Annotated in this window: 104 protein-coding genes, 3 rRNA genes and 1 riboswitch (2 of these 108 only partly in view); of the genes, 66 read left to right on the top strand and 41 right to left on the bottom strand. The window is 71.1% G+C overall.

Annotation, left to right across the window (positions count from 1 at the left end; translation table 11 throughout):
- The 7 genes from GQF42_RS12080 to GQF42_RS12050 form a co-directional block, all read right to left on the bottom strand.
- A protein-coding gene (locus GQF42_RS12080) for a putative cobaltochelatase (protein ID WP_158919635.1) crosses the window boundary here: on the bottom strand, positions 1-1,734 show its 5' portion. It extends 276 nt beyond the left edge of the window; only the first 1,734 of its 2,010 coding nucleotides appear in the window; it begins with the start codon at positions 1,732-1,734; the stop codon falls past the left edge of the window.
- Positions 1,731-5,384, bottom strand: coding sequence for a cobaltochelatase subunit CobN (cobN, locus tag GQF42_RS12075; RefSeq protein ID WP_158919634.1), 3,654 nt, complete (start codon positions 5,382-5,384; stop codon positions 1,731-1,733). Before cobN ends, GQF42_RS12080 begins: the two co-directional genes overlap by 4 nt.
- Positions 5,381-6,889 carry a cobyric acid synthase gene (locus GQF42_RS12070; RefSeq protein ID WP_158919633.1) on the bottom strand — a complete coding sequence of 503 codons (1,509 nt, stop codon included), beginning with the start codon at positions 6,887-6,889 and terminating at the stop codon, positions 5,381-5,383. The genes cobN and GQF42_RS12070 overlap by 4 nt, the downstream gene beginning before the upstream one ends.
- Positions 6,886-7,866: a cobalamin biosynthesis protein gene (locus tag GQF42_RS12065; protein WP_158919632.1), complete on the bottom strand. Its 981-nt coding sequence runs from the start codon at positions 7,864-7,866 to the stop codon at positions 6,886-6,888. The genes GQF42_RS12070 and GQF42_RS12065 overlap by 4 nt, the downstream gene beginning before the upstream one ends.
- A 100-nt stretch (positions 7,867-7,966) precedes the next feature.
- A riboswitch (cobalamin riboswitch) is annotated at positions 7,967-8,107 on the bottom strand.
- A 130-nt stretch (positions 8,108-8,237) separates the two neighbouring features.
- Positions 8,238-8,465 carry a hypothetical protein gene (locus GQF42_RS12060; RefSeq protein ID WP_158919631.1) on the bottom strand — a complete coding sequence of 76 codons (228 nt, stop codon included), beginning with the start codon at positions 8,463-8,465 and terminating at the stop codon, positions 8,238-8,240.
- 34 nt (positions 8,466-8,499) lie between these two features.
- A complete protein-coding gene (locus GQF42_RS12055; RefSeq protein ID WP_158919630.1) occupies positions 8,500-9,747 on the bottom strand; it encodes an inorganic phosphate transporter in 1,248 nt (415 codons plus the stop codon).
- Between the two features lie 164 nt (positions 9,748-9,911).
- Positions 9,912-10,664: a lysozyme gene (locus tag GQF42_RS12050; RefSeq protein ID WP_158919629.1), complete on the bottom strand. Its 753-nt coding sequence runs from the start codon at positions 10,662-10,664 to the stop codon at positions 9,912-9,914.
- A gap of 208 nt (positions 10,665-10,872) precedes the next feature.
- On the opposite strand from GQF42_RS12050, the gene GQF42_RS12045 reads away from it, so the two are divergent.
- The 3 genes from GQF42_RS12045 to GQF42_RS12035 all read left to right on the top strand — a co-directional run bounded on the left by GQF42_RS12045 (position 10,873) and on the right by GQF42_RS12035 (position 14,508).
- Entirely contained in the window at positions 10,873-11,556 is a 684-nt protein-coding gene (locus tag GQF42_RS12045; RefSeq protein WP_199272652.1) for a class II aldolase/adducin family protein, read from the top strand.
- 122 nt (positions 11,557-11,678) lie between these two features.
- The gene (locus GQF42_RS12040) at positions 11,679-12,806 is read left to right on the top strand and encodes an alpha/beta hydrolase (protein ID WP_158919627.1); all 1,128 of its coding nucleotides are present in this window, start codon (positions 11,679-11,681) and stop codon (positions 12,804-12,806) included.
- 256 nt (positions 12,807-13,062) lie between these two features.
- Entirely contained in the window at positions 13,063-14,508 is a 1,446-nt protein-coding gene (locus GQF42_RS12035) for a hypothetical protein (protein ID WP_158919626.1), read from the top strand.
- Between the two features lie 16 nt (positions 14,509-14,524).
- Here GQF42_RS12035 and GQF42_RS12030 read toward each other — a convergent pair whose 3' ends face one another.
- A complete protein-coding gene (locus tag GQF42_RS12030; RefSeq protein WP_158919625.1) occupies positions 14,525-14,938 on the bottom strand; it encodes a VOC family protein in 414 nt (137 codons plus the stop codon).
- Between the two features lie 252 nt (positions 14,939-15,190).
- Here GQF42_RS12030 and GQF42_RS12025 point away from each other — a divergent pair, with 252 nt between their 5' ends.
- The 3 genes from GQF42_RS12025 (at position 15,191) to GQF42_RS12015 (ending at position 18,304) form a co-directional block, all read left to right on the top strand.
- A complete protein-coding gene (locus tag GQF42_RS12025) occupies positions 15,191-16,789 on the top strand; it encodes an ABC-F family ATP-binding cassette domain-containing protein (RefSeq protein ID WP_158919624.1) in 1,599 nt (532 codons plus the stop codon).
- 363 nt (positions 16,790-17,152) lie between these two features.
- The gene (locus tag GQF42_RS12020; RefSeq protein WP_004002281.1) at positions 17,153-17,374 is read left to right on the top strand and encodes a helix-turn-helix domain-containing protein; all 222 of its coding nucleotides are present in this window, start codon (positions 17,153-17,155) and stop codon (positions 17,372-17,374) included.
- A gap of 126 nt (positions 17,375-17,500) precedes the next feature.
- Positions 17,501-18,304, top strand: a complete 804-nt coding sequence (locus GQF42_RS12015; protein ID WP_158919623.1) for an enoyl-CoA hydratase/isomerase family protein — start codon at positions 17,501-17,503, stop codon at positions 18,302-18,304.
- A 34-nt stretch (positions 18,305-18,338) separates the two neighbouring features.
- On the opposite strand, the gene GQF42_RS12010 is transcribed toward GQF42_RS12015, so the two are convergent.
- Positions 18,339-19,055 (bottom strand): nucleopolyhedrovirus P10 family protein, encoded by a 717-nt coding sequence (locus tag GQF42_RS12010; RefSeq protein WP_158919622.1) that lies wholly within the window; start codon positions 19,053-19,055, stop codon positions 18,339-18,341.
- Between the two features lie 87 nt (positions 19,056-19,142).
- Between GQF42_RS12010 and GQF42_RS12005 the strand changes: the two genes are divergently transcribed.
- Genes GQF42_RS12005 through amaP form a run of 5 tightly spaced genes read left to right on the top strand, consistent with a single transcriptional unit; the run spans position 19,143 to position 21,437 of the window.
- A complete protein-coding gene (locus GQF42_RS12005; protein WP_158919621.1) occupies positions 19,143-19,613 on the top strand; it encodes an Asp23/Gls24 family envelope stress response protein in 471 nt (156 codons plus the stop codon).
- A 53-nt stretch (positions 19,614-19,666) separates the two neighbouring features.
- On the top strand, positions 19,667-19,861 hold the full coding sequence (locus GQF42_RS12000) for a hypothetical protein (RefSeq protein WP_158919620.1): 195 nt from the start codon (positions 19,667-19,669) through the stop codon (positions 19,859-19,861).
- Between the two features lie 6 nt (positions 19,862-19,867).
- Entirely contained in the window at positions 19,868-20,239 is a 372-nt protein-coding gene (locus tag GQF42_RS11995) for an Asp23/Gls24 family envelope stress response protein (protein WP_233273329.1), read from the top strand.
- On the top strand, positions 20,239-20,850 hold the full coding sequence (locus GQF42_RS11990; RefSeq protein WP_233273328.1) for a DUF6286 domain-containing protein: 612 nt from the start codon (positions 20,239-20,241) through the stop codon (positions 20,848-20,850). Before GQF42_RS11995 ends, GQF42_RS11990 begins: the two co-directional genes overlap by 1 nt.
- 5 nt (positions 20,851-20,855) lie before the next feature.
- A complete protein-coding gene (amaP, locus tag GQF42_RS11985; RefSeq protein WP_158919619.1) occupies positions 20,856-21,437 on the top strand; it encodes an alkaline shock response membrane anchor protein AmaP in 582 nt (193 codons plus the stop codon).
- A gap of 9 nt (positions 21,438-21,446) precedes the next feature.
- Here the strand turns inward: amaP and GQF42_RS11980 are convergent, their stop codons facing one another.
- From GQF42_RS11980 to GQF42_RS11955, 6 genes are all read right to left on the bottom strand, one after another.
- The gene (locus tag GQF42_RS11980) at positions 21,447-22,202 is read right to left on the bottom strand and encodes an SDR family oxidoreductase (protein WP_158919618.1); all 756 of its coding nucleotides are present in this window, start codon (positions 22,200-22,202) and stop codon (positions 21,447-21,449) included.
- 5 nt (positions 22,203-22,207) lie between these two features.
- Positions 22,208-23,992, bottom strand: a complete 1,785-nt coding sequence (locus GQF42_RS11975) for a glycoside hydrolase family 15 protein (protein WP_158919617.1) — start codon at positions 23,990-23,992, stop codon at positions 22,208-22,210.
- Positions 23,993-24,151: 159 nt separating this feature from the next.
- Positions 24,152-24,955 carry an SURF1 family cytochrome oxidase biogenesis protein gene (locus GQF42_RS11970; protein WP_158919616.1) on the bottom strand — a complete coding sequence of 268 codons (804 nt, stop codon included), beginning with the start codon at positions 24,953-24,955 and terminating at the stop codon, positions 24,152-24,154.
- Between the two features lie 50 nt (positions 24,956-25,005).
- A complete protein-coding gene (locus GQF42_RS11965; RefSeq protein ID WP_158919615.1) occupies positions 25,006-25,239 on the bottom strand; it encodes a hypothetical protein in 234 nt (77 codons plus the stop codon).
- 100 nt (positions 25,240-25,339) lie between these two features.
- Positions 25,340-26,323, bottom strand: a complete 984-nt coding sequence (locus tag GQF42_RS11960) for a DEDDh family exonuclease (protein ID WP_158919614.1) — start codon at positions 26,321-26,323, stop codon at positions 25,340-25,342.
- 184 nt (positions 26,324-26,507) lie between these two features.
- Complete coding sequence (locus GQF42_RS11955) at positions 26,508-27,173, bottom strand: TetR/AcrR family transcriptional regulator (RefSeq protein ID WP_158919613.1); 666 nt, start codon at positions 27,171-27,173, stop codon at positions 26,508-26,510.
- A 116-nt stretch (positions 27,174-27,289) separates the two neighbouring features.
- Here GQF42_RS11955 and GQF42_RS11950 point away from each other — a divergent pair, with 116 nt between their 5' ends.
- The 6 genes from GQF42_RS11950 (at position 27,290) to GQF42_RS11925 (ending at position 33,473) form a co-directional block, all read left to right on the top strand.
- Positions 27,290-28,090 carry an acetoacetate decarboxylase family protein gene (locus GQF42_RS11950; protein WP_158919612.1) on the top strand — a complete coding sequence of 267 codons (801 nt, stop codon included), beginning with the start codon at positions 27,290-27,292 and terminating at the stop codon, positions 28,088-28,090.
- A 5-nt stretch (positions 28,091-28,095) separates the two neighbouring features.
- Positions 28,096-28,980, top strand: a complete 885-nt coding sequence (locus tag GQF42_RS11945; protein ID WP_158919611.1) for an SDR family NAD(P)-dependent oxidoreductase — start codon at positions 28,096-28,098, stop codon at positions 28,978-28,980.
- 13 nt (positions 28,981-28,993) lie between these two features.
- Entirely contained in the window at positions 28,994-30,277 is a 1,284-nt protein-coding gene (locus GQF42_RS11940) for an amidohydrolase family protein (protein ID WP_158919610.1), read from the top strand.
- A complete protein-coding gene (locus GQF42_RS11935; protein ID WP_158919609.1) occupies positions 30,274-31,503 on the top strand; it encodes an amidohydrolase family protein in 1,230 nt (409 codons plus the stop codon). Before GQF42_RS11940 ends, GQF42_RS11935 begins: the two co-directional genes overlap by 4 nt.
- Before the next feature lie 73 nt (positions 31,504-31,576).
- Complete coding sequence (locus GQF42_RS11930; protein WP_158919608.1) at positions 31,577-32,287, top strand: VIT1/CCC1 transporter family protein; 711 nt, start codon at positions 31,577-31,579, stop codon at positions 32,285-32,287.
- A 139-nt stretch (positions 32,288-32,426) separates the two neighbouring features.
- A complete protein-coding gene (locus GQF42_RS11925) occupies positions 32,427-33,473 on the top strand; it encodes a zinc-dependent alcohol dehydrogenase family protein (RefSeq protein ID WP_158919607.1) in 1,047 nt (348 codons plus the stop codon).
- Between the two features lie 150 nt (positions 33,474-33,623).
- On the opposite strand, the gene GQF42_RS11920 is transcribed toward GQF42_RS11925, so the two are convergent.
- The 3 genes from GQF42_RS11920 to GQF42_RS11910 all read right to left on the bottom strand — a co-directional run bounded on the left by GQF42_RS11920 (position 33,624) and on the right by GQF42_RS11910 (position 38,298).
- The gene (locus tag GQF42_RS11920) at positions 33,624-35,036 is read right to left on the bottom strand and encodes a CoA transferase (RefSeq protein ID WP_158919606.1); all 1,413 of its coding nucleotides are present in this window, start codon (positions 35,034-35,036) and stop codon (positions 33,624-33,626) included.
- Positions 35,037-35,178: 142 nt separating this feature from the next.
- Entirely contained in the window at positions 35,179-36,702 is a 1,524-nt protein-coding gene (locus GQF42_RS11915) for a S8 family peptidase (RefSeq protein WP_158919605.1), read from the bottom strand.
- A 66-nt stretch (positions 36,703-36,768) separates the two neighbouring features.
- Complete coding sequence (locus GQF42_RS11910; protein ID WP_158919604.1) at positions 36,769-38,298, bottom strand: S8 family peptidase; 1,530 nt, start codon at positions 38,296-38,298, stop codon at positions 36,769-36,771.
- Between the two features lie 258 nt (positions 38,299-38,556).
- Here GQF42_RS11910 and GQF42_RS11905 point away from each other — a divergent pair, with 258 nt between their 5' ends.
- The 3 genes from GQF42_RS11905 (at position 38,557) to moaA (ending at position 41,682) form a co-directional block, all read left to right on the top strand.
- On the top strand, positions 38,557-38,913 hold the full coding sequence (locus GQF42_RS11905) for a DUF485 domain-containing protein (RefSeq protein WP_158919603.1): 357 nt from the start codon (positions 38,557-38,559) through the stop codon (positions 38,911-38,913).
- Positions 38,910-40,535 carry a solute symporter family protein gene (locus tag GQF42_RS11900; protein WP_158919602.1) on the top strand — a complete coding sequence of 542 codons (1,626 nt, stop codon included), beginning with the start codon at positions 38,910-38,912 and terminating at the stop codon, positions 40,533-40,535. Before GQF42_RS11905 ends, GQF42_RS11900 begins: the two co-directional genes overlap by 4 nt.
- A 157-nt stretch (positions 40,536-40,692) precedes the next feature.
- Positions 40,693-41,682 carry a GTP 3',8-cyclase MoaA gene (gene moaA, locus GQF42_RS11895; RefSeq protein ID WP_158919601.1) on the top strand — a complete coding sequence of 330 codons (990 nt, stop codon included), beginning with the start codon at positions 40,693-40,695 and terminating at the stop codon, positions 41,680-41,682.
- Here moaA and GQF42_RS11890 read toward each other — a convergent pair.
- Both GQF42_RS11890 and GQF42_RS11885 read right to left on the bottom strand, forming a co-directional pair.
- Entirely contained in the window at positions 41,679-41,897 is a 219-nt protein-coding gene (locus GQF42_RS11890; RefSeq protein ID WP_158919600.1) for a hypothetical protein, read from the bottom strand. The two genes, moaA and GQF42_RS11890, sit on opposite strands and share 4 nt — an antisense overlap.
- A 213-nt stretch (positions 41,898-42,110) precedes the next feature.
- Positions 42,111-42,500, bottom strand: coding sequence for a DUF3099 domain-containing protein (locus GQF42_RS11885; protein WP_158919599.1), 390 nt, complete (start codon positions 42,498-42,500; stop codon positions 42,111-42,113).
- Positions 42,501-42,744: 244 nt separating this feature from the next.
- Between GQF42_RS11885 and GQF42_RS11880 the strand changes: the two genes are divergently transcribed.
- A complete protein-coding gene (locus GQF42_RS11880; RefSeq protein WP_158919598.1) occupies positions 42,745-43,026 on the top strand; it encodes a GlsB/YeaQ/YmgE family stress response membrane protein in 282 nt (93 codons plus the stop codon).
- Between the two features lie 97 nt (positions 43,027-43,123).
- Here the strand turns inward: GQF42_RS11880 and tyrS are convergent, their stop codons facing one another.
- The 3 genes from tyrS to GQF42_RS11865 all read right to left on the bottom strand — a co-directional run bounded on the left by tyrS (position 43,124) and on the right by GQF42_RS11865 (position 47,386).
- Complete coding sequence (gene tyrS, locus GQF42_RS11875; RefSeq protein ID WP_158919597.1) at positions 43,124-44,392, bottom strand: tyrosine--tRNA ligase; 1,269 nt, start codon at positions 44,390-44,392, stop codon at positions 43,124-43,126.
- 79 nt (positions 44,393-44,471) lie between these two features.
- Complete coding sequence (locus tag GQF42_RS11870) at positions 44,472-45,866, bottom strand: metallopeptidase TldD-related protein (RefSeq protein WP_158919596.1); 1,395 nt, start codon at positions 45,864-45,866, stop codon at positions 44,472-44,474.
- Positions 45,863-47,386 (bottom strand): TldD/PmbA family protein, encoded by a 1,524-nt coding sequence (locus GQF42_RS11865; RefSeq protein WP_158919595.1) that lies wholly within the window; start codon positions 47,384-47,386, stop codon positions 45,863-45,865. The genes GQF42_RS11870 and GQF42_RS11865 overlap by 4 nt, the downstream gene beginning before the upstream one ends.
- 248 nt (positions 47,387-47,634) lie before the next feature.
- On the opposite strand from GQF42_RS11865, the gene fabG reads away from it, so the two are divergent.
- The 3 genes from fabG to GQF42_RS11850 all read left to right on the top strand — a co-directional run bounded on the left by fabG (position 47,635) and on the right by GQF42_RS11850 (position 49,702).
- Positions 47,635-48,339: a 3-oxoacyl-[acyl-carrier-protein] reductase gene (fabG, locus tag GQF42_RS11860; RefSeq protein ID WP_158919594.1), complete on the top strand. Its 705-nt coding sequence runs from the start codon at positions 47,635-47,637 to the stop codon at positions 48,337-48,339.
- A gap of 5 nt (positions 48,340-48,344) precedes the next feature.
- A complete protein-coding gene (gene fabI, locus GQF42_RS11855) occupies positions 48,345-49,112 on the top strand; it encodes an enoyl-ACP reductase FabI (RefSeq protein WP_158919593.1) in 768 nt (255 codons plus the stop codon).
- Positions 49,113-49,351: 239 nt separating this feature from the next.
- The gene (locus GQF42_RS11850; protein ID WP_158919592.1) at positions 49,352-49,702 is read left to right on the top strand and encodes a hypothetical protein; all 351 of its coding nucleotides are present in this window, start codon (positions 49,352-49,354) and stop codon (positions 49,700-49,702) included.
- Here GQF42_RS11850 and GQF42_RS11845 read toward each other — a convergent pair.
- Entirely contained in the window at positions 49,680-50,372 is a 693-nt protein-coding gene (locus GQF42_RS11845) for a FadR/GntR family transcriptional regulator (RefSeq protein ID WP_158919591.1), read from the bottom strand. The genes GQF42_RS11850 and GQF42_RS11845 overlap by 23 nt on opposite strands.
- An 82-nt stretch (positions 50,373-50,454) precedes the next feature.
- Here GQF42_RS11845 and GQF42_RS11840 point away from each other — a divergent pair, with 82 nt between their 5' ends.
- From GQF42_RS11840 to GQF42_RS11830, 4 genes are all read left to right on the top strand, one after another.
- On the top strand, positions 50,455-51,792 hold the full coding sequence (locus GQF42_RS11840; protein ID WP_375999020.1) for a CynX/NimT family MFS transporter: 1,338 nt from the start codon (positions 50,455-50,457) through the stop codon (positions 51,790-51,792).
- A 51-nt stretch (positions 51,793-51,843) separates the two neighbouring features.
- Positions 51,844-51,963 carry an SGM_5486 family transporter-associated protein gene (locus GQF42_RS46930; protein WP_267906137.1) on the top strand — a complete coding sequence of 40 codons (120 nt, stop codon included), beginning with the start codon at positions 51,844-51,846 and terminating at the stop codon, positions 51,961-51,963.
- A 258-nt stretch (positions 51,964-52,221) separates the two neighbouring features.
- Positions 52,222-52,428, top strand: coding sequence for a hypothetical protein (locus GQF42_RS11835; RefSeq protein WP_158919590.1), 207 nt, complete (start codon positions 52,222-52,224; stop codon positions 52,426-52,428).
- Positions 52,429-52,506: 78 nt separating this feature from the next.
- Positions 52,507-53,025 (top strand): SixA phosphatase family protein, encoded by a 519-nt coding sequence (locus GQF42_RS11830; protein ID WP_158919589.1) that lies wholly within the window; start codon positions 52,507-52,509, stop codon positions 53,023-53,025.
- Positions 53,026-53,097: 72 nt separating this feature from the next.
- Here the strand turns inward: GQF42_RS11830 and serB are convergent, their stop codons facing one another.
- Entirely contained in the window at positions 53,098-54,321 is a 1,224-nt protein-coding gene (gene serB / locus GQF42_RS11825; RefSeq protein WP_158919588.1) for a phosphoserine phosphatase SerB, read from the bottom strand.
- Positions 54,322-55,656: 1,335 nt separating this feature from the next.
- Between serB and GQF42_RS11820 the strand changes: the two genes are divergently transcribed.
- Positions 55,657-58,239: an FHA domain-containing protein gene (locus tag GQF42_RS11820; RefSeq protein WP_158919587.1), complete on the top strand. Its 2,583-nt coding sequence runs from the start codon at positions 55,657-55,659 to the stop codon at positions 58,237-58,239.
- Between the two features lie 108 nt (positions 58,240-58,347).
- Here GQF42_RS11820 and GQF42_RS11815 read toward each other — a convergent pair whose 3' ends face one another.
- The 3 genes from GQF42_RS11815 to GQF42_RS11805 form a co-directional block, all read right to left on the bottom strand.
- A complete protein-coding gene (locus GQF42_RS11815) occupies positions 58,348-59,061 on the bottom strand; it encodes a transglycosylase SLT domain-containing protein (protein WP_158919586.1) in 714 nt (237 codons plus the stop codon).
- A gap of 299 nt (positions 59,062-59,360) precedes the next feature.
- The gene (locus tag GQF42_RS11810) at positions 59,361-60,509 is read right to left on the bottom strand and encodes an S-adenosylmethionine:tRNA ribosyltransferase-isomerase (RefSeq protein ID WP_158919585.1); all 1,149 of its coding nucleotides are present in this window, start codon (positions 60,507-60,509) and stop codon (positions 59,361-59,363) included.
- Positions 60,506-61,201, bottom strand: coding sequence for an SDR family NAD(P)-dependent oxidoreductase (locus tag GQF42_RS11805; RefSeq protein ID WP_158919584.1), 696 nt, complete (start codon positions 61,199-61,201; stop codon positions 60,506-60,508). Before GQF42_RS11805 ends, GQF42_RS11810 begins: the two co-directional genes overlap by 4 nt.
- Before the next feature lie 227 nt (positions 61,202-61,428).
- Between GQF42_RS11805 and GQF42_RS11800 the strand changes: the two genes are divergently transcribed.
- The 4 genes from GQF42_RS11800 (at position 61,429) to GQF42_RS11785 (ending at position 64,077) form a co-directional block, all read left to right on the top strand.
- Positions 61,429-62,574: a GAF domain-containing sensor histidine kinase gene (locus tag GQF42_RS11800; RefSeq protein WP_158919583.1), complete on the top strand. Its 1,146-nt coding sequence runs from the start codon at positions 61,429-61,431 to the stop codon at positions 62,572-62,574.
- Positions 62,567-63,208 carry a response regulator gene (locus GQF42_RS11795; protein WP_158919582.1) on the top strand — a complete coding sequence of 214 codons (642 nt, stop codon included), beginning with the start codon at positions 62,567-62,569 and terminating at the stop codon, positions 63,206-63,208. Before GQF42_RS11800 ends, GQF42_RS11795 begins: the two co-directional genes overlap by 8 nt.
- Positions 63,209-63,390: 182 nt before the next feature.
- The gene (locus tag GQF42_RS11790; protein ID WP_158919581.1) at positions 63,391-63,636 is read left to right on the top strand and encodes a chaplin; all 246 of its coding nucleotides are present in this window, start codon (positions 63,391-63,393) and stop codon (positions 63,634-63,636) included.
- A gap of 201 nt (positions 63,637-63,837) precedes the next feature.
- Positions 63,838-64,077: a chaplin gene (locus GQF42_RS11785; protein WP_158919580.1), complete on the top strand. Its 240-nt coding sequence runs from the start codon at positions 63,838-63,840 to the stop codon at positions 64,075-64,077.
- Positions 64,078-64,125: 48 nt separating this feature from the next.
- On the opposite strand, the gene GQF42_RS11780 is transcribed toward GQF42_RS11785, so the two are convergent.
- A complete protein-coding gene (locus GQF42_RS11780) occupies positions 64,126-64,914 on the bottom strand; it encodes a hypothetical protein (RefSeq protein ID WP_158919579.1) in 789 nt (262 codons plus the stop codon).
- A gap of 150 nt (positions 64,915-65,064) precedes the next feature.
- Between GQF42_RS11780 and GQF42_RS11775 the strand changes: the two genes are divergently transcribed.
- The 3 genes from GQF42_RS11775 to GQF42_RS11765 all read left to right on the top strand — a co-directional run bounded on the left by GQF42_RS11775 (position 65,065) and on the right by GQF42_RS11765 (position 67,429).
- Positions 65,065-65,862 carry an ABC transporter ATP-binding protein gene (locus GQF42_RS11775; RefSeq protein WP_158919578.1) on the top strand — a complete coding sequence of 266 codons (798 nt, stop codon included), beginning with the start codon at positions 65,065-65,067 and terminating at the stop codon, positions 65,860-65,862.
- Positions 65,863-65,924: 62 nt separating this feature from the next.
- Complete coding sequence (locus GQF42_RS11770) at positions 65,925-66,356, top strand: NfeD family protein (RefSeq protein ID WP_158919577.1); 432 nt, start codon at positions 65,925-65,927, stop codon at positions 66,354-66,356.
- Between the two features lie 110 nt (positions 66,357-66,466).
- On the top strand, positions 66,467-67,429 hold the full coding sequence (locus tag GQF42_RS11765; protein ID WP_158919576.1) for an SPFH domain-containing protein: 963 nt from the start codon (positions 66,467-66,469) through the stop codon (positions 67,427-67,429).
- Between the two features lie 82 nt (positions 67,430-67,511).
- Here GQF42_RS11765 and GQF42_RS11760 read toward each other — a convergent pair whose 3' ends face one another.
- The 3 genes from GQF42_RS11760 to GQF42_RS11750 form a co-directional block, all read right to left on the bottom strand.
- Complete coding sequence (locus GQF42_RS11760) at positions 67,512-68,018, bottom strand: HNH endonuclease (protein WP_158919575.1); 507 nt, start codon at positions 68,016-68,018, stop codon at positions 67,512-67,514.
- 168 nt (positions 68,019-68,186) lie between these two features.
- On the bottom strand, positions 68,187-68,726 hold the full coding sequence (locus GQF42_RS11755; RefSeq protein WP_158919574.1) for a YbhB/YbcL family Raf kinase inhibitor-like protein: 540 nt from the start codon (positions 68,724-68,726) through the stop codon (positions 68,187-68,189).
- A 45-nt stretch (positions 68,727-68,771) separates the two neighbouring features.
- Positions 68,772-69,554, bottom strand: a complete 783-nt coding sequence (locus GQF42_RS11750; protein ID WP_158919573.1) for a sporulation protein — start codon at positions 69,552-69,554, stop codon at positions 68,772-68,774.
- Positions 69,555-69,654: 100 nt separating this feature from the next.
- On the opposite strand from GQF42_RS11750, the gene GQF42_RS11745 reads away from it, so the two are divergent.
- The 5 genes from GQF42_RS11745 to GQF42_RS11720 all read left to right on the top strand — a co-directional run bounded on the left by GQF42_RS11745 (position 69,655) and on the right by GQF42_RS11720 (position 78,176).
- Positions 69,655-70,305, top strand: coding sequence for a DNA-3-methyladenine glycosylase (locus GQF42_RS11745; protein WP_158919572.1), 651 nt, complete (start codon positions 69,655-69,657; stop codon positions 70,303-70,305).
- Between the two features lie 624 nt (positions 70,306-70,929).
- Positions 70,930-72,455: ribosomal RNA gene (locus GQF42_RS11740) — 16S ribosomal RNA — on the top strand.
- A 315-nt stretch (positions 72,456-72,770) separates the two neighbouring features.
- Positions 72,771-75,874: ribosomal RNA gene (locus GQF42_RS11735) — 23S ribosomal RNA — on the top strand.
- A 104-nt stretch (positions 75,875-75,978) separates the two neighbouring features.
- A 5S ribosomal RNA gene (gene rrf / locus GQF42_RS11730) occupies positions 75,979-76,095 on the top strand.
- Together the 16S, 23S and 5S rRNA genes form the textbook arrangement of a ribosomal RNA operon.
- Before the next feature lie 1,262 nt (positions 76,096-77,357).
- On the top strand, positions 77,358-78,176 hold the full coding sequence (locus GQF42_RS11720) for a tetratricopeptide repeat protein (protein WP_199273049.1): 819 nt from the start codon (positions 77,358-77,360) through the stop codon (positions 78,174-78,176).
- A 70-nt stretch (positions 78,177-78,246) separates the two neighbouring features.
- Here the strand turns inward: GQF42_RS11720 and GQF42_RS11715 are convergent, their stop codons facing one another.
- Positions 78,247-79,530, bottom strand: coding sequence for a DUF1015 family protein (locus tag GQF42_RS11715; RefSeq protein ID WP_158919571.1), 1,284 nt, complete (start codon positions 79,528-79,530; stop codon positions 78,247-78,249).
- Positions 79,531-79,603: 73 nt separating this feature from the next.
- Here GQF42_RS11715 and GQF42_RS11710 point away from each other — a divergent pair, with 73 nt between their 5' ends.
- The 4 genes from GQF42_RS11710 (at position 79,604) to GQF42_RS11695 (ending at position 83,769) form a co-directional block, all read left to right on the top strand.
- Complete coding sequence (locus tag GQF42_RS11710) at positions 79,604-80,632, top strand: HAD-IIA family hydrolase (protein ID WP_158919570.1); 1,029 nt, start codon at positions 79,604-79,606, stop codon at positions 80,630-80,632.
- A gap of 157 nt (positions 80,633-80,789) precedes the next feature.
- The gene (locus GQF42_RS11705) at positions 80,790-81,833 is read left to right on the top strand and encodes a FecCD family ABC transporter permease (RefSeq protein ID WP_158919569.1); all 1,044 of its coding nucleotides are present in this window, start codon (positions 80,790-80,792) and stop codon (positions 81,831-81,833) included.
- Between the two features lie 11 nt (positions 81,834-81,844).
- Entirely contained in the window at positions 81,845-82,876 is a 1,032-nt protein-coding gene (locus tag GQF42_RS11700; protein WP_158930044.1) for a FecCD family ABC transporter permease, read from the top strand.
- Between the two features lie 32 nt (positions 82,877-82,908).
- A complete protein-coding gene (locus GQF42_RS11695; protein ID WP_199273048.1) occupies positions 82,909-83,769 on the top strand; it encodes an ABC transporter ATP-binding protein in 861 nt (286 codons plus the stop codon).
- Here the strand turns inward: GQF42_RS11695 and GQF42_RS11690 are convergent.
- The gene (locus GQF42_RS11690) at positions 83,753-84,100 is read right to left on the bottom strand and encodes a sterol-binding protein (RefSeq protein ID WP_158919568.1); all 348 of its coding nucleotides are present in this window, start codon (positions 84,098-84,100) and stop codon (positions 83,753-83,755) included. The two genes, GQF42_RS11695 and GQF42_RS11690, sit on opposite strands and share 17 nt — an antisense overlap.
- Before the next feature lie 43 nt (positions 84,101-84,143).
- Here GQF42_RS11690 and GQF42_RS11685 point away from each other — a divergent pair, with 43 nt between their 5' ends.
- The 6 genes from GQF42_RS11685 to GQF42_RS11660 all read left to right on the top strand — a co-directional run bounded on the left by GQF42_RS11685 (position 84,144) and on the right by GQF42_RS11660 (position 90,259).
- Positions 84,144-84,428, top strand: a complete 285-nt coding sequence (locus tag GQF42_RS11685; RefSeq protein ID WP_158919567.1) for a hypothetical protein — start codon at positions 84,144-84,146, stop codon at positions 84,426-84,428.
- Between the two features lie 7 nt (positions 84,429-84,435).
- The gene (locus GQF42_RS11680; RefSeq protein WP_158919566.1) at positions 84,436-85,251 is read left to right on the top strand and encodes a TlyA family RNA methyltransferase; all 816 of its coding nucleotides are present in this window, start codon (positions 84,436-84,438) and stop codon (positions 85,249-85,251) included.
- On the top strand, positions 85,248-86,165 hold the full coding sequence (locus GQF42_RS11675) for an NAD kinase (RefSeq protein WP_158919565.1): 918 nt from the start codon (positions 85,248-85,250) through the stop codon (positions 86,163-86,165). The genes GQF42_RS11680 and GQF42_RS11675 overlap by 4 nt, the downstream gene beginning before the upstream one ends.
- A 39-nt stretch (positions 86,166-86,204) precedes the next feature.
- The gene (recN, locus tag GQF42_RS11670; RefSeq protein ID WP_158919564.1) at positions 86,205-87,947 is read left to right on the top strand and encodes a DNA repair protein RecN; all 1,743 of its coding nucleotides are present in this window, start codon (positions 86,205-86,207) and stop codon (positions 87,945-87,947) included.
- 124 nt (positions 87,948-88,071) lie between these two features.
- The gene (locus GQF42_RS11665; RefSeq protein ID WP_158919563.1) at positions 88,072-88,830 is read left to right on the top strand and encodes a hypothetical protein; all 759 of its coding nucleotides are present in this window, start codon (positions 88,072-88,074) and stop codon (positions 88,828-88,830) included.
- Positions 88,831-89,122: 292 nt separating this feature from the next.
- Complete coding sequence (locus GQF42_RS11660; protein WP_158919562.1) at positions 89,123-90,259, top strand: glycosyltransferase family 4 protein; 1,137 nt, start codon at positions 89,123-89,125, stop codon at positions 90,257-90,259.
- Here GQF42_RS11660 and GQF42_RS11655 read toward each other — a convergent pair.
- The 3 genes from GQF42_RS11655 to GQF42_RS11645 all read right to left on the bottom strand — a co-directional run bounded on the left by GQF42_RS11655 (position 90,256) and on the right by GQF42_RS11645 (position 95,411).
- Positions 90,256-91,902 carry a PucR family transcriptional regulator gene (locus tag GQF42_RS11655; RefSeq protein WP_158919561.1) on the bottom strand — a complete coding sequence of 549 codons (1,647 nt, stop codon included), beginning with the start codon at positions 91,900-91,902 and terminating at the stop codon, positions 90,256-90,258. The two genes, GQF42_RS11660 and GQF42_RS11655, sit on opposite strands and share 4 nt — an antisense overlap.
- Positions 91,903-91,967: 65 nt before the next feature.
- Positions 91,968-93,350, bottom strand: coding sequence for an FAD-binding oxidoreductase (locus GQF42_RS11650; protein WP_158919560.1), 1,383 nt, complete (start codon positions 93,348-93,350; stop codon positions 91,968-91,970).
- 258 nt (positions 93,351-93,608) lie between these two features.
- Complete coding sequence (locus tag GQF42_RS11645) at positions 93,609-95,411, bottom strand: glycoside hydrolase family 15 protein (protein ID WP_158930040.1); 1,803 nt, start codon at positions 95,409-95,411, stop codon at positions 93,609-93,611.
- A gap of 560 nt (positions 95,412-95,971) precedes the next feature.
- Here GQF42_RS11645 and GQF42_RS11640 point away from each other — a divergent pair.
- From GQF42_RS11640 to GQF42_RS11595, 10 genes are all read left to right on the top strand, one after another.
- Positions 95,972-97,621: a CTP synthase gene (locus GQF42_RS11640; RefSeq protein ID WP_158919559.1), complete on the top strand. Its 1,650-nt coding sequence runs from the start codon at positions 95,972-95,974 to the stop codon at positions 97,619-97,621.
- Positions 97,622-97,704: 83 nt separating this feature from the next.
- A complete protein-coding gene (locus tag GQF42_RS11635; RefSeq protein ID WP_158919558.1) occupies positions 97,705-98,331 on the top strand; it encodes an NUDIX domain-containing protein in 627 nt (208 codons plus the stop codon).
- Between the two features lie 194 nt (positions 98,332-98,525).
- The gene (locus GQF42_RS11630) at positions 98,526-100,592 is read left to right on the top strand and encodes a tetratricopeptide repeat protein (RefSeq protein ID WP_158919557.1); all 2,067 of its coding nucleotides are present in this window, start codon (positions 98,526-98,528) and stop codon (positions 100,590-100,592) included.
- Positions 100,593-100,739: 147 nt separating this feature from the next.
- Positions 100,740-101,855 carry an alanine dehydrogenase gene (gene ald, locus GQF42_RS11625; protein WP_158930038.1) on the top strand — a complete coding sequence of 372 codons (1,116 nt, stop codon included), beginning with the start codon at positions 100,740-100,742 and terminating at the stop codon, positions 101,853-101,855.
- Positions 101,856-102,278: 423 nt separating this feature from the next.
- Positions 102,279-103,412, top strand: a complete 1,134-nt coding sequence (locus GQF42_RS11620; protein WP_158919556.1) for a ParA family protein — start codon at positions 102,279-102,281, stop codon at positions 103,410-103,412.
- Positions 103,397-103,951, top strand: a complete 555-nt coding sequence (locus tag GQF42_RS11615; protein ID WP_158919555.1) for a hypothetical protein — start codon at positions 103,397-103,399, stop codon at positions 103,949-103,951. The genes GQF42_RS11620 and GQF42_RS11615 overlap by 16 nt, the downstream gene beginning before the upstream one ends.
- Positions 103,952-103,969: 18 nt before the next feature.
- Positions 103,970-105,193: a segregation and condensation protein A gene (locus GQF42_RS11610; protein WP_199272650.1), complete on the top strand. Its 1,224-nt coding sequence runs from the start codon at positions 103,970-103,972 to the stop codon at positions 105,191-105,193.
- Positions 105,190-105,840 (top strand): SMC-Scp complex subunit ScpB, encoded by a 651-nt coding sequence (gene scpB, locus GQF42_RS11605; RefSeq protein WP_158919554.1) that lies wholly within the window; start codon positions 105,190-105,192, stop codon positions 105,838-105,840. Before GQF42_RS11610 ends, scpB begins: the two co-directional genes overlap by 4 nt.
- Positions 105,841-105,852: 12 nt before the next feature.
- On the top strand, positions 105,853-106,926 hold the full coding sequence (locus GQF42_RS11600; protein ID WP_158919553.1) for a pseudouridine synthase: 1,074 nt from the start codon (positions 105,853-105,855) through the stop codon (positions 106,924-106,926).
- Between the two features lie 201 nt (positions 106,927-107,127).
- Positions 107,128-107,871 carry a nucleotidyltransferase domain-containing protein gene (locus GQF42_RS11595; RefSeq protein ID WP_158919552.1) on the top strand — a complete coding sequence of 248 codons (744 nt, stop codon included), beginning with the start codon at positions 107,128-107,130 and terminating at the stop codon, positions 107,869-107,871.
- Here the strand turns inward: GQF42_RS11595 and GQF42_RS11590 are convergent.
- Positions 107,797-108,540, bottom strand: coding sequence for a nucleotidyltransferase domain-containing protein (locus tag GQF42_RS11590; RefSeq protein ID WP_158919551.1), 744 nt, complete (start codon positions 108,538-108,540; stop codon positions 107,797-107,799). The genes GQF42_RS11595 and GQF42_RS11590 overlap by 75 nt on opposite strands.
- A 21-nt stretch (positions 108,541-108,561) precedes the next feature.
- Positions 108,562-108,957, bottom strand: coding sequence for a Rieske (2Fe-2S) protein (locus GQF42_RS11585; protein WP_158919550.1), 396 nt, complete (start codon positions 108,955-108,957; stop codon positions 108,562-108,564).
- Positions 108,958-109,100: 143 nt separating this feature from the next.
- On the opposite strand from GQF42_RS11585, the gene aroH reads away from it, so the two are divergent.
- The 5 genes from aroH (at position 109,101) to der (ending at position 113,650) form a co-directional block, all read left to right on the top strand.
- Positions 109,101-109,463, top strand: a complete 363-nt coding sequence (gene aroH, locus GQF42_RS11580; RefSeq protein WP_158919549.1) for a chorismate mutase — start codon at positions 109,101-109,103, stop codon at positions 109,461-109,463.
- Entirely contained in the window at positions 109,460-110,554 is a 1,095-nt protein-coding gene (locus tag GQF42_RS11575) for a prephenate dehydrogenase (RefSeq protein WP_158919548.1), read from the top strand. Before aroH ends, GQF42_RS11575 begins: the two co-directional genes overlap by 4 nt.
- Positions 110,555-110,732: 178 nt before the next feature.
- Entirely contained in the window at positions 110,733-111,428 is a 696-nt protein-coding gene (gene cmk, locus GQF42_RS11570) for a (d)CMP kinase (protein WP_158919547.1), read from the top strand.
- Between the two features lie 62 nt (positions 111,429-111,490).
- A complete protein-coding gene (locus GQF42_RS11565; protein WP_233273763.1) occupies positions 111,491-112,078 on the top strand; it encodes a lysophospholipid acyltransferase family protein in 588 nt (195 codons plus the stop codon).
- 78 nt (positions 112,079-112,156) lie between these two features.
- Entirely contained in the window at positions 112,157-113,650 is a 1,494-nt protein-coding gene (gene der, locus GQF42_RS11560) for a ribosome biogenesis GTPase Der (protein WP_158919545.1), read from the top strand.
- Between the two features lie 63 nt (positions 113,651-113,713).
- Here the strand turns inward: der and GQF42_RS11555 are convergent, their stop codons facing one another.
- A complete protein-coding gene (locus GQF42_RS11555) occupies positions 113,714-114,112 on the bottom strand; it encodes a hypothetical protein (RefSeq protein WP_158919544.1) in 399 nt (132 codons plus the stop codon).
- A gap of 136 nt (positions 114,113-114,248) precedes the next feature.
- Positions 114,249-114,250, bottom strand: a 2-nt sliver of a protein-coding gene (locus GQF42_RS11550) for a hypothetical protein (RefSeq protein WP_158919543.1). Its footprint extends 793 nt past the window's final position; a 2-nt sliver of its 795-nt coding sequence is all that appears in the window; its start codon lies beyond the right edge, outside the window; only part of the stop codon is in view: it crosses the right edge, with 2 bases visible at positions 114,249-114,250.

Below are 114,250 nucleotides of genomic sequence, written 5' to 3'. Positions count from 1 at the left end.
CCGCGCCGGATCCCGCAGCCGCTCCACCCGCAGCACCTCGTGCGCCTTGAGCAGCCCGGCCGCCAGCGGGGTACGGCCGCCCGTCGGCAGCGACTCCAGCCGCACGGCGGCGGCGTCGACGGACGAGGTCGGCGGCAGCGCCACGTCGGCGCCGGATCCCCGGAAGGTCACCAGCCCCACCTTGTCCCGCCGCTGGTAGGCGTCGAGGAGCAGCGACAGCACGGCACCTTTCACCGCGCCCATCCGCTGCCGCGCCGCCATCGACCCCGAGGCGTCCACCACGAACAGCACGAGATTGCCCTCGCGGCCCTCCCGGGTCGCCTGCCGCAGATCGTCCCGGCGGATCACCAGCCCCGGCCCGGACCGGCCGCGCACCCGCTGGTGCGGGGCGGCGGCCTGCACGGTGGCGGCCAGATGCAGCTTGGTCAGTGTCCCCCGGGGCCGGCGGGCCCCGGTGGTCCGCCCGTGCTCGGTACGCGCCCGCGACCGCCGCCCGGCGGCACCCTCACCGATCCCGGGCACGCTCAGCACCTTGGTGCGAAACGGCTCGGCGGCGCGGACCGCCGACTGCTCCTGCGCGCCGGACGCCTGCGGCTGCCCGTCCTCGCCGGCCTCCGGCCGCGCGGCGGTGTCCCCGTCACCCCGGGGGCCGGAGTCGGGCTGCGGCCGACCGCCGCCCCCGCCTGGGCCGTCCGGGTCGGGATCGTCCTCGCCGTCGTTCTCGCCGGAGAACTGCTCGAGGGTCTCGTCCAGCTTGTCCTCGTCGAGCCCGGGAGCGTCGAAGGGGTTGCGGCGCCTGCGGTGCGGCAGCGCGAGCAGCGCCGCCTGCCGGACGTCCTCGGCGAGCACGTCCGTCCGCCCGGCCCACGCGGCCAGCGCGGTCGCCGTACGCGCCATCACGATGTCGGCGCGCATGCCGTCCACCTCGAAGGCCGCACAGGTCGCCGCGATCTGCCGCAGCGCACCGTCGCCCAGCCGCACCCCCGGCAGCAACTCCCGGGCCGCCACGATCCGGTGCCGTACGGCTGCCTCCTCGTCCGCCCAGCGGGCGGCGAAGCCGGCCGGATCGTCGTCGTACGCGAGCCGCCGTCGTACGACCTCCACCCGCTGGTCGGGCTCGCGGGAGGCGGCCACCTCCACGGTGAGCCCGAACCGGTCCAGCAACTGCGGCCGCAGCTCGCCCTCCTCGGGATTCATCGTGCCGACGAGCAGGAAGCGCGCCGCGTGCCGCACGGAGACGCCCTCGCGCTCCACGTACGAGGCACCCATCGCCGCCGCGTCCAGCAGCAGGTCGACCAGGTGGTCGTGGAGGAGGTTGACCTCGTCGACGTAGAGGATGCCCCGGTGCGCGTCGGCCAGCAGGCCCGGCTCGAACGCCTTCACGCCCTCCGCGAGCGCCCGCTCGATGTCCAGCGCGCCGACCAGCCGGTCCTCCGAGGCGCCGACCGGCAGTTCGACCATCCGCGCGGGCCTTCGAACGCCGCCTTCCGGCTCGTGCGGACCGTCCGGGCAGGCCGGATCCGGTGCCGCCGGGTCGCAGGAGAACCGACAGCCGGGCACGACGGCCACCTCGGGCAGCAGCGCCGAAAGGGCGCGTACCGCCGTCGACTTGGCCGTGCCCTTCTCGCCACGCACCAGCACACCACCGACGGCGGGACTGACCGCGTTCAGCAGCAGCGCGAGCCGCAGGTCGTCCTGGCCGACAACAGCCGTGAAAGGAAAGGGAGTTGTCACTGGTCGTCGCCCTCCAAGTCGCCTTCCAGCTCAAGGTAGGTGGCCCGCAGCCGCTCCAGCGTGTCCGCGTCCGGCTCGGCCCACAGGCCCCGGTCCGCCGCCTCCAGCAGTCGTTCGGTGATGCCGCGCAGTGCCCACGGGTTGGACTTCTTCATGAAGTCCCGGTTCTCCGGGTCGAAGACGTACTCCGCGCTGAGCTTCTCGTACATCCAGTCGTCCACCACGCCGGCGGTGGCGTCGTAGCCGAACAGGTAGTCCACGGTCGCCGCCATCTCGAAGGCGCCCTTGTAACCGTGCCGGCGCATGGCCGCCATCCAGCGCGGGTTGACCACGCGGGCCCGGAAGACGCGGTGGGTCTCCTCGCCGAGCGTGCGGGTCCTCACCTGGTCCGGTACGGCGCTGTCGCCGACGTACGCCTCGGGGTTGGCGCCGGTCAGATGCCGGACCATCGCCACCATGCCACCGTGGTACTGGAAGTAGTCGTCCGCGTCGACCAGGTCGTGCTCGCGGGTGTCGACGTTCTTCGCCGCCACCGCGATCCGCCTGAACGCGGTCTCCATGTCGCCGCGCGCCGCCCGCCCGCCGAGCCCGCGTCCGTAGGCGTAGCCGCCCCAGACCGCGTACACCTCGGCGAGGTCGGCGTCGGAGCGCCAGTTGCGGGCGTCGATCAGCGGCAGCAGTCCCGCGCCGTACGCGCCCGGCTTCGAGCCGAAGATACGAGCCGTGGCGCGCCGCCGGTCACCGTGCTCGGCGGTGTCCTCGTCTGCGTGCGCCTTGACGTAGTTGCTCTCGGCCGGCTCGGCCAGCTCGGCCACGGCTCGCACGGCGTCGTCGATCAGGCCGACGACGTGCGGGAACGCGTCCCGGAAGAAGCCGGAGATGCGGACCGTGACGTCGATGCGCGGTCGGCCCAGCTCCGTCAGGGGAACGATCTCGAAGCCCGTCACCCGGCGCGAGGCGTCGTCCCACACCGGACGGCAGCCCAGCAGCGCCAGGATCTCGGCGATGTCGTCGCCCTGGGTCCGCATGGCGGAGGTGCCCCACACCGTCAGGCCGACGGACTTCGGGTACTCGCCCGTGTCCTGGAGGTACCGCTGCACCAGCGAGTCGGCGAGCGACTGCCCGACCTCCCAGCTCAGCCTGGACGGAATGGCCTTGGGGTCGACGGAGTAGAAGTTGCGTCCGGTCGGCAGGACGTTCACCAGGCCTCGGGTCGGAGAACCCGACGGACCCGCCGGGACGTAACCGCCGTCCAGCGCCCGCAGGATGTGGCCGATCTCGTCGGTGGTGCGGGCGAGACGCGGAACGACCTCGTCGCAGGCGAACTCCAACACCGCGACGGCGTCCGGGAGCTGGGTGCCGAGGGCGTCCCGCAGCACGACGGGGACGGCCGTACGGTCCCACGACCGCGCCTCCAGGGCCTCCGCGACCCGCCGGCACAGCTGCTCGAGCAGGTCGATCGCGTCGGAGGCCGTACGAGCCGGACCCTGAACCAGGTCCGTCAGCTCGACCGGCAGCTTCACGGCGGCGCCGGGCTCGGCCAGCAACTCCTTCTCGACGAGACCGAAATGGTCCGCCAGGCACGCGCGCAGACCCGGCAGGGCGTTCGCCTGCCCGCCCCACACTTGGGACGCGCGCAGCACGGCCAGCACCAGGTTCACCCGCGGCTCGCCGACCGGGCCGCCGCCCAGGATGTGCAGACCGTCCCGGATCTGGACGTCCTTGATCTCGCACAGATAGCCGTCGATGTGCATGACGAACTCGTCGAAGTCGGCGTCCTGCGGCTGCTCGTCCACATGCAGGTCGTGGTGCAGCTCGGCGGCCTTGACCAGGGTCCAGATCTGGGCGCGTACGGCCGGGGCCTTGGTGGGGTCCAGGTCGGAGACGAGCGCGTACTCGTCCAGCAGCTGCTCCAGCTTGGCCAGGTCGCCGTAGGTGTCGGCGCGGGCCATCGGCGGCACCAGGTGGTCGACCACCGTGGCGTGCCCGCGCCGCTTGGCCTGGGTGCCCTCACCGGGGTCGTTGACGATGAACGGGTAGATCAGGGGCAGGTCGCCGAGCACCGCGTCCGGGGCGCACCCCGCGCTCAGCCCGAGCCCCTTGCCCGGCAGCCACTCCATCGTGCCGTGCTTGCCCATGTGCACGATCGCGTCCGCGCCGAACGAGTTCTCGAGCCACCTGTACGCCGCCATGTAGTGGTGCGAGGGCGGCATGTCGGGGTCGTGGTAGATCGCGATCGGGTTCTCGCCGAAGCCGCGCGGCGGCTGGATCATCACGACGACGTTCCCGAACTGCAGGGAGGCGAGCACGATGTCCCCGCCGTCCACGTACAGGCTGCCCGGCGGCTCGCCCCAGGCCTCCACCATGGCCTGCTTCAGGTCCGGGTCGAGCCTGTCGAACCACGCCCGGTAGTCCGCCAGCGGCACCCGTGCCGGCGCCGCCGCCAGTTGCTCCTCCGTCAGCCACTCGACGTCGTGGCCGCCGGCCTCGATCAGCCGGTGGATCAACTCGTCGCCGCCCGAGGGGTATGCGGTGAGCCCGTACCCCGCGTCCCGGAGCGCGTCGAGCAACCGGACCGCCGACGCGGGCGTGTCCAGACCGACCGCGTTGCCGACGCGCGAGTGCTTGGTCGGGTACGCGGTGAAGACCAGGGCGATCTTCTTCTCGGCGTTCGGCTTGTGCTTCAACCGCGCATGGCGCAGGGCGATTCCGGCCACGCGCGCGGCCCGCTCCGGATCGGCGACGTACACCGGGACCTCGTCCGGGCCCTGCTCCTTGAAGGAGAACGGCACCGTGATCAGACGGCCGTCGAACTCCGGGATCGCGACCTGCATCGCCGCGTCCATGGGGGACAGGGCGGCGTCCGACTCGTTCCAGGCGGCCCGCGAGGAGGTGAGGCAAAGCCCCTGCAGGACGGGGATGTCCAGATCGGCGAGCGCGCCGATGTCCCAGGCCTCCTCGTCACCGCCCGCCGCGGCCTGCGACGCGTGCGTGCCGCCTGCCGCGAGCACGGTGGCGACCAGCGCGTCGGCCCGGCCCAGCAGCTCGTACAGCCCGGCGTCCGCTCCGCGCAGCGAACCGCAGTACACGGGCAGGGCGTTGGCTCCCTTCGCCTCGATCGCCTCGCACAGGGTGTCCACGAAGGCGGTGTTGCCGCTCAGCTCGTGCGCCCGGTAGAAGAGCACGCCGACGGTCGGCCGGCCGTCGACGAGCGTACGGTCGCCGTGGACGCCGTACTCCGGCATCTTGCGTGGCTCCTCGAAGCCCTCGCCGGTCAGCAGCACGGTGTCGGACAGGAACCGGGACAGCTCCAGCAGGTTCGCCGGACCGCCCTCGACCAGGTACTTGAGCGCCTCCGCGACGACGCCGGCCGGCACCGAGGACTCGGCCATCAGCTCCGCGTCCGGCACGGCCTCGCCGCCCAGCAGCACGGTGGGGATCCCGGCCGCCTTCAGCGCGGCGAGCCCGTCCTCCCAGGCGCGCTTGCCGCCGAGGAGCCGTACGACGGCCAGGTCGGCACCCTCGAGCAGCCCCGGCAGCTCCTGCCCGACGTCCACCCGGGTCGGGTTGCCGATGCGGTAGTCCGCGCCGGAGGCCCGGGCCGCCAGCAGGTCCGTGTCGGCGGTGGACAACAACAACACTGTGCTCATGCGGGCGCTCCCGGTGGAATGAAAGGCAGTCCTTGCGGCGCGCCCGACTCGATGAGCCGCCAGAGCGCGTCCGTGTCCGCGTGCTGTTCGATCAGGTCGCCGAGCCGGTCGAGCTGCTCCTCGCGCAGCGCGGCGAAGGAGGTGTCCGGCGCGGGCACGAAGCGGCGGCCCGCGGCGGCGGCCACCTCGCGCAGGAAGGCCCGCCGGAAGCCGTCCGACTCCAGTGAGCCGTGCCAGTGGGTGCCCCAGGTCTGCCCGACCCGGCAGCCGTCCAGGAAGGGTTCGCCGCCCAGCACCTGGGCGACACCGTGGTGGATCTCGTACCCCTCGACCCGCTCGCCGAGTGCTGCCCCTTCCGGCCGGGTAAGGGTCTTCTCGGGGGCGAACCGCACCCTTACGGGCAGTACCCCGAGGCCTTCGACCTGCCCCTGCCGGCTCTCGACCTCGTCCTCGATGTGCTCACCGAGGATCTGGAAGCCGCCGCAGATGCCGAGGACGGGCCTGTGTTCGGCGGCCCTGCGCCGCAGCGCGTCCGCGATCCCCCGCTCGTGCAGCCACTCCAGGGCCCGGACCGTCCCCCGTGTGCCGGGGACGACGACGAGGTCGGCGTCCGCCAGCTCCTCCGGCCGGTCCACGAACCGCACCACGACGCCGGGTTCGGCGGCGAGCGCGTCCACGTCCGTGAAGTTGGACATCAGCGGGATCGCGCAGACGGCGACCCGGAGCACGTCCTCGCCGACGGGGGAGGAGACGTGCGACTCCCGCACCGCTCCGCGCAGGGAGACGCGGAGCCCGTCCTCCTCGTCGATGCCGAGGCCGTGCCGGAAGGGGAGGACGCCGTAGGTCTGCCGTCCGGTGAGGCCGTGCAGCATGTCGAGCCCGGGCTCCAGAAGGCTCACGTCCCCCCGGAACTTGTTCACCAGGAACCCGGCGACCAGTTCCTGGTCCTCGGGCGAGAGCAGGGCGAGGGTCCCGAAGAAGGAGGCGAAGACGCCCCCGCGGTCGATGTCGCCGACGACGAGCACGGGCAGTCGCGCGTTCCGCGCGACCCCCATGTTCACGATGTCGGTCCGGCGCAGGTTGATCTCGGCCGGGCTGCCCGCGCCCTCACAGATCACCGCGTCATACGTGCCCCGCAACTCGGCGAGACAGTCCAGCACCGTGCCGAGCAGCTGCTGCTGCCGTCCGCCGTGATAGCCGCGCGCGCTCAGCTCGCCCACCGGCCTGCCCAGCAGCACCACTTGGCTGCTCTGCTCACCGCCCGGCTTGAGCAGCACCGGGTTCATCAGCGCGGTCGGCTCGATCCGGCACGCCTGGGCCTGCATGGCCTGCGCCCGGCCGATCTCCGCGCCCTCGCGGGTCACGAAGGAGTTGAGCGACATGTTCTGCGCCTTGAACGGCGCTGCCTTCACGCCCTGGCGCACCAGCCACCGGCAGATCCCGGCCGTCACGACGCTCTTGCCGGCGTCGGAGGTGGTGCCGGCGACGAGGAGTCCCCCGTTCACTTCCCACGTCCCTTCGGGCTCTTGACACTCCTGGAACTCTTGACGCTCTTGACGAGCAGGCGCGCGGCGACCGTCGTACCGAGCGCGAGCAGGCCGACGCGACGGGAGAGCCGTGCGGCCCGGTCGATGTCGGTGACCCGGACCGTCCGGCCGCTCGCCCCGTTGAGCACGGGCCGGTGCTCGACACGTCCGCCGTAGGAGAGCGTTCCGCCCAGGCGTACGCCGAGCGCGCCCGCGAAGGAGGCCTCCACGGGCCCGGCGTTGGGACTCGGGTGCCGGTGGGCGTCGGCCTGCCAGGCACGCAGGGCACCGCGCGGGTCGGGTCCGGCCACGGCGGCGAGTACGGCGGTCAGCCGCGCCCCCGGCCAGCCGGCCAGGTCGTCGAGCCGGGCGGAGGCCCAGCCGTAGCGGCGGTGGCGCGGGGACCTGTGGCCGACCATCGCGTCCAGGGTGTTGACCGCCCGGAAGCCGAGCAGCCCCGGCACCCCGGCCACGGCGCCCCACACCAGGGCGCCCACGACGGCGTCGGAGGTGTTCTCGGCGACCGACTCGACCACGGCACGGGCGATCCCGTCGGCGTCCAGCGCCTGCGGGTCCCGGCCGCACAGATGCGGCAGCCGCGCCCGCGCCGCCTCGATGTCCCCGGCCTCCAACGCCCGCCCGACGGTGCGGGCTTCACGCGCGAGCGATGTACCGCCGACGACGGCCCAGACGGCCGCGGCGGTCAGCGCTGCGGAGGCGGGGGGGCAGGGGCGTACGGCGCGTGCGGCGACCGTGCCCAGAGCGACGGCGCCGCCCGTGCACACGACGGTGTGCAGGGCGCCCCAGCCGCGGTGGTCGTGCCACAACGCGCCTTCCACGGCTCCTGCCGCACGCCCGAAGACGGCGACCGGGTGCCCGCGGCGCGGATCGCCGAGGAGCAGGTCGCCGAGAAGGCCGGCGGCGGCGCCGTACGCGTAGGAGCGATCGGCACCCATCGGCTCAGCCGGCCGTGGGAACAGGAGCGGGCCTGGTACGGGTCCTTCTGCAGCCGGGCATGGCGATCGATGTCCTCACTCAGGGTGTCCGCGCCCTGGTTCGACGAGATTCGGCGGTGAGAGTTCCTGGCTCCCGGGGGTTCTTCCCCGGTGACAGTGGCGGGACCGCGCCGGATTCACACCGGCTTCCTCTCCTGCCGCCGTAGCTGGCCCGGGCAGTCCACCACGCACCCGGAACGGCCGTCAACTTGCCGTTGACCTGCACAGGGAGAGTGTGCCGATCCCCACACCGCGGGACGCGGCCGGCCGCAGGACATGCCGAAGGCTCCCCTCCGCAGGAACGGGAGGGGAGCCTTCGGCCATGCCGTGTGTCAGGCCTTGACCACGATCAGGTAGATGCCGTACGAGACCGCAGCCGCGCAGGCGGCGAAGCAGACGTAGGCGCCGGTGACGGCAAGCGCGGCGGAGCCGCCCTGCGCGGCGGCCTTCTCGCGCTTGGCCAGGCCGTTGACGCCGAGGGTGAACAGGGCCACCAGGCCCACCGTGAACACGAGGCTGACGCCGAAGACGGAGCCGATGGCCGACCAGTCGATCTTCATGGGGACGCTTCCTTGGTAACCGGGGTGGCCGGGGTCAGACGGTGGCGGCCGGTCCGGCGGCCTGCGGGGTGGGTTCGGCGGCAGGGGCGGGGATCACGGCCGTCAGGTCCTCGCCGATCGCACCCGCCGGAGGCGGGGTCACCGCGGCGATGGCGGTGGTCACCACGCCGGCCGGCTCCTCGGCCCCGGCGACGACGTTGGTGTGGTCGACGACCTCCCGGCGGGAGAGCTTCCAGATCGCGGCGCTCGCGGCGATCAGGAAGACCGCGACCACGGCCGTGCCCCAGTCACCGAGGTCGGTGACGGACTCGGCGCCCGCGCCGACCAGCGCGGCGGCCGGAAGGGTGAGGACCCAGGCGACGGCCATACGGGTCGCGGTGGACCAGCGGACCACGCCGCCCTTGCGGCCGAGGCCCGTGCCCATCACCGCGCCGGAGACGACGTGCGTGGTGGAGAGGGAGAAGCCCAGGTGGGAGGAGGCCAGGATGGCGGTCGCGGCGCTGGTCTGGGCGGCGAAGCCCTGGCGCGGCTCCAGGTCCGTCAGGCCCGTGCCCATGGTGCGGATGATGCGCCAGCCGCCGATGTAGGTGCCGAGCGCGATGGCGAGGCCCGCGGAGAGGATCACCCAGGTGGGAGGGTTCGAGCCGGGGGCGATGGCGCCGCCCGCGATCAGCGCGAGGGTGATGATGCCCATCGTCTTCTGGGCGTCGTTGGTGCCGTGGGCGAGGGAGACCAGACCGGCGGAGGCGATCTGCCCGGCGCGGTAGCCCTTGCGGGAGGCCTCGCCCTCGCTCCTGTTGCCGATGCCGTAGGACAGGCGGGTGGACAGCATGGCCGCGATGCCCGCGACGACCGGTGCGGCGACCGCAGGGAGCAGCACCTTGGTCACCAGTACGTCCCCGTGCACGGCGCCGAAGCCGGCTGAGGCGACCGTGGCGCCGATCAGACCGCCCATCAGGGCGTGCGAGGAGCTGGAGGGGAGGCCCACCAGCCAGGTCAGCAGGTTCCAGAGGATCGCGCCGACCAGCGCGGCGAAGATGACCTCGGGACGAATGCCCTTCTCGTCGACGAGACCTTTGGAGATCGTGTTGGCGACCTCCACGGAGAGGAAGGCGCCCACCAGGTTCAGGGCGGCCGACATGACAACTGCGATCTTGGGCTTCAGGGCGCCTGTCGAGATGGTGGTGGCCATCGCGTTGGCGGTGTCGTGGAAACCGTTCGTGAAGTCAAACGCGAGTGCGGTTACCACCACAATCGCGAGGATCAGCGAGAAGCCTTCCATTTACCCAGGCAATCGTTCGAGGTCGTTGGCTGGATGAACCTAGGCAACCTGGGTGAACGGAAGGTGAACTGGGGCAGGCTTCGCGGTGTCTCGAGAAGGTTGGCGGGATTCCGCTTGTCGTCGGCGGGACGGCGTCCACCACCCGCGGCCCAGGCGCGCCTTGGCTACCCGCCCCGCGCGAAGGCCCGCAGTCGGCCGGTCGAGCCGTTGAAGAGATTCTGGTCACCCGGCAGGCCGCCCCGGGTGCCGTACTGCCAGAACGTCCAGTACCGCCAGCCGCCCGGCAGCGGCTCCGGGTCCGAGCCGCCGTGCCGGGCGATCCACAGCGGGTGGCTGGAGGAGAACGCGCGGCTGTTGCCGGTGCAGAGCTTCCACCACTGGCTCGTCGTGTAGATCACCGGGCGGCGCCCGGTCTCCTGCTTGACCTCGTCGCTGAAGGACCGGATCCAGCGGACCATCCGCTTCTTGCCCAGCCCGTAGCACTTGTACTTCTTGCTGTACGGGTTGTATTCGATGTCGAGTGCGGGCGGCAGCGTCCAGCCGTCCGCCCGCCAGTCGCCGCCGTGCTGGACGAAGTACCTGGCCTGCCGGGCGCCGGAGGACTCGTCCGGCAGGGCGAAGTGGTACGCGCCCCGGACCAGGCCCGCATCGCGCGCGCCGTCGTACTGCTGGGAGAAATAGGGGTTGCGGTAGTCCGTGGACTCGGTCGCCTTGACGTAGACGAACCGTGCGCCCCTCGCCCGGGCGGCCCCCCAGTCGACGTACTTCTGGTGCGAGGAGACGTCATTGCCCCGGGGGCCCGAGGCCAGGGTCGGAGGTCCGGCGGACGCGGCCGTGGTGCCCGAGAGGACGAGCGCCGCCGTGGCCGCCGCGAGGACACCGGCGCGGCGACGGAGAAGGGTGCGTTCACTGGCCATGCGTCTCCCCGGGTCGGCGGACGCGGAGCGCCCGGCGAGCAAGAGGGATCATTCAAGGCTTGGTGATCACCGAATCGATGCCTTTTTGCGGCGATTCGCCATGACTTACGCCCATTCGGAGGCTGGTCCGGGGCCGCCGGACGCGCACCTTCCCGGCACGACTTCCGGCGGCGCCCCACCCCCGGCCGCCGCCTGGCAGGATCGCGGCATGGCTGAACAGCGGTGGGACACGGAAGCGGAACGGGCACCGGCGGAACTCGAGCAGGTGTGGTCTGCGGTGGTCGCGACGGCGCGGCGGACCGTCACCGACGGACTGGTGGTCGGCACCTCCGGCAATGTCTCGGCGCGCGTCGCAGACCTCGTCCTGGTCACCCCCTCGGGCGTCCCCTACGACCGGCTCACCCCGGACGACCTCACCTGCGTCGACCTCACCGGCCGCCAGGTGCGGGGCACCCTCGTGCCGACCAGCGAGCTGCCGATGCACCTCGCCGTCTACCGCACCACTGACGCCCGCGCGATCGTCCACACCCACGCCGTGCACGCCACCGCGGTCTCCACCCTGGTGCCGGAACTCCCGCCGATCCACTACATGACCGGCGCCCTCGGCGGCCCCGTCCGCGTCGCCCCCTATGCCACCTACGGCACCGACGAACTGGCCGAGAACATGCTCCGCGCCCTCACCGACCGCTCCGGCTGCCTGCTGCAGAACCACGGCACGATCACCTACGGCGCCACCCTCGACCAGGCCTACGACCGCACCGCCCAGCTGGAGTGGATGTGCCGCCTGTGGCTGACGGCCGCCGGCGTGCCGGGCCTGACCCCGTCCCTGCTGACACAGGCCCAACTGACGCAGGCGGCAGAGCGACTGCGGGGCTACGGGCAGCGGAAGTGACCCCAGTCGGTTGCTCGCGTCCGCTGCGGTGGTCGGCGCCGCCGAGCCGCCTGCCACCACGCCCTGCACCGGCCACCTCCGCTCCGCTGGCCCAGGGACGCGACCTTGAGGACACTGGACAGGTGCGCCCAGTCAAAGCGACCGCCGCCGCAGTCGCCGCGGTCCTCGCGGCCGGTGCGGCATCCGTCGCCGCCGGCCGGCTCGCCAGCGACGCCGCGCTCAAGGCGTCCGCGGGCCGTCCGCTGCCGACCGAACCCCGCCTGACCGTGCACGCCACGGCTGCCGGCCAGATCACGCTCACCCGTGCTCTGGCCACCCTGCGCCCCGGCACCTACGGCCTCGCGGGCGACGGCGTCCACGCGGTCGTCGGTCCCGTGCTGGATGCGGCCCGGCCCAGCGCCGACACCGTCGTACGCCGCCTGGAGCGCGTCACGCACGGCACCCTCACGCCCGGCGACGCGGTGTGGCTCACCCCGAACCTGTACGTGGGCAACCCGCGCGCCGCCCTCGGCCTCGACCACGCCGACATCGACGTGCCCGGTGAACTGGGCAACCTGCCCGCCTGGTTCGTGCCCGCGGCCCGGGACACCTGGCTGATCGCCGTGCACGGCCTCGGCACCACCCGGGAACAGGCCATGAACCTCATGGGTCCCTTGCACGCCCGCCGGGTGCCGGTCCTCGCGCTCGCCTACCGCGGCGACCTCGGCGCCCCGCGCCCGACCGACGGCCTCAACCACCTCGGCGAGACCGAGTGGCGCGACGTCGACGCGGCGATCCGCTACGCCGTCCGCTACGGCGCCCGCAGGGTCGTCCTGCTCGGCTGGTCCACCGGGGCCACGATGGCCCTGCGCGCCGCCGAGCACTCCCCGGTGCGCGAACGCATCGCCGGGCTGGTCCTCGACTCGCCCGTGCTGAGCTGGGAGGCCACGCTGCGCGCCCTCGCCCGGGCCCGGCACACTCCGCCGCCGCTGCTGCCGCTCGCGGTGCGCGCCGCCCAGGGCCGGACCGGCCTGTACGCCGACAAGGCCGCCGAGCCCACCGACCCCGACCTGCTCACCGTACCGACCCTGATCTTCCACGGCCCGGACGACCAGGTGGCCCCCTGGGAGTACTCCCGCCGCCTCGCCGCCCGCCGCCCCGACCTGGTCGCCCTGCACACCGTGGCCCAGGCCCCGCACGCGGCGATGTGGAACGCCGACCCGCAGGAGTACCAGGAACGGCTGCGCCGCTTCATGACCCCGCTGGTCTGAGGCCGGTCCCGCCCCTGCGGCAGGCACCGGACACCCCGGTGCCGCACATTCCGTTTAAGGCCGTACGACTGGCCTGATCTCACCTCCTCGCCCGGCATCGGACCTCGTGCGTTGGCCAGCCCCGTCGCCCGCCGTGACATTCCGTTTGGGTTTTCGGACCGTCAACCGGAAGACTGCACCCGTGACGTCCCGTATCCCGCGCGACTCCAGGCTTCGACTCGTCCGACCGCGACCCCTGGCCGCCGCCCCCAGAGCTGTGAACCAGCGGCGCCCGCAGCGCCCCTCGCCCCGGCCGCCGGAGGGCACCCCCGCCCCGGCCGAACTGGCCAGAATGGCGCGCGCCGGCCTCGCGGGTGCGGTCCGCGTCGCCCGCTGGGCGGACACCGCCCTCGGCTGCGGCAGCCCCGGCGCCACCGCCGACGGCAAGGCCACCCTCTCCGACCCGACCGCCGAACGGGCCGCCGACGACCTCGGCCTGAGCGCCGCTCAGGTCCGTGCCGACTGGGACACCGCACGCCTCGCCGGACTGGTCGAGGTGCACGGCGACAGCGCGCGCCCCGGCTGGCGGCTGCGCGCCTGGGACCGCGACGAGAGCGCCGTCCTGCGCGGCTGGGTCGCCCTCTTCGACGCCTGGTCGCTCGCCTCCCCGGAGCCGGAGGACCACGAGCCGGCCGCCGTCGCCGAGGTCGTCTCGGCCATGCCGCAGGTGCTGTCCTTCCTTCAGCTGTCCGCCGGGCCGGTCCCCGTGGAGCAGCTGCTCGACCTGCTCCAGCAGCGGGTCACCGAACTGCGCACGGCGCGCTGCGAGGTCTCCTACGAGCCCGGCACCGCGCGGCCCGCCGAGGCCGGGCCCACCCGGCCGATGGTGCCGGGGGCCCGGCAGCCGGCCGAGTCCGTGGCCGTGACCGGGCAGCCGGCCGAGTCCGTGGCCGTGATCGGGCAGCCGGCCGGGGGTACGGCGGAGCCGGTCCCTGTTGCCGACACCGCGCTCGCTCCGCTCCTCGACTGGGCGCTGCACGCCCTCGCCGCCGTCGGTGCCCTGACCTACGGCGACGGTCAGGCCACCCTCACCCCGCTGGGCAGCTGGGCGGTGTGGGTCAAGCTGGAGCAGATCTGCGTGGCCGCGCAGAGCCCGGCCGGCAACATCGAGCAGTCCGCCGAGGACATGCTCCGCGGCTGCGCCCAGCTCCGTCCCAACGCGGCCCGCGCCGAATACCGCGCCTGGCTCGCCGCCCGCCCCGTCGGCAACGCTGTCACCGAGCTGATCCACGCCGCGCGCGGCGAGGACGCCCTGCTGCGCGGCCTGGCCTTCGAGGCGCTGCGCGTCGTCGGCGGGTCCGCCGAGCCCGACGTGCACGCGGTCGTGGACGAGCCGGCCCTCAGGCCCTACGCCCTGCTGTGGCTCGCCGAACACGACGGGGTCGACCCCGAGGACGCCCATGAGGTCCTCACCCGTGAGGAGGCGACCTGGCTGTGGGTGGACACCGCCGCGGCCGTCGCCGATCACGGGGAGGCGCCGATGCTGGTCCGGCATCTGGAATCCGCGGTGCAGCCCACCGTCCCCCAGCTGCTCGACGAGGTCCGCGCCGTCGGTCACCCGCGCACGGTGCAGGTACTGGTCGCGCTTGCCGCCGCGCACCCCGACCCGGCCCTGGCCAAGGCGGTGCGCCGGGCCGCCTTCCAGGTGCACACCGGGGGGTGAGCGGCGCCGGGGGCGCTCAGGCGCCGATCTCCGGGGCGTAGGTCCCGAAGCTGAAGATGTTGCCCTCGGCGTCGCGGGCCATGTAGTCCCGCGAGCCGTAGTCCTGGTCCGTCGGGGGCATCAGGATCTCCACACCGTGCTCCAGGGCCCGCTGGTGGTGGCTGTCCACGTCGTCCACCACGATGTACACCCCGGTGGGCCCGGCGTCCTTCATCGCCGCGTCGAAACGGCCGCCCCGGCCCTTGGAACCGATCATCAGCGCGCCGTTGCCCTGGGCCAGCTCGGCGTGCATCACCTTGCCGTCCTCCGTCTCGTACACCGACAGCTCGGTGAAGCCGAGGGCCTCGGTCAGCTGCTTGATCGCCGCCTTCGCGTCCGCGTACAGCAGCGAGGGATAGATGCTCGGCCGTCCACCAGCGGTGCCTGTCATTGCCGATCACTCCTTCGTGCGCCGGGTCTGTGGCGTCCGGTTCAGTCTTGCAGCCGCCACTGACAACGACGGTCGTGTGCCGTCGTATACGAGTTCGAACGCAAGGGCGTAGCACTGACGTAGTACGCACGTAGAAAAACCGCTTGCACGGTCCCGTTAGACTTGGCCCATGGCCATTCTCCTCGCGCATTAGACGGCGGGAACGCCCTCAGCCGTCCACCCGCCCCTACCTGTACGCCCTGGAGTCTGTCCGTGATCTCCGCCTCCGCCATCGAGCTGCGCGCCGGTGCGCGCGTCCTGATCGAGAACGCCAGCTTCCGTGTCGCCAAGGGCGACCGCATCGGCCTCGTCGGCCGCAACGGCGCCGGCAAGACCACCCTCACCAAGTGCCTGGCCGGTGAGGGCATCCCGGCCGCCGGCCAGATCACCCGCTCCGGCGAGGTCGGCTACCTCCCGCAGGACCCCCGCACCGGTGACCTGGACGTCCTCGCCCGTGACCGGATCCTGTCCGCGCGCGGCCTCGACGTCCTGATCCGCAAGATGCGCGACAACGAGCAGCGCATCGCCACCGGCAAGGGCACCACCCGCGACAAGGCGATGAAGCAGTACGAGCGCCAGGAGACCGAGTTCCTCACCAAGGGGGGATACGCCGCCGAGGCCGAGGCCGCCACCATCGCCGCCGCCCTCAATCTGCCCGACCGGGTGCTCGGCCAGCCCCTGCACACCCTCTCCGGCGGTCAGCGCCGCCGTATCGAGCTGGCCCGCATCCTGTTCTCGGACGCCGACACCCTGCTGCTCGACGAGCCGACCAACCACCTCGACGCGGACTCGATCATCTGGCTGCGCGACTACCTCAAGACCTACCGCGGCGGCTTCATCGTGATCTCCCACGACGTCGACCTGGTCGAGACGGTCGTCAACAAGGTGTTCTACCTGGACGCGAACCGGTCCGTGATCGACGTCTACAACATGGGCTGGAAGCTCTACCAGCAGCAGCGCGAGGCCGACGAGAAGCGCCGCAGGCGCGAGCGCGCCAACGCCGAGAAGAAGGCCGCCGCACTGCACTCGCAGGCCGACAAGATGCGCGCCAAGGCCACCAAGACGGTCGCCGCGCAGAACATGGCCCGTCGCGCCGACAAGCTGCTCTCCGGTCTCGAGGCCGTCCGCCAGTCCGACAAGGTCGCCAAGCTCCGCTTCCCCGAGCCCGCGCCCTGCGGCAAGACCCCGCTGATGGCCGAGGGCCTGTCGAAGTCCTACGGTTCGCTGGAGATCTTCACCGACGTCGACCTCGCCATCGACAAGGGCTCCCGCGTCGTCATCCTCGGCCTCAACGGCGCCGGCAAGACCACCCTGCTGCGACTGCTCGGCGGGGTCGAGAAGCCCGACACCGGCGAGGTCGTCCCCGGCCACGGCCTCAAGCTCGGCTACTACGCGCAGGAGCACGAGACCCTGGACCCCGAGCGCACGGTCCTGGAGAACATGCGCTCGGCCGCCCCCGACATGGATCTGGTCGAGGTCCGCAAGGTGCTCGGTTCGTTCCTGTTCTCCGGCGACGACGTCGACAAGCCCGCCGGTGTCCTCTCCGGCGGCGAGAAGACCCGCCTCGCGCTCGCGACCCTGGTGGTCTCCTCGGCGAACGTCCTCCTGCTCGACGAGCCGACCAACAACCTCGACCCCGCCAGCCGCGAGGAGATCCTCGGCGCGCTGCGCACCTACAAGGGTGCGGTCGTCCTGGTCACGCACGACGAGGGTGCCGTCGAGGCGCTGCAGCCGGAGCGGATCATCCTGCTCCCGGACGGCGTCGAGGACCTGTGGGGTTCCGACTACGCGGACCTCGTCGCCCTCGCCTGACGACCGAAGTCCTGACCTAAGTCCTGATCGTGAGCCCTGATCCACTGCGTATGGATCATTCGGCCGATCCGTGATCCATCATCTGTGTGAGATCTCCTCGTATCGGCGTGTGGCGTACACGAATTTCCCGGCCGATCCCTTACCTGCCAAGGGATCGGCCGTTTCGCGTCTGTGACCTGGTACTTCACGAATCCACTCGTTCAGCCCCATGGACAAGGCGCCTTGGAATCTCATGTTCCGCTTGTGGGGATCCACTCCTGTCGTCACAACGATGTCTCACCGACCTTGCCGAATGGGTGGCCATCCCGCCCGAGAGGGGTGATCATGAGGAGACCAGAGCGCACTTCCCATGAGGAGGCACGGGTGGCCGAGACTCTGAAGAAGGGCAGCCGGGTGACCGGCGCCGCGCGCGACAAGCTCGCGGCAGACCTGAAGAAGAAGTACGACTCCGGTGCGAGCATCCGGGCGCTGGCCGAGGAGACCGGCCGCTCGTATGGCTTCGTACACCGGATGCTCAGCGAGTCGGGCGTCACGCTGCGTGGGCGTGGCGGAGCGACCCGGGGCAAGAAGGCCGCATCGTCCTGACTCCGGGCGGCCCATCGGCTTCGATGGTGGCCACCCGGTCGGCGGTGTGATCGGCCGGGTGGTTACTGTGCAGTCACTTATGCGTGCCCGGCACGCCTGACTGACCGCACCCATCGGAGGCGCCCCATGGCTTCGCCCGACCAGGACATCGCTCCTGTACTCGACAAGGACGGCGTACGGCTCACCGTCGACGACGCGCTCGCCACGGTGACGCTGGCCAACCCGGCCAAGCGCAATGCGCAGAGCCCCGCCCTGTGGCGGGCGCTCGCCGAGGCCGGTCGGCTGCTGCCGGGCTCCGTCCGTGTCGTCGTGCTGCGCGGCGAGGGCAGGTCCTTCTCCGCCGGGCTGGACCGGCAGATGTTCACCCCGGAAGGGATCCCGGGCGAGCCGACCTTCATCGACCTCGCGCGCCGTGACGACGCCGGGCTCGACGCGAGCATCGCCGAGTTCCAGGAGGCGTTCACCTGGTGGCGGCGCAACGACGTGGTGTCCATCGCCGCCGTCCAAGGGCACGCCATCGGTGCCGGCTTCCAGCTCGCGCTCGCGTGCGACCTGCGGGTCGTCGCGGACGACGTGCAGTTCGCCATGCGCGAGACCAGCCTCGGCCTCGTGCCCGACCTGACGGGCACGCATCCGCTGGTCGGTCTCGTCGGGTACGCCCGTGCGCTCGAGATCTGCGCCACCGGACGGTTCGTCGGTGCCGAGGAGTCGGTGGCGTCGGGGCTGGCCAACATCGCCGTGCCCGTTGAGCAACTGGACGAGTCCGTACGGGACTTGGCCGCGGCGCTGTTGGCCGCGCCGCGGGACGCGGTGGTGGAGACCAAGGCGTTGCTGCGCGGTGCCCACGACCGTACCTACGACGAGCAGCGTGCGGCCGAGCGTGCTGCCCAGGCCCGGCGACTCAGGGATCTGGCCGGCGCCGGCGAATGAGCCGGGCGCCGGGCGGAGCCCCGGCGCCCGGCCGTCAACCGACCGCTGTCACCAGCACGGCTACCGTCGGCCTGTCCTCCAGTTCCTCCCGTACGGCCGTGCGGACCCCTCGGGCCACCTCGACGGCCCGGTGGTCCGCGCCGGTCGCCACCTCCACGCGTGCGTGCCGGTACGGCAGTGCCGTCGTACCGGCCGTGCGTTCCTCCAGGCGCACCCCGCGGCCGAGGGAGGCGGTCAGTGCCTGCACGCCCGGGACGGACAGGGCAGCCGTTGCCGCCCGGGCCTCGTCCGGGTCCGTGGGTTCCCCGGCGGGCGCAGGCTGTGGCGGACGTACCTTCCGGGGCGGCTCCGCCGTGTCCAGCACGTCGATCACCCGTAGGTCCACCGCTCGCACCACCAGTCCGAGTTGGCGGGTCGCGGCCGTGGCCAGTGTCCGCCGCAGGCGGGCCGCCACCGCCGGCAGCGGTTCGGCGGCCGTCGCCGCGAAGTCCGCCGTCACACGCAGCGGACCCGGCGGCAGCGCGCCCGGCGGGGGCGGTACGACGGGCTCGTGCACATCGTCCGGATCGGCGAGCGCGAGCCGTAGCGCACCCAGGCGCACCCCGGGCAGCTCGTCCGCCGCCGCGCGCTCCAGCACGGCCACGGCCGCCCCCTCCGCGATCCATGCGCCGTCGCGCGGCCCGCCGAGCGGCAGCAGCCTGCCCAGCCCCGCCAGCTGCCGCACAGTCCGTGTCCACCGCTCCGCCGTCATTCCACCAGCCTGCCGCATCCCCGGTGTGCGGGCGGGCAACCATGCGTACGGTGGTCGGAAGACGACGACCGAAAGGGACGTGCGGCGATGACCGACATGACGACGACCCCAGAGGACGATCACGAGGAGCCGCTGTCGACCCGCAAGGCCACCCGGCGTGGCGGCGGTGACCCGGCGGGCCGCGGGCGGACGACCATCGCCGACGGCGTGGTGGAGAAGATCGCCGGACTCGCCGCCCGGGACGTGGTCGGCGTCCACGCCATGGGCAGTGGCCTCGCCCGCACCTTCGGCGTCGTGCGCGACCGGGTGCCCGGCGGCTCCAAGTCGGTGTCGCGGGGGGTGAAGGCAGAGGTCGGCGAGGTGCAGACCGCACTCGACCTGGAGATCGTCGTGGACTACGGCGTCTCGATCACCGACGTCGCCCGTGCGGTGCGCGAGAACGTGATCGCCGCCGTGGAACGCATGACCGGGCTCGAGGTCGTCGAGGTCAACATCGCGGTGAGCGACGTCAAGCTGCCCGAGGAGGAGGACGAGGAGCCCGAGCCCCGGATCCAGTGAACCCACCGGGCACGGCCCCGGACCCCGCACGCCGACGAGCTGAGGAGCGCTGCATGAGCATGGCCGTGGTCGGCATGATCGCCGGGATGGCGCTGGGATTCGCCGGGTACTTCGGCGGCTTCGGAGCCTTTTTGCTGGTGGCGGCGCTGGGTGCGCTCGGGTTCGTCGTCGGCCGGTTCGCGGAGGGGGACCTGGAGCTGGGTGACTTCTTCCGCACCCGCGACGACCGGCGCGACCGGCGGCGGTGACCGGCGGTGAGCGCCGAGACCGCGGCGGCGCGCCCGCGCCGTCCGCCGCTGCCGCCGGGCGAGCGGGGCGCGCTGCGGATCGCCGACCGGGTCGTGGCGAAGATCGCCGCACAGGCCGCCCGTGAGGCGCTGCCGCCCCCGCCCGCCGACGCGGCCGTCCCGCACGCCACGGTCGTCGTCCACCACGATGCCGCCCGTGTCCGCGTGTACGTCGAACTCGGCTACCCCTGCGACATCGGCGCCCACTGCGCCGCCGTGCGTCGGCAGGTCGCCGAGCGGGTAAGCGCGTTGGTGGACATGGAGGTGCCCGAGGTCGCCGTCCGCATCGAACGGCTGCATCTGGTACCGGAACCCGGCGCGGTCCACGGGAGGGCGTGATGAACGAGCCGCCGACGACCACCCCGACCCTCGACAAGCCCCCGCCCGCCGCACAGACCGAACCCCGGGGCAGCCGCCGCTTCTGGGCGGCGCGCCGGGTGCCGGCCGCCGTCGTCGCCGTCCTTCTCGTGGTCGGCGCGGGCCTGCTGCTGTACGACGTCGCCGCCGTCCGTGCCCACCACCCGGCGATGCACTGGCGCCGCGCGCTGGCCCGTCAGCTGGCCGGTCGGCAGCTGGACGACGCCTGGGTGCTGGCCGGCGCGGGTGCCGCCGTCGCCCTCGGCCTGTGGCTGATCGTCCTCGCGGCCACTCCCGGCCAGCGCGGCCTGCTGCCGATGCGGCGCCCGCATCCCGATGTCCGGGCCGCGATCCGGCGCGAGGCGGCGGCGTTGCTGTTGCGCGACCGGGCCCTGGACGTGTCGGGCGTCCGCTCGGTACGGGTGCGGATGCGCCGTACGAAGGCCGAGGTCCGCGCCGTCTCGCACTTCCGCGACCTGGACGACGTACGCGCCGACCTGGCCCTCACGCTGAACGACGCGATCCGGGGTCTCGGCCTGACCAGAGCGCCCACGCTGTCGCTGCGGGTGGCCCGGCCCGGACGGAAGGGGTGACGGCGATGCGTACGGGCCGCCTCAACCGCGTCATGCTGGCCCTCGTCGGCCTGCTCCTGCTCGTGCTCGGCGGGGCGGTGCTGGCCGTCGGCCTGGGCGCGCCGGTGCCCTCCTGGTGGCTCCGCACCGGCGCGCACGATGTCCTGCTGACCCGGGCCGAGCGCACCCGCTGGCGGCACACCGGCGGGTGGTGGCCGGCCGTCCTCGCCGGCCTGGCGGCGGTGGTCCTGCTCGCCCTGTGGTGGCTGACGACGGTCCTGCGCCGCCGCCGGCTGACCGAGGTCGTGGTCGACACCGGCGACGGCGAGTTGGCCCTCCTGCACGCCAGGGCCCTGGAATCGGCACTCGCCCAGGAGGCCGTCCGGCAGGAGGGCGTGGCCCACGCCGAAGTCGTCCTGCGCGGCCGCCGTACGGCACCCACGGCACGGATCTGGCTCCAACTCGAGCCACACGTGGACCCGTCGACGGCTCTGACCGACTTCACGGACCGGGCCCTGACCCATGCGCGCGAGTCGGCACGGCTGGAGTCCCTGCCGACGGAAGTACGCCTGAGGGCGGTCAGGCACCGCGCGGAAAGGGTCACTTGACGACAGGGCCTAGAACCCGTGCCGCATGCCCCCGTCCACGGGCACCATGATCCCGGTCAGATAGGAGGCCGCCGGAGACAACAGGAAGGCCGCGACCCGGCCGAACTCCTCGGGCGCCCCGTAGCGCCGCAGCGGAATCCGGGCCTCGTTCGCGGCGCGGGTGGCCTCGGGGTCGGCGGACAGCCCGTCCAGCTCCCGCACGCGGTCCGTGTCGATGCGTGCCGGCAGCAGCCCCAGCACCCGGATCCCTCGCGGCCCCAGCTCGTCGGCGAGCGACTTGGCGAACCCGGCGAGTCCCGGTCGCAGCCCGTTGGAGATGGTCAGCGCGGGGATCGGCTCGTGCACCGACCCGGACAGCACGAACCCGATCACCCCACCCGGCTCCAGCTCGGCCGCCGCCGCCCGCGCGAGCCGTACCGCGCCGAGGAACACCGACTCGAATGCGTCCCGCCACTGCTCGTCGGTGTTGTCCGCGACGAACCCGGGCGGCGGGCCGCCCACGCTCACCAGCACGCCGTCGAAGCCGCCGAAGTGCTCGCGGGCGGCCGCGATCAGCCGCTCGGGAGCCTGTGCGTCGGAGTTGTCCACGGCCACGCCCAGCGCGTTCGGGCCCAGTTCGGCGGCGGCGTCGGCGACCCGCTTCTCGTCCCGGCCGCTGATCACGACCTTCGCCCCGTCGGCGACGAGTTCCCGCGCGGCGGCGTTGCCCAGTCCGCGCGTCGCCCCGGTGACGACGTACACCCGGTCCTTCAGTCCAAGATCCATGGCCCTTATCCTGCCTGGTCCTCCCCGAACAGCGTGAGCGCGGTGTTCACCAGGGCGATATGGCTGAAGGCCTGCGGGAAGTTGCCCACCTGGCAGCCCAGGTCCGGCTCGTACTCCTCCGCCAGCAGCCCCACGTCGTTGGTGAGGCTCACCAGGCGCTCGAACAGCTCCCGGGCCTCCTCCCTGCGGCCGGTCGCATGCAGGGCCTGCGCGAGCCAGAACGAGCAGGCCAGAAAGGCGCCCTCACCGCCCGGCATGCCGTCGACGCCGACCGCGTCGATGTCGTAGCGGCGCGTGAAGCCACCGTGGTCCAGACCCGTCCGGATCGCGTCGACCGTGCCGATCACGCGCGGATCGTCGGGCGGCAGGAAACCGACCCGGGGAATGAGCAGCAGGGCGGCGTCCAGCTCGCGTGAACCGTAGTACTGCGTGAACGTGTTGCGCCGGTGGTCGTAGCCCTGTTCGCACACCTCCCGGTGCACCTCGTCGCGCATGGCCCGCCAGCCCTCCAGATCGCCCTGCAGATCCGGGTGTTCCTCCAGCGTCCGTACGGCTCGGTCGGCGGCGACCCACACCATCACCTTCGAGTGCACGAACTGGCGCCGGCCGCCGCGCACCTCCCACAGACCCTCGTCGGGCTGCCGCCAGGCCGACTTCAGGAAATCCATCAGCGAGCGCTGGATCGCCCACATGTGCGGTTTGTTGGGCAGTCCGGCGGTTCGGGCCAGCCACAGCGAGTCCATGACCTCGCCGTACACGTCCAGCTGGAGCTGGTCGACAGCGCCGTTGCCGACCCGCACCGGCGTGGACTCGGCGAAGCCGGGCAGCCAGGGCAACTCCCACTCCGGCAGCCGCCGCTCGCCGGCCAGGCCGTACATGATCTGCAGGTCCGCCGGGTCGCCCGCGACCGCGCGCAGCAGCCAGTCGCGCCAGGCCTCGGCCTCCCTGTGGTAGCCGGCCGCGAGCAGGGCGCCGAGGGTGAAGGTGGAGTCGCGCAGCCAGCAGTAGCGGTAGTCCCAGTTGCGCACCCCGCCCGGCTCCTCCGGCAGCGAGGTGGTGGCCGCGGCGACGATCCCGCCCGTCGGGGCGTAGGTGAGGGCCTTGAGGGTGATCAGGGACCGTACGACGAGGTCACGGTACGGCCCGTCGTAGCGGCAGCGGGAGGACCAGTGCCGCCAGCCCCGGACACTGGCCCGCAGCGTCTCGTGCGGGTCGATGAGCGGGGGACGCGGCTCGTGCGAGGGGTGCCAGGTCAGCACGAACGCGACCTGCTGGCCCTTGGTGACGGTGAACTCGGAGTGGGTGCCGAAGTCCTCGCCCCACATGTCCACGTGGGGCTCGGTGCGCAGCCACACCGAGTCCGGTCCGGCGACGGCGACCCGTTGGCCGTCGGAGCGGCGCATCCAGGGCACGATGGATCCGTAGTCGAAACGCAGGCGGAGGGTGCTGCGGACGGTGACGTGCCCGCTGACGCCCGCCACGATGCGTACGACGTCGGGTGCGCGGTCGCGCTGAGGCATCAGGTCGGTGACGCGCACGGCGCCCTCGGCGGTCTCCCACTCGGTGTCGAGGACGAGGGTGCCGGGTCGGTAGGCGCGGCGGGTGGAGGTGACCTGGCCCTTGGGCGCGATCCTCCAGTAGCCGTGGTCCTCGTTGCCCAGCAGCTTCGCGAAGCAGGCACCGGAGTCGAATCGGGGCAGACACAGCCAGTCGATCGAGCCGTCGCGGCCGACCAGGGCCGTGGTCTGCTCGTCGCCGATGAGTGCGTAGTCCTCGATGCGCGCGTTCACGGGATGCGGGTTCCCGGCGGACCTGGGGGCCAACCAGGCGGTGCGCCGGGGGAGTGACGTGGCCCCGCGGGCGCGCCCGCGCACCTGCGCACACCCGAATGGGCCCCGTGCGCCCGGGTGTCTTCGCTCGGACGTCCCGACCTCCAGGACGTGCTCCGATCACACGGCGGCGGGCGCCGTCTCCTCGGGCGTCTGCGGCGTGGGCTCGGCCTCCTCGGCCCCCTCCCGGTCGCGGATCTCGCGCCGGACCAGGGACCACCAGCCGAACGGGACGGCCGCGGCGAACAGCCACCACTGGATCATGTACGCGTAGTTCAGCGGGGCGTCCTCGCTGCCCGGGTCGGAGATCTGCTCCGGGGAGTCGGTCTGGGGCCCGATCTGCTCGATGTAGCCGCCGAGCACCCGGGCGCCGAGCCGGTGGGCCTCCTGCGCGCTGTTGATCAGCATGATCTGCCGGTCGGGCAGGTCCTTGACGTTCTTGATGCCGCTCGCCGCGGTCGTCTCGTCGGCCATCAGCCGCCCGGTGACGGTGGTCCGGCCGGCCGGCGGGGCGGGGATCTTGGGGAAGGCGGTCTGGGCGCCGTCCGCGGGGATCCAGCCGCGGTTGACGAGCAGCACCTTGCCGTCGCTGAGGACGAACGGGGTGAGCACGTGGTAGCCGACCTCGTCGTCGGAGTTGGTCCGGCGCCGGACCACTTCCTCCCTGGCGGTGTCGAAGGTGCCGGTCGCGGTGACCGTGCGGTACTTCTCGGTGCGGGTCACGGCGTGCCCGGGGGAGGAGAGCTGCTCGACCGGGACCGGCTTGGCGTGCAGCGCGGAGGAGACCAGGTTGTTCCGGGAGGTACGTTCCTCGTACCGGTGGTGCTGCCAGATGCCCAGCCGGATCATCGTCGGGATCAGCGCGATCGCGACGAGTGTGAGGATCACCCACTGGACGGACAACAGGAAGCGGTAGCGGTGCACCCCACGACGGTACCTCCGGGCCGTGGGGTGACTTCAGCCGGGTACCCGCGTCACACCCGGTCCACCACTCCCGTCTTGCCGTCCTGGCGGGCGCAGTGGGCGCCGCAGTACCACTTGCTCTCCGCCTCCACTCCCTGCCCGATGATCTGCACCTTGCAGTGTTCGCAGATCGGGGCCATGCGGTGGATCGCGCAGGAGAAACAGTCGAAGACGTGCACCGCGCCCTGTGCGTGGACCTCGAAGGTCATTCCGTAGTCATTTCCGCAAACTTCGCAATTCGCCATGCGCCACAGGGTGGGCCGTCGCCGAGGTGCGGGCGAGCGGCCACCGGGTGAGTCGTCCGGTAATCACCCATTCGTACGGTCATGTCGCTTGACGGTCGCGTCACCCGTCGGCCGGCTCGACGTCCCGCAGCAGCTGCCCGAAGGCGGCCTCGTCCAGGACCGGCGTGCCGAACTGCCGCGCCTTGACCACCTTGGACGTGCCCGAGTCGGGGTCGTTGGTCACCAGCAGGCTCGTCAGCCGGGAAATGCTGGACGCCACGTGCAGTCCGGCCTCGGTCGCCCGGTCCTCCAGCAGGTCGCGGTCGACGGACGTGTCTCCGGAGAACGCCACCCGCATGCCCTGTTTGAGGCGTTTGCCGTCTTCGTACCGCCCGGGGTTGGGGAAGGGGCAGGCGGGCCGCTTCCGGGACGGGCGCCAACTGTCCGGACGGTAGGCGGCATAGCCGCCGGACGACTGCCGGGGCACCGGGCGGTCCGACCACTCCGTCAGCGGCCGGCACTCCAGCAGCGGCAGCCGTACGCCACCCGCTGCCGCGGCCCGCAGGCTGGGCTGGAACGCCTCCGCCAGTACGCGCGCGTCGTCCAGCGCGTGGTGCGCCCGCTGCTGTACGACGCCGTAGTGCGCCGCCAGCGACTCCAGCTTGAAGTTGGGCAGCGGCAGGTCCAGTTCCTTGGACAGCGCGATGGTGCACAGCCGCTGGCGCACCGGCGCCTCGCGCCTCGCGCGCGCGTACTCCCGCGCGATCATCTGCCAGTCGAAGACGGCGTTGTGCGCGACGAGCACGCGGCCGTCCAGCCGCGCGGCGAACTCCTCCGCGACGTCCGCGAACAGCGGCGCCCCTTCGAGCACCTCGCTCGTCAGACCGTGTATCCACACGGGTCCCGGATCGCGCTCCGGGTTGACCAGCGTGTACCAGTGGTCCTCGACCTCGCCGCGCTCGTCCAGTCGGTAGACGGCGGCAGAGATGATCCGGTCGTCCCGGGCCAGGCCGGTGGTCTCCACGTCAACGACCGCGTACCCCTTCGGGTACGTGGCCGGCCACTGGGTGGGGGAGGACACTACGGTCGCACGGTCTTCGAGCATGGTCACTGAGGATACGGGCCAGGACTGACAGCGCGGTCCCGCAGGTGCCGGTCGCGACCGCCGGGCTCCGTCCAAGCGCTCGGGTGTCGCACGTGCGTGCGCGTGTGGTACCGCGTGCGGATCGGCGGGCCGTCGGCGGGTGCGCCGAAGTCGCCGTCACGCGCGCGTGCTTGCCCGGCGCTGCTCAGCCGGCCGCGTCGGCCGGGCGGGTGGGCATGGCGGGGGGCTGCGGCAGCAGGGACCGCACCAGGGCCCGTACCGATGTCACGAACAGCCGCTCCGTGTCCACCGGGCGGGCCAGCGCACGGGCCAGGGCCGGGTCGGCCCCGGCGGTCTCGGCGCCCCACAGCTCCTCCTCGCCGGGGTGCTGCACCGGAGCTCGCTCCCGGTTGCGCTCCACCAGTACGTGCCCGACGACCTGGAACTGCACGGCCCGGACGAACTCGGCGGCCCGGGCGCCGCGCAGCCCGGCCGCGTGCGCCTCGCACACCAGGACCTGCTGGGCGGGCAGGAACATCCGCTCGGTCAGCCCCCGCTCGTGCACCAGGGCCACCAGATGCGGATGGTCGCGCAGTTGCCGGCGCAGGGCGCGCGCGACGCCGACCACGCGCTGCTCGGGGGTGCCTGCGCACGGGCGGATCTCGCCCAGCTCGGCCACGGTCCGCTCCACGAGGGCGTCCAGCAGCGCCTCACGGCCGCCCACGTGCCAGTAGATCGACGTCACCGCCGTCCCCAGCTCGGCGGCGAGCCTGCGCATGGTGAGCGCGTCCGGCCCGTGCTCCTTCACCAGGCGCGCCGCGGCCTCCAGCACCGCCTCCCGGGACAGCGCGCCTCTCGCCTCGATCGTCATGATCCCCCAACTCCCGTACGTACACGTCTCTTTACCCCTCACGAGGTCTGCTGTAACTGTGTTACAGGTGACGCCCCGTCAGGAACGGGTGCGTCGGAAGAAGGGCGGTACGGTGTATGGCACGTGCACGCGTACGGTACGGAGCACGGACCGAGCAGGAGATCGCCGCCACGCGCACCGCGAGCGCGCGGTTTCCCGAGATCTGGTCCACCGGAGTGGTGGCCGTCTGGGAGACCGACCCGGACGCCGTCGCGGCGGTGCTGCCGCCACCCCTCAAACCTGCCGGGCACCCACTCGTGCGGGTGAACATCAGCAAGGTCGACCTGCCCGGATACCCGCTCGGTGCCGGCTCGTTCGCGGTCTTCGCCGCCCACGGCACGGTCGAGGGCTGGTACCCGCTGGTCATGCCGATGACCCACGAGCGCGCCCTCACCGGCGGACGCGAGGTCTTCGGCGAGCCCAAGAAGCTCGGCGAGGTGACGGTCGAGCGCGACGGACTCGCCGTGCGCGCGTCCCTCGCCCGGCACGGCATCGCCTTCGTCGAGGTGCGCGGCACGGCCGTCGGCTACCTGCCCGTGCCCGAGCCCGCCCGCAGGACCGACTTCTACTTCAAGTTCCTTCCCGCCGTGGACGGTTCCGGCTTCGACACCGATCCGGTCCTCGTGCACTGCGTGCGCCACGAGAAGGTACGCCGGCTGGAGGGCGTCACCGGCGACGTCGTCCTGCGCGAGTCGCCGTACGACCCCGTGGCCGACCTTCCGGTGCTGCGCCTGCGCGAGATCACCGTCGGCGAGAAGACCAGCGACCAGAGCGGCAGGGTCGTCGAACGGGTCGACGCCCAGGCCCTGTTGCCCTACGTCCACCAGCGTTACGACGATCCGCTCCAGGCCCACGACGCACCGCCCGAGGGGAGCTGAGCCGCGTGGAACTGCAAGCCGGACAGGTCGCCGTCGTCACGGGCGCGGCGAGCGGGATCGGGCTCGCAATGGCCCGGAGGTTCGCCGCCGAGGGCCTGAAGGTGGTCCTTGCCGACGTCGAGGAGGCCGCCCTCGACAAGGCCGCGGCCGGTCTGCGCGCCGACGGCGCCGACGTGTACGCGCGCGTGGTCGACGTCGGCGAGCGTGCCCAGGTCATGGAGCTGGCCGAGGCGGTGTACGACCGCCATGGCGCCGTGCACGTCCTGTGCAACAACGCGGGCGTCGGCTCGGGCGCCGAGGGCCGCATGTGGGAGCACGACCCGAACGACTGGCGCTGGGCGTTCGCCGTCAATGTGTGGGGCGTCTTCCATGGTGTCCAGGCGTTCGTTCCACAGATGATCAACTCCGGTCAACCCGGTCATGTCGTCAACACATCCTCCAGCGACGGCGGGATCGCACCGCTGCCGACCGCCTCCGTGTACGCGGTCACCAAGGCGGCCGTCGTCACCCTGACCGAGTCCCTGTACGCCCATCTCAAGGCCGAGCACGCGCGCGTGGGCGCCTCGGTCCTCTTCCCGGGTCCGCACATGCTGCGCACCGGCCTGTGGGAGTCGCACCGCAACCGCCCCGCCCGCTATGCCAAACAGCGCCCCCGCAGGACCCCGTACCGCAGCCTCGACCAGTGGGAGGCGGCGATGCGCGCGGCCGGCGAGGAGGTCCGCTTCACGCCCGTCGAGGAGGTCGCTCAGCTGGTCGTGGACGGCATCCGCGCCGACCGCTTCTGGCTGCTGCCGGCCGGCGAGCACAGCGACGCCCAGATCCGCGCGCGTTCCCGCTCGATGCTGGACCGCGCGAACCCTTCGTACCTCGAAAGCTTCGTCCTGGACTGAGAGGGGGACTGTGATGACCGAACAGGACCCGTATCTGATCATCTCCTCCGACTGCCACGCCGGGCTGCCCACCGAGGAGTACCGGCCCTACCTGGAGTCCCGCCATCACCGGGACTTCGACGACTTCCTGGCGGGCCGCGGGCGGCGCCGCGAGGAGATGAACCGGCTCGGCGTTCGCAACGAGGCGTTCGCGGCCAAGTGGTTCGAGGACAACGAGGAAGGGCTGCGCGGCGGCTGGGACACCGCGCAGCGGCTCAAGGAGCTGGACGGGGACGGCGTGGCCGCCGAGGTGGTCTTCCCGGACGCCGACGCCGTCGACAGCCGCACGGCCGCCCCCTTCGGCGTCGGCCTCGGCCTGTCCGGCGACCAGGACCCGGTGCTGGGCATGGCGGGTGCCAAGGCGCACAACCGCTGGCTCGCGGACTTCGTGTCCGAGCACCCCGAACGGCACTGCGGAGTCGCCCTGCTGCCGGTCACCGGCGAGGTGACCGAGGTCGTCGCCGAGATCCACCGCGCCAAGGGGTCCGGCCTGGGCGCCCTGATGATCCCCTCCATGTGGGTCGGCAAGGAGCCCTACCACGACCGCCGTTACGACCCCGTCTGGGCGGCCGCCGCCGAGTGCGCGATGCCCGTGCTCACCCACTCCGGCGCCGCCCCGCGTGAGGAGTACGGCGACCACCTCGGCATCTACGTGAGCGAGGTGACCTGGTGGCCGGCCCGGCCGCTGTGGTTCCTGCTCTGGTCCGGCGTCCTCGAACGCCACCCCGGGCTGCGCTTCGGCGTGGCCGAGTCCGGCTGCTGGTGGCTGCCGAACCTGCTGTGGTTCATGGACCGCCTCTACCTCGGCGCGCACGGCGGCAAGAAGCTCTCCCCGTTCCAGGAACTCAAGCACCCGCCGCACGAGTACCTGGACCGGCAGATCTTCATCTGCGCCACCAACACCAAGCGCCGCGAACTCGCCCAGCGCTACGAGATCGGCGTCGACAACATCCTCTGGGGCAGCGATTTCCCGCATCCCGAGGGCACCTGGCCCGACACGCGCGCGTGGCTGCGCCGTACCTTCCACGACATCCCCGTCACCGAGACCCGCCGCATGCTCGGTCTCGCCGCGGCCGACGTCTTCGGCTTCGACGTCGACAGGCTCGCGCCCCTGGCCCGCCGTATCGGCCCGACACCCGCCGACCTCGGCCAGCCCGGCGACCAGGCTGCCGTCGAGGCGTCCTGGGCGCGCTCGCGCGAAACCGGCCGGCACTGGCTGACCGGCGAGGACTTCCCGGTGCTGGGGGTGAGCCGATGAACGACGACCGGTACACGGTGATCTCCGCCGACTGCCACGCGGGCGCCGACCTGCTCGACTACAAGCCGTACCTGGAAAAGCGCCACCACGACGACTTCGACGCCTGGGCGGCCACCTACGTCAACCCCCATGAGGACCTGCTCGCCGACTGCGCCGACCGCAACTGGAACTCCGAGCGGCGCCTCGCGGAGCTGGAGGCGGACGGGATCGTCGCCGAGGTGATCTTCCCGAACACCATCCCGCCGTTCTTCCCGTCCGGCTCGCTCATGACCCAGCCGGCCGACCCGGAGGACTTCGCACGCCGCTGGGCCGGTCTGCGCGCCCACAACCGCTGGCTCGCGGACTTCTGCGCCGCCGCGCCGGGCCGCCGGGCGGGCGTCTTCCAGATCCTCCTCGGGGACGTCGAGGAGGCCGTCAAGGAGATCCGCCGGGCGGCCTCGGCGGGCCTGAAGGGCGGCCTGATGCTGCCCGGCACCCCGCCGGGCTCCGGGCTGCCCGAGCTGTACTCGCGGACGTACGACCCGATCTGGGCCGCCTGCGCGGAACTCGGCGTCCCCGTCAACCACCACGCGGGCTCGGCCTCCCCGCCGCTCGGCGAGGAACCGGCCGCCTGCGCGGTGTTCATGGTGGAGACGACCTGGTTCTCCCACCGCGCCCTGTGGCACCTGGTGTTCGGCGGCGCATTCCGCCGCCATCCGGAGCTGCGACTCGTCCTGACCGAGCAGGGCTCCGGCTGGATCCCCGGGGTGCTGGACATGCTGGACTACTACCACGGCAGGCTGGTCGCGGCGGGCACGAAGGCCGACACCGCCGAGGCCAGGTTCGGCGCCGGTCTGGCCGCGGGCATGGGCGCGACGCCCTCCCGGGCGTGGCGGGAGAACTGTTTCGTCGGCGCCAGCTTCATGCGCCCCCACGAGGTGCCGCTGCGCGACCGCATCGGCGTCGACAGGATCATGTGGGGCAGCGACTTCCCGCACGACGAGGGCACGTTCCCGTACACCCGCGAGGCCCTGCGGTTCGCCTGCGCGGGCGTCCCGCGCGCGGAGCTGGCGGCCATGCTCGGCGGCAACGCGGCCCGCGTCTACGGCTTCGACCTCGCTCTCCTGGACCCCGTCGCGGCGAAGGTCGGCCCGAGGGTCGCGGAGATCGACGAGCCGCTGACCGAGCCGCCGGCCGACGCGACCAGTCCGGTGTTCGCCCGGGGGGCATCGGTGCGGGTGTGGTGACGGCGGCTGCGGCTGCGGCTGCGGGGAGCGTCGGTGCAGCACGGACCATCCAGGGAGTGCGATCCTCCCTGCTGTGACGGAATCCACCCACGAGGAGGCCCACGGCGGCTCGCTCGGCTCGCGGCTGAACTGGCTGCGGGCCGCCGTGCTCGGCGCGAACGACGGCATCGTCTCCACCGCGGGGATCGTCGTCGGCGTGGCAGGTGCCACCGAGGACCGGGCGACCCTGCTCACCGCCGGACTCGCCGGACTGCTCGCCGGCTCCATGTCCATGGCGTCCGGCGAGTACGTCTCCGTCTCCGCCCAGCGCGACTCCGAGAAGGCCGCGCTGGCCCTGGAGAAACGGGAACTGCGGGAGCAGCCGGAGGCCGAACTGCGGGAGCTGACCGGCCTGCTCCAGGAGCGCGGCCTGACCCGCGAGGTGGCCCGGGAGGCCGCCGAACAGCTCACCGCGCGGGACGCGCTGCGCGCCCACGCGCGCGTGGAGCTGGGCATCAACCCCGACGAGCTGACCAACCCCTGGCACGCGGCCTGGGCGAGCTTCCTGGCCTTCACCGTGGGCGCCCTGCTGCCGCTGCTGGCCATCGTGCTGCCGCCGGCCGGCTGGCGGCTTCCCGTCACCGTCGTCTCCGTGCTGGGCGCGCTCGTCCTCACCGGCTGGACGGGCGCCCGACTCGGCTCGGCGGACCCCTGGCGCGCGGTGCTGCGCAACGTGGTGGGCGGGGCACTGGCCATGGGGGTCACCTACGCGGCGGGCAGCCTGCTGGGCGCCGCGGGCGTCTGACCGGCGGGCCGTACGGCGGCAGGGGCGCCGGCCGGAGCACCCTCGGCGCGCGGGACGCGGGGGCGGCGGCGTACCGTGAGGTGCGCTCACACACCCCTTGAGCGCACCGCACGACCACCGCACGAGAAGGACCCTCGCCATGCGCGCCACCACCATCCACGCCCCGTACGACATGCGCGTGGAGGACGTCCCTGAGCCCATGGTCAAGCTGCCCACCGACGCCGTCGTACGGGTGCTGCGCGCCTGCATCTGCGGCAGCGACCTGTGGGCCTACCGCGGCGAGGCCGCCCGGGAGCCGGGGCAGCGCATCGGGCACGAGTTCCTCGGCGTCGTCGAGGAGACCGGCTCCGAGGTGAGCACGGTCCGGCGCGGTGACCTGGTGGTCGCGCCCTTCATGTGGTCCGACGGCGTGTGCGACTACTGCCGCGAGGGCCTGACGACGTCGTGCGAGCACGGCGGCTTCTGGGGCTCCGTCGGCTACGACGGCGGCCAGGGCGAGGCCGTACGCGTGCCGTTCGCCGACGGCACCCTCGTCCAGCTGCCCAAGGAAGCGGCCTCGGACGACCACCTGCTGTCCGCCCTGCTGACCCTCTCCGACGTACTCGGCACCGGCCACCACGCCGCCCTCGGCGCGGGCGCCCGGCCCGGCGCCACGGTCGCGGTCGTCGGTGACGGCGCGGTCGGCCTGTGCGCCGTGCTGGCCGCCAAGCGGCTGGGCGCCGAGCGGATCATCGCGCTCGGCCGGCATGAGGTCCGCACCGGCATCGCGCGCCGCTTCGGCGCCACCGACGTCGTCGCCGAGCGCGGGGACGCGGCCGTCGAGGCCGTCCGCGAGCTGACCGGTGGGCAGGGCGCGCACGCCGTCGTGGAGGCCGTCGGCACCGAGCAGTCCATGCGGACGGCCGTCAACATCACCCGCGACGGCGGCGCGATCGGCTTCGTCGGCGTGCCGCACGGCAGCGGCACCGGCCTGGACCTCAGCGTGATGTTCGACCGGAACATCGCCCTGCGCGGCGGTGTCGCCCCGGTCCGCGCCTACATCCCCGACCTGCTCCCCGACGTCCTGGACGGCACGATCGACCCCTCCCCGGTGTTCGACATGACCGTCGGCATCGAGGGCGTGCCCGAGGGCTACAAGGCCATGGACGAGCGCACCGCCCTCAAGGTGCTCGTCACCAACGGCTGATCAGCACCAACGGCTGAATCAACATGGCGATCAACGCTTGATCAGGGTTGATCGCCATGTCCAGCGGATCGGCAGCGCCGACGCCGTGAGCGGACCGGAGACCGCCACCACGGCCAGCCGGACCGCCTGCGTGTCCGGCGGCCCGCGTGCTCACCGCCAGCGAGCCGGATCCGAGCCCCAGGGCACCGCAGGCCGCGCCCAGTCGGCGGGGCCGCCCGCGAAGGACACCGGGGGCAGGGCGTACCGCAGCCGGCCGAGCGGGCCGTCCGCCTCGGCCAGCCAGGAGCCGGGGCCCTCGTACGGTGTGCCCGTGGCCGGAGCAGGCCGGATCCCGTCCGTCAGCCAGCGCGCGGTCCGGGCCAGCGCCATCCGCACCGACCGACCGCCGCCGTCGTACGACTGCTCGGTCAGCGCCCGCAGGACCGCTGCCGCCAGCAGATAGCCGGTGCCGTGGTCCAGCGCCTGCGCGGGCAGTGCGCCGGGCTCCTCGGCCGAGCCTTCTCCCACCGCGATGCCGGTCGCGACCTGCACCAGGCTGTCGAAGCCGCGCCGCGCCGCCCAGGGCCCGTACGCTCCCCACGCCGAGACCTGCGCCACGACCAGCCCCGGCCTGCGCCCGATCAGCGCCTGCGGGGAGAGCCCGAAGCGGTCGAGGGCGCCCGGACGGTACCCGGTGACGACGACGTCGGCCGAGGCCAGCAGCTCCTCGAAGGTCTTCTTGTCGGTGCGCAGGTCGAGCACGGCCGACCTCTTGCCGAAGCCCGTGTCGGCGTGCTGGTCGGGCAGTTCGGGCAGCCAGGGCGCGTCCACGCGCAGCACCTCCGCGCCCAGCAGGGCGAGGGTGCGCGTGGCGACGGGCCCGGCGAGGACCCGGGTCAGGTCGAGGACGCGCAGCCCGGCGGCGGGCAGCAGGGGAGCCGTGGCGGGATCGAGCGGGGCCAGCACGCGCGCGTGCGTGGCGTCCAGGCGCTCGCGCTCGACCAGCGGGCGTGCGGCCACCGCGGCGGCCTGCTCGTGCGCCGCCCACTCCTTCGGGGTGCGCAGGGCCACGGCGAGGCCGCCGGCGCCGTAGACCGCTTCCTCCACCTCCAGGGCGGGACGTTCGGCGAGCCGGGCGGCGGCCTGCTGCGGTGAAGCGTCTTCCGGCAGTCCCAGCACGCCGAGCAACCGGGCGCGGTGATGCGGGTAGTTGGCGTGGGTGCGCACCCAGCCGTCGGCCGTCCGCCAGAACCGGGACAGCGGTGCGAAGGTGACCGGAGCCCGCCCGTCGACGAGCAGGTGCCGCTCGCTGTGGAAGGCGGTCGCGACGGCGCCGTCGTCCACCCGGACGGCAGGCACCTCGGCGAGCCCGGCCCGGCGGGCCGCCAGCTCCGCGGCGGCCAGCGCGCAGGCGCCGACACACGCGCGCGCCAGCTGCCGTACGGGAAGGCGCGCCGGGAGAGCCTCCGGACGCTCGGTCGTCGTCACCCGGGAGAGAAGGGCGGGATCACCGCCCAGCGCGGTCCATGCGGACACGATGTCCGGCGCAACGTCTGACGCACTGTCTGACGCGATATCTGTCATGACTACACTATGCATTATTGATTGATCAATATTGATTCAGTCAATATGTGATGCCGGAACGCATTCCGGAATGCATGACCGGATTGGGCCGTACGGCCGGGTGGCCGGGACGCGCGCCCCGGCCACCCGCCGCGGCGGTGCCTTACCCGGTGACCGCGGCCAGCGCGTCCGCCGTGCCCCAGCCGTAGAAGCCGTTGCGGTTCCTCGTGCCCTCGCACACCGCGTCGGCCTTGCCGTCACCGTTGATGTCGTACGGGTCCGTGCACGGCGTGGCGTCGGCCTCCGCGTACAGCAGTGCCTTGACCAGGGCGGCCGGGGCATGCGGATGGGTTGACTTGATCAAGGCGGCAACGCCCGCGACATGCGGGGTCGCCATCGACGTGCCGGCCATGTAGCCCCACTTGCCGCCCGGCAGCGGACCCAGGATGAGGCCGCTCGTCGCCGGGGGCTCCGGTTTCTGGTAGGCGGTCGAGTCGCCGCCCGGCGCGGCGATGTCGATCACGCCGAGGCCGTAGTTGGAGAACGACGACTTCAGGCCTTTCGCGCCGGTCGCCGCGACCGTCACGACGCCCGGCAGCTGGGTCGGTATGTCGGAGCACTGGTGCGGGTCGATCACCCGGTCCGACGGGGTGCCGTCGTTCGGGGAGGACGGGTCGGTGACCGAGTCGGACGCGAGGTCGTAGCTCTCGTTGCCGGCCGCGGCGACGTTGACGGTGCCCTTCTTCTCCGCGTACTGCGAGGCCCGGGTGATGGCGTCCACCAGCGCCTTCTGGTCCGGGTCGGAGGTGCAGTTGAAGTACCACGGGTCGGTGTAGTAGCTGTTGTTGGTCACGTCGACGTGGTGCTCGGCCGCCCACACGAAGCCGCAGACCACGGCCTCGGTGTAGAAGTACCCCTGAGGACTGGCGACCTTGATGCCGGCCACCTTGACGCCCGGCGCCACGCCCGTCATGCCGACCCCGTTCCTCGCGGCCGCGATCTCCCCCGCCACGTGTGTGCCGTGCGGGCTCTCCGACGCGCTCGGCCGCCAGGCGCCGTCCGCCGTGTCGGGTTTGCCGGACACGCAGTTGACCGAGTCCGCGCGGTTGAAATTGGGTGCGATGTCGGGGTGGGTGTCGTCCACGCCGGTGTCGATGACGGCCACCGTGACGTCCGGGCTGCCCAGGGTCTTCTCGTGCGCCTTGTCCGCCTTGATGGCCGGCAGATCCCACTGCAACGGCTCCAGGGGATCCTGCCCCGCCGTGGCCCGTGCCCCGGCCGCGGCGATCTCCTGCGCGCTGAGCGCCTTGGGTGTGCCCTCGTCGGTGGTGGACTGGGCGGGCAGCGGCGCATTACGCGTGGCACCGGCCGAGTCCACCCCGCGCACCATGCGGATCTCCCGCGCGAAGCCGGGGTTGTCGGAGTGGACGACGATCACGCCGATCCGGTCGTAGGCGATCACCACCGAACCGCCGGCCTCGGCGATCGCCTGCCGCACATGAGCCGAGACGCCGTGCCCCGGGCGGACGTTGACGACATAGCTGAGCACGGTCCCGTCGGAGGCGGCCGCCGGGGTGCTCTCCGTCGCGGCGGCCGTGACGTTCGGCAAAAGCGCGAGTGCCGTGGCCAGGGCCGTTCCGGCCGGGATCGCGAGGGCGCGGCGCAGGCGTGGCTTGGGCGCTGTCATGGGTCGGTTCTCTCCAGTTCGTTCGCGGTACGAGCGTGCCGTGCGGGCAGTCAGAGAGGGCTGCGGCTACTTGACCGCGCGCAGTGCGTCGACGACGCCATGGCCGTAGAAGCCGTTGACGTGCTTGCCGCCCGTGCAGGTCGCGTCCACGACCCCGTCCCCGTCGCCGTCGTAGGGGCCGCTCGGGCAGCCCGGGTTGTCCGCCTCGGCCCTGAGCAGGGCCAGCAGCTGCGCGGGAGTGGCGTGCGGATGGGCCGACTTGAGCAGCGCGGCCACCGCTGCCACGTGCGGCGACGCCATCGAGGTGCCCTGCAGGAAGCCGTACTGGCCGTTCGGCAGGGTGGACAGGATGCGGCCGTTCTTCGACGGGGTGTCCGGGATCTGGTACTTGTCGCCGCCCGGCCCCGCGACGTCGATCACGCCCAGACCGTAGCTGGAGTAGTACGACTTGACGCCGTTGACGCCCACCGCGCTCACGGTGACCACGCCGGGCAGTTGGGTCGGCACGTCGAAGCACTTGTGCGGGTCGACCGTGCGGGTCGTGGCAGTCGAGTCGTCGGGGCTGGAGGCGTCGGTGATCGAGGGTGCGTCCAGGTCGTCATTGGAGTTGCCCGCCGAGGCGACGTTGAGAGTGCCCTTGCGCTGGGCGTACAGCTGGGCCCTGTTGACCGCGTCAACGATGGCGCGTTGATCGGGATTGTCCATGCAGTTGTACATCCATGGATCAACGTAGTAGCTGTTGTTGGTGATCTGGATGCCGTGGTCGGCGGCGAACACGAAGGCGCAGACCACGCTCTCCGGATAGAACAGCGAGGTCGCGTCCGGCTGGGCCACCGTGATGCTCGCGACCTTCACGCCCGGCGCCACACCGGCAACGCCTATGCCGTTGCGGGCCGCGGCTATCTCTCCGGCCACATGGGTGCCGTGGTAGTGGTTGGCGTCCACCGGGCGCCACGCGCCGTACGTCGTGTCCGCCCTGCCGCTCACGCAGTTCGCCGACTGCGAGGCCGAGAAGTTCGGCGCGATGTCGGGGTGGGTGTCGTCCACGCCCGTGTCGATGACACCGACGGTCACGCTCCGGCTGCCCGGGTCGATCCGCGCGGCCTTGTCGGCGCCGATCGCCCGCAGGTCCCACTGGTCCGCCTCCAGCGGCTCCTCGCCCGGCGCCGCGGCCTCGGCGAGCTTCGCGACCTGCGCCTTCGACAGCACCTGCACCGCGCCCTCGTCCGTCGTGCCCGCGGCACTCAGCGGTGCGGTACGCGTGGCGCCCGCCGAGTCCACGCCGCGCACCGTGCGCATGCGCGCCGCGAAACCGGGGTCCGCGGAATGCGCGACGATCACTCCGATCCTGTCGTAACCGGCCACGACGGAACCGCCGTTGCGGGTGACCTCGCGCCGTACCGACTCGATCGTGCGGTGATCGGTGCGGGTGTTGACCACGTAGGCGAGGTTCGGACCGCTCTCCGCCGCTCGCGCCGCCGGTGCCGTGACGGGCGCCGCCGAGGCCGCCGCCGGCAGGAGGCCGAGCGCGGCGGTCAGGGACAGTGCCACGGGTACGGCGAGCGCGAGCCTGTGTCTGGAGCGCAGATGAGCCATGGGATCTCCACATCATCCGGATACGAAACCGCCCGAGACACGGCTGGTGCTCGGGCAGGTGCATGACGGGTGGTGCACGGTGAAGTTATCCCGCCGGTCGCTGATCATCAATGACTTGGCAATGACTCAACAAGACCGCTTGCGGATCAACTCATAGCACTTGAACCGGTCCTTGCGTGGCGCCGTGGACCTTGGGCAGGGAGCACGAGCACGATCGAGCCCCCGTCGTCATGGCAACCGCGAACGCGAGGAGACACCGTGGCCACCGAGACACCGCCCCCCGCCCCACCGGGCGCCCCACTTCCCTCCACCGAGGAGTTCGCGCAGGTACAGCAGAGCGCGGAGTTCGCAGAACTGCGCCGCGCCCACCGCTCCTTCGCCTTCCCGCTCACCATCGCGTTCACGGCCTGGTACCTGCTGTACGTCCTGCTCTCCAACTACGCGGGCGACTTCATGGGCACCAAGGTGGCCGGCAACGTCAACGTCGCCCTCGTCCTCGGCCTCGCCCAGTTCCTCACCACCTTCCTCATCGCCTGGTGGTACGCCCGTCGTGCCGCCGCGCAGCTCGACCCCAAGGCGGAGGCCATCAAGTCCCGGATGGAGGGCGGAGCATGAGCCCCGCACAGCACACCCTGCTCGCCGCCGGCGAGGCGAGCCAGCACAGGCCACTGATCATCACCCTGTTCGCGGTGTTCGTCGCCGCGACCCTCGTCATCACCGTCTGGGCGGGCCGCCAGACCAAGGACGCCGCCGACTTCTACGCCGGCGGACGCCAGTTCACCGGCTTCCAGAACGGCCTCGCCGTCTCCGGCGACTACATGTCCGCCGCGTCCTTCCTCGGTATCGCCGGCGCCATCGCCCTCTTCGGCTACGACGGTTTCCTGTACTCCATCGGCTTCCTCGTCGCCTGGCTGGTCGCCCTGCTCCTGGTCGCCGAGCCGCTGCGCAACTCCGGCCGCTACACCATGGGCGACGTGCTGGCCTACCGGATGCGCCAGCGCCCGGTGCGCACGGCCGCCGGCGCCTCCACGATCGTCGTCTCGATCTTCTACCTGCTCGCACAGATGGCCGGTGCGGGCGTCCTGGTCTCCCTCCTGCTGGGCATCACCAGCGACGCCGGCAAGATCGGCATCGTCGCCCTGGTCGGCGTCCTGATGATCGTGTACGTCACCATCGGCGGCATGAAGGGCACCACCTGGGTCCAGATGGTCAAGGCGGTGCTGCTGATCGCGGGCGCCGTGCTGCTGACCTTCCTGGTCCTGCTGAAGTTCCACTTCAACATCTCCGACCTGCTCGGCAAGGCCGCCGACAACAGCGGCAAGGGCTCCGCCTTCCTGGAGCCCGGCCTGAAGTACGGCGCCACCGGCACCACCAAGCTGGACTTCATCTCGCTCGGCATCGCCCTGGTGCTCGGCACCGCGGGCCTGCCGCACATCCTGATCCGCTTCTACACGGTGCCCACCGCGAAGGCCGCCCGTAAGTCCGTCCTCTGGGCGATCGGCCTGATCGGCGTCTTCTACCTGATGACCCTCGCGCTCGGCTTCGGCGCCGCCGCGCTGATCAAGCCGGCCGAGATCATCGCCTCCAACAAGGCGGGCAACACCACGGCGCCGCTCCTGGCGCTCCACCTGGGCGGCGTCGACTCCAACTGGGGCGCCGTCCTGCTCGCCACCATCTCCGCGGTCGCCTTCGCCACGATCCTCGCGGTCGTCGCGGGCCTGACCCTGGCCTCGTCCTCGTCCTTCGCGCACGACATCTACGCCAACGTCATCAAGAAGGGGCAGGCCACCGAGAAGCAGGAGATCGGCGCGGCACGCTGGGCGACCGTCGGCATCGGCGCGGTCTCCATCCTCCTCGGCGCCCTCGCCCGTGACCTGAACGTGGCCGGCCTGGTCGCCCTCGCCTTCGCGGTCGCCGCCTCCGCGAACCTTCCCACGATCCTCTACAGCCTGTTCTGGAAGCGGTTCACCACCTCCGGCGCCCTGTGGTCGATCTACGGCGGCCTGGTCACGGCGGTCGGCCTGGTGCTGTTCTCGCCGGTGGTCTCCGGCAGCCCGGCCTCGATGTTCCCCGGCGTCGACTTCCACTGGTTCCCGCTGGAGAACCCCGGCATCATCTCCATCCCCGTCGGCTTCCTGCTCGGCGTCGTGGGCACCCTGCTGTCGAAGGAGGTCCCGGACGCCGGCAAGTACGCCGAACTCGAGGTGCGGTCCCTGACCGGCACCGGAGCGCACTGACACCTTCGTACGACGGCCGTGTCGCCCGGGACTGTACGGTCCTACGACACGGCCGCGTCGTACCTCGTCGGATCAGGTCGCTGTCGTTGTCAGTGGTGTCACGTAGGCTCGCAGGTAACGCAGGACGAATGCTCCGGGAACGAGGGAGGGGGCCCACGTGCTCATCGACACCTACGGCCGAGTGGCCACCGACCTGAGGGTCTCGCTGACCGACCGGTGCAATCTGCGCTGCACCTACTGCATGCCCGAGGAGGGCCTGCAGTGGCTGGCCAAGCCCGACCTGCTCACGGACGACGAGATCGTCCGCCTCATCGACATCGCCGTGCGGATGCTCGGCATCGAGGAGGTCCGCTTCACCGGTGGCGAGCCGCTGTTGCGCCCGGGCCTGGTCGGCATCGTCGAGCGCGTCGACGCCCTCGCCCCGCGCCCGCAGATGTCGTTGACGACCAACGGCATCGGCCTGCGGCGCACGGCGGCGGCTCTGAAGGCCGCGGGCCTGGACCGGGTCAACGTCTCGCTGGACACCCTCCGTCCCGACGTCTTCAAGACCCTCACCCGCCGCGACCGGCACAAGGACGTCCTCGAGGGTCTGGAAGCCGCCCACGAGGCCGGCCTCACCCCCGTCAAGATCAACTCGGTCCTGATGCCAGGCCTGAACGACGACGAGGCGCCCGACCTGCTGGCCTGGGCGATCGAGCACGGCTACGAGCAGCGCTTCATCGAGCAGATGCCCCTCGACGCCCAGCACGGCTGGAAGCGCGAGGGCATGGTCACCGCCGGGGACATCCTCGCGTCCCTGCGCACCCGCTTCGATCTCACCCCCGAGGGCGCGGACGAGCGCGGCTCGGCCCCGGCGGAGCGCTGGCTGGTCGACGGCGGCCCGCACCGGGTCGGGGTCATCGCCTCGGTCACCCGCCCCTTCTGCGCGGCCTGCGACCGCACCCGCCTCACGGCCGACGGCCAGATACGCACCTGCCTGTTCGCCACCGAGGAGACCGACCTCCGCGCGGCCCTGCGCTCCGGCGCGCCCGACGAGGAGATCGCCCGCATCTGGCGACTGACGATGTGGGGAAAGAAGGCGGGGGCGGGACTGGACGACCCGACCTTCGTCCAGCCGGACCGGCCCATGTCCGCGATCGGCGGCTAGGAGTTCTCGGACGCTTCCCAGTCCTCGAACTTCACCACGTCCTTCAAAAAGCCCCGCACCCCGAGAAACTGCGAAAGATGCTCGCGATGCTCCTCGCACGCGAGCCACGTCTTGCGCCGCTCCGGCGTATGGATCTTCGGGTTGTTCCACGCCAGTACCCACACGGCGGCGGTGTGGCAGCCCTTGGCGGAACAGATCGGGGTCTCGTCAGTCACAGGTTCGTCCCACAGAAAGAGGCCCGGACAAGGCGACGCCGGGCAGCCACGGGGGGAGCTGCCCGGCGTCGGTCCGTCGCTCCGACGGGGGATGCGGAGCGCGTACGCAGTATGTCACGGGTACCCCGTGGACCGGCACCGGAACTGCACGATTGTCTGAGCTTTTCTTGAGCTTCATGGGTAGCCCGTATTCCGCTTCCGCGACCGCCCGCGTCACACCGGACCGGGCTGTTCATCGCGCGCCCCCGTCGGACGGGCCGCGGTGTCCTCCGCAACGGACTGCGCCTGCGCGTCCTCCGTCCGCGGCGGTGTGATCATCGGCCGCGTGGGCACGCTGACGAACGTCGACGGAAGGGACGGCGGCCGCTCACGCCCCGCGTTGGCGATGACCACGGCGACATAGGGGAGCAACGCACCGAGCACCAACGCCACGATGGCCACGTACCGCTCGACGTTCCACAGGGCGACCGCGAGGATCACCGACGCGGTGCGGACCGTCATCGAGATGACGTACCGCCGCTGCCGGCCCCGTACGTCCTCGGCAAGACCCGTCCGGGCACCGGTGATCCGGAACACCTGGACGCCGCCGTGCTGTTTCCGCATCACAAACCACCATCCGCCGCATCGGACTCTCCCCGGCCCGCACCGTCGTCCACGCCCGGCCGGGAACCGGGCAGGGACACGTCCCACGTTACGCCGCGGCCCTGCCGCCCACGAGACCGGGGCGCTCACTGCCTGCGACAACGGCGGCGAACCCGCCCCGCACGGGGGAACCCGACATGCGCCGTACGGCCCATCGGCCGACACTGGCCCTAATGCTCACGTCGAGCCGTATGAGGAGGCAGCCATGGGCTGGTTGTGGGCGATCATCGTGGGATTCGTGCTCGGCGTCATCGCCAAGGCCGTCATCCCGGGCAAGCAGCACAGCCCGCTGTGGCTGACCACCATCTGCGGCATGCTCGGCGCCATCGTGGGCAACGCCATCGCCCGCGCCGTGGGCGTGGCGGCGACCCGGGGCATCGACTGGAGCCGGCACATCTTCCAGCTCGTGGCGGCCATCATCATCGTGGGTGTGGTGGACGCCCTTTACATGGCGACACTCGGCAAGAAGAAGGCCGAGCGCGCCTGACATCGCCCACAGGGGAGCGCCCCTTCAGGAGCGCGGGGGCCTGCGCACGAACCACGGACGAAGCCGCATCCCGCAGACCACCGCGCTCTCGACGGCGCTAACCGGCGACAACCTCCACAGCGGCAAGGTTCTTCTTCCCCCGTCGCAGCACCAGCCACCGCCCGTCCAGCAACTCCTCCTTCGCCGGGACGGCGTCCTCGGAAGAGACCTTCACGTTGTTCACGTAGGCCCCGCCCTCCTTCACGGTCCGACGCGCGGCGGACTTGCTGGCGACGAGACCGACCTCCGCGAACAGGTCGACCACCGCACCCAGCTCGGTGACCCGGATGTGCGGCAGCTCGGACAGCGCGGCGGCGAGCGTCGTGCCGTCCAGCTCCGCCAGCTCGCCCTGCCCGAAGAGGGCACGGCTCGCGGCGATCACCGCGGCCGTCTGGTCGGCGCCGTGCACCAGCGTCGTCAGCTCCTCGGCCAGCGCCCGCTGCGCCGCCCGGGCCTGCGGACGATCCTGCGTCTGCTGCTCCAGCTCCTCCAGCTCCTCACGGGACTTGAAGGACAGGATCCGCATGTACGTCGAGATGTCCCGGTCGTCCACGTTCAGCCAGAACTGGTAGAACGCGTACGGCGTCGTCATCTCCGGGTCGAGCCAGACGGCGCCGCCCTCGGTCTTGCCGAACTTGGTGCCGTCCGCCTTCGTCATCAGCGGGGTGGCCAGGGCGTGCACGTCGGCGCCGGGCTCCAGCTTGTGGATCAGGTCCAGGCCCGCCGTGAGGTTGCCCCACTGGTCGCTGCCGCCCTGCTGGAGCGTGCAGCCGTGGCGCCGGTAGAGCTGGAGGAAGTCCATCCCCTGCAGGATCTGGTAGCTGAACTCCGTGTAGCTGATGCCCTGGTCGGACTCCAGGCGCCGGGCCACGGAGTCCTTCGTCAGCATCTTGTTGACCCGGAAGTGCTTGCCGATGTCCCGCAGGAACTCGATCGCGGACAGACCCGCGGTCCAGTCTAGGTTGTTGACCATGACCGCGGCGTTCTCGCCCTCGAAGGACAGGAACGGCTCGATCTGCGCGCGCAGCTTGCCGACCCAGCCCGCCACCGTCTCCGGGTCGTTCAGCGTGCGCTCCGCCGTCGGGCGCGGGTCACCGATCAGGCCCGTGGCACCGCCGACCAGCGCCAGCGGCCGGTGCCCGGCCTGCTGGAGCCGGCGCACGGTGAGCACCTGCACCAGGTGCCCCACGTGCAGGGACGGCGCGGTCGGGTCGAAACCGCAATAGAACGTGACGGGACCGTCCGCGAGCGCCTTGCGCAAGGCGTCCTCGTCGGTGGACAGGGCGAACAGCCCACGCCACTTCAGCTCGTCGACGATGTCCGTCACGGTTCTCGTGTCTCCTCGATGATCTTCGGGCGGCCGGACGACACCCGACGGTGACACCCGACCACGAACGCCTACGAGGTTATACGCCCTGACTGACAGAGCTCATATTGAAATCCGGGATCCGCAACGCGGGCATCGCGGCCCGGGTGAACCAGTCGCTCCACTCGCGCGGCAGCGTCTTCTCGGTGCGCCCGGCCTGCGTCGCCCGCCCCAGCAGATCCACCGGGGACTCGTTGAACCGGAAGTTGTTCACCTGCCCGGTCACCTCGCCGTTCTCCACAAGGTAGACACCGTCCCGGGTCAGGCCCGTCAGCAGCAGCGTCGCCGGGTCGACCTCGCGGATGTACCACAGGCAGGTCAGCAGCAGCCCCCGCTCGGTCTGAGCCACCATCTCCTCCAGAGAGCGGTCGTCCCCGCCGTCCAGGATCAGATTCCCGGGCGCCGGGGCCACCGGCAGCCCGGTCAGGGCCGCGCTGTGCCGGGTGGTCGTCAGATGGCCGAGCACGCCCTGGCCGATCCACTCGGTGGCAAGCGCCGGCAGCCCGTTGTCGAACACCGACTGGTCACCGCCCGAGGAGTGCGCGACCACGAAGGGCGCGCATTCAAGGCCCGGCTCGTTCGGGTCGCTGCGCAGCGTCAGCGGCAGCTCGCTCAGCCTGTCGCCGACGCGCGTGCCCCCGCCCGGCCGGGAGAACACCGTCCGGCCCTCGGCCGCGTCCCGCCCCGACGCCGACCACAGCTGGTAGATCAGCAGGTCCGCGACCGCGGTCGGCGGCAGCAGCGTCTCGTACCGGCCCGCGGGCAGCGCCACGCTCCGCTCCGCCCAGCCGAGCCGTACGGCCAGCTCGGCGTCCAGGGCGCCCGGGTCGACGTCCTTGAAGTCCCGCGTGGAGCGGCCGGCCCACGCCGAGCGCAGCCGGTCGGGCGACTTGGCGTTCAGCTCCAGCGTGCCGGTGGGCTGGTCGTGGCGCAGACGCAGGCCCGTGGACGTACCCAGGTACGTCGACACCAACTCGTGGTTGGCGAAGCCGTACAGCTCACGGCCGCCCGCACGCGCGCGTGCGAACGCCTCGCCGAGCGCCGGGGCGAAGTCGGCGAACACCGCGGAGGAGGTCTCGGCGGGCGCGTCCGTGAAGTCAGGGGACTGCGGCACACCGGTGACCAGGGGCTGGGCGTCCTCGGCGGGCCCGGCACCGCGCGCGGCTGCCTCGGCGGCCCGCACCAGCGGCTCCAGCTCCTGCGGCGTGACGGCCGAGCGCGACACGACACCGGAGGCGGTGCCCTCCTTGCCGTCCACGGTCGCGATCACGGTGAGCGTACGACCGCGCGTCACCCCGTTCGTGGTCAGCGCGTTGCCCGCCCAGCGCAGGTTGGCGGTCGAGTACTCGTCGGCGATGACGACACAGCCGTCGGCCCGGGACAGCGCGAGCGCCTGCTCCACGACCTCGTGCGGCTTGTTGCTACGGGCGCTCATCGACCGGCCTCCTGCGTGGTGTTCAGAATGTTGACGCCCTTGAAGAGGGCGGAGGGGCACCCGTGCGAGACGGCCGCCACCTGGCTGGGCTGGGCCTTGCCGCAGTTGAAGGCACCACCGAGGACGTAGGTCTGCGGACCGCCCACCGCGGCCATCGACCCCCAGAAGTCCGTCGTGGTCGCCTGGTACGCCACGTCCTTGAGCTGCCCGGTGATCCGCCCGTTCTCGATCCTGAAGAAGCGCTGACCCGTGAACTGGAAGTTGTACCGCTGCATGTCGATCGACCAGGACCGGTCACCGACCACGTAGATGCCCCGGTCGACGCCGCCGATCAGGTCCTCGGTCGACAGTCCGGCGGGATCCGGCTGCAGGGACACGTTGGCCATGCGCTGCACCGGCACATGTCCGGGGGAGTCGGCGAACGCGCAACCGTTGGAGCGGTCGAGGCCGGTCAGCCTCGCGATCCTGCGGTCCAGCTGGTAGCCGACCAGCGTCCCGTCCTTCACCAGGTCCCAGGACTGCGCCTCGACGCCCTCGTCGTCGTAGCCGATGGTCGCGAGGCCGTGCTCGGCGGTGCGGTCTCCGGTGACGTTCATCAGCTCGGAGCCGTAACGCAGCTTGCCCAGCTGGTCGAAGGTGGCGAAGGAAGTGCCCGCGTACGCCGCCTCGTAGCCGAGGGCGCGGTCCAGCTCGGTGGCGTGGCCGATGGACTCATGGATCGTGAGCCACAGGTTGGAGGGGTCGACCACCAGGTCGTACAGGCCCGGCTCCACGCTCGGCGCCCGCATCTTCTCGGCGAGCAGCTCGGGGATCCGCTCCAACTCGTCGTCCCAGTCCCATCCGGTGCCCGTCAGATACTCCCAGCCGCGCCCGACGGGCGGCGCGAGGGTGCGCATCGAGTCGAACTCCCCGCTCGACTCGTCGACCGCCACGGCCGTGAACTGAGGGTGCAGCCGTACACGCTGCTGTGTCGTCATGGTCCCGGCGGTGTCGGCGTAGAACTTGTTCTCGTGCACGGTGAGCAGCGAGGCGTCCACGTGGTCGACGCCCTGCGCGGCCAGCAGCCGCGCGCTCCACTCGGCCAGCAGCGCGGCCTTCTCCTCGTCGGGCACCGAGAACGGGTCGATCTCGTACGACGAGATCCACGTCCTGTCGGCGTGCACGGGTTCGTCGGCCAGCTCCACGCGCTCGTCCGACCCCGCCGCCTTGATCACCTGGGCCGAGAGCTTCGCCATCGCCACCGCCTGCGAGGCGACCCTGGCCGCCGCGTCCAGGGTCAGATCGACCCCCGAGGCGAAGCCCCACGTGCCGCCGTGCACGACCCGGACCGCGTACCCGAGGTCGGTGGTGTCCGACGAACCGGCCGGCTTGGCGTCCCGCAGCCGCCAGGACGCGCTGCGCACCCGCTCGCACCGGAAGTCCGCGTGCTCGGCCCCCAGCGCACGCGCGCGTGCGAGCGCGGCGTCGGCGAGGGCCTTGAGGGGAAGCGCCGTGAAGGCTTCGTCGATGGAATGAGGCACGGAGGTCTCCCTGCTGTCGTGGCCTGTCGGCTCCGATCATGTCGCGGACCCGGCTCCGCGGACTACACGGTTTCGGTCCCGGCCCGCCGTTTCTGTAGGGACCCGACAGGGACTCACCCGAGCCACTGTGGGTGCCCACTTCCCCGTGCGTGCGGCGCTACCGATAGGTTTTCGATGAAGCCGCCTGTCATCGACGTGTTCGGGCGGGCAGCCCGACCGCTTGAGACCGCTATCGAAAGGGTGATCCGTTGAGCCGCTCGGTTCTCGTCACCGGAGGAAACCGGGGCATCGGCCTCGCCATCGCCCGCGCATTCGCCGACGCAGGCGACAAGGTCGCGATCACGTACCGCTCGGGTGAGCCGCCGGCCGGATTCCTCGCCGTCAAGTGCGACATCACCGACCCGGAGCAGGTGGAGCAGGCCTACAAGGAGATCGAGGACCAGCACGGCCCGGTCGAGGTCCTGATCGCCAACGCCGGTGTCACCAAGGACCAGCTCCTGATGCGCATGACCGAGGAGGACTTCACCTCGGTCATCGACACCAACCTCACCGGCACCTTCCGGGTCGTCAAGCGCGCCAACCGCGGCATGCTGCGCGCCAAGAAGGGCCGCGTCGTCCTGGTCTCGTCCGTGGTCGGTCTGCTCGGTTCGGCGGGGCAGGCGAACTACGCCGCGTCCAAGGCCGCCCTGGTCGGCTTCGCGCGTTCCCTCGCCCGTGAGCTGGGCTCGCGCAACATCACCTTCAACGTCGTCGCGCCCGGTTTCGTCGACACCGACATGACCAAGGCGCTCACCGACGAGCAGCGCGAGAACATCGTGTCTCAGGTGCCGCTCGGCCGTTACGCGCAGCCTGAGGAGATCGCCGCGACGGTGCGGTTCCTCGCCTCTGACGACGCCTCGTACATCACTGGAGCCGTCATCCCCGTTGACGGCGGACTGGGAATGGGTCACTGATCACCATGAGCGGAATCCTCGAGGGCAAGCGCATCCTGATCACCGGTGTGCTGATGGAGTCCTCCATCGCCTTCCACGCGGCCAAGCTGGCCCAGGAGCAGGGTGCGGAGATCATCCTGACCGCGTTTCCGCGGCCCACGCTGACCGAGCGCATCGCCAAGAAGCTGCCCAAGCCCACCAAGGTCATCGAGCTGGACGTCACCAACGACGAGCACCTCGGCCGCCTGGCCGACGTCGTCGGCGAGGAGCTGGGCGGCCTCGACGGCGTCGTGCACTCCATCGGCTTCGCGCCGCAGGACGCGCTCGGCGGCAACTTCCTCAACACGCCGTTCGAGTCCGTGGCCACCGCGATGCACGTCTCGGCGTACTCCCTGAAGTCGCTGACCATGGCCTGCCTGCCGCTGATGCAGAACGGCGGCTCGGTCGTCGGCCTCACCTTCGACGCGCAGTACGCCTGGCCGCAGTACGACTGGATGGGCCCGGCCAAGGCCGCCCTGGAGGCGACCAGCCGCTACATGGCGCGCGACCTGGGCAAGCAGAACATCCGCTGCAACCTCATCTCCGCGGGCCCGATCGGCTCCATGGCCGCCAAGTCCATCCCGGGCTTCGCTGAGCTGGCCTCCGTGTGGGACACCCGCGCCCCGCTGGAATGGGACCTGAAGGACCCGGAGCCGGCCGGCCGCGGCATCGTCGCCCTGCTGAGCGACTGGTTCCCCAAGACCACCGGCGAGATCATCCACGTCGACGGCGGTCTGCACGCGATCGGCGCCTGATCGCTGCCGCCAGGGCTCGACAGCCGAGGCCCGCACCCCTTCGGGGGTGCGGGCCTCGGTCGTACTGGAGGGCCGCGGAAGGCGGAACCGGGCGCCTCTCCTCGCCGTGCCGGTCGGCCCTGGCGCGGGGTGTCACCCGTTCGGCCTACCCGCCGGGCGGCCGGCGGTCCGAACGGCGCACTCTGGATTACGCGCTCACTCCACGCGCCCCTCCCCAGCCCGGCCGAGGAGGTCCCGTTGTGCGCCTGTCCCGAAGCCTGGCCCCGGTGACCGTGGCCGTGGCCCTCGTGCTCTGTCTGCCGTACGACGCGAGGCCCTCCGCGCGCGTGGACGACGGGAAACCGCCCGCACCGAGCCTCTTCGGCGCCGCCTGCCGCACGGCCGTCCACGGCTCGCATGTGGTGGCCTACTGCCACAACCCCTATGTCGACACCGATCGCGTACGACTGCACATCAAGTGCGCCCGCTGGTGGGACATCGGCACCGACAGCGCACCGGTGGACACCCTGCCCGCCCTGACCGTGCGGCTCACGGGCCGGTGCTGGGAGGACGTTCGCTCGGTCTGGATCAGCCACCAGAAGGAACGCTGAGCCGGCCCGGGCGGCACAGGAACGGATAGCTCGCCGCCTCGGCGGCCGCGGCCTGCGCGTCCCTGGTGCGGATCGCGTCCAGCAGCCGGGTGTGATCCATGTGCGTCTCCGGGGTCAGTTCCGCCCCGACGTCCGCGCGCAGCCAGTCCCGCAGGACCTCGCCGAGGTCGGCGTACATCGCCGTCATGACGTCGTTGTGGGAGGCGGCCACGACGGCCAGGTGGAAGGTGGCGTCGGCCGCCACGAACGCCTCCGCCTCACCCGTCTGCCAGGCCTCCTCGCGCCGCTCCATGAGCGTGTCCAGCTGCTTGAGGTCCTTCTCGGTGCGCCGCTCGGCGGCCAGCTTCGCCGCGGCCGACTCCAGCGCGGCGCGCAGCTCGGCGATGTGCCGCGGGTCGGCGTCGGCGAACCGGCGGTGCATCACGCCGGCCAGCTCGCTCGTCGCCACCACATAGGTGCCGGAGCCCTGCCGGATGTCCAGGAGACCGTTGTGGGCGAGCGCGCGGACCGCCTCGCGGACGGTGTTGCGGGCGACGCCGAGCTGCTCGACGAGTTCCGGTTCCGTGGGGATGCGTGAGCCGACCGGCCATTCGCCGGAGGTGATCTGGTTGCGCAGTTCGGCGATGACCTGCTCGGACAGCGCCGAACGGCGCGGGTGGCTCAGAGGCATGGCACACCTTCGCACGACAGGCCCGGGTCCGGACGTCCCGGGGATGGACAGTCAATCATCCCATGATTCTATGATGGGTCTCATGGCTAGTGAGGAAACCCGGACAGCGGAAACCCGTACGGCGATGTCATCGACCGATCGTGGCACCGCCACAGCGAACACACCCGAGACGACCCACGGCGCAGGGGGCACGCGCGCGTGGGCGACGCGCCTAGTCGTCGTCGGCATCGTGCTGTCCGCGCTGAACCTCCGCCCGGCCATCACGAGCCTCGGCGCCCTGCTGGAGGAGGTCCGCGACGGCCTCGGCATGAGCGGCAGCGTGGCCGGGCTGCTCACCTCCGTGCCGCCGCTCTGCTTCGCCGTCTTCGGTGTCACCGCCCCGCGCCTGGCCCGCCGTTTCGGCCCGGCCACCGTGGTGTGCGCCGGCATGGTCGCCATCACCGCGGGCCTGCTGATACGGCCCTACACCGGGAGCACCGCCGGGTTCCTGGCCGCCAGCGCGCTCGCCCTCATGGGCATCGCGGTGAGCAACGTGCTCATGCCGGTCATCGTCAAGCGCTGGTTCCCGGACCGGGTCGGACCCATGACCGGCCTGTACTCGATGGCCCTCGCCATGGGCACCTCCCTCGCCGCCGCGACCACCGTGCCGCTGACCGACGCCCTGGGCGGCGGCTGGCGGCCCGGCCTCGCCGTGTGGGCTGTCCTCGCGGCCGCCGCCGTCCTGCCCTGGCTGCTGCTCGTCCGTGACCGCGGCACCGCGTCCGCACAGCGGTCGCAGCCGGAACCGGCGGCGGTGCACGCGGCGCAGGAACAGCCTGCTCAGAGCGCACCCCTGCGCATCACCCGCAGCCGCACCGCATGGGCGCTCGCCGTCTTCTTCGGTCTCCAGGCCACCGCCGCCTACATCACCATGGGCTGGATGCCGCAGATCTTCCGGGACGCCGGTGTCCCCGCCGGTACCGCGGGCGTGCTGCTCGCCGTCACCATGGCGATGGGCGTGCCGCTGGCCTTCGTCATCCCGCGCGTCGCCACGCGGCTGCCGCACCAGGGTCCGATCGTGCTGGTCCTCGGCGTGTGCGGGCTCGCCGGATACGCCGGCCTGTACCTCGCCCCGGTCGGCGGTGCCTGGGCCTGGGCCGTGCTGCTCGGCGTCTCCAACTGCGCCTTCCCACTGGCCCTGACGATGGTCGGCATGCGGGCCAGGAGCGGTGCCGGGGTGGCCCAGCTGTCCGCGTTCGCGCAGAGCACCGGCTATCTGATCTCCATACCCGGCCCGCTCCTCGTCGGCGTGCTCTACCAGCACAGCGGTGGCTGGGGTCTGCCGATCGCTCTCATGTCGGGCCTGATGGTGCCGCAGATCCTGGTCGGCTTCCTGGCGGGCCGGAACCGCACGGTGGAGGACGAGGCGGCGGCGCGCTGAGCGTGCGACCCCGGCGGCACGCGCGCGGGGGTCGGGTGGGACACTGACCGCATGCAGCCTGTGCTCGACCCGAACCCGCAGAACGGGCAGAAGAAGATGCTGATCGTCTTCGGCTCGTTCTTCGCCATCTTCGTGATCATCGCCATCATCGCGACCGTCGCCTCCCCGTGACGACCGTCTGACAGCCGTATCCGGGCGACCCTCGAGGCGGCGGTCTTCCGGCTGTCGCAGCCGCCACGGCCGCCTCCCTGTTGTCTCCCGGCGGTCCCTTCCCGCGGATGGTGGGGCTGGCCCCACCATCCCCTAGGGGGTAAGGGTCAGGGTGAACTGGGTGGAAGTCCGGATGGGTTGGCGGCCTTCGATTCCGTAGCTTCGAGATGTGACCGCGCAGGGCGGTCACGGACCCGCTCGAAGACCATGGAGGCGATCATGTCGGCCCGCACCCACTCCCGGCCCCACCCGGCGACCACGGGCGGCGTCGACATCCGGCTGCCCTGGTGGGCCCTCGCCCTGCCCGCGCTCGCGTTTCTCGCGCTGCTGCTGCTGATACTGAACCCGTCGGACGCGCACGCGGCGAGCGGCGACCCGGCGATCACGCACCTCTTCGAACGCGCCCAGCAACTCCTCGTGCGCTGACCCGGAGCCCCCGCGCGCGGTGAATCCGCAGACCAACTCCCTGCACCGCCTGGCCTGTTTCATGCGAAGCTGGAGCGCATGAGCGCCGCAGAACCTCGCAGGATCGTCCTCTTCCGGCATGCGAAAGCCGACTGGCCCCAGGTGTCCGACCACGACCGCCCGCTCGCCGAGCGCGGACGCATGGACGCCGCGGTCGCCGGACGCAAGCTGGCCGATACCGGTATCGCCTTCGACCTGGCCCTGTGCTCCACCGCGGTCCGGACCCGCGAGACCTGGAAGCTCGCCGTCCACGAACTGCCGGAGCGGCCGAGGACCGTCTACGAGGAGCGGGTCTACGAGGCCTCGCCCGGCGAGCTGATCGCCCTGCTCAACGAGACCCCGGACGACGTGCGCAACGTGATCCTGATCGGCCACAACCCGGGTGTCCAAGGCCTGGCCGAGATCCTGTCCGGCGCGGGTGAGGGCGATGCCCCGGAGCGGATGCAGCGCCGCGGCTTCCCGGCCGCCGCCTTCGCGCTGCTGTCCTTCGACGGCCTCTGGAAGGGCCTCGAGCCGGGTGCGGCCACACTTACGGAGTACTGGGCGCCGACCGAGTGAGACATGCACGTACAAGGGCCCGGCACCCCATGGTGCCGATCCCTTGTACGTGTCCGGGGCCGCCGGGCCGGCTCAGCCCTCGTCGTGCGTGTCGGCCGCCTCGACCTCTTCACGGGTGACGCCCAGCAGATACAGCACGGTGTCGAGGAAGGGGAAGTTCACCGCCGTGTGCGCCGCCTCGCGGACCACCGGCTTGGCGTTGAAGGCGACGCCCAGACCCGCCGCGTTCAGCATGTCCAGGTCGTTGGCACCGTCGCCGATCGCCACCGTCTGCGACAGCGGCACCCCGGCCTCCGCGGCGAACCGGCGCAGCAGCCGCGCCTTGCCCGCCCGGTCCACGATCTCGCCGGTGACCCGGCCGGTGAACTTGCCGTCGACGATCTCCAGTGTGTTGGCCTGCGCGAAATCCAGACCCAGCCGCTCCTTCAGATCGTCCGTGACCTGGGTGAAGCCGCCGGAGACGACCCCGACCTGGTAGCCGAGTCGTTTCAGCGTGCGGATCAAGGTGCGCGCGCCCGGCGTCAGCCGGACCTCGTTGCGCACCTTGTCGACCACGGTGGCGTCCAGCCCCTTCAGCAGCGCCACGCGCGCGTGCAACGACTGCTCGAAGTCCAGCTCCCCGCGCATCGCCGCCGCCGTCACCTCGGCGACCTTGTCCTCGCAGCCGGCGTGCGCGGCGAACAGCTCGATGACCTCGTCCTGGATCAGGGTGGAGTCCACATCCATGACCACAAGCCGCTGAGCGCGCCGGTGCAGGCCCGCCGAGACGACCGCGACATCGACACCCAGTGCCGCAGCGTCGGACGCCAGGGCCGTGCGCAGCGGCTCGGTCTCCACACCGGAGACGGCGAACTCCACCGCCGTCACCGGGTACTTGGCGAGCCGGAAGATGCGGTCGATGTTGCCGCCGGCCTTGGCGATCCGGTCGGCGATGGCGGCCGTCGACTCGGCGGTGAGCGGATGGCCGAGAACGGTCACCAGGGAGCGCCCAAGACCACGCGGCCGGTTGTCGCCGTGCCCCGAAATGATCTCCGCCTGCATCTTCATCGACTCGGCCCAGCTGTGCACGGTGGCCCTCAGGTCGCCCTCCAGACCGGCCGGGGGCTGGGTCACCAGCGCGCACAGCACCAGGCGGCCCCGGGTGACGACCTGCTCGATGTCGACCACGTCGACGAGGTAGGCGGCCAGCGTGTCGAACAGGCCCGCCGTGATGCCCGGCCTGTCCTTGCCGAAGATCTTGACGAGGAGAGTGGGGACCTCGGAGGTCTGTGCGGCGGAGGTCTGCGAAGCGCTCATGGTGCCACCACCGTATCCGGCACCCAGTGCCTCGTGCCGTCGAGGTCCGCCTGACGGACACGGAACAATGGATGTCGGGCCGGTGTCGGGGATCTTTCCGCCGGAAGATGGTCCAGCCATGATGTTTCGGCCTCTCCTGCGGCTCCTCGCGTAGCTCCTCCGGCACCTGGAGACGGGGCTTTTCCAGTATCTGAAGACAGGTAAGACAGGTAAGACAGGTACACGGGTCCGGGTCCGGCGGCCGGTGGGTACGGCATGCCCGGCGCGTGCGGCCCGGCTCCTGCGCCGTATCCCGAGGGCCTGGTGCACCTTCGCCGCCCTCGAAACCGTGCCCTCATCAGCATCGCCCCGGCACCCCCGCCGCCGCACCCCCACGCCGCCTCCAAGGGTGCGAACCGCTCCGCCGGCACCCTGGCCGCCGGCATCGCCAGGGCGGGCGCGGGTGGGGCCCGGCCGCCCCAGAGCGCGTAGAGACCGAGGGGCAGGCCGCTCCGGATGCCGTGCCGGGCGCGGCGCCGAGCGGGGCCGCGCAGGCCGCGGATGGTCGTCGCCGATCACCGCGTACGCCGCCGCGCGTTCCCGCCACGGCGGCGAGCGGCACAACGGCGCCGAGCGGCGGCGCCGAGCGGCAGAACGGCGGCGAGCGGCGGCGCCGAGCGGCAGAACGGCGGCGAGCGGCGAGACCGCCGTCCGTACCGCCCGGTGCGCGACGGACAGGCCCAGCGGCAGCGGCGTGCGGCGATCGGCGGGCGGCGGGCGGCGGGCGGGCGGCCGGGCGATCAGCAGGACCCCGGCCCACCGGCCGAGGCCGTCGAGGAGCGTGGCCGGGGTGTCCCCACCGAAGCCGACGGCAGTCCTGGTGGGGGAGCAGGTCACCGATCCGGGGCACGCGCGAGGAGTTCGGCGGGCGTGACGACAACTCCGGCCGGGCGCGGGGGCCGTAGAGAAGAGCCACGACAGAAGCAGGGCATCGGCCGGCCCCTCCCCGAGTGGCGTGATTTCGACGGCAGTGTGCGACCTCGGCGCCTCACTGTCCGAACGTGTCCGCCCCCGGCGCCGCAACGGCCGTTGTCATACGACCCGGTGAGCCGGTCGTGTCCGCCCGGAGCGGTTGGAGGCCGAGCGCGTGCGTGCTTGCCCTCTCGCGCCGGAATTACCACTCTCCGAGCGGGTTTCAACCCCGGTGGCGGAGAGAGTTGGAGCGCACGGGGGCACACGTGGCAAGGCCCGGGTTTCGGTCAGGGCGCCGGGCCTGAAATAGTTCCCCCCGATGTTCGACATCCCTAGACTCCCTGCGATGGGGGTAATTCGGGGGACAACTCAGTGGGGCATGGAGTGCCTGAACTCGTTCTGGAATCAAACGGACGGACCTGGACACTGGATCCGTCCAGGCCGTACACCCTCGGCCGCGATCCGCAGGGTGACATCGTCTTCGACGACGCCAGGGTGTCCTGGCGGCACGCCACGGTCAGCTTCAACGGGCGTAGTTGGGTCGTCGAGGACCACGGCAGCACCAACGGCACGTTCGTGCAGGGCCGGCGGATCCAGCACATGGAGATCGGCCCGGGCTCGGCGCTGCATCTCGGCAACGCGACCGACGGACCGCTGCTGAATCTGTCCGGGGCCACCGCCGCCCAGCAGCAGCCGGCGCCGTACGCCGCGCAGGGCGCCGGCGCACCGGGCTGGGCGCAGCAGGCCGCCGTACCGCAGCAGGCGGCGGCAGCCCAGCAGGCACCGGCCGCACAGCAGGCCGCCGTGCCGCAGCAGGCCGGGCAGGCCGGCTGGCAGCAGCCGCCGCAGGCCTCGGCGTTCCCGCAGCAGGCCGGGCCGGCCGAGCAGTACGCACAGAAAGCACCCGGTGGTGGCGCGGGGGCGCCGCCGGTCCACGGCGACCGCAGCCCGACCACGTTCCACCAGTTCGCCGTCGGCCGGGTGATGCGCATCGGCCGTGCCCTGGAGAACGAGCTGGTCGTCTCCGACCTGCAGGTCTCCCGGCACCACGCCGAGTTCCACTCGACGCCCGACGGCCGCTTCGAGATCCGCGACCTGGGCTCGCACAACGGCACGTACGTCAACGGCCAGCCGATCGCCAAGGGCGGCTCGGTACTGCTCGGCCCGGCCGACATCGTCGGTGTCGGCCACTCCACCTTCCGGATCGTCGGCGACCGGCTCGAGGAGTTCGTCGACACCGGTGAGGTCTCCTTCTCCGCGCGCCATCTGACCGTCACGGTCGACGGCGGCAAGCAGATCCTGAAGGACGTCTCCTTCGGCGTCCCGGAGAAGTCCCTGGTCGCGGTCATCGGCCCGTCCGGCTCCGGCAAGTCGACCCTGCTCAAGGCGCTCACCGGCTACCGGCCCGCCAACCAGGGCGAGGTCCTCTACGACAACCGGAACCTGTACAAGCAGTTCGCCGAGCTGCGCCAGCGCATCGGTCTGGTCCCGCAGGACGACATCCTGCACAAGGAGCTGACCGTCAAGAAGGCCCTGAAGTACGCGGCCAAGCTGCGCTTCCCGGCCGACACCACCGCGCAGGAGCGCGACGCCCGTATCGACGAGGTGCTGCGCGAGCTGAAGCTGGACATCCACAAGGACAAGAAGGTCACCTCCCTGTCCGGCGGCCAGCGCAAGCGTGTCTCGGTGGCCCTTGAGCTGCTCACCAAGCCGTCGCTGATCTTCCTGGACGAGCCGACCTCCGGTCTCGACCCGGGCATGGACCGTGACGTCATGCAGTTGCTGCGCGGCCTCGCCGACGACGGCCGCACCGTCCTCGTCGTCACCCACTCGGTGGCCGAGCTGGCCCTGTGCGACAAGCTGCTGGTCATGGCGCCGGGCGGCTCGGTGGCGTACTTCGGCCCGCCGGAGGAGGCGCTGAACTTCTTCGGCTACGACAGCTGGGCCGACGTCTTCTCCGCCTTCGAGAACTACCGCGACTACGACTGGGCGGGCCGCTGGAAGGGTTCGCAGCACTACCAGATGTACGCGGCGGACGTCGACTCCGTGGCCCCGCAGGCCGTACATGCGCATCCGATGCAGACCATCAAGCCGCCCAAGCCGCAGGCCTGGGGCTCACAGCTGCTGACCCTGATCCGGCGCTATGTGTCGGTCATCGCCTCCGACCGCGGCTTCCTGCTGCTGTCGGTGGTCCTGCCGGCGGTCCTCGGCGCGGTCAGCCTGCCGATCCAGCACAACCGCGGCCTGCGGGTCAACGCGGCGATCAACCCGCAGACCGGCCTGCACGTCCCCAACGGCACGGCCACCACGGTGCTGCTGATCCTCGCGGTCGGTGCGTGCTTCGCGGGCGCAGCGAACTCCGTGCGTGAGCTGATCAAGGAACGGGTGATCTACGAGCGGGAGCGGGCGACCGGCCTGTCCCGGTCGGCGTACCTGATGTCCAAGGTGGTCGTGCTCGGCACCGTCACCGTGCTCCAGGGACTGCTGGTCGGTGTGATCGGCTTCTCCAGCCGTGACCTTCCCGACCAGGGCCTCCTTCTCGGCAGCTCCACGCTGCTGGAGCTGTGTCTGCCGATCATGGCGCTCGGCTTCACCTCGATGATGGTCGGGCTGGTGATCTCCTCGCTGGTGAAGACCGCCGAGAAGACCATGCCGCTGCTGGTGATGTTCGCGATCATCCAGGTCGTCTTCACCGGCTGTCTGTTCACCCTGCACGGCACACTCGGTGTGAACGAGGTCTCGTACCTGATGCCGTCGCGCTGGGGCGTGGCCGCCGCCGGCACCACGCTGGACTTCAACAACATCGCCCCGAACACCGACAACCCGGGCAGCACCGACCCGCTGTGGAACCACACGGCCGGGGCTTGGGGCATGGACATGATCATCCTGATCCTGCTCGGTGTGGTCTGCGGCTTCTTCGTGGCCCGTTTCCTGCGCCGCCACGAGCCGGAGGTCATGCGCAAGTAGAGCCGGAGGTCATGCGCAGGCAACGGCGCGCACGACAAGGCCCAAGGGCGGCACCCCGTGGTGGGGTGCCGCCCTTGGGCATGCGTGGCTGAGGTCCGCGCCCAGGCCTCAGTACGCGCTGTTGACGTTGTCCATCGAGCCGTAGCGGTGCGCCGCGTAGTTGGCGGCGGCGGTGATGTTGGCGACCGGGTCGTAGATGTTCCACGACGTGCCGGCCACGTGGTAGGCGTTGAAGGTGGGCTGGATCACCTGCAGCAGGCCCTTGGACGGGATGCCGTTGATGGCGTTGATGTCCCAGTTGTTGATGGCCATCGGGTTGCCCGAGGACTCACGCATGATGTTGCGGTGCAGGCCGTAATAGGAGCCGGGGATGCCCTTGGCCCGCATGATGTCCAGGGACTCGCGGATCCAGCCGTCGAGGTTGTTCGCGTAGGTCTTGGTGGCGGCGACCGTCTCCATCTGCGGGCGCTCGGCGGAGCGGCTCGCGGCCTGGGCGGCGCGGTCCTGGGCGGCCTTCTTGGCGGCCTCGTCCGCGGTCTTCTTCGCGGCGGCCTCGTCGGCGGCCTTCTTCTGCGCGGCGATGGAGTCGAGCTTGACGTTGTCGGTGGCGAACTGGTCCGTGACCGTGCCCTTGACGTTCTTGAGCGCCGTGCTGTCGGCGACCTGGGCGGTCCTGGCCGGGGCACCCGTGGTGACGGTCTCGGCGTTGCCTGCCGAAACGGCCAGGGCGGCGGTGCCGAGGGCGCAGGCGCCGACGATGGCGATCTTGCCCTGCTTGGTCAGGGCGCGACTATGAAGTCGGGTGAGAACGTTCTTGGGCATGGCTGATGGACCTCTCGTGAGCGCGGAGGTCGCTCCTGCGTCCGCCGGGGGAATCGGCTCCTCCCGCACGAACGCCATGGGCCTCGGACCCACGGCGCTGAGCGACGAGAGCCATTCTTAGCGAGCGCAAAATGCCCAGGCAAAGGTGTGACGTACGATCCCGGGTAGTGGATCGGGGAAGGGCAAAACGGGACAGACTGGACCGTCTGCCCCGTTCGCGCCCAGGGGGTATATCTCCTATGTCCCTTCGTACGTGATGTGGACCCTATGCGCGGGCTCACATCGGGGGCGTAACAATCTCACCAGGAGTTGCCATCGCAATGCTCTGTGTGAGGCCGCTCCTCCGGAAGGATGAGATGCACGTCGCCGAACTCGTGCCACAGATAGAGCCCGCTGAGCGCCTCGTCGTAGGCACGGTCGACCGCGGCCCGCCCCGCGACCGCCTCCAGCATCAGCAGGTGCGAGGCCTCGGGCTCGTGCAGCCCGGTCAGCAGCCCGTCCACGACCCGCACCCCGCGCTCCGGCGTGACGACCAGATCCGTCCACCCCTGGGCCGCCCGCACCACCCCGTCCGGCCCGGCAGCCGCCTCCACTGCCCGCACGGCCGTGGTCCCGACGGCGATCACCCGTCCGCCCGCCCGGCTGCCGCCACCGCTCCTCCCTCCGAGCGCTGCGTGCGCTCCTTGATTTCCCCGGAGATCCCCCCGGACGGCATTGATCAGACGGGCCGAGGCCTCCGGCACCGCGAACCGCTCCGGGTACGGCGGCTCGTGCGCCTCCGCGGACGCCACCCCCGTGTGCAGCGTGACCGGCGCGAACTGCACCCCGCGCCGTACCAGCTCCGCCACCAGCGGCGCGGTGAACGGCCGTGCCGCACTCGGCATCTCCGCGCTGCCCTGCCCGTCCTGCGCCGGCAGCGCGAAGACCGTCTGGTACACCGACAGCGGCTGCTCCCGCTCCGTATAGGAGTAACGAATCGGCCGCCCATGCTCCCTCAGTACCTCTTCCACCTCCGCCCGGCCGGCCCGCGCCCACCACAACCGCTCCCCGCGCGCACTCAGGGGCTCCTCCAGTACCAGCCGCGCCCCGCCCGGCAGCGACACCTCTGTTCCCGCGTACCCGCCCGTACGCGCGCGCGTCGTGCCCCGTCCGTCCGGTTCCCGCAGCTCGACCGCCCACCGCTCGTCGTCGCCGCGCGTGGAGAAATGCACCACCACGCGCGCGTGCCCGATCCGCCCGTCCACCGCGGCGGCCCGTGTGGGCGAGGTGTTCACCACCAGCAGATCCCCGGCCCGCAGCAGCCCCGGCAGCTCACGGAACGCGTGATGCGTCACCTCCGTACCGTGCGAGAGCAGCAGCCGTACGGCATCCCGGTCCAGCCCCGGTCCCCGCTGCTCGACCGGTACCCGTGCGGCCTGCTCCCGCGGCACACGCGCGCGTGTCCTCATCGCTCCTCCAGCAGCTCCGCCGCCACATACCGCCCACCGGCCGGCCGCTCGTCCAGCAGCCGCAGGAACGCCGGTACGACAGCCGCCGGCGCCGGACGTGGGTCCCTGTCGTCGGGTACGGCCGCCGCGTACAGGCCGGTCGCCATGTCCCCGGGATCCACCGCCCACACCCGCAGGCCCGGCTCCTCCACGCCCAGCACCGCCATCAGCTGGTCCAGAGCCGCCTTCGAGGCGCCGTAGCCGCCCCATGTCCCGTACGCCTCGGCCGCCGCGTCCGAGCTGACCGCGACGACCGAGCCGGCCGGCGACTCGCGCAGCAGCGGCAGCGCCTCGCGGACCAGGCCCAGCGCGGCCACCACGTTCACCTCCAGCGCCCGTCGCAGCCCCTCCGGCGGCAGCTCTGCCAGTGGCACCAGCGGCTCGGCGCCCAGCGCGCTCGCGTTGCTCACCAGCAGATCGACACCGCCCAGCCCGCGCGCCGCCGCCACCAGGGCGGCCCGGTGCCCGGCGTCCGTGACATCCCCGGGCAGTGCCTCCACGCGCGTTCCGGGCCCGGCGACCGTCTCCGCGGCCTCCTCGAGCGCCTGTGCGCCCCGCGCGTCGAGCACCAGATCCCAGCCGCGCGCGGCCAGCGCCTCGGCGAGCGCCCGCCCCAGCCCCTTCGAGGCCCCCGTGATGATCGCTACCGGCATGACAACCGTCCCCTCGTCGCCGACCGCCCGGCCGGGCGGTGTCCACACCGTAGGAACGGCCCCGCCCGGGCCGCCTCCGGCGCGGGCCGCAACGGGCACGGTTCCTTCGGCGTACACCGCACGCCCCGGGCCGGGGGACCTAGACCACCGGCCCTAGGTCCAGCGGACCGGTCCGGGCCCCCACCGGTCCGATCCGCGTTGTCACACCCCGCCGGTACCGTGAGGACATGAGTCAAGGCCCCCGGTCCGGCCTCGCCGCGGTGAGTTCCGCGCTGCTGGCCATGAGCAGGCATCTGGAGGTGCGCGACGTCCTCAAGACGATCGTCGCCTCCGCCCGAGAGCTGCTCGACGCGCAGTACGCCGCCCTCGGCGTCCCCGACGACCACGGCGGCTTCGCCCAGTTCGTCGTCGACGGCGTCAGCGACGCCCAGTGGAAGGCCATCGGCCCGCTGCCCCGCCAGCACGGCATCCTCGCCGCGATGCTGCACGAGGCACGCCCCGAGCGCCTCGCCGACGTGCGCAGGGACCCCCGCTTCGAGGGCTGGCCGTCCGCCCACCCGGACCTGGTCGACTTCCTGGGCCTGCCCATCCGCGACGGCGACGAGGTCATCGGCGCGCTCTTCCTCGCCAACAAGAACTGCCCCAAGCCGGAAGGAGGTTGCGGCTTCACGGAGGAGGACCAGGAGCTGCTGTCCATCCTCGCCCAGCACGCGGCCATCGCCCTCACCAACGCCCGCCTCTACGAACGCAGCCGCGAACTGACCATCGCCGAGGAACGCTCCCGCCTCGCCCACGAACTGCACGACGCGGTCAGCCAGAAGTTGTTCTCGCTGCGCCTGACCGCGCAGGCCGCGGCCGCCCTGGTCGACCGCGACCCCGCGCGCGCGAAGGGCGAACTGCACCAGGTCGCCGCGCTGGCCGCCGAGGCCACCGACGAGCTGCGCGCCGCCGTCGTGGAGTTGCGCCCCGCCGCCCTCGACGAGGACGGCCTTCTCGCCACCCTGCGCACCCAGACCCAGGTCCTCGACCGCGCCCACACCGCGCGCGTGACCTTCACCAGCAACGGCTTCCGCGCCCTGCCGGCGGCGCAGGAGGAGGCTCTGCTCCGGGTCGCCCAGGAGGCTCTGCACAACGCGCTGCGCCACTCCGGTGCCGAGCACGTCGCGGTGAGCGTGGACCGGCGCGGTGGCGGAGCCGTGCTGCGCGTCAGCGACGACGGCGGCGGCTTCGACCCGCGCGCGGTCCGCCACGCCGGACGGCATCTGGGCCTGGTCTCGATGCGGGACCGGGCGAGCGGGGTCGGCGGCACGCTCACCGTGGAGTCGGTGCCCGGCAAGGGCACCACGATCGAGATGGAGGTCCCCGGTGGCTGACCCGATCAAGGTGCTGCTCGTCGACGACCACCAGGTCGTGCGCCGGGGCCTGCGCACCTTCCTGGAGGTGCAGGACGACATCGAGGTGGTCGGCGAGGCCGCCGACGGCGCCGAGGGCGTCGCCCGCGCCGAGGAACTGCGCCCGGACGTCGTCCTGATGGACATCAAGATGCCCGGTATGGACGGCATCGACGCCCTGCGCCGGCTGCGCGAACTCACCAATCCCGCGCGCGTGCTGATCGTCACCAGCTTCACCGAGCAGCGCACGGTCGTCCCGGCCCTGCGCGCGGGCGCCGCCGGGTACGTCTACAAGGACGTGGACCCCGACGCCCTCGCCGGGGCCATCCGCTCCGTGCACGCGGGCCACGTCCTGCTCCAGCCGGAGGTCGCCGACGCCCTGCTCTCCCAGGAGGAGGCCAACTCCGGCCAGGGCAGAGGCGGTTCGCTCACCGAGCGGGAGAGCGAGGTGCTCGGCCTGATCGCCGACGGCCGCTCCAACCGCGAGATAGCCCGCGCCCTCGTGCTGTCCGAGAAGACGGTCAAGACGCACGTCTCCAACATCCTGATGAAGCTCGACCTCGCCGACCGCACCCAGGCCGCGCTGTGGGCCGTACGCCACGGTGTGTCCGGCTGAAACGCCCGCCCCGACGTGCAGCATTGCCGTCACGCACGGCAACCCTGGGGGTCAGGCTCCGGACTGAGATTCATACCGTCGTGGGAATGTCACCCGGACGGCGCATCCTCCGGCGGCCTGCGCCGTTCTCCAGTGCGTGCCGCGGCGAACCGCCGTGGCGAACGCCTAGGAGGGGTTGGAAAGTGAAGAACCTGAAGAAGGCAGCGGCCGTGACGATCGCGGCCGGTGGCCTCGTGGCCGCCGGTGCGGGCCTGGCCTCCGCCCACACCGGGTCCCAGGCCGCCGGCGAGGCGACGGCTTCGCCGGGTGTCGTCTCGGGCAATGTCGCTCAGGTGCCGGTGCACATCCCGGTGAACGCGGTCGGCAACAGCGTGAGCGTCATCGGCGTGCTGAACCCGGTCTTCGGCAACCTCGGCGTCAACCAGTGACGTCCCGCCGATCGTGACCACAGGCCTCCCGGGCACACCGGGAGGCCTGTCAGTTTGTCGGCCGACTGCACCGATTGTCGGCCGACTGCACCGAACGGGCGCTCAAGGCCCCGCCGCCGTACCGCATCGCAGGCCTCCGGCGTTGATCAGCGCACGACCCACGGCCGGGTCGGAACAGCACACGCAGGAGGAACCCGTCCCATGAACATCGCCAAGAAGGCCGTTTTCGCCGTGACCGTCGCCGGTATCGCCGCGGGTGTGTCCGCCGGCGCCGCCGTCGCCGACTCCGCCGCCAAGGGCGTGGCCGAGAAGTCCCCGGGCGTCGCCTCCGGCAACGCCGTTCAGGTCCCGCTGCACGTGCCGGTGAACGTGGTCGGCGACAGCGCCAACCTGATCGGCCTGCTGAACCCGGCGTTCGGCAACAAGAGTGCGAACGGCTGACAACGGTTCGGGGCTCCTCGGGCACCATGCCCCAAGGAGCCCTTCGCGTCAGCGCGCTCCGCGCTCCCGCTCCTCCACGATGGAGTTGTACGCGGCCACCTGCGCCCGGCGAGCCGTGCGCTCGACGGGCCGCAGAGCCTCCGCCCGGGCCGCCATCTCGCTGGAGCTGACCGCACCCCCGTGCCCGTTGCCGTACGCCAGCGACACCAGCAGCGCGACCCGCTGCGCCAGCTCCAGAACCCGCGCCGCACGCGGCGGATACCCCGGGGCCAGCACCTCCCGCCCCAGCTCGGCCCGCGCCCGGTACGCGTCGATCGCCGCCTCCGCCACGGGACCGGACCCGGCGACATCCAGCTTCGACAGCACCACGGTCGCCTCTCGGAGTGCCTCCGCAAGCTCCCGCTCGGCCTCGCCCAGCGAGGGCACATCGGCCGGCGGTGCCTCCCGTACCGGCAGGACGTGCCAGACCACCTCGGCATGTACATCACCCTCGGGCCCGGCCTCGTACACCTCCGGCACCAGCCCGAGGGCGGCCCCGAAACAGACCACCGCCTCCTCGGCCTCCAGCGCCCGTGCGTTGAACTCGGGCGGGCCGCTCAGCCCCAGCGGATGGCCGGGCGTCGGCAGCGCCACCCGCAGCCCGGTCGCCCCCAGCGTGCGCAGCCGCCCCAGCGCCAGCGTGAGCCCGACCGGCGCGGACTCACCGGGCAGCCCCTCCACCCGGTGCACCGTGTCCTCGGCCACAATGGCGAGCACGGCGTCATCCGGAGAGACAAGTCCGGCCAAAAGGGCATTTCCCCAAGCGGCAAGGCGTCCTGAACGCGGTTCCGAGAGCATGCCCCCACCCTAAGGACCGGACCGATGGAATGGAGCGGCGCACGCGTGGCGTAGATTTCATGAGGGCCGCGCCCACCGGCACTGCGGCCCGAGCCACAGGCGTACGCGACAGCCGAGACCGGCCACACTGCAAGGGGAGACAACGCGCTCATGAGCGATGTTCTGGAGCTTCAGGACGTATCCGTGATCCGTGAGGGCCGGGCTCTGGTGGACCAGGTCTCCTGGTCGGTGAAGGAGGGCGAGCGCTGGGTCATCCTCGGCCCGAACGGCGCCGGCAAGACCACCCTCCTGAACGTCGCCTCCAGCTACCTCTTCCCCAGCCACGGCACCGCCAGCATCCTCGGCGAGACCCTCGGCAAGCCCGGTACCGACGTCTTCGAGCTGCGCCCCCGCATCGGCGTGGCCGGCATCGCCCTCGCCGAGAAGCTCCCCAAGCGCCAGACGGTCCTGCAGACGGTCCTCACCGCCGCCTACGGCATGACCGCCGGCTGGCACGAGGAGTACGACGAGGTCGACGAGCAGCGCGCCCGCGCCTTCCTCGACCGCCTCGGCATGAGCGACTACCTCGAGAGGAAGTTCGGCACCCTCTCCGAGGGCGAGCGCAAGCGCACCCTCATCGCCCGCGCCCTGATGACCGACCCCGAGCTGCTCCTGCTCGACGAGCCCGCCGCCGGCCTCGACCTCGGTGGCCGCGAGGACCTGGTCCGCCGCCTCGGCCGGCTCGCCCGCGACCCCATCGCCCCCTCGATGATCATGGTGACGCACCACGTCGAGGAGATCGCCCCCGGCTTCACCCACGTCCTGATGATCCGCCAGGGCAAGGTCCTGGCCGCCGGCCCGGTCGAGCTGGAACTGACCTCGCGCAACCTCTCCCTCTGCTTCGGCCTCCCGCTCGTCGTCGAGCAGGTCGGCGACCGCTGGACGGCCCAGGGCCTGCCCCTGTCCTGAGACCCTGCGCCCTCCTCCTTCGCGCCCTGTCCGCCACCCGGCCCCGGCCCTACCATGACCGTGTGAACGACATCGACGCATGGGTGTGGTGGCTCGTCGGCGCGGCGGCACTCGGAATACCGCTCGTCGTCACCGCGATGCCGGAGTTCGGCATGCTCGCGGTGGGCGCCGTCGCGGCCGCGGTCGTCGCGGGCCTCGGCCTCGGCGCCGTGATCCAGGTCCTCGCGTTCGTCGTCGTCTCCGTCGCGCTCATCGCCGTCGTCCGGCCCATCGCGGCCCGCCACACCAGACAGCGCCCCCAACTCGCCACCGGCATCGACGCGTTGAAGGGCAAGCAGGCCGTCGTACTGGAACGGGTCGACGGCGCCGGCGGCCGCATCAAGCTCGCCGGGGAGGTCTGGTCGGCCCGCGCCCTGGACACCGGCCGCGCCTACGAAATCGGCCAGGAGGTAGACGTCGTGGAGATCGAGGGGGCCACCGCGATCGTCATCTGAGCCATCCGACCGGCGAGTTGGGCGCGAGTCTGTCAGACTCGACCAGCAAGATCTTCAACAGCCACAGGTTCTGCCCAAGAGGCGAGGCAGAGAGGGGTACGGGGAACACGATGGAACCGGTCATCATCGTCCTGGTCATTCTGGTGGTGTTGGTCTTCATCGCCCTGATCAAGACCATCCAGGTCATCCCACAGGCCAGCGCGGCCATCGTCGAGCGCTTCGGCCGCTACACGCGGACTCTGAACGCGGGCCTCAACATCGTGGTCCCGTTCATCGACACCATCCGCAACCGCATCGACCTGCGTGAACAGGTCGTACCGTTCCCGCCCCAGCCGGTGATCACCCAGGACAACCTGGTCGTCAACATCGACACGGTCATCTACTACCAGGTGACGGACGCCCGCGCCGCCACCTATGAAGTCGCCAGCTACATCCAGGCGATCGAGCAGCTGACCGTCACCACGCTCCGCAACATCATCGGCGGCATGGACCTCGAGCGCACCCTCACCTCCCGCGAGGAGATCAACGCGGCCCTGCGCGGCGTCCTCGACGAGGCCACCGGCAAGTGGGGCATCCGCGTCAACCGCGTCGAGCTGAAGGCCATCGAGCCCCCGACCTCCATCCAGGACTCGATGGAGAAGCAGATGCGCGCCGACCGCGACAAGCGCGCCGCGATCCTCACCGCCGAAGGTACGCGCCAGGCCGCCATCCTCACCGCCGAGGGCGAGAAGCAGTCCCAGATTCTGCGCGCCGAGGGCGAGGCCAAGGCCGCCGCGCTGCGCGCCGAGGGCGAGGCCCAGGCCGTCCGTACGGTCTTCGAGGCCATCCACGCCGGAGACCCGGACCAGAAGCTCCTGTCCTACCAGTACCTCCAGATGCTCCCGAAGATCGCCGAGGGCGACGCCAACAAGCTCTGGATCGTGCCCAGCGAGATCGGCGACGCCCTCAAGGGCCTCTCCGGCGCGATGGGTAACTTCGGCTCCCTGGGCGGCGGCTCGGGCAACGGCGGCGGCAGCTCGATCCCGCCCCAGAACAGCGGCGCGGAGCGCAGGGAGAAGCCGAGCATCGACTAGGGGAGCGCCCCGCAGCGGCGCGGGCAACTACGCGCAACCCGGAACGACGGGATGCCGCCGAGCGAGCCGACTCGGCAGACGCTCAGGCGGCTTCCCGGGCCAACCACCCGGGAAGCGCAGCGAAGTCCTCGGCCCCCAGCGCGAGCAACATCGCATCGGCCGGCGTCGGCTCGAAGGGCTGCCGAAGAAGTTCCATCCCGGCCTGCTGCGGAGTCCGGTCGGCCTTCCTGTGGTTGTCCTCCGCACACGCGGCGACGGTATTCAGCCAGGTGTCCTGCCCGCCCTGCGCCCGCGGCAGCACATGGTCCACTGTCGTGGCCCTGCGCCCGCAGTACGCGCACCGGTGCCGGTCCCGGACCAGCACCCCCCGCCTCGACCACGGCGCTTGTCTTCGGAACGGCACCCGTACGTACCTGCACAGTCTGATCACCCGTGGCGCCGGTATGTCCACATCGGCACCCCTCATGCGCAGTTCGGGATGGGCCTGCTCGACGACGGCCTTGTCCTGCAACACCAGAACCACGGCTCGGTTCAAGGTCACCGTCGACAGCGGCTCGAAGCTCGCGTTCAGTACCAGAGTGTCCCGCATCCAGCCCACCTCCCGTGTGCACCTGCCCACCGCCCGGCGGGCTCGGATCAACTCTGGACGGGCGCGCCGAGATGGACAACGCAATAAAAAATGCCCGCCTCCGATCACTTCCAAGACCGGAGACGGGCAAACGTTCAATGAACGCTCGGCTGAATCGTGGCGCTGCGCTCAGCCCTTCGCGGGATTCTCGTACTCACCGATGAGCTGGGCACGCGCAATGGCGTGGAACCGCAGATTGAAACCGACGACTGCGGGCGAGACGTCGGCATCCGGACCGAGCTTCTCCTGGTCGACCGCGTACACCGTGAAGACGTACCGGTGCGGCCCGTCCCCGGGCGGCGGCGCGGCACCACCGAAGTCCTTCGAGCCGTAGTCGTTGCGCACCTGCACGGCGCCCTCGGGCAGCCCCTCGAACTTGCCGCTGCCCGCACCCGCAGGCAGCTCCGTCACCGAGGCCGGGATGTCGAACAGAACCCAGTGCCAGAACCCGCTGCCCGTCGGCGCGTCCGGGTCGTAGCAGGTCACGGCGAAGCTCTTGGTCTGAGGCGGGAAGCCCTCCCAGCGCAGCTGCGGCGAGGTGTTGCCCTCCGCGTAGACCTGAGCGTCCTTGAGCGTCGCACCCTCCTCGATGTCCGTGCTCGTCACCGTGAACGACGGCACGGGCGGATGGAAATCATGGGGGAGCGGCCGCCGCTTGAGCTCGGTCACCTCGGTACCTCCTGATCGATGATCTGGAATCAGCAGTTCCCGAGCCTAGAACCAGTTGCGCTTGCTGCCGACCTCGGACAGCCACTGGTTCAGATAAGCCGCCCAGTCGGTCCCCTGCCAGTCGTGCTGCCCGACCTGGAAGGACCTGAAGGTGTCCGAACCCTCGCTGAACAGACCCGGCTTCTTGTCCATCTCCAGTACGACGTCCATCGCGTGTGCGTCGGCCACGAAGCTCAGCTCGACCTGGTTCAGACCCCGGTACTGCGACGGCGGGTAGAACTCGATCTCCTGGTAGAAGGGGAGCGTCTGCCGCGTGCCCCGGATGTGGCCGCGCTCCATGTCCGCGTTCTTGAAGCGGAAGCCCAGCTGGATGAAGGCGTCCAGGATGGCCTTCTGCGCCGGCAGCGGATGCACGTTGATCGGGTCCAGGTCGCCGGAGTCCACGGCCCGCGCGATCGCCAGCTCGGTCGTCACCCCGATGTGCATCCCGCGCAGCGCCTGCCCGTCGATCATCGTGACCGGCGTCTCCCAGGGGATCTCGAGCCCGAACGGCACCGCGTGCACCGCGCCTGCCTGCAGCTCGAAGGCTCCACCGAGCCGCACCTTGGTGAACTCGATGTCCTGCTTGTACTCCTGGTCGCCGCTCTCCACCTCGACCTTGGCCTGCAGACCGACGGACAGCCCCTCGACGTCCTGGTTCACGGACCCGCCCTGGATCCGCACCTCACCCTGGACGACACCGCCCGGCACCACATTCACCTCGGTCAGCACCGTCTCGACGGAGGCACCACCGGCCCCGAGGCTCGCGAGCAGCTTCTTGAACGCCATTGACTCTCCCTTTACGAAGGACCCTCGACCCCTACAAACGCGATCCGCCGGCGACCGGTTCCGCAGGCGCGGTGCCCCGCCTGCACTACCCTCGGACGGCATGATCGCGTCCCCGGACCGTATGCCACTGCCCAGAGAGTTCTTCGACCGCCCGGTCCTGGAGGTGGCACCGGACCTCCTCGGTCGCATCCTGGTCCGCACGACTCCCGAGGGCCCGATCGCCGTACGCCTCACCGAGGTCGAGGCGTACGACGGCCCGAACGACCCCGGCTCCCACGCCTACCGCGGGCGCACCGCCCGCAACGAGGTGATGTTCGGCCCGCCCGGGTACGTGTACGTGTACTTCACCTACGGCATGTGGCACTGCATGAACCTCGTCTGCGGCCCCGAGGGCCGCGCGTCCGCGGTCCTGCTCCGCGCCGGCGAGGTCATCGAGGGCGTGGACCTCGCCCGCAAACGTCGACTTTCGGCCCGCAACAACAAGGAACTGGCCAAAGGGCCGGCCCGCCTGGCCACGGCTCTCGAGGTCGACCGCTCCCTGAACGGCACGGACGCGTGCACCTCCGGCGACACCCCCCTGCGGATGGTCACCGGCATGCAGATCCCCTCCCACCAGGTGCGGAGCGGACCCCGCACCGGAGTCGCCGGCGAAGGCGGCGACGGCGAGATCCATCCGTGGCGCTACTGGGTCGCGGACGACCCGACGGTGAGCCCCTATCGGGCTCATGTGCCCAGGCGCCCCCGAAGTTGACGCGTCCTTGGAGAGTGCGTAACGTATCCCGAGCCGCTGAACCGGGTACGGCAATCGCCAGCAGCCGGAGCGGCCACCCCACTACCTAGCTACAACCCCTCGACGGGGTCGACTTCGGCGCGCCCGCGTGCCCGGAATTCGATTCACGAGACTCGATTATGAGTCGCCGAGAGGATGGGCTAACGTAGTGAATGTCGAAAGGCCGACAGGCGAAAGCCCAAAAGCCCCGAGACGCCCCGCCGACCGGGAATCGGACGCCGAAAGGATCTGATAGAGTCGGAACCGCCGGAAAGGGAAACGCCAAGCGAAAGCGAGGCGGGAACCTGGAAAGCACCGAGGAAATCGGGTCGAGAAAAGATCTGATAGAGTCGGAAACACCGAAGGGAAGCCCGGAGGAAAGCCCGAGAGGGTGAGTACAAAGGAAGCGACCGTTCCTTGAGAACTCAACAGCGTGCCAAAAGTCAACGCCAGATATGTTGATACCCCGTCCGTCGGAACATTCCGATGGTCGAGGTTCCTTTGAAAAAACACAGCGAGGACGCTGTGAACCATCGGATTATTCCTCCGGTGGTTCCGCTCTCGTGGTGTTGCACCGGCTGAATTAATTTTCCGGCCGAGTAAACATTCACGGAGAGTTTGATCCTGGCTCAGGACGAACGCTGGCGGCGTGCTTAACACATGCAAGTCGAACGATGAAGCCCTTCGGGGTGGATTAGTGGCGAACGGGTGAGTAACACGTGGGCAATCTGCCCTTCACTCTGGGACAAGCCCTGGAAACGGGGTCTAATACCGGATACGAGCCTCCAAGGCATCTTGGAGGTTGGAAAGCTCCGGCGGTGAAGGATGAGCCCGCGGCCTATCAGCTTGTTGGTGAGGTAATGGCTCACCAAGGCGACGACGGGTAGCCGGCCTGAGAGGGCGACCGGCCACACTGGGACTGAGACACGGCCCAGACTCCTACGGGAGGCAGCAGTGGGGAATATTGCACAATGGGCGAAAGCCTGATGCAGCGACGCCGCGTGAGGGATGACGGCCTTCGGGTTGTAAACCTCTTTCAGCAGGGAAGAAGCGAGAGTGACGGTACCTGCAGAAGAAGCGCCGGCTAACTACGTGCCAGCAGCCGCGGTAATACGTAGGGCGCAAGCGTTGTCCGGAATTATTGGGCGTAAAGAGCTCGTAGGCGGCTTGTCACGTCGATTGTGAAAGCTCGGGGCTTAACCCCGAGTCTGCAGTCGATACGGGCTAGCTAGAGTGTGGTAGGGGAGATCGGAATTCCTGGTGTAGCGGTGAAATGCGCAGATATCAGGAGGAACACCGGTGGCGAAGGCGGATCTCTGGGCCATTACTGACGCTGAGGAGCGAAAGCGTGGGGAGCGAACAGGATTAGATACCCTGGTAGTCCACGCCGTAAACGGTGGGAACTAGGTGTTGGCGACATTCCACGTCGTCGGTGCCGCAGCTAACGCATTAAGTTCCCCGCCTGGGGAGTACGGCCGCAAGGCTAAAACTCAAAGGAATTGACGGGGGCCCGCACAAGCGGCGGAGCATGTGGCTTAATTCGACGCAACGCGAAGAACCTTACCAAGGCTTGACATACACCGGAAAGCATTAGAGATAGTGCCCCCCTTGTGGTCGGTGTACAGGTGGTGCATGGCTGTCGTCAGCTCGTGTCGTGAGATGTTGGGTTAAGTCCCGCAACGAGCGCAACCCTTGTTCTGTGTTGCCAGCATGCCCTTCGGGGTGATGGGGACTCACAGGAGACCGCCGGGGTCAACTCGGAGGAAGGTGGGGACGACGTCAAGTCATCATGCCCCTTATGTCTTGGGCTGCACACGTGCTACAATGGCCGGTACAATGAGCTGCGATACCGTGAGGTGGAGCGAATCTCAAAAAGCCGGTCTCAGTTCGGATTGGGGTCTGCAACTCGACCCCATGAAGTCGGAGTCGCTAGTAATCGCAGATCAGCATTGCTGCGGTGAATACGTTCCCGGGCCTTGTACACACCGCCCGTCACGTCACGAAAGTCGGTAACACCCGAAGCCGGTGGCCCAACCCCTTGTGGGAGGGAGCTGTCGAAGGTGGGACTGGCGATTGGGACGAAGTCGTAACAAGGTAGCCGTACCGGAAGGTGCGGCTGGATCACCTCCTTTCTAAGGAGCACTTCTTACCAACTCCGGTTGGTCAGAGGCCAGTACATCGGCGGATGTCCGATGCTGGTTGCTCATGGGTGGAACGTTGACTATTCGGTCCAGACCTCGGGTCGGGGGCTGCTAGTACTGCTCGTCAGAGCGTGGAACGCATGATCTCCGGACGGGAGTGGGCCGGGCACGCTGTTGGGTGTCTGAGGGCACGGCCGTATGGTCTGTCTCTCGGTCGCCGGCCCCAGTGAACTCACCGGTTTGTCTGGTGGGGTGATGGGTGGCTGGTCGTTGTTTGAGAACTGCACAGTGGACGCGAGCATCTGTGGCCAAGTTTTTAAGGGCGCACGGTGGATGCCTTGGCACCAGGAACCGATGAAGGACGTGGGAGGCCACGATAGTCCCCGGGGAGTCGTCAACCAGGCTTTGATCCGGGGGTTTCCGAATGGGGAAACCCGGCAGTCGTCATGGGCTGTCACCCGCTGCTGAACACATAGGCAGTGTGGAGGGAACGAGGGGAAGTGAAACATCTCAGTACCCTCAGGAAGAGAAAACAACCGTGATTCCGGGAGTAGTGGCGAGCGAAACCGGATGAGGCCAAACCGTATGCGTGTGAGACCCGGCAGGGGTTGCGTATACGGGGTTGTGGGATCTCTCTTCTGTTGTCTGCCGGCGACAGGACGAGTCAGAAACCGTTGATGTAGGCGAAGGACATGCGAAAGGTCCGGCGTAGAGGGTAAGACCCCCGTAGTCGAAACATCAGCGGCTCGTTTGAGAGACACCCAAGTAGCACGGGGCCCGAGAAATCCCGTGTGAATCTGGCGGGACCACCCGCTAAGCCTAAATATTCCCTGGTGACCGATAGCGGATAGTACCGTGAGGGAATGGTGAAAAGTACCCCGGGAGGGGAGTGAAATAGTACCTGAAACCGTGTGCCTACAAGCCGTGGGAGCACTTTGGTGTGACTGCGTGCCTTTTGAAGAATGAGCCTGCGAGTTTGCGGTGTGTTGCGAGGTTAACCCGTGTGGGGAAGCCGTAGCGAAAGCGAGTCCGAATAGGGCGTTGGAGTAGCACGCTCAAGACCCGAAGCGGAGTGATCTAGCCATGGGCAGGTTGAAGCGGAGGTAAGACTTCGTGGAGGACCGAACCCACCAGGGTTGAAAACCTGGGGGATGACCTGTGGTTAGGGGTGAAAGGCCAATCAAACTCCGTGATAGCTGGTTCTCCCCGAAATGCATTTAGGTGCAGCGTCGTGTGTTTCTTGCCGGAGGTAGAGCACTGGATAGGCGATGGGCCCTACCGGGTTACTGACCTTAGCCAAACTCCGAATGCCGGTAAGTGAGAGCGCGGCAGTGAGACTGTGGGGGATAAGCTCCATGGTCGAGAGGGAAACAGCCCAGAGCATCGACTAAGGCCCCTAAGCGTACGCTAAGTGGGAAAGGATGTGGAGTCGCACAGACAACCAGGAGGTTGGCTTAGAAGCAGCCACCCTTGAAAGAGTGCGTAATAGCTCACTGGTCTAGTGATTCCGCGCCGACAATGTAGCGGGGCTCAAGCGTACCGCCGAAGTCGTGTCATTGACATATATAGCCCCAACGGGTGTGTTGATGGGTAGGGGAGCGTCGTCTGCCGGGTGAAGCGGCACTGGAAGGTAGTCGTGGACGGTTGACGAGTGAGAATGCAGGCATGAGTAGCGATTCACACGTGAGAAACGTGTGCGCCGATTGACTAAGGGTTCCTGGGTCAAGCTGATCTGCCCAGGGTAAGTCGGGACCTAAGGCGAGGCCGACAGGCGTAGTCGATGGATAACCGGTTGATATTCCGGTACCCGCTGTGAAGCGTCAAACATCGAGCATCGTGATGCTAAGGCCGTGAAGCCGCCCTGATCTCTTCGGAGTTGAGGGGAGTGGTGGAGCCGCCGGACCAAGCGGTTAGTAGGTGAGTGATGGGGTGACGCAGGAAGGTAGTCCATCCCGGGCGGTGGTTGTCCCGGGGTAAGGGTGTAGGCCGGTGTGTAGGCAAATCCGCACACCTTGTGGCTGAGACCTGATGCCGAGCCGATTGTGGTGAAGTGGATGATCCTATGCTGTCGAGAAAAGCCTCTAGCGAGTTTCATGGCGGCCCGTACCCTAAACCGACTCAGGTGGTCAGGTAGAGAATACCGAGGCGTTCGGGTGAACTATGGTTAAGGAACTCGGCAAAATGCCCCCGTAACTTCGGGAGAAGGGGGGCCACGCCTGGTGAGAACACTTGCTGTTCGAGCTGGGGGTGGCCGCAGAGACCAGCGAGAAGCGACTGTTTACTAAAAACACAGGTCCGTGCGAAGCCGTAAGGCGATGTATACGGACTGACGCCTGCCCGGTGCTGGAACGTTAAGGGGACCGGTTAGCTTGGATTCGTCCAGGCGAAGCTGAGAACTTAAGCGCCAGTAAACGGCGGTGGTAACTATAACCATCCTAAGGTAGCGAAATTCCTTGTCGGGTAAGTTCCGACCTGCACGAATGGCGTAACGACTTCTCGACTGTCTCAACCATAGGCCCGGTGAAATTGCACTACGAGTAAAGATGCTCGTTTCGCGCAGCAGGACGGAAAGACCCCGGGACCTTTACTACAGTTTGATATTGGTGTTCGGTTCGGCTTGTGTAGGATAGCTGGGAGACTTTGAAGCAGGCACGCCAGTGTTTGTGGAGTCGTCGTTGAAATACCAGTCTGGTCGTGCTGGATGTCTAACCTGGGTCCGTGATCCGGATCAGGGACAGTGTCTGATGGGTAGTTTAACTGGGGCGGTTGCCTCCTAAAGAGTAACGGAGGCGCCCAAAGGTTCCCTCAGCCTGGTTGGCAATCAGGTGTTGAGTGTAAGTGCACAAGGGAGCTTGACTGTGAGACCGACGGGTCGAGCAGGGACGAAAGTCGGGACTAGTGATCCGGCGGTGGCTTGTGGAAGCGCCGTCGCTCAACGGATAAAAGGTACCCCGGGGATAACAGGCTGATCTTCCCCAAGAGTCCATATCGACGGGATGGTTTGGCACCTCGATGTCGGCTCGTCGCATCCTGGGGCTGGAGTCGGTCCCAAGGGTTGGGCTGTTCGCCCATTAAAGCGGTACGCGAGCTGGGTTTAGAACGTCGTGAGACAGTTCGGTCCCTATCCGCTGTGCGCGTAGGAGTCTTGAGAAGGGCTGTCCCTAGTACGAGAGGACCGGGACGGACGAACCTCTGGTGTGCCAGTTGTTCTGCCAAGGGCATGGCTGGTTGGCTACGTTCGGGAGGGATAACCGCTGAAAGCATCTAAGCGGGAAGCCTGCTTCGAGATGAGGACTCCCACCCACTTGATGGGGTAAGGCTCCCAGTAGACGACTGGGTTGATAGGCCGGATCTGGAAGCCAGGTAACTGGTGGAGGTGACCGGTACTAATAGGCCGAGGGCTTGTCCTCAGTTGCTCGCGTCCACTGTGTTAGTTCTGAGGCAACGACCGTTGCCGGCTTTGAGCAGAACGCATAACAGAACAGTGTGCTTGTTCGCTCGAAACCATTAGGGTTTCGGTGGTCATAGCGTGAGGGAAACGCCCGGTTACATTCCGAACCCGGAAGCTAAGCCTCACAGCGCCGATGGTACTGCAGGGGGGACCCTGTGGGAGAGTAGGACGCCGCCGAACAATCTTTGGAGGACCCCTGGTCCCAGCGTTCAGCTGGGACCAGGGGTCCTTTTGTTTTTACAATGCTTGCGGTACCTAAGACAGGAGTCACCATGTCCACCAACTCTCCCGACGATCGACCGGAGCGCGACCAGCGGCGACGGGACAGTGGTGACCGCGGCGACCGTGGCGGCTACCGCGGGGACCGCCGCGACAACGACCGCCGCGACAACGACCGTCGTAGCAACGACCGTGGTAGCAACGACCGTCGTGACGACCGTGGTGGCTATGGTCGGCGCGACGACAACCGGGGCGGCGGTTCCTACGGCGACCGTGACCGTGACCGTGATCGCGGTGGCTTCCGTCGTGACGACCGTCGTGATGACCGTCGTGGTGGTTTCGGCGACCGCGATGACCGTCGTGGTGGTTTCGGCGGTCGTAGGGATGATCGTCGTGAGGGCGACCGGGGTTCTCGTCCGGCGTTCCAGCGGGACGACCGTGACCGTGGGCCGCGTCGTGACGACCGTCGTGACGACCGTGGTTTCCGGCGTGACGACCGCGGTGGTGACCGCCCGGCCTTCCGCCGCGACGACGACCGCCGCGGCTACGAGCGCCGCGACGACCGTCGTGACGACCGTGGTGGCTATGGTCGGCGCGACGACAACCGAGGCGGCGGTTCCTACGGCGACCGTGACCGTGACCGTGATCGCGGTGGCTTCCGTCGTGACGACCGTCGTGACGACCGTCGTGATGACCGTCGTGATGACCGTCGTGGTGGTTTCGGCGACCGCGATGACCGTCGTGGTGGTTTCGGCGGTCGTAGGGATGATCGTCGTGAGGGCGACCGGGGTTCTCGCCCGGCGTTCCAGCGGGACGACCGTGACCGTGGGCCGCGTCGTGACGACCGCGGTGGTGACCGCCCGGCCTTCCGGCGTGACGACCGCGGTGGTGACCGCCCGGCCTTCCGCCGCGACGACGACCGCCGCGGCTACGAGCGCCGCGACGACCGACGCGACGACCGTCGTGAGGACCGCGGCGGCTACGGTCGGGACGACCGCGGCGGCTACGGTCGGCGCGACGACAACCGGGGTGAGCGTGGCGGGTTCCGGGGGCGGGACGAGCGTGGTGCCCGCGGGCCCCGCCGGGACGACCGCGGTGGCCGAGCCGGTGGCTTCCGCCGTGACGACCGCCGTGACGACCGGCGTGACGACCGGCGTGACGACCGCCGTGGCGGTGGCCGCTTCCGCGACGAACGTGACCGTGACCGGGAGCCGATCAAGCGGCTGCCGATCCCGGAGGACGTCACCGGCGACGAGATCGACAAGGACGTCCGGCAGGAGCTGCAGAGCCTGCCCAAGACGCTCGCGGAGGACGTCGCCAAGAACCTGGTGATGGTCGCCCGGCTCATCGACGAGGACCCCGAGGGCGCCTACGGCTACTCCAAGGTGGCCCTGCGTCTCGCGTCCCGCGTGGCCGCCGTACGCGAGGCCGCCGGCTTCGCCGCGTACGCCAACCAGAAGTACAGCGAGGCCCTCGCCGAGTTCCGCGCCGCACGCCGGATGACCGGCAGCGTGGAGCTGTGGCCGGTGATGGCCGACTGCGAGCGCGGGCTCGGGCGGCCGGAGAAGGCGCTGGACATGGCCGGTGCTCCGGAGGTGCACAAGCTGGACAAGGCCGGTCAGGTCGAGATGCGGCTCGTCGCGGCCGGCGCCCGGCGTGACATGGGCCAGCTGGACGCGGCCATCGTGACCCTGCAGAGCCCCGAGCTGGCCTCCAACTCGGTCCAGCCGTGGACCGCCCGCCTGCGCTACGCCTACGCCGACGCCCTGCTGGCGGCCGGCCGGGAGAGCGAGGCACGGGAGTGGTTCGCCAAGGCCGTCGAGGCCGACCGGGACGGCAGCACGGACGCCTCGGACCGGCTCGCCGAGCTGGACGGCGTGGAGTTCGTCGACGCCCTCGACGCGACCGAGACCGAGGGCGGCGAGAACGGCGAGGCCGTGCGCGCCTCCGACAAGGACGGCGACGACGACGGCGACGAGAACGGCGACGACGGCGACGACGACGTCGACAAGGACATCGACAAGGACATCGACAAGGACTGACGTCCGTCATTGATCATGGAGAAGAGGGCAGGCTCCCCGGGGAGCCTGCCCTCTTTCGTATGCGGCCGGCTCAGATCTCCAGTGCGCGCAGCACCAGTCCCGACGCCGGCTTCGGGCCGAACGACGTCGACTTGCGGGGCATGGTGACACCCTGGCGGGCCAGGTCGCGTACGACCTCTTCGCGGACGGGGTGCATCAGGACGGCCGTACCGCCGTCGCGTTCCGCCTTGGCGACCGTCGCGGCCGTGTCGTGGATGTAGGCGATGTGGGCGGGGGAGTCCTCGGGGATGTGCCAGACGTGGTCGAGCAGAGTGGCGTGCAGGACGGTGGCGTCCAGGGAGCGCCAGGCGGCCGGGCGGTCGGCCGGGATCGTCCGGGCCAGCAGGTCCGGATCGGGGCGGTCGAGCAGGTGGAAGGCGCCGTCGCCGGCCAGCAGGAAGGCGTTGCCCGTGCAGGTCGCGTCCGCGAGCATCTCCAGGGCCTCGGCGAGGGGTACCTCGAGGCGTCGTGTCCGGAACAGGCCCGCCACCGCGGCCACTGCGTCCGCCACCGGCAGGCCGTGCAGCAGGCGGTGGATGGCGCGGACGCGCAGCGGGTAGCGGGCGGTGTCGACGAGGAGCACCAGGCCGTAGTCCCAGGGGCTGGGGGAGGGCTGTTCCGCGCGGAGCAGCCGGTAGGTGGCCCAGCGGTGGTGGCCGTCGGCGATCAGGGCCTGGTGGTGGGCGAGATCTGTCTGGATGTCGGCCAGATCGGCCGGGTCGGTGACCGACCACAGGCGGTGGTGGAAGCCGTCCTCGGTGGTCGTGGAGAGCAGCGGGGGCTTCTCCGCCGTGCGTTCGACGACCTCGGCGGTGGTGCCGTTGCCGCGGTAGGTCAGCAGCAGCGGTTCCAGGTTCGCGCGCGTGGCGCGCATCAGGGCCGCACGGTCGGCGACCACGGGCGGCATGACGTCCTCGTGCGGCAGCACCACGCCCTCCGACGGTTCCGAGACCCGCAGCGCGCCGATGACACCGCGCTGGAGCATGCCGTCGCCGTCCCGCTGTTCGTAGACGTACAGGCCGGGCTCCGGGTCCGTGGTGAGGACGCCCTCGGCCAGCCAGCGGCGCAGGGTGTCGGCCGCCTGCTCGGTACGGGCGCTCGGGGTGCCGGCCTGGGGCAGGATCAGCCGGACGATGTTGTGCGGGTCGGCGGACTCGAGGTGGTGCACCCCGTCGGGGCGCACGACGACGTCGTACGGCGGGGAGGTGACGGCGGCGAGGCTGCCGACCCGGTCGGGGTCGTAGCGAAGGCCTCGGAACGGCGTGAGTTCCAGGCCTCGGCGCGCCGTTGCTTCCGAGTGACCTGCTGTGTTCATCCCGGCATCGTACGTGTGTCAGTGGTGTGGGGGATGATCGGGGGAAAGGCCATCGAACGAGGAGCGATGTGGAATGAGCCAGGCGGTCAGGACGAGGCCCGAGGGCAGTGGGCAGCCCCTGAGCGAGGCGTACGACACGGCGCTGCTCGATCTGGACGGGGTGGTGTACGCGGGCGGGAACGCGATCGCTCACGCGGTCGACTCGCTGGCGGTGGCACGCTCGGGCGGGATGCATCTGGCGTACGTCACGAACAACGCGTTGCGCACCCCGGACGCCGTGGCCGCGCATCTGACGGAGCTGGGCATACCGACGGGTGCCGGGGACGTCATCACCTCCGCGCAGGCCGTGGCGCGGCTGATCAGTGAGCAGGTGCCGGCCGGGGCGCGGGTGCTGGTGATCGGAGGCGAGGGGCTGCGGGTGGCGCTGCGCGAGCGGGGGCTCGAGCCGGTGGAGTCGGCGGACGACGATCCGGCGGCGGTCGTGCAGGGGTTCGGCGGGCCCGACCTTACGTGGGGCCGGTTCGCGGAGGCGTCCTACGCGGTGGCGCGCGGGGTGCCGTGGTTCGCGTCCAACACGGACCTGACGATTCCGAGCGGGCGGGGGATCGCGCCGGGCAACGGGGCGGCCGTGGAGGTCGTTCGGATCGCGACGGGCAGGGAGCCGCAGGTGGCGGGCAAGCCGCTGCCGCCGATGCACAAGGAGACGATCATCCGCACCGGCGCGCAGCGGCCGCTGGTGGTCGGGGACCGGCTGGACACGGACATCGAGGGCGCGTTCAACGGCGGGGTGGATTCGCTGCTGGTGCTGACCGGGGTCACGGACGGCGCGCAGCTTCTCGCGGCGCCGCCGCAGCACCGGCCGACGTATGTGGACGCCGACCTGCGCGGGCTGCTCACCGGACAGCCGGAGGTCGGGGCTGAGGGAGACGGCTTCCGCTGTGGCGGCTGGACGGCGACGGCGGGGACGGACCGGCTGGAGCTGGAGGGTGACGGCGAGGCGCTGGACGGGTTGCGGGCGCTGTGCGCGGCGGCCTGGACGGCGGCCGGGGAGGGTTCCTGCGAGGTGGACGGAGGCAAGGCCCTGGCACGCCTCGGACTGTGACGAGCGTCCCCGGAGAGCGGGCGTCTCGGCGATCGGACGGCACTGAGGAACGAGCGCTCCCGGGGATCGGGCCCCAGGGAGCGGACCCCGGGGATCTTGTCCCAGGGATCGGGCTCGGGGATCGAGATCGACAGCTAGGGTAGGCTAACCTAACCTCGTGTTGGTCGACAGTCCTCCGGAACAGCGCGCGGAGACCGCCCCCGCGCCCTCAACTCGCCAGGCGGTACGAGCCCTTGGGCTCCTGCTCTGCGTCGCGATCCTGCTGCTCGTCGCCCTGGCGAGTATCGCGATCGGAGCGAAAGCACTGTCACCGGACCAGGTCTGGCACGGCCTGTTCCATGACACGGGGTCGTACGGCGACGTCGTCGTGGACGAGCGGCTCGCGCGCACATGGCTCGGGCTGCTGGCCGGTGCCGCGCTCGGCCTGTCCGGTGCCGTGCTCCAGGCTCTGACCCGCAATCCGCTGGCCGATCCGGGGCTGCTCGGGATCAACGCGGGTGCCTCCGCCGCCGTCGTCACGGCCATCTCCTATTTCGGGATCACCAGCCTGACCGGCTATGTGTGGTTCGCCTTCCTTGGGGCGGCGGCGGTCGGTGCGCTGGTGTGGTTCCTCGGCGGCGGCCGGGGCGCCACGCCGGTCCGGCTCGCACTCGCCGGTACGGCCATCAGCGCGGCCCTCTACGGCTATCTCCAGGCCGTGATGATCATGGACAACGCGGCGCTGGGCAAGATGCGCTTCTGGACGGTGGGTTCGCTGGCCTCGGCCACCAACGCGACCGTCCTGCAGGTGCTGCCGTTCCTCGCGGCCGGCACACTCCTCGCGCTCGCGCTGGCCCGGCCGCTGAACGCCGTGGCGATGGGCGACGACACTGCTCGCGCCCTCGGCGCCCACCTGGGCCGCACCCGTGCGCTCGCCATGCTGGCCGCCACCGTGCTGTGCGGTGCCGCGACCGCCGCCTGCGGTCCGATCGTGTTCGTCGGCCTGATGGTGCCGCACGTCGTGCGCTCCTTCACCGGCCCCGACCTGCGCTGGATCCTGCCGTACGCCACCGTCCTGTCGCCCGTGCTGCTGCTCGGCGCCGACGTCGTCGGACGGGTTGTGGCCCGCCCCTCGGAACTCCAGGTCGGCATCGTCACCGCGATCATCGGGGGCCCGGTCTTCATCTTTCTCGTACGACGGCGGAGGTCGGCCCAGCTGTGAAGACCCGATCCATGAACCGGGCCGTACGCACTCCCGGCGGGCTTTCCCTGCGCCTCGACCTGCGGGCGCTCGTCGTGGTCGTCCTGCTGCTGGCCTCCGCATGTGCCGCGGGCGTCGCGCTGATCGGCACCGGCGACGCGAAGATACCGGCGGCCGACGTGCTGCGGACCCTCGCCGGGAACGGCACCGCCTACCAGGACTTCATCGTCAACGAGCTGCGGCTGCCGCGCGTCCTCGTCGGCCTGCTGGTCGGCGCCTCGCTCGGCCTGGGTGGCGCCCTGTTCCAGTCCGTCTCCCGCAACCCTCTCGGCAGCCCGGATGTGCTCGGCCTGTCGCAGGGCTCGACGGCCGGCGCCCTGGTCGTCATCGTGCTGCTGTCCGGCAGCAGCACGCAGGTCACCCTCGGCGCGCTGGTCGGCGGCCTGGCGACCGGGCTCGCCATCTACGCGCTCGCCTGGAAGCAGGGCGTGCACGGATACCGGCTCGTTCTGGTCGGTATCGGCGTCTCCGCGATCGCCACCGCGGTCAACGGCTATCTGCTCACCAAGGCCGACATGGTCGACGCGGCCCGCGCGGTCGTCTGGATGACCGGCTCCCTCAACGGCCGTGACTGGGACCAGGTCTGGCCGCTGCTCGCCCTGTGCGCCGTCCTCGTCCCAATGGTCCTCGTCAACGCGCGCGGCCTCAGGATGATCGAGATGGGCGACGACGTCGCAGGCGCCCTCGGGGTGCGGGTGCAGCGCGTCCGGCTGGTGCTGATGGTCTGCGCCGTCCTGCTCACCGCCGCGGCCACGGCCGCCGCCGGACCCGTCAGCTTCGTCGCCCTGACCGCGCCGCAGCTCGCCCGCCGCCTGACCCGTTCGCCGGGCCCGAACCTCGTGCCCTCCCTCTGCATGGGCGCCGCCCTGCTGGTCGCCGCCGACTGGGCCTCGCAGCGCGCCTTCGGCGCCGACCAGTTGCCCGTCGGCGTGGTCACCGGTGTGCTCGGCGGCGGCTATCTGCTGTGGCTGCTGGTCACCGAGCGCAGGGCGGGCCGCATATGAACGGCACGAACGGCACGAGCAGCGCGAACGGCATGAACGAGGACGTGCGCGGCACGAACACGAACGCCCCTAGGAGTACTGTGAACCGCCTGTCCGCCGACAACGTCACCCTCGCCTACGACCAGCGCGTCATCGCCGAGCAGCTGTCGGTGCAGATACCCGACAACTCCTTCACGGTGATCGTCGGGCCGAACGCGTGCGGCAAGTCGACGCTGTTGCGGGCCCTGTCGCGGATGCTCAGGCCCAGCGGGGGCCGGGTGCTGCTCGACGGGCAGGCCATCCAGTCGATGCCCGCCAAGAAGGTCGCCCGGACCCTGGGTCTGCTGCCGCAGTCGTCCATCGCGCCCGACGGCATCACCGTCGCCGACCTCGTCGGCCGGGGCCGCTACCCGCACCAGGGCCTGCTGCGCCAGTGGTCGGCCGAGGACGAGCGGGTCGTGCAGGAGTCCATGGCGCAGACCGGGGTCGCCGAGCTGGCCGACCGGTATGTGGACGAGCTGTCCGGCGGGCAGCGCCAGCGGGTGTGGATCGCCATGGCGCTGGCCCAGCAGACCCCGCTGCTGCTCCTGGACGAGCCGACCACCTACCTGGACATCCAGCACCAGATCGACGTCCTCGACCTGTGCGCGGAGCTGCACGAGACCCAGGGCCGCACCCTCGTCGCCGTCCTGCACGACCTCAACCACGCGGCCCGCTACGCCACTCACCTGATCGCCCTGCGCGGCGGCAGGGTCATCGCCGAGGGCGCGCCCAACGACATCGTCACGGCCGAGCTGGTCGAGGAGGTCTTCGGGCTGCGCTGTCAGGTCATCGACGACCCGGAGACGGGAACCCCGCTGGTCGTACCGGCGGCGCGGAAGGCCCGCGCGCAGCGGGTCACAGCAGCTTCCTGAGCCGGAACAGGTCCAGCAGGCCGGCCTCCAGCTTCACCCGGCCGGTGCCCCAGGCGGTCGCGAAGTTCAGCTCGCCGCCCACCAGGGTCACCAGGTCGTCCCCGGCCATGGCGAGCCTGATCTGTGCTTTCTCCCGCGGCGGCCCGGGCAGGGTGTCGTCCACCTCGATCCGGCCGCCGGTCATCCGGCCGGCGAAGGTGACGTCCAGGTCGGTGATGTGGCAGCTCACCGAGCGGTCCAGGGCGGCGGCCGCCCGGACGTCGCCCCCGGCGCCCTGCATGTTGTCCGAAAGCTTTTCCAGTGCGGCGCGGCACTCCTCGATCGTGGCCATCGCCCCCGACGGTACCCCAGCGGTTCGGGGTAGCGTCGGGGGCATGAGCGACTCGGTTCCGCAGACGGAGATCCCGGCGGAGGCGGTGGAGGCGCCGGAGGCGTACGACCCCGCCGCGCCCGCCCCCCTGAACGTCCCGCGCACCCCCACCGGCAACGCGGAGGTGGACGCCCAGCTCGACCGTCTCGCCGACACCGACCACCTCGCCACCGACGGCCACGTCGAGGTGTACGAGGATGTGCACCGGGGGCTGCGCGACGCGCTCACCGCGCTCGACGCCCGCCCGGGACCTCCGGCGCCCCCACGGTCATTCGAAAGCAGGAGCTGAACCGAACGTGGCAGGAGTCGCACGCCGCCGTCTGGACGCGGAGCTGGTCCGCCGGAAGCTCGCACGTTCGCGCGAGCACGCCAGCCAGCTGATCGCCGCTGGGCGGGTCACCGTCGGCAAGACCGTGGCGACGAAGCCGGCCACCCAGGTGGAGACGGCCGCGGCGATCGTCGTGCAGGCCGACGACAGCGATCCCGAGTACGTCTCCCGGGGCGGCCACAAGCTGGCCGGCGCGCTGGAGGTCTTCGTCCCGCAGGGGCTCGTGGTCGAGGGGCGGCGCGCGCTGGACGCCGGCGCGTCCACCGGCGGCTTCACCGACGTCCTGCTGCGCTCGGGCGCCGCGCACGTCGTCGCCGTGGACGTCGGCTACGGACAGCTCGCCTGGTCTCTGCAGAGCGATGAACGCGTCACCGTCAAGGACCGTACGAATGTAAGGGAGTTGACGCTCGATGCGATCGATGGGGAACCTGTGGATCTTGTCGTGGGCGATCTGTCGTTCATCCCGCTCGGGCTGGTGCTGCCGGCTCTCAAGCGGTGCGTGAAGCCGGACGCCGACCTGGTGATGATGGTCAAGCCGCAGTTCGAGGTGGGGAAGGAGCGGCTCGGCAGCGGGGGTGTCGTACGGAGTCCGCAACTGCGGGCGGAGGCCGTGCGGGCAGTGGCCGAGAAGGCCTGGGAGCTGGGGCTCGGGGTGCAGAGTGTCACCGCGAGCCCGCTGCCCGGGCCCTCGGGGAACGTCGAGTACTTTCTCTGGTTGCGGGCGGGGGCACCCGAGGTGGACCCGGCCGACGTCGACCGTGCAGTGGCGGAGGGGCCGCGTTGACACAGAACCTGGCGCGTACTGTTTTCCTGCTCGCCCACACCGGGCGGCCCGCGGCGATCCGCAGTGCGGAACTCGTCGTCAAGGGCTTGCTCCGGCATGACATCGGGGTGCGGGTGCTGGAGGAGGAGGCGCGCGACCTGCCGCTCCCCGAAGAGGTGGAGCTGGTCAAGGAGGCGACCCCGGCCTGCCTCGACGGGTGCGAGCTGCTGATCGTCCTCGGCGGCGACGGCACGCTGCTGCGGGGCGCCGAGTTCGCCCGGGCGTCCGGGGTGCCGATGCTCGGCGTCAACCTCGGACGGGTGGGATTCCTCGCCGAGGCCGAACGGGACGACCTCGATCGGGTGGTCGACCGGGTGGTGGCGCGGTCGTACGAGGTCGAGGAGCGGATGACCGTCGACGTCGTCGTGCACCGCAACGGGGACATCGTGCACACCGACTGGGCGCTGAACGAGGCGGCCGTGCAGAAGGCCGGTGCCGAGAAGCTGCTCGAGGTCGTGCTGGAGATCGACGGCCGGCCGGTGACGGGGTTCGGATGCGACGGCGTCGTGCTGTCCACCCCGACCGGGTCCACGGCGTACGCCTTCTCCGCCGGCGGGCCCGTGGTGTGGCCCGAGGTGGAGGCGCTGCTGATGGTGCCGATCAGTGCGCACGCGCTGTTCGCGAAGCCGCTGGTGACCTCGCCCGACTCGGTGCTCGCGGTGGAGGTGCTGCCGCACGTCCCGCCGGGGGTTCTGTGGTGCGACGGGCGGCGGACCGTGGAGTTGCCGCCCGGGGCACGGGTGGAGGTGCGGCGCGGGGCCGTGCCGGTGCGGTTGGCGCGGCTGCACCATTCGTCGTTTACGGACCGTTTGGTGGCGAAGTTCGCGTTGCCGACCACGGGATGGCGAGGGGCGCCGCACCACACGACGGAGTGAGACGGGCGGCCTGTGTGCACTCTGCGCCCCGGACCTCGTATGGTCTGTTCCGTGTTGGAGGAGATGCGGATACGGTCGCTCGGGGTCATCGACGATGCCGTCGTCGAGTTGTCGCCGGGGTTCACCGCGGTCACCGGTGAGACGGGTGCGGGCAAGACCATGGTCGTCACCAGCCTGGGGCTGCTGCTCGGCGGCCGGGCGGATCCGGCGCTCGTGCGGATCGGGGCCGGGAAGGCGGTCGTGGAAGGGCGGATCACCGTCCCCACGGGCGCGCCCGTCGTCGTACGCGCCGAGGAGGCCGGCGCCGAGCTGGACGACGGGGCGCTCCTGATCAGCCGTACCGTTTCCGCCGAGGGGCGCTCGCGTGCCCACGTGGGCGGGCGCAGCGTGCCCGTAGGGCTGCTCGCCGAGCTGGCCGACGACCTGGTGGCCGTGCACGGGCAGACCGACCAGCAGGGGCTGCTCAAGCTGTCCCGGCAGCGGCAGGCCCTGGACCGGTACGCGGGCGACGCCGTCGCCGGACCGCTGGCGAAGTACGCCGAGGCCTACCGGCGGCTGCGGGCCGTCTCCGCCGAGCTGGAGGAGATCACCACGCGCGCGCGTGAGCGGGCGCAGGAAGCCGACATGCTGCGGTACGGCCTCGACGAGATCGCCGGGGTCGAGCCGCGGGCCGGGGAGGACGTCGAGCTGGCCGAGGAGGCGGAGCGGCTGGGGCACGCCGAGGCCCTGTCGTCCGCCGCGACGGCCGCGCACGCCGCTCTGGCGGGCAACCCCGAGGACCCCGAGGGGATCGACGCCTCGACGCTCGTCGCGGGCGCCCACCGGGCGCTGGAGGCCGTGCGCTCGCACGACCCGGAGCTGGCCTCCCTCGCCGACCGGATCGGAGAGGTCGGGATCCTGCTCGGCGATGTCGCCGGGGAGCTGGCCGGGTACGCCGACGACCTCGACGCCGATCCACTGCGCCTGGCGGCCGTGGAGGAGCGCAGGGCGGCCCTCACCGCCCTCACCCGGAAGTACGGGCACGACATCAACGCGGTGCTGACGTGGGCCGAGCAGGGTGCCGCCCGGCTCACCGAGCTGGACGGCGACGACGAGCGGATCGAGGACCTGACCGCCGAGCGGGACGCCCTGCGCATCGAACTGGGCGCTCTGGCGCAGGCGTTGACGGACGCGAGGGCGGAGGCCGCCGAGCGGTTCGCCGCCGCCGTGACCGCCGAGCTGGCCTCGCTGGCGATGCCTCACGCGCGCGTGTCCTTCGACATCCGGCAGACCGAGGACCCCGACGGTGTCGAGGTCGGCGGGCGGACGGTCGCCTACGGGCCGTCCGGCGCGGACGAGGTCGAGCTGCTGCTCGCCCCGCACCCGGGCGCCCCGCCGCGGCCCATCGCCAAGGGCGCCTCGGGTGGTGAGCTGTCCCGCGTGATGCTGGCCGTCGAGGTCGTCTTCGCGGGGACCGACCCCGTGCCGACGTACCTCTTCGACGAGGTCGACGCCGGTGTCGGCGGCAAGGCCGCGGTCGAGATCGGGCGGCGGCTGGCGAAGCTCGCCAAGAGCGCGCAGGTCGTGGTCGTCACCCATCTGCCCCAGGTCGCCGCCTTCGCCGACCGGCAGCTGCTGGTCGAGAAGACCAACGACGGCTCCGTCACCCGGTCCGGAGTCAAGGTGCTGGAGGGCGAGGAGCGGGTCCGGGAGCTGTCCCGGATGCTGGCCGGCCAGGAGGACTCCGAGACGGCCCGCGCGCACGCCGAGGAGCTGCTGGCGACCGCCCGGGCGGATCTCTAGCGTCGTGAGTCCCTGCCGGGTCCCGTGAGTCCCTGCCGGGTCTCGTGAGTCCCTGCCGGTGACCCGCGCGCGGAACCCCGGCGGGACTTCACGGGCGGATCTCCGGCGGACTTAGGGTGGCGGGATGACCGGCACCCGAAAGCCCCGTTCCTTCCTGCTGTCCGCCGCGCTCACCGGGGCCGGCCTCGCGCTCCTGCGCGCCAACCCGCCCGGGCGGCGCGCGTGTTGGGAGCGGAAGAACTACGCCGGGCGTACGGTCGAGCTGTACGCCGGGCCCGCGTCGGCGCTCGGCACGGCCGTCGCCGCCACGCGGGTGCACCCCGGCGCCGGGCTCGCCGTGCTGGCCGCCGGGGCCTGCGGGGCGTACGACGATGTCGCGGGCCACGTCTCGGGGGACACCCGGCGTGGCTTCCGGGCGCATCTCGGCGCGCTGCGCGACGGCGAAGTCACCAGCGGCGCCGTCAAGTTGTTCGGGATCGGCGCGGCCGGTCTCGTCGCGGGCGCGCTGCTGAAGGAACGGCCGCTGGACAAGGTGCTCGCCGGGATCGTGATCGCGGGGACGGCCCACTTCGTCAACCTGGTCGACGTGCGGCCGGGACGGGCGCTCGGCGCCGTACTGGCGCTCGGGGCGCCGGGGCTGCTGCGCGGGGGTCCGGGCGGTGAGCTGGCCGCGGTCGCGACGGGCAGTGCGGCGGCCGTGCTCCGGGAGGATCTCGGCGAACGCGTCATGATCGGGGACACGGGGGCGCATGCCCTCGGTGCCGCGCTGGGGGCGGCCATCGTGGCGGGTAACCGGCGCGCGGGGCTCCTCGCGCACGCCGTGGCCGTCGTGGCCGCCGCCGTGTACGGCGACCGGGTGACGGCGTGGGCCCGCTCGACGTGACCGTCCGACCTGGTCGGACACGGTGGTACGGGGTTCGTGCACGGCGGGGCTGTTTTCACCCGTGTGGGTGATGTGCTCCGGCGCATTGCCCCGGCCCGCCGCACAGTGCGCCCACCCGGTTTTCCCGGAACGGCCGCATGTCCTGGCATGCTTGGCGGGGAACGCGGACGGGCGGCGGGCCGGACCGGTCCGCACGGGAGGCGCGCGGGGTGTCTCCTTGCGCTCCCTTGCGCCCGCTACCTTCTGTACGTTGCCTCGTGACCGCCCACGTCGAACCAGGAGCCCCGGCCCCGTGAGCCCCCTGAGCAGCAACGCGCCGCACGGTCAGTCGCCGCTGCGCACCGTGCAGGTGCTGGGCGGAGGCCACGCGGGCAGCAGCGCACATGTGCGCTCCCTGGCCGAGGGGCTCGTGGCGCGGGGCGTGCGGGTGACGGTGTGCGCCCCCGCCGAGGCCGACCACGCCTACGACTTCAGTGGTACCGGCGCCGAGCATGTGCACGTGCCGCGCAGCAGCGACCCCGTCTCCGTCGCCGCGCTCCGGACGGCCTGCGCGAACGCCGACCTGGTGCACGCCCACGGGCTGCACGCCTCCTTCCGGGCCGTGCTCGCCCTCAGCGGCCGGCGCACCCCGCTGGTGGTCACCTGGCACGACCGGGCCCGCGCGGAGGGCCCGCGGGCCCATCTGCTGCGGTTGCTGGAGCGGCGGGTGGTGCGCACCGCCGCCGTGGTCCTCGGCACCAGCTCCGACCTGGTGGACCGGGCCCGGCGGACCGGGGCGCGGGACGCCCGGCTGGCCGCCGTCGGCCTGCCGGGACAGCGCCCGTCCGTCGACCACGACGACCCCGACCGGCGGCGTGCCAAGGTGCGGGCCGAACTCGGCGCCGGTTCGGGCCCGTTGCTCATCGCGGTCGGCTCACTCGACCGGCACCGCGGCTACGACGTCCTGCTCGACGCCGCCCGTGCCTGGCGGGAGCTGGACCCCGTCCCGCTGGTAGTGATCGCGGGGGAGGGGACGCAACGCCCGTACCTGACGCGGCGGATCGAGGACGAGGAACTGCCGGTGCGGCTCGTCGGGCGCCGCGAGGACGTGCCCGAGCTGCTCGCCGCCGCCGATCTGGCGCTGCTGACGAGCAGTTGGGAGTCGCGCTCCGTCCTGGCCCAGGAGGCGCTGCACGCGCGCGTGCCGCTCGTCGCGACCCGGGTCGGCGGCATCCCCGACCTCGTCGGCGATGCGGCCGAACTCGTCCCGTACGGCGATGCCGAGGCGCTCGCGGACGCCGTCGTACGGCTCCTGGCGGATCCCGAACGCTGCCAGGAACTGCGCGAGTCGGGGGTGCGGCAGGCCGCCAGCTGGCCGACCGAGGACGAGACGGTCGCCCAAGTGCTCAGCATCTATGACGAGTTGACCCAACCCCGGCCGCTCGCCTAGTGCGCGTGCCGGCGGGCCCGCAGGGCCAGGCTCAACGCCAGTACCGTCTGCGGGTCGTCGAGGTCGGTGCCCAGCAACTCGCCGATGCGGGCCAGGCGGTTGTACAGGGTCTGCCGGTTCAGGTGCAGCTCCCGGGCCGTCTCCGCCTTGCGGCCGGCATGCGCCAGATAGGTCTCCAGCGTCGGTAGCAGCGGCGGCCGGGAGCGGCGGTCGTGGTCACGCAGCGGGCCGATCGCGCGGTCCACGAAGGCGGCGAGGTCCGGGTGGTCGCGCAGCCGCCACAGCAGCAGGTCGATGTCCAGGCGGCGGGCGTCGTACCAGGGCCGGTCGGTCAGGCCCTGCGCGGCCGTCGCCGTCTCCGCCGCGTGCCGCAGCCCGGCCGACGCGGCCGCCCAGCCGCCCGCCACACCGACGACCACGACCGGCGGCGGCGAGCCCGGCCGGCGCATCCCGGCCCGCTCCACGCCCGCCCGGAGCGCCGCCGCCACCCGGTCGGCCACCGCCGTCCGCTCCCCCTCCGCGCGCAGCCCGAGCAGGACCAGCACGCGGCCCTCCACCGGCCGTACACCCAGCAGCACCGGCACCCCCACCGCGGCCAGCTCCTCGGAGACGGCTCTCGCCAGCACCGCCCAACCGCCGCCCGGGGCAAGGGAGTCGCCGATCCGCATCACCACGGGCAGCAGCGGGCTGTCGCCGGGCTTGAAGCCGAGGACCCGGGCCTGCGCCGGGGCGTCCTGCGCCGAGATGCGGCCCTCGGCGAGGTCGGTGAGGTAGTCACCGCGCCCGCGGGCCGCCAGCTCCTCCTCCTGCCGGGCCTGCATCAGCACCACGGCCAGGATGCCGGCGGCCCGTTCGGCGGCGATCCGGTGCACGGGGGCCAGCGGTGCGCGGACCGGCAGCAGCACCAGCCGGGCGCGCGTCGAACCCGTCGTACCGGGGCCGCCGCCGGGCACGTCCACGAGCACCGAACCGGCCGGCGGCGGCGCGCCCTTGTGCGGGTCGCGCAGCCCCTCCCACACCTGCAGCGGATCGGCGCCCTCGGGCCCTTCCCCGGCGGCGTACAGCAGCCGGCCGTCGGGGGTCTCCAGGAACACCGGGTTGCCGCTGAAGCCCGCCAGGATGCCCAGCACCTGCGGCACCCCGCCGCCGCCGAGCAGCGCCTCGGTACAGCGCCGGTGCACCTCCTCGGCGCGTTGGAGCAGCGCGTAGTGACCGTTGACGATCTCGGTGTGGATCTCCTCGGTCACCGTCACGAACGGGACCTCGCGGTGCAGCTGGACCAGCGGCAGGCCGGCGGCGCGGGCGGTGTCCACCAGGGCGGCGGGCAGCCTGGTGAAGCGCGGGCCCAGCTCCACCACGAGGGCGGCGATCCCGCGTTCGGCGAGGGTGCGCACGAAGGCCCGCTGCTCGGCCGGGCGGGTGCCGAGGCCGTAGCCCGTGGTGAGCAGCAGTTCGCCGCCCTTGAGCAGCGAGGCGATGTTGGGCACCTCGCCCGCGTGCACCCAGCGCACCGCGCGCCCCAGCCGGTCGGCACCCGCCAGGATCTCCGGCAGTCCGCTGCGCAGGCCCGGCAGCTCAAGGGCCCGTTGAACGGTGATCCCGGCGCCCTGGGTGTCGAATCGGTTGTCCGTACGGCTGTCCATGCAGCGGACGCTACCTGCGTGAACGCCCCGAGAACATCTCCTGGCCGCACCGGTTCGGCCCCGGGCTACACCGGTCGGACGTTGCGGTCGAAGCGGAAGACGTTGTCGGGATCCCAGCGCCGTTTGATCTTCTCCAGGCGCAGGATGTTCCCGGCGCCCAGGCCCGCCCGGACGCGCTCGGGGCCCTCGTCCCCTATCAGGTTGAGGCAGGCGGCGCCGGTGCTCCAGGGCCGTACGTCGGCGAGCGCCGCCCGCACCCAGGCGGTGCACCGCTCGTCGTCGGCCGGGTCCGCCCAACTGCCGAACGGGTGCACCAGCCAGGGCGCGTCCCGGAAGGGCACCGGGAACCCCCTCGGACCGGCCGCGACGGCCCCTCCCTGCGGGAACAGGACATGGCGGCTGCCGCTCGGCACCGGCAGGGCGCCCGCGCGGGCGCAGAAGACGTCCACCAGCTCGTCCGGCAGCCCGCTCGGACACTCCGCCGACCAGTGGGTGCGCATCCCCGGCGCGGCGTCGAGCAGGCACTGCGCGTCGGCGTACGGCACGGCCCCGACGAGCTGTGCCTCGTGCGGCAGCGCGAGCAGCGGCTCGGCGAGCCTTCGCAGGTGCTCCTCGCGTCCGGCGTACGTCAGCAGCGCCGCGCACAGCGGCCTGCCCACCAGCTGCTCCGGTACGTACCGCGCCGGCGGACCGGTGAGGTACAGCACCGCCCCGCCCGCCTCGTCGGGTCCGGTGGTGAGGATCTCGCGGAAGGCGCGCACCACCCGAGGACCGGACTCGGGCCGGTACAGCAGCAGGGCGACGGCGAACTCCGGCAGTTCGTGCAGTTCCAGGGTGAGCGCGGTGGCCACGCCGAAGTTGCCGCCGCCGCCGTGCAGCGCCCAGAACAGCTCGGGGTTCTCGTCGGCGTTCGCGTGCACCCGCTCGGCGTCGGCGCTCACCAGCTCCACACCGATGAGGTTGTCGACGGCGAGCCCGAAGGCGCGGTCCAGCCAGCCGGTGCCGCCGCCGAGGACGAACCCGGCGACACCGGTGGACGATTCCCGGCAGCCGGTGGTCGCGAGGCCGTAGGGCTGGGCGGCCCGGTCCAGCCGGCTCATCGTGGTTCCGCCCTCGACCCGGACCGCCTCGTCCGCCGGGTCGACCGTGACCCGGTGCATCCGGCGCAGATCCACCACGAGCGCACCGTCGCCCACGGCTGCCCCGGACATGCCGTGCCCGCCGCCGCGCACCGCGATGTGCAGGTCCAGCTCCCGTCCGAACCGCACAGCCCGCACCACGTCGGCCACGTCCGCGCACCGGGCGATCACGGCCGGGTGCCGGTCGACCAGCGCGTTGAACACGGTCCGGGCCTCGTCGTAACCCGCATCCCCCGGGGCGAACACCTCGCCGGACAGATCCTCGCGGAGCGCGGTCAGGGCCGTGCGCGCCTTCGAAGGGGAAGTCACGACCGCCCCCTTTCCGGAAGGGGCCTTCTTCCGGTTCCAGCCTAGGCGCGCATCCGGACGGCGGGTCTCCGTGCCGGACCGGGCGATCGCCTCCAGGCCCGGATCGGCCTTCTCGGCCGCCACCGCATCCCGCTCGTCGGCACGAACCGGACGGTCTGCGCCCCGCGGCCCGCCCCGGCGCGCTGCAGCCTCACCACACCGATCACCGTGCGCGTCGTGAAAACGCACGAGGCGTGCCCGGGACGGTGGCCGGAGGGCTCAGCCGCCGTACGCGCCCGAGGCCGTCAGCCGCAGGGCCGTGTCGATCAGCGGAACGTGGCTGAAGGCCTGCGGGAAGTTGCCGACCTGGCGCTGCAGGCGAGGGTCCCACTCCTCGGCGAGCAGACCGAGGTCGTTGCGCAGCGCGAGGAGTTTCTCGAACAGCTTGCGGGCCTCGTCCACGCGGCCGATCATCGCCAGGTCGTCCGCCATCCAGAAGGAGCAGGCCAGGAAGGCGCCCTCGTCCCCGGGCAGGCCGTCGACGCCCTCGTGCTCGCCCTCCGTCGGGTAGCGCAGGATGAACCCGTCCGTGGTGGACAGCTCGCGCTGGATCGCCTCGATCGTGCCGATCACACGCTTGTCGTCCGGCGGCAGGAAGCCCATCTGGGGGATCAGCAGCAGCGAGGCGTCCAGCTCCTGGGAGCCGTAGGACTGCGTGAAGGTGTTGCGCTCCTTGTCGTAGCCCTTCTCGCACACGTCCCGGTGGATGTCGTCGCGCAGCTCCTTCCAGCGCTCCAGCGGGCCGTCCGCGTCCCCGGACTCGATCAGCTTGATCGTGCGGTCGACGGCGACCCAGGCCATCACCTTGGAGTGCACGAAGTGCCGGCGCGGGCCGCGCACCTCCCAGATGCCCTCGTCCGGCTCCTGCCAGTGGTCCTCGAGGTAGCGGATCAGCTTGAGCTGGAGCAGGGAGGCGTAGTCGTTGCGGGCCAGGCCCGTCATGTGCGCCAGGTGCAGGGCCTCGATGACCTCGCCGTACACGTCCAGCTGGAGCTGGTGGGCGGCGCCGTTGCCGACCCGCACGGGGGCCGAGTGCTCGTAGCCCGGCAGCCAGTCCAGCTCGGCCTCGCCCAGCTCGCGCTCACCGGCGATGCCGTACATGATCTGCAGGTTCTCCGGGTCGCCCGCGACCGCGCGCAGCAGCCACTCGCGCCATGCGCGGGCCTCCTCGCGGTAGCCGGTGCGCAGCAGCGACGACAGGGTGATCGCCGCGTCCCGCAGCCAGGTGTAGCGGTAGTCCCAGTTGCGCACCCCGCCGATGTCCTCCGGCAGGGAGGTCGTCGGCGCGGCGACGATGCCGCCCGTCGGGGCGTACGTCAGCGCCTTCAGGGTGATCAGCGAGCGGATCACCGCTTCGCGGTACGGCCCGTGGTACGTGCAGTGCTCCACCCACTCGCGCCAGAACTCCTCCGTGGCCTCCAGCGAGGCCTCCGGCTCCGGCAGCGGCGGCGGCTCCCGGTGCGAGGGCTGCCACGAGATGGTGAACGCGATCCGGTCACCCGGGCCGACCGTGAAGTCCGCGTACGTCGTCAGCGACTTTCCGTAGGTTTCCGCCTCGGTGTCGAACCACACCGAGTCCGGCCCGGCGACGGCCACCGTACGGCCCTCGTGCTTGTGCACCCAGGGCACCACCCGGCCGTAGGAGAACCGCATCCGCAGGGCCGAGCGCATCGGCACCCGGCCGGTGACGCCCTCCACGATCCGGATCAGCTGCGGCGCGCCGTCACGCGGAGGCATGAAGTCCGTCACGCGCACGGTGCCGCGCGGGGTGTCCCACTCCGACTCCAGGACCAGCGAGTCCCCGCGGTAGCCGCGCCGGGTGGCCGTCGGCGGCTTCGCGTCGGCCGCGTGCGCCGGGCCGAGCCGCCAGAAGCCGTGCTCCTCGGTGCCCAGCAGGCCGGCGAAGATGGCATGCGAGTCGAAGCGGGGCAGGCACAGCCAGTCCACCGTGCCGTCCCGGCAGACCAGTGCTGCGGTCTGCATGTCTCCGATGAGTGCGTAGTCTTCGATGCGCCCGGCCACGTGCAACTCCAGTCGAACGGCCACGTCACCCCCGCGCAGGGGGCTGTCGCTGATGCGGTCAAGGGGTCGTTGTTGTGCGTCGTTGAGCGGTGAAGCGAAGCAGTCCGCCGAACCCTGAGGCAAAACGGACAGTCCATACTCAACGAACTGCCGCGCTCTCGTTGTTCCGGGGCCTGTCGGCGGGGGTGTGCCGTCGTTCCGGCCGGGCTCGGCAGCGAATGTCCGAGCAGGATACGACGCACGTAGATGATCTGCGTGCCGCTCCGGGCAACCCGTGTGGGCCGAATGAGTGAGCAGCGGGTGATGACCATGTGACCGGCGCGTATCTGTGGTTACGGCGGCACACCACCCTGTGCCCGGGCGGGCGCGGAGCGTGGCCGTCCGCCATCGTGCCGATGCGCTGATACCCTGGTAGCCCGTGGACCGGTGGGCCCCCGAAGGAAAAACAAGAGGGGTCCCCGGAACCGCAGCGACGGCGTCCCCGCTCGGAAGCGCAGCGGTTTCCGGGCCGGCAGCCGCACCGCACGACAGACAGCGACCACGGGAGCCCCCTCTTGGCCATGCCGCCGAAATCCACGACGACCAAGCACATCTTCGTCACCGGGGGTGTCGCCTCCTCGCTCGGCAAGGGCCTCACCGCCTCCAGCCTGGGCATGCTGCTCAAGGCCCGTGGCCTGCGCGTCGTGATGCAGAAGCTGGATCCGTATCTGAACGTCGATCCGGGCACGATGAACCCCTTCCAGCACGGTGAGGTCTTCGTCACCAATGACGGTGCCGAGACCGACCTTGACATCGGACACTACGAGCGTTTCCTCGACCGTGACTTGGACGGCACCGCCAATGTCACTACAGGACAGGTGTACTCGACCGTGATCGCCAAGGAGCGGCGCGGCGAGTACCTGGGCGACACCGTGCAGGTCATCCCGCACATCACCAACGAGATCAAGCACCGCATCCGGCGTATGGCCACGGACGAGGTGGACGTCGTCATCACCGAGGTCGGCGGCACGGTCGGCGACATCGAGTCGCTGCCGTTCCTGGAGACCGTGCGCCAGGTCCGCCACGAGGTCGGCCGGGACAACGTCTTCGTCGTCCACATCTCCCTGCTGCCGTACATCGGCCCGTCGGGTGAGCTGAAGACCAAGCCGACCCAGCACTCCGTCGCCGCGCTGCGCAACATCGGTATCCAGCCGGACGCCATCGTGCTGCGCTGCGACCGTGAGGTCCCGACCGCCATCAAGCGCAAGATCTCGCTGATGTGCGACGTCGACGAGGCCGCCGTCGTCGCCTGCCCCGACGCCCGCTCCATCTACGACATCCCCAAGGTCGTGCACGCCGAGGGCCTGGACGCCTATGTGGTGCGCAAGCTCGACCTGCCGTTCCGTGACGTCGACTGGACGACCTGGGACGACCTGCTGGACCGCGTCCACAACCCCGACCACGAGATCACCCTCGCGCTGGTCGGCAAGTACATCGACCTGCCCGACGCCTACCTGTCGGTCACCGAGGCGCTGCGCGCGGGCGGCTTCGCCAACAAGGCCCGCGTGAAGATCAAGTGGGTCACCTCGGACGACTGCAAGACCCCGGCCGGCGCCAAGGCCCAGCTCGGTGACGTCGACGGCATCTGCATCCCCGGCGGCTTCGGCGACCGCGGTGTGCTCGGCAAGGTCGGCGCGATCAAGTTCGCCCGCGAGAACAAGATCCCGCTGCTCGGCCTCTGCCTCGGCCTGCAGTGCATCGTGATCGAGGCGGCGCGGAACCTGGCCGACATCCCGGACGCCAACTCCACCGAGTTCGACCCGGCCACCGCCCACCCGGTCATCTCCACCATGGCCGAGCAGATGGACATCGTCGCCGGTGAGGGCGACATGGGCGGCACCATGCGGCTCGGCATGTACCCGGCCAAGCTCGGCGAGGGCTCGATCGTGCGCGAGGTGTACGACGGCAAGGAGTACGTCGAGGAGCGCCACCGCCACCGCTACGAGGTCAACAACGCCTACCGCGTGGAGCTGGAGAAGAAGTCCGGCATCCTGTTCTCCGGCACGTCGCCCGACGGCAAGCTCGTGGAGTACGTCGAGTACCCCCGCGACGTGCACCCCTACCTGGTCGCCACGCAGGCGCACCCGGAGCTGCGCTCCCGGCCGACCCGCCCGCACCCGCTCTTCGCGGGCCTGGTGAAGGCGGCCGTCGAGCGGAAGATCGCCAAGTAGCACAAGAGCTGTACGGTGGCCGGGGCGCGCGGGTTCATCACGACCGCGCCCCGGCCGCTTGTGCATGTGTGGAAGGACAGGGCATGACGATCAAGGACACCCCCGAGGAGTGGGAGATCCGGGCCACGGAGACCCCCTTCGTGGGCAACAAGACCTCCGTGCGCACGGACGACGTGGTCATGCCCGACGGCTCGGTCGCCCGCCGCGACTACCAGGTCCACCCCGGCTCGGTCGCCGTCCTCGCCCTGGACGGGGACGACCGGGTCCTGCTGATCAACCAGTACCGCCACCCGGTGCGGCACAAGCTGTGGGAGATCCCGGCCGGCCTGCTCGACGTCCCCGGCGAGAACCCGCTGCACGCGGCCCAGCGCGAGCTGTACGAGGAGGCGCACGTCAAGGCCGAGGACTGGCGGGTGCTGACCGATGTGTACACCACGCCCGGTGGCTGCGACGAGGCCGTACGGATCTTCCTCGCCCGTGAGCTGTCGGAGGCCGAGGGCGAGCGGTTCGAGGCAGAGGACGAGGAGACCGACATGAGCTACGCGCGCGTGCCGGTCGAGGAGTTGGTGCGCCGCGTCCTGGCCGGGGACGTGCACAACAACTGCCTGGTCGTCGGCGTGCTCTCGCTGGTGGCCGCCCGTGGCGGCGACGGACTCGACGCCCTGCGCCCGGCCGACGCCTCCTGGCCGGCCCGCCCCTTCAGCTCCTGAGCCACCCGTCCGGGGCATGCGGCGATCCGGGTCGGCACCCGTCCGGCCCAGTGGTGTGACGATCGCCTGTTCCGATCAGGGGATCTGTGCGCCGCGCTCCACACAGGACGTCGCAGAGCGTGAACTAGGCTCTGAAGCGCCCGTCTCGGAAGATCCGGCGGGCTTGCGCGTGCGGTGGGACGGGAGTGTGGCCCGTGACGGATCAGGTGGTGGACACAGGCGGGGTGCGACTGTCGGCGCACGAGGTCACGGAAGACCATTTCCTGGGCCGTACAAGGGAGTTGAAGGAGCTGCGCGCCGACATCGAGCGCGCGGGCCTGGACACCCTCTCCGGCCGCAAGGCGCCCCGCGCGCGCGTGCTCCTGATCGCGGGCCGCCCCGGTTCCGGCCGGACCGCGCTCGCCGAGGAACTCGTACGGCAGGTCGCCGCCCGTTACCCCGACGGGGTGCTGCGCGCCCGGCTCAGCGAGCCCGACGGCACCCCCGTCCCCGTCGAGCGCACCGCCCGCGAGCTGCTCACCGCGCTGGAGCTGCCCGCTGCGGCCGGCGCCGCCGAGGACGACCTCACCGAGGCCCTGCGCACCGCCCTGGCCGACCGGCGCTCGCTGCTGCTCCTGGACGACGCGGCCGGCGCCGAGCAGGTCGACGCGCTGCTGCCCGACACCCCGGACTGCCTGGTGGTGGCCGTCTCCAAGGGCCCGCTCACGGGTATCGCGGACGTCCGTCCCTGCACCGTCGGCGGTCTCGACACCAAGTCCGCGGTGGAACTGCTCACCCGCCACACCGGCTCGGTCCGCATCACGGTCGACCCACGTGCCGCCGAGAGCCTGGCGGAGGCCTGCCAGGGCCATCCGGCCGCGCTGGTCCTGGCCGGCGGCTGGCTCGCCGCCCGCCCCAAGGCCGCCGTCTCCGACCTCGCCAAACGGCTGCACGCGGCCCCCGACGACGGCACGGACGGCACCCCACCGGCCCGGGTCTTCCGGCATGTGTACGACGAGCTGCCCGGTCCGGCCGCCCGGATCCTGCGGCTGCTCGCGCTCGCCCCGGCCGGCCTGGTCGACCCGCACACCGCCTCGGCGCTCGCGGGCTGCTCGGTCGGCTTCGCCCGCGCCGCCCTGGACGACCTCGTCGCCCTCGGCCTGCTGCGTGCGGCCGGCTCCCCGCTGCCCCAGTACGAGGTCCCCGGCTGTCTGCACCCGCATCTGCGTGCCCTCGCCCAGAGCCAGGAGCGGCCCGCGGAGCTGCAGCTGGCCCGGGCCCGGATGCTGGAGCGGACGGTACGGCTGCTGCAGGCCTGCCGGGCGATCACCGAGACGGACAGCCCGCAGGCCCGCGAGAAGCTGAACGCCATGCCCCGCGAGGTGCGCTTCCCGAACCCCAGGGCGGCCGCCGACTGGCTGCGCGTGCGCCGTCCCGCCCTGCTGGCCTCGGCGCGGCTCGCGGTGGCAGACGGCGAGCTGGACACCCTCGCCCGGCGACTGATGTCCCAGCTGGTCAGGGCCCTGGTGGCGCATGAGGGCACGCAGGCCGCCGCGCCCGACCTGTACGGCCTGCACAGCCTCGTCCTCGATGTCGCCGAGCGGCGCGGGCTGCCCCGGGAGGAGGCCGCAGCCCTGCTGAACCTGGGCGACGTGGACGCGCAGACCGGCCGCACCCGGGACGCGCTGGCACGATACCGGTCGGCATTGGAGGCCGGACGCAGAGCAAATGACCCGTATGCGACCGGTCGCGCAATGGAATCCGTAGGTGGGGCGTATCAGGAGCTGGCCGACTACGACCGGGCCGCCGACTGGTTCGGCCGGGCCCTGGCCGAACGGCTGGCCCGGGGCGAGCGCGAGCAGGCCGCCCGGCTGTACGGCCGGATCGCCACCGCCCACACGTATGCGGGCCGCTACGGCGAGGCCCTCAGGAACTGGCGGGCTGCCGTCGTCGGCTACCGCAAGGGCGGCGATCTGGCCGCCCAAGCCCGGGCGTTGAGCGAGCTGGCCCGGGTGCAGGAGTACGCGGGACGGTTCGAGGAATCGCTGCGGACGTGCCAGGAAGCGGTGGAGTGGGCCCGGCGCGCCGAGGACGTCCGGCTGCAGGCCGCGCTGCAGCTCAGGCTCGCCGACACCCTGCAGCACCTCGGCGACCACGCCGCCGCCCGCCTGCACCGCACGGCGGCCGAGCGCATGCTGGGTGAGGAGGCCCCGGAGGGCGACACAAGGTCGGAACAAGACAGGAACGCCTGCGAAATCCGTAGTGCATCCAACGAAGATTGATGCAATGAAAGGCTAGACAGGCGGAACACCTTCATTAAACTGGCTCTGCCGCGCTTTCCCCTGCGGTGTCTCCCGGTGTGCCCTGCATGCCTGGGTATGTCTTGTAATGCACCCCCCATACCCTCTGAGCCAAGGACCGTGATCGACGTGAAGGTCGGCATCCCCCGCGAGGTCAAGAACAACGAGTTCCGGGTGGCCATCACCCCCGCCGGTGTGCACGAGCTGGTGCGCAACGGCCACCAGGTCGTCATCGAGCGGGGCGCCGGCCTCGGCTCCTCGATCACGGACGAGGAGTACGTCTCCGCCGGTGCCGCGATCCTCGACACCGCCGACGAGGTCTGGGCCACCGCCGACCTGCTGCTGAAGGTCAAGGAGCCCATCGCGGAGGAGTACCACCGTCTCCGCAAGGACCAGATCCTCTTCACCTACCTGCACCTGGCCGCGTCCAAGGAGTGCACGGACGCGCTCATCGAGTCCGGCACCACGGCCATCGCCTACGAGACCGTCGAGCTGCCGAACCGCGCGCTGCCGCTGCTCGCCCCGATGTCCGAGGTCGCGGGCCGTCTTGCCCCGCAGGTCGGCGCTTACCACCTGATGCGCGCGGCCGGCGGCCGTGGCGTGCTGCCGGGCGGCGTCCCGGGAGTGACCCCGGCCAAGTGCGTGGTCATCGGCGGCGGTGTCTCGGGCTGGAACGCCACCCAGGTCGCCGTCGGCATGGGCTTCGAGGTGACCCTGCTCGACCGCGACATCAACAAGCTGCGCGAGGCCGACAAGATCTTCGGTACGAAGGTCAAGGCGATCATGTCCAACGCCTTCGAGCTGGAGAAGGCCGTCCTGGAGGCCGACCTCGTCATCGGCGCGGTCCTCATCCCGGGCGCCAAGGCCCCCAAGCTCGTCACCAACGAGCTGGTGTCCCGCATGAAGCCGGGAAGTGTGCTTGTCGACATCGCGATCGACCAGGGCGGCTGCTTCGAGGACTCCCGTCCCACCACGCACGCCGAGCCGACCTTCACGGTCCACAACTCGGTCTTCTACTGCGTGGCCAACATGCCGGGCGGTGTGCCCAACACCTCCACCAACGCCCTCACCAACGCCACGATGCCGTACATCGTCTCGCTGGCCAACAACGGCTGGGTCGAGGCGCTGCGCCGCGACGCCGCGCTCGCCAAGGGTCTCAACACCCATGACGGCAAGGTCGTTTACAAGGAGGTCGCCGAGGCCCACGGCCTGGAGCACGTCGAGCTGGACTCGCTGCTCGGCTGAGCCCCGACCGACCCGTGACCTCGTGAGTCGCTAAGTCACCCAGAGGTAAAAGGCGATTCGTCAACACGTCTCGTCAACAGCGCGCACCCGGCCGGACCTTGCCCGACAAGGTCCGGCCGGATGTGTGTATGGTCACTTTGCGGCTCTCGGTCAACTCGCCTCGAACGTAACGCTTCGACCGATTCGCACACCGGTGAAACCTGCTGTGCGACGGTCGTACGCCCTTGACAGCGAGATGTTTCATTGCCGACACATCGTGCCGGGTCCGGCGGATTGTGTTGCTGCGGACCGCCGACACGCCATAGAGTCGCCAACCGTCGGCATGGTGCCACGCTGACCTTGTCTAGAAGTTTCCTGGTCACCAAGGAGGTAAGACGACTTGTGAATGAGTCGACATTTTCTCCCGGGGGTGGTCAACCAGGAATGCCTGTACGGGGCCAGGGCTCCGAGGGATTCGAGGCTGTCGGCTCCGTAGCTGTGCGCACCTTCGCAGCCCACCAGAGTCCGGGTCCGCAGACCGCCCGGACAGCACACCAGAGCATGGATGGCCATCACGTGAACGCCATGGCCGGCGACGGAAGTGGCGCGCCCCACAACCAATTCGCCGACTACGACGAACTGCCCCAGGGGCACTTCTACGACCCCGACGCCGAGTACGAACCCGATCCGGAGTACGCGGCGACGCTCGCGCCCGACGCGGCCCGCCAGCGCCGTGAGCGCGTCGGCCCGACCGGACGCCCGCTGCCGTACTTCCCGATCCCGGGCCCGCTGACCGACCACGGCCCCGCGAAGATCATCGCGATGTGCAACCAGAAGGGCGGCGTCGGCAAGACGACGTCGACCATCAATCTGGGTGCCGCGCTCGCGGAGTACGGCCGGCGCGTGCTGCTCGTGGACTTCGACCCGCAGGGCGCGCTGTCGGTGGGTCTCGGTGTCAACCCGATGGAACTCGACCTGACGGTCTACAACCTGCTCATGGAGCGGGGCATGTCCGCGGACGAGGTCCTGCTGAAGACGGCGGTCCCCAACATGGACCTGCTGCCCTCCAACATCGACCTGTCGGCCGCCGAGGTCCAGCTCGTCTCCGAGGTCGCCCGCGAGTCGACCCTCCAACGCGCCCTGAAGCCGCTGATGGACGACTACGACTACATCGTCATCGACTGTCAGCCCTCGCTCGGCCTGCTCACCGTGAACGCCCTGACGGCCGCTCACAAGGTGATCGTGCCGCTGGAGTGCGAGTTCTTCGCCCTGCGCGGTGTGGCCCTGCTGACCGAGACCATCGAGAAGGTCCAGGAGCGGCTCAACCCCGAGCTGGAACTGGACGGCATCCTCGCCACGATGTACGACTCGCGCACGGTCCACAGCCGTGAGGTCCTGGCCCGTGTGGTCGAGGCCTTCGACGACCACGTGTACCACACGGTCATCGGCCGCACGGTCCGCTTCCCGGAGACCACGGTCGCCGGTGAGCCCATCACCACCTATGCGTCCAACTCCGTCGGTGCCGCCGCCTATCGCCAGCTCGCCAGGGAGGTGCTCGCCCGGTGTCACGCCGAGTGAGTCTGCCGGGGGCCGACGAACTCTTCCGTACGACAGGGGGGATGGCGCTTCAGCCGTCGACTCCCCGCCGCGGGGCCAACGGTGAGGCCCGGGTGCCGGCTCCCGCGGGGGAGAGCGACGACGTGGCCGCCGCTGAGGACGCACCGCAGTCGGTGCCCGTCCAGGGCGGTGACGGAGAGGGTGCGGAGCATGTCGCGGCCGAGGCCGAGCAGGCCGAGGCCGGCGAGTCCCGCACGCGCCCGGCTCGGCGGCAGGCGGCGCAGGACGGCTCTGCCGCCGCCGCTCAGCCGCGCAAGCGGGGGCGGGCGGCGGCGAACCGGCGGCCCAGCGGGCGGGAGCGGCACGACGAGAAGATCACGGTGTACGTCTCCGCCGAGGAGCTGATGGACCTCGAGCACGCCCGTCTGGTGCTCCGAGGTGAACACGGGCTGGCGGTGGACCGCGGGCGCATCGTGCGCGAGGCGGTGGCCGTGGTCCTGGCCGACCTGGAGTCCCGCGGGGACGCGAGCATCCTCGTACGACGGCTGCGGGGGCGGTAGGGGTAGCCTGCGAGGGCCATGACCTCGTCCGACGTACCCATCTCCGCCGCCGCCCCGACTCCGGGGCGCCGACGTGCGCTGGGACGCGGACCGGGGCTCGAACCGGCTCCGGAACCGGAGGTACTCGCGCCCGAGGCCGCGCCCGAGGCCGCGCCCGAGGCCGCGCCCGAGGCCGCGCCCGAGGCCGCGCCCGAGGCCGCGCCCGAGGCCGCGCCCGAGGCCGCGCCCGAGGCCGCGCCCGAGGCCGCGCCCGAGGCCGCGCCCGAGGCCGCGCCCGAGGCCGCGCCCGAGGCCGCGCCCGAGGCCGCGCCCGAGGCCGCGCCCGAGGCCGCGCCCGAGGCCGCGCCCGAGGCCGCGGTTGTCCCGGCGTCGGGTCCGGGACCGGAACCCGGGTCCGGACCCGAAGTCGAAACCGCACCCGAAGAAGTCCGTGACGGCGTCTTCAAGGTCCGGCTGTCGAACTTCGAGGGCCCCTTCGACCTGCTCCTCCAGCTGATCTCCAAGCACAAGCTGGACGTCACCGAGGTCGCCCTGTCGAAGGTCACCGACGAGTTCATGGCACACATCCGGGCCATGGGACCCGACTGGGACCTGGACCAGACGACGGAGTTCCTCGTCGTGGCCGCCACACTGCTCGATCTGAAGGCGGCCCGGCTGCTGCCCACCGCCGAGGTCGAGGACGAGGCCGACCTCGCGCTGCTGGAGGCCCGCGACCTGCTGTTCGCACGGTTGCTGCAGTACCGCGCGTACAAGCAGATCGCGGACATCTTCAACGCGCGCCTGGAGGAAGAGGCCCGCCGCCACCCCCGTACCGTCGGTCTGGAGCCCCAGTACGCCGAGCTGCTGCCCGAGGTCGTCATCAGCATCGGCCCCGAGGGCTTCGCCAGGCTCGCGGTCAAGGCGATGCAGCCGAGGCCCAAGCCGCAGGTCTACGTCGACCACATCCACGCCCCGCTGGTCAGCGTGCAGGAGCAGGCCGGGATCGTGGTCGCCCGGCTGAAGGAGCTGGGCGAGGCCAGCTTCCGGGACCTGGTCGAGGACACCGCCGACACGCTCACCGTCGTCGCCCGGTTCCTCGCCCTGCTGGAGCTGTACCGGGAGAAGGCCGTCGCCCTGGAGCAGGAGGCCGCGCTCGGGGAGCTGCTGGTGCGCTGGACCGGCGGGGACGCGGACACCGCGCCGATGGTGACCGACGAGTTCGACCGACCGCCCGAGCCGGCCAAGGAGGAGAAGAAGCCGTGAGCGAGCAGACCACCGAGGTCCCGGACGCGCTGCGGGCCGTCGCCGGCCTCGACCTCAAGCCCGCCCTGGAGGCGATGCTCATGGTCGTGGACGAGCCCGCGACCGAGGAGCATCTGGCGAAGCTGCTGGAGCGGCCGAAACGGCAGATCGCCGACGCGCTGCGGGAGCTGGCCGACGAGTACGCGGTCCAGGGCCGCGGCTTCGAACTGCGCTACGTCGCCGGCGGCTGGCGCTTCTCCACGCGCGCGCAGTTCGCGCCGGCCGTCGAGCGGCTCGTCCTGGACGGCCAGACCGCCCGGCTCACTCAGGCGGCGCTGGAGACCCTCGCGGTCGTCGCCTACCGCCAGCCGGTCAGCCGCAGCCGCGTCTCTGCCGTGCGCGGGGTCAACTGCGACGGCGTGATGCGCACCCTGCTCCAGCGCGGTCTGGTCGAGGAGGCGGGCACGGAACCCGAAACAGGTGCGATCCTGTACAGGACGACGAACTACTTCCTGGAGCGGATGGGCCTGCGCGGCCTGGACGAACTTCCGGAACTCGCGCCCTTCCTCCCGGAGGCGGAGGCGATCGAGGCCGAGACCCAGGAAGGGGTTCCGTCGTTCGACCCGGACGCGCCCGACGCGCCCGGCGGTCAGGACGCAGACGACTAAGACGGAACTTTGATGCGAAGCAGCGGCAGCGGCAAGAGTGGCGGGCAGGGCGGGCGCGGTAACTACCGCGGCGCCGGCAACAACCGGGACGAGCGGCAGGGGCAGGGCCGTCCCCGCAAGCCCCGCCCCGAGGAGCGCCGCTATGACGTGGGCCCCGGCGCCTCCCAGGACGGCCCCAAGTCCGGGCGCGGCGGCTCCGCGCGTGGCGGCGCCAAGGGCGGCCCCAAGCAGTCCCAGCAGGGCGGCGGCCGTACGGCTCCCGCACGCTCGCGTGAGTACGAGACGCGCGTCGAGGAGCGCAACCGGGAGCGCTACGCGGGCAAGAAGGACGTCAAGCTGCCCAAGACCTTCCCGGGCGCCGAGCAGGAGGGCGAGCGGCTGCAGAAGGTCCTCGCGCGCGCCGGCTACGGCTCGCGGCGGGCCTGCGAGGAGCTGATCGAACAGGCGCGGGTCGAGGTCAACGGCGAGATCGTGCTCGAGCAGGGCCGCCGGGTCGACCCGGAGAAGGACGAGGTCAAGGTCGACGGCCTGACGGTCGCGACGCAGTCGTACCAGTTCTTCTCGCTGAACAAGCCGGCCGGTGTGGTGTCCACCATGGAGGACCCCGAAGGGCGGCAGTGCCTCGGGGACTACGTCACCAACCGCGAGACGCGGCTGTTCCACGTCGGCCGGCTGGACACCGAGACCGAGGGCGTCATCCTCCTGACCAACCACGGCGAGCTGGCGCACCGCCTCACGCACCCCAAGTACGGCGTGAAGAAGACCTACCTCGCCGCCATCGTGGGTCCGATCCCGCGTGACCTGGGCAAGCGCCTGAAGGACGGCATCCAGCTCGAGGACGGCTACGCGCGCGCGGACCACTTCCGGGTCGTGGAGCAGACCGGCAAGAACTACCTGGTCGAGGTCACCCTGCACGAGGGCCGCAAGCACATCGTGCGGCGCATGCTGGCCGAGGCCGGCTTCCCGGTCGAGAAGCTGGTGCGCACCTCCTTCGGCCCCATCACCCTGGGCGACCAGAAGTCGGGCTGGCTGCGCCGGCTGTCCAACACCGAGGTCGGGATGCTGATGAAGGAAGTCGAGCTGTAGGGGATTGCCCTGCGGTGATCACCGCCCCTCCTTTGTCGTCGTGGTGACGGCAAAGGAGGCGCCGTCGGATGCCGCGCAGCGGCCGCGCCCCCGGCCTGAGCGACGAACAGCGCGCGGACGCCCGGCCCGCCGACCGGTCCGGGCGGATCGGGTACCGGGGAGACCTGTTGGCGCTGGGAGTGCTCTGGGACGCTTGGACCCATGATCGAAGACCTCGACCTCGCGCCCGTGGTCGCGGAACAGCCCGATCCGCTGCTGTTCGCGACCGTCTCCGGAGCCCACCTCTACGGCTTCCCCTCGCAGGACTCGGACGTCGATCTGCGCGGCGTCCATCTGCTGCCCGCCGCCGACCTCGTCGGACTGCGCGAGCCGGAGGAGACCCGCTCGCGGGCCTGGGTGCGGTTCGGTGTCGAGCTGGACCTCGTCACCCACGACCTGCGCAAGTTCGTACGGCTGATGCTCCGCCGCAACGGCTATGTACTGGAGCAGCTGCTCTCGCCCCTGGTCGTGCACACCGGCGACACCCACCGGGAGCTGGCCGCGCTGGCACCCGGGGTCCTCACCAGCCATCACGCCCACCACTACCGGGGGTTCGCGGTGACCCAGTGGCGGCTGTTCGAGAAGACCGGCGAACTCAAGCCGCTGCTCTACACGTTCCGCGTGCTGCTCACCGGCATCCACCTCATGCGCAGCGGTGAGGTCCAGGCCCATCTGCCCACCCTGCTGGACGAGGCCGAGGCCCCCGGCTATCTGCCCGAGCTGATAGCCGCCAAGGCGGAACGGGAGCACGGGAGGGCCGGCGTCGGACACGCGCGCGTGGAGGCCGACGTGGAGCGGCTGCACACCGTGCTCGACGAGGCCCAGGCCGTCTCAGTCCTGCCCGACGCCCCCGGCGCGTACGACGCCCTGCACGACTTCGTGGTCCGCGTACGCCTGCAGGGCTGAGTCCCGGCGTACCCGGAACAGGAAGTCGGACACACGGGCGGTGTCCGGCTCCGGGGGCAGCGGGGTGCGGTGCAGGCTCTGCTCCGTCTGCGCCGCCAGCCGTGCCATCCGGGCCTCCACCCGCGCCCAGGGGACCTCGCCGCGCTTCACCGCGAGCAGCGGCTCGCGCTGGTCGCCGACGTCGATGCGCAGCTCGCCCGTGCGCAGCAGGTCACGCGCGGACGTCTGCAGCCGCAGCAGGTGCATGGCGTGCTTCCAGCGCGGGGCGCCCGTCGTACGGATGTCGGCGTCGAGCTTCCTGCGCTGGCCGAGGGCGTAGCGGGTGAAGGTGTCGTACGCCCGCCGGGAGAGGAAGGCGCCGCGCAGGGACAGCAGCTCCCGGCCCGTGTCGTCCACCTGCTCCACCAGCGGGGAGTGCAGACACTCCAGGATGTTCGGATTGCCGCGCAGCGCCAGCTCGCAGAACCGCTCCAGCTCCCAGGAGAACTGCTCCTCGCCCGGCCCCTCCACATGCGTCGGCGGCTTGTCGAACCGCCAGAACAGGGGGGTGGGGACGAGGAACACTCCCCGCCGGTCGGTGTCGCTCGCGTCCGTGGCCAGGCCGAACGCCCGTGACCCCATGACACAGGCGTAGACGGTGTGGTCACGTACCAGGGTTTCGGGCCGCATGCCGGGAGCGTACGCGGACCCTCACGTCAGTTTGATCGTATTGTTCTCCACCCTGATCGACTTCGCGGGCAGCGGACGGGCCGCCGGGCCATGGGCCACCGAGCCGTCGGCGATGTGGAACCTGCTGCCGTGACACGGGCAGTCGATGGTGCCGTCCGCGACCCGGCTCACGGTGCAGCCCTCGTGCGTACAGATCGCGGAGAAGGCCTTGAAGTCACCCTTGGACGGCTGGGTGACGACGACCTTCTGGTCCTTGAAGATCCTGCCGCCGCCCTCCGGGATCTCGGTGGTCCTGCCCAGGGACACGCTGGTCGTGCCCTTGGAGGTGGTGCTGCTGCCGCACGCCGTCACGGGTACGGCCAGGGCCACGGCGGCGCCCGTCACCAGAACCGTCCGCCGCCTCACGTCCTCGGTCATGCCGGCCTCCGTACAGGTCGAAATCAGTGCACAACGGATGTTCCGCATCGTCTCAGTGATCGGGCGCCGTGCGCCCGGCCCGCACCGGCTGACTACGCTGGACGGACCAACATCAGATCCGCACGTCAGCAAGGAGCAGCGCCGTGGCGGTACGAGCGGTCCGTGGGGCCGTCCAACTGGAGCGGGACGAGGCCGGGCACATGGACGAGCAGGTCGGGGCCCTGCTCACCGCCGTGCTGGAGCGCAACGGGCTGAGTGCCGACGACCTCATCAGCATCTGGTTCACGGCCACCCCCGATCTGCACAGCGACTTCCCGGCGGCCGCCGCCCGCAAGCTCGGCATCGTCGACGTCCCCCTGATCTGCGCCCAGGAACTGGACATAGCGGGCGCCATGCCCCGGGTCGTGCGCATCCTCGCCCACATCGAGACCGACACGCCCCGCGCCGACATCAACCACGTCTACCTGGGCGCCGCGGCCGCCCTGCGCAAGGACATCGCCCAGTGAGAACGGCACTCGTCATCGGCACCGGCCTGATCGGCACCTCCGCCGCCCTGGCCCTCGTCCAGCGCGGCGTCATCGTCCACCTCGACGACCACGACCCCGAGCAGGCCCGTACCGCCGCCGCGCTGGGCGCCGGTACCGACGAGGCTCCCGAGGGCCCGGTCGACCTGGCGATCGTGGCGGCACCGCCGGCGCACGTGGCCGGTGTGCTCGCCGACGCCATGCGCCGCGGTCTGGCCCGTGGCTACATCGACGTGGCCAGCGTCAAGGGCGGCCCGCGCCGCGAGCTGGAGGCGCTCGGCCTGGATCCGTCCCTGATGTCGAGGTACCTCGGCACCCATCCCATGTCCGGCCGCGAGAAGTCCGGCCCGCTGGCCGCGACCGGTGATCTCTTCGAGGGCCGCCCCTGGGTGCTCACCCCGACCCGGGACACCGACACCGAGGTGCTGAACCTCGCCCTGGAGCTGGTCTCGCACTGCCGGGCCGTCCCGGTCGTGATGGACGCCGACGCCCACGACCGCGCCGTGGCCCTCGTCTCCCACATGCCCCACCTGGTGTCCAGCATGGTCGCCGCGCGCCTGGAGCACGCCGAGGAGGCCGCCGTACGGCTGTGCGGGCAGGGCATCCGGGACGTGACCCGGATCGCCGCCTCCGACCCGCGCATGTGGATCGACATCCTGTCCGCCAACCCGGGCCCGGTCGCCGACCTGCTCGCCGACGTCGCCGCCGACCTCGACGAGACCGTCGAAGCCCTGCGTGCCCTGCAGTCCGCCGACGAGGCCAAGCGGCACGAGGGCACCGCCGGCATCCGGGACGTGCTGCGCCGCGGCAACGCGGGCCAGGTGCGGGTGCCCGGCAAGCACGGCAGCGCGCCGCGCGTGTACGAGACCGTCGTCGTACTCATCGACGACCAGCCCGGCCAGCTGGCCCGCATCTTCGCCGACGCGGGACGGGCCGGGGTCAACATCGAGGACGTCCGCATCGAGCACGCGACCGGGCAGCAGGCCGGTCTGATGCAGCTCTCCGTCGAGCCCAGGGCGGCGGACGTACTGAAGAAGGCACTGCGGGAGCAGGGCTGGGCGCTGCGCCGGTAGGGCACCCGGCACGGGGGCCGGCGGGGCTCCAGGCGGTGGATCGGCGGGGCTCCCGGTACCGGGCGCGGGTACCGGGGGCGCGCACGCGTCCGGACGAGTGACCCGCACCCAGTAACCTTGTGCAGGGCGCTCTCGCTCCCCGCACCCCGCCCACACCGCACCAGGAAGGTGTTCCTCCGTGGAAAACGGCGCCGCCCCGACCGCCAAGCCCGTGATCGTCGCGATCGACGGCCCCTCCGGCACGGGCAAGTCGAGCACGTCGAAGGCCGTGGCCGCGCAGCTCGGCCTGAGCTACCTGGACACCGGTGCCCAGTACCGGGCGATCACCTGGTGGATGGTGACCAACGGCATCGACCTGGAGGACCCGACCGCCATCGCCGCCGTCGCCGGCAAGCCGGAGATCGTCTCCGGCACCGACCCGGAGCACCCGGCCATCACGGTCGACGGCACCGACGTGGCCGGCCCGATCCGCACCCAGGAGGTCACCTCCAAGGTCAGCGCCGTCAGCGCGGTGCCCGAGGTGCGTACCCTGATCACCGAGCTGCAGCGCTCGATCGCCGCCGGCGCCGAGCGGGGCATCGTGGTCGAGGGCCGTGACATCGGTACGACCGTCCTCCCGGACGCCGACCTGAAGATCTTCCTCACCGCCTCCCCGGAGGCCCGCGCGGCTCGCCGCAGCGGCGAGCTCAAGGGCGCCGACGTCCACGCCACCCGCGAGGCGCTGATCAAGCGGGACGCGGCCGACTCCTCCCGCAAGACCTCGCCGCTCGCCAAGGCGGACGACGCGGTCGAGGTGGACACCACCGAGCTGACTCTCGCCCAGGTCATCGAGTGCGTCGTCACCCTGGTCGAGGAGAAGCGGGCCGGGAAGTGAACCGGCCGCCGGTCCCCTCTCGGAGAGGCGCCGACGTCGGGCGGCGCATCGGCGTCGGCCTGATGTACGGGCTGTGGAAGCCGCGCGTGCTCGGCGCCTGGAAGGTCCCCGCCTCCGGCCCGGTGATCTTCGCGGTGAACCACTCCCACAACATCGACGGCCCGATGGTCATGGGCGTGGCGCCCCGGCCGACGCACTTCCTGATCAAGCAGGAGGCGTTCATCGGCCCGCTGGGCTCCTTCCTGACCGGCATCGGCCAGCTGAAGGTGGACCGCGCCTCCGCCGACCGCACCGCCATCGGCCAGGCGCTCGGCGTGCTGGAGGCCGGCGGTGTGCTGGGCATCTTCCCGGAGGGCACCCGGGGCGAGGGCGACTTCGCCTCGCTGCGCGCCGGACTCGCCTACTTCGCCGTGCGCAGCGGGGCGCCGATCGTGCCCATTGCCGTACTGGGAAGTGCCGAGCGGCCGGGACGGTTCGTCAAGGCACTGCCCCCGCTGCGCTCGCGGGTCGACGTCGTCTTCGGCGATCCCTTCGACGCGGGGGACGGTTCCGGGCGGCGCACGCGCAAGGCGCTGGACGAGGCGACCGAGCGCATCCAGAAGCAGCTCACCAGCCACCTGGAAAACGCCAGGCGCCTGACCGGGCGCTAGGCGACACTTGAGTAGTGGATCAGCCCATGCGGGGCTTTTCCACCGATCACCACGAATGAACGACGAGGTACGGACTTCATGAACGACGACATCCAGCCCGACGGCTCGGACGCGCACGAGGGTGCGCACGAGTACGACCACGGGGCTCTCGGCGAGGCCGAGTACGCACAGTTCATGGAGCTTGCCGCCGAAGAGGGCTTCGACGTCGAGGACGTCGAGGGCGCCATCGAGGCGGCGGGCCACGGCCCGCTGCCCGTGCTCGCCGTCGTCGGCCGCCCCAATGTCGGCAAGTCGACCCTGGTGAACCGGATCATCGGCCGCCGCGAGGCCGTCGTCGAGGACAAGCCCGGCGTCACCCGCGACCGGGTCACCTACGAGGCCGAATGGGCGGGCCGCCGCTTCAAGGTCGTCGACACCGGCGGCTGGGAGCAGGACGTCCTCGGCATCGACGCCTCCGTGGCCGCCCAGGCCGAGTACGCGATCGAGGCGGCCGACGCGGTCGTCTTCGTCGTGGACGCCAAGGTCGGCGCGACCGACACCGACGAGGCGGTCGTACGACTGCTGCGCAAGGCGGGCAAGCCGGTCGTGCTGTGCGCCAACAAGGTCGACGGCCCGAGTGGCGAGGCCGACGCGGCCTACCTGTGGAGCCTGGGCCTCGGCGAGCCGCACCCGGTCTCCGCCCTGCACGGCCGCGGCACCGGCGACATGCTGGACGCCGTCCTGGAGGCGCTGCCCGAGGCGCCCGCGCAGACCTTCGGCACCGCGGTCGGCGGCCCTCGCCGTATCGCGCTCATCGGCCGCCCGAACGTCGGCAAGTCCTCCCTGTTGAACAAGGTGGCGGGCGAGGAGCGTGTCGTCGTCAACGAGCTGGCGGGCACCACCCGCGACCCGGTCGACGAGCTGATCGAACTCGGCGGTGTCACCTGGAAGTTCGTGGACACCGCCGGCATCCGCAAGCGGGTGCACCTCCAGCAGGGCGCCGACTACTACGCCTCGCTGCGCACGGCGGCCGCCGTGGAGAAGGCCGAGGTCGCGGTCATCCTGATCGACGCCTGCGAGAACATCTCGGTGCAGGACCAGCGGATCGTCACCATGGCCGTCGAGGCGGGCCGCGCGGTCGTCCTCGCCTTCAACAAGTGGGACACCCTCGACGAGGAGCGCCGCTACTACCTGGAGCGGGAGATCGAGACCGAGCTGGGCCAGGTCGCCTGGGCGCCGCGGGTGAACGTCTCGGCGCGCACCGGCCGCCACATGGAGAAGCTGGTCCCGGCGATCGAGACCGCCCTCGACGGCTGGGAGACCCGCGTCCCCACCGGCCGCCTCAACGCCTTCCTCGGCGAGCTGGTCTCAGCCCATCCGCACCCGGTCCGGGGCGGCAAGCAGCCGCGCATCCTGTTCGGCACCCAGGCCGGCACCAAGCCCCCACGCTTCGTGCTGTTCGCCTCCGGCTTCATCGAGGCGGGCTACCGCCGCTTCATCGAGCGCCGGCTGCGCGAGGAGTTCGGCTTCGAGGGCACCCCGATCCACATCTCGGTACGGGTGCGCGAGAAGCGCGGCGCGAAGAAGAAGTAGTAGCTCCACGGCACACAGAGGCGGCCCCCGACCACGAAGGTCAGGGGCCGCCTCTGCCGTGCCTCACAGGCCCTGGCGCGGCCCCGGCGGCAGCGCCGCCGGAACGTGCAGCATTCCGGTGTCGTGCTGCCGTCCCAGTGTGCCGATCCGCTGCCACTGCGACTGCTGCCGCGCGCTGTAGGCCCCCGCGCTGTAGGCGCTGTACGAGCTGCTGAACGATCCCGCCCGGTGGCCTCCGTAGACGCCCGTGACGCCCGGGAGTTCGCCGAAGGGGCTGAACCTCAGCCCCTCCTCCCCGCTGCGGTCCCCCGGCAGTGTGCGGAAGGTCTTGACCCATTCCGCGTAAAGCATGTCGTAGATCGGCGTGGCCGAGCCCGCACCGACCCCGTCCTGCGCCGACCGGGCAGACGGCACGGAGGCGAAGGCGGGCCGGCGAGGGGGAGGAGTGTCGTATGTGTGCACGTATGTCCAAACGACGGTGCCTTTGAAGAGATACGGTCACCGAAGCCTCTTTGGGGGCGCGGCGAACTGCGCGGGTAACCCAGGACGACCCACGGCCGCCGGGCTGCACGCGCCCCCGGTCCCTCTGGGTGACGGATC

Source organism: Streptomyces broussonetiae, assembly GCF_009796285.1.
Lineage (GTDB): Bacteria > Actinomycetota > Actinomycetes > Streptomycetales > Streptomycetaceae > Streptomyces > Streptomyces broussonetiae.
This window is presented reverse-complemented; position numbering and strand designations above follow the sequence as displayed.

Bases quoted from the DNA above. Each gene is read 5' to 3' on its own strand.
- serB (WP_158919588.1), bottom strand. From the start codon at position 54,321: ATGAGCGCTTCGCAGACCTCCGCCGCACAGACCTCCGAGGTCCCCACT.
- GQF42_RS11635 (WP_158919558.1), top strand. From the start codon at position 97,705: ATGACGATCAAGGACACCCCCGAGGAGTGGGAGATCCGGGCCACGGAG.
- GQF42_RS11870 (WP_158919596.1), bottom strand. From the start codon at position 45,866: ATGAGCGCCCGTAGCAACAAGCCGCACGAGGTCGTGGAGCAGGCGCTC.
- GQF42_RS11800 (WP_158919583.1), top strand. From the start codon at position 61,429: ATGAGTCAAGGCCCCCGGTCCGGCCTCGCCGCGGTGAGTTCCGCGCTG.
- GQF42_RS12010 (WP_158919622.1), bottom strand. From the start codon at position 19,055: ATGACGGCGGAGCGGTGGACACGGACTGTGCGGCAGCTGGCGGGGCTG.
- GQF42_RS11815 (WP_158919586.1), bottom strand. From the start codon at position 59,061: ATGCCCAAGAACGTTCTCACCCGACTTCATAGTCGCGCCCTGACCAAG.
- GQF42_RS11690 (WP_158919568.1), bottom strand. From the start codon at position 84,100: ATGGCCACGATCGAGGAGTGCCGCGCCGCACTGGAAAAGCTTTCGGAC.
- der (WP_158919545.1), top strand. From the start codon at position 112,157: ATGAACGACGACATCCAGCCCGACGGCTCGGACGCGCACGAGGGTGCG.
- GQF42_RS11810 (WP_158919585.1), bottom strand. From the start codon at position 60,509: ATGAGGACACGCGCGCGTGTGCCGCGGGAGCAGGCCGCACGGGTACCG.
- fabI (WP_158919593.1), top strand. From the start codon at position 48,345: ATGAGCGGAATCCTCGAGGGCAAGCGCATCCTGATCACCGGTGTGCTG.
- GQF42_RS12005 (WP_158919621.1), top strand. From the start codon at position 19,143: ATGACCGACATGACGACGACCCCAGAGGACGATCACGAGGAGCCGCTG.
- GQF42_RS11595 (WP_158919552.1), top strand. From the start codon at position 107,128: ATGATCGAAGACCTCGACCTCGCGCCCGTGGTCGCGGAACAGCCCGAT.
- GQF42_RS11640 (WP_158919559.1), top strand. From the start codon at position 95,972: ATGCCGCCGAAATCCACGACGACCAAGCACATCTTCGTCACCGGGGGT.
- GQF42_RS11685 (WP_158919567.1), top strand. From the start codon at position 84,144: ATGAGCGACTCGGTTCCGCAGACGGAGATCCCGGCGGAGGCGGTGGAG.
- GQF42_RS11915 (WP_158919605.1), bottom strand. From the start codon at position 36,702: ATGACAGCGCCCAAGCCACGCCTGCGCCGCGCCCTCGCGATCCCGGCC.
- GQF42_RS11980 (WP_158919618.1), bottom strand. From the start codon at position 22,202: ATGGATCTTGGACTGAAGGACCGGGTGTACGTCGTCACCGGGGCGACG.
- GQF42_RS12045 (WP_199272652.1), top strand. From the start codon at position 10,873: ATGGCTGAACAGCGGTGGGACACGGAAGCGGAACGGGCACCGGCGGAA.
- GQF42_RS11830 (WP_158919589.1), top strand. From the start codon at position 52,507: ATGAGCGCCGCAGAACCTCGCAGGATCGTCCTCTTCCGGCATGCGAAA.
- amaP (WP_158919619.1), top strand. From the start codon at position 20,856: ATGCGTACGGGCCGCCTCAACCGCGTCATGCTGGCCCTCGTCGGCCTG.
- GQF42_RS11785 (WP_158919580.1), top strand. From the start codon at position 63,838: ATGAACATCGCCAAGAAGGCCGTTTTCGCCGTGACCGTCGCCGGTATC.
- GQF42_RS12060 (WP_158919631.1), bottom strand. From the start codon at position 8,465: ATGAAGATCGACTGGTCGGCCATCGGCTCCGTCTTCGGCGTCAGCCTC.
- GQF42_RS11885 (WP_158919599.1), bottom strand. From the start codon at position 42,500: ATGCGGAAACAGCACGGCGGCGTCCAGGTGTTCCGGATCACCGGTGCC.
- GQF42_RS12000 (WP_158919620.1), top strand. From the start codon at position 19,667: ATGAGCATGGCCGTGGTCGGCATGATCGCCGGGATGGCGCTGGGATTC.
- GQF42_RS11610 (WP_199272650.1), top strand. From the start codon at position 103,970: ATGACCTCGTCCGACGTACCCATCTCCGCCGCCGCCCCGACTCCGGGG.
- GQF42_RS11745 (WP_158919572.1), top strand. From the start codon at position 69,655: ATGATCGCGTCCCCGGACCGTATGCCACTGCCCAGAGAGTTCTTCGAC.
- GQF42_RS11700 (WP_158930044.1), top strand. From the start codon at position 81,845: ATGAACCGGGCCGTACGCACTCCCGGCGGGCTTTCCCTGCGCCTCGAC.
- GQF42_RS11925 (WP_158919607.1), top strand. From the start codon at position 32,427: ATGCGCGCCACCACCATCCACGCCCCGTACGACATGCGCGTGGAGGAC.
- GQF42_RS11880 (WP_158919598.1), top strand. From the start codon at position 42,745: ATGGGCTGGTTGTGGGCGATCATCGTGGGATTCGTGCTCGGCGTCATC.
- GQF42_RS11845 (WP_158919591.1), bottom strand. From the start codon at position 50,372: ATGCCTCTGAGCCACCCGCGCCGTTCGGCGCTGTCCGAGCAGGTCATC.
- cobN (WP_158919634.1), bottom strand. From the start codon at position 5,384: ATGAGCACAGTGTTGTTGTTGTCCACCGCCGACACGGACCTGCTGGCG.
- GQF42_RS11965 (WP_158919615.1), bottom strand. From the start codon at position 25,239: ATGGCGAATTGCGAAGTTTGCGGAAATGACTACGGAATGACCTTCGAG.
- GQF42_RS11665 (WP_158919563.1), top strand. From the start codon at position 88,072: ATGACCGGCACCCGAAAGCCCCGTTCCTTCCTGCTGTCCGCCGCGCTC.
- GQF42_RS11695 (WP_199273048.1), top strand. From the start codon at position 82,909: ATGAACGAGGACGTGCGCGGCACGAACACGAACGCCCCTAGGAGTACT.
- GQF42_RS11655 (WP_158919561.1), bottom strand. From the start codon at position 91,902: ATGGACAGCCGTACGGACAACCGATTCGACACCCAGGGCGCCGGGATC.
- GQF42_RS11715 (WP_158919571.1), bottom strand. From the start codon at position 79,530: ATGAACACAGCAGGTCACTCGGAAGCAACGGCGCGCCGAGGCCTGGAA.
- GQF42_RS11940 (WP_158919610.1), top strand. From the start codon at position 28,994: ATGACCGAACAGGACCCGTATCTGATCATCTCCTCCGACTGCCACGCC.
- GQF42_RS11585 (WP_158919550.1), bottom strand. From the start codon at position 108,957: ATGACCGAGGACGTGAGGCGGCGGACGGTTCTGGTGACGGGCGCCGCC.
- GQF42_RS11590 (WP_158919551.1), bottom strand. From the start codon at position 108,540: ATGCGGCCCGAAACCCTGGTACGTGACCACACCGTCTACGCCTGTGTC.
- GQF42_RS11950 (WP_158919612.1), top strand. From the start codon at position 27,290: ATGGCACGTGCACGCGTACGGTACGGAGCACGGACCGAGCAGGAGATC.
- GQF42_RS11835 (WP_158919590.1), top strand. From the start codon at position 52,222: ATGTCGGCCCGCACCCACTCCCGGCCCCACCCGGCGACCACGGGCGGC.
- GQF42_RS11600 (WP_158919553.1), top strand. From the start codon at position 105,853: ATGCGAAGCAGCGGCAGCGGCAAGAGTGGCGGGCAGGGCGGGCGCGGT.
- GQF42_RS11710 (WP_158919570.1), top strand. From the start codon at position 79,604: ATGAGCCAGGCGGTCAGGACGAGGCCCGAGGGCAGTGGGCAGCCCCTG.
- GQF42_RS11750 (WP_158919573.1), bottom strand. From the start codon at position 69,554: ATGGCGTTCAAGAAGCTGCTCGCGAGCCTCGGGGCCGGTGGTGCCTCC.
- recN (WP_158919564.1), top strand. From the start codon at position 86,205: ATGGTCTGTTCCGTGTTGGAGGAGATGCGGATACGGTCGCTCGGGGTC.
- GQF42_RS11920 (WP_158919606.1), bottom strand. From the start codon at position 35,036: ATGACAGATATCGCGTCAGACAGTGCGTCAGACGTTGCGCCGGACATC.
- GQF42_RS11900 (WP_158919602.1), top strand. From the start codon at position 38,910: ATGAGCCCCGCACAGCACACCCTGCTCGCCGCCGGCGAGGCGAGCCAG.
- GQF42_RS11840 (WP_375999020.1), top strand. From the start codon at position 50,455: ATGGCTAGTGAGGAAACCCGGACAGCGGAAACCCGTACGGCGATGTCA.
- GQF42_RS11910 (WP_158919604.1), bottom strand. From the start codon at position 38,298: ATGGCTCATCTGCGCTCCAGACACAGGCTCGCGCTCGCCGTACCCGTG.
- GQF42_RS11935 (WP_158919609.1), top strand. From the start codon at position 30,274: ATGAACGACGACCGGTACACGGTGATCTCCGCCGACTGCCACGCGGGC.
- GQF42_RS12030 (WP_158919625.1), bottom strand. From the start codon at position 14,938: ATGACAGGCACCGCTGGTGGACGGCCGAGCATCTATCCCTCGCTGCTG.
- GQF42_RS12065 (WP_158919632.1), bottom strand. From the start codon at position 7,866: ATGGGTGCCGATCGCTCCTACGCGTACGGCGCCGCCGCCGGCCTTCTC.
- GQF42_RS11760 (WP_158919575.1), bottom strand. From the start codon at position 68,018: ATGCGGGACACTCTGGTACTGAACGCGAGCTTCGAGCCGCTGTCGACG.
- GQF42_RS11780 (WP_158919579.1), bottom strand. From the start codon at position 64,914: ATGCTCTCGGAACCGCGTTCAGGACGCCTTGCCGCTTGGGGAAATGCC.
- GQF42_RS12055 (WP_158919630.1), bottom strand. From the start codon at position 9,747: ATGGAAGGCTTCTCGCTGATCCTCGCGATTGTGGTGGTAACCGCACTC.
- GQF42_RS12015 (WP_158919623.1), top strand. From the start codon at position 17,501: ATGGCTTCGCCCGACCAGGACATCGCTCCTGTACTCGACAAGGACGGC.
- GQF42_RS46930 (WP_267906137.1), top strand. From the start codon at position 51,844: ATGCAGCCTGTGCTCGACCCGAACCCGCAGAACGGGCAGAAGAAGATG.
- GQF42_RS11805 (WP_158919584.1), bottom strand. From the start codon at position 61,201: ATGCCGGTAGCGATCATCACGGGGGCCTCGAAGGGGCTGGGGCGGGCG.
- GQF42_RS12050 (WP_158919629.1), bottom strand. From the start codon at position 10,664: ATGGCCAGTGAACGCACCCTTCTCCGTCGCCGCGCCGGTGTCCTCGCG.
- GQF42_RS11765 (WP_158919576.1), top strand. From the start codon at position 66,467: ATGGAACCGGTCATCATCGTCCTGGTCATTCTGGTGGTGTTGGTCTTC.
- GQF42_RS11955 (WP_158919613.1), bottom strand. From the start codon at position 27,173: ATGACGATCGAGGCGAGAGGCGCGCTGTCCCGGGAGGCGGTGCTGGAG.
- GQF42_RS11565 (WP_233273763.1), top strand. From the start codon at position 111,491: ATGTACGGGCTGTGGAAGCCGCGCGTGCTCGGCGCCTGGAAGGTCCCC.
- GQF42_RS11775 (WP_158919578.1), top strand. From the start codon at position 65,065: ATGAGCGATGTTCTGGAGCTTCAGGACGTATCCGTGATCCGTGAGGGC.
- GQF42_RS11960 (WP_158919614.1), bottom strand. From the start codon at position 26,323: ATGCTCGAAGACCGTGCGACCGTAGTGTCCTCCCCCACCCAGTGGCCG.
- GQF42_RS11620 (WP_158919556.1), top strand. From the start codon at position 102,279: ATGCCTGTACGGGGCCAGGGCTCCGAGGGATTCGAGGCTGTCGGCTCC.
- GQF42_RS11990 (WP_233273328.1), top strand. From the start codon at position 20,239: ATGAACGAGCCGCCGACGACCACCCCGACCCTCGACAAGCCCCCGCCC.